We start from the raw sequence: 115000 nt of genomic DNA, 5'->3' as shown, positions 1-115000 counted from the left end.
CCCTGCTCGCGGATCGAACCGAGAATGGTGTCGCGGCGCGCATCGAGCTCGCGCAGATAGGCTAGGCGTTCGGCCAGCAGGCGCAGCTGCGTGTCGTCCAGACCGCCGGTGACCTCCTTGCGGTAGCGCGCCACGAACGGCACCGTCGCGCCTTCGTCCAGCAGTCCGATCGCCGCCGCGGCCTGTTCGGGCCGGGCCGTGATCTCGGCTGCGATGATTGCTGCGATGCGCTCGGATGCCATGTCGTTCCTGCTGTCCTGTCGAAAAGAGCGGCGACCATAGGCGCAGAGCGTCGCCCCGCCAACCTCGCTCTTTTCGACCGATCAAGAGTTCCACAGGAAAGCACGTTGGAAATTCGCATGGCAGAATGCGCCCACGCCTGGATTTGCCCGTGCCCTTCAAGACGTGCGCGCTGCCCCTCATTGCCCTGCCGGGCATTTCTCTCCGTATAGCGACGGGGAGAAAGACGCCTTCGCAAAGGGTTTCGCCAACGAACAGCGTTGCAAAAAATAGCGCCGCGGTGCGGCCAGCCCCCTTCTCCCCGTCACTATACGGGGAGAAGCGGATGAGGGGCAGCGCTGACATTGCCAGTCGGATACGATTGCCCTGCTAGACCATCCGGCTCAGCGCATCGAAGAAGGTGACCATATCGACATCGAGCGGCTCGTCGACCGGCTCAGGCTGCGACGACATCTTGGCGATAACCACCTCCGCCTTGGGATCGACGTAGAGCCACTGGCCGTGGATGCCGATACCGCAAAAAGCGCCGCTGGCCGCGCCGGTCTGGTACCATTTGTTGCGGTAGCGGCCTTGCGGGAAGAGGAACGCCATCGCGCCACGCTGCCAGGCGTCCGTGTCTCCGCCTGTGCTGACAGTGTCGCGCACCCAGGCTTCCGGCACGATGCGGCGGCCATGGGCGATGCCGCCCTGCCGCATCATCTCGCCGACCCGGGCCAGATCGCGCGGCGTCACCGAAATGCCGCCGGCCGTGCGCGCAGTGCCGGCCATATCGACTGTCACCGAGGCTTCGCTCATTGCACCAAGCGGCAGCCACAATTTCTTGTGCATCAACTCGGCGAAGCGCTGGCCGGACGCGCGCTCGAGCAGGATGCCGAGCAGGTCGGAATTGGGCGAGCGGTAGCGGAACGTCCGGCCATGCGGCTCGGCAAGGCGCTGCAGCGTCAGGATGAAGTCGGCCAGGCTTTCCATGCCGCCGCCCGGATTCCACAGCGTCGCGCGGCGATAGCGGGCAAAGGCGCTTTCCGGATCGAGATAGGCTTCTTCGAAGTCGAGGCTGACGCTCATGTCGAGCACATGCCGCACGCTGGCATCGCCATAGGCCGAGCCGGCAGCTTCCGGCAGATAGCGGGTCACCGGCGCCTGCGGATCGAAAACCCCCTCGCCCTCCAATATGCCGGCCAGAATGGCGGTCAGCGACTTGCTGATCGAGAAGATGATGTGGCGCGCGCCGAACTCCATATGCGGTGCGAACCAGTCGCCGACGAATTTGCCGGCTTTCGTGATCGTCAGCGCGTCGGTGTCGGAGCGCGCGAGAAAGGCCGCAACGGTCTCGGCGCCGCCGGTCAGCGCGATTTTTTCGTCAAGCAGCCCATCAAGGTCCTGTGCCGGCGCCTCACTGCCGCTTGACGCTGCAGCGACACGTGCGCTCGGCACCAACTCGCCGACATTCTGGAACGACCACCGGCTGAACGGGCTTTCGCGCCAGTTGCCGAGCAGCACCTTTTTGCGGGCAAAGCCATGTCTGGTCCCGAACGCGGTCTTGCCGGTCATGGCGTGTTCCTCAACGCGGCGGCGATCGCGTGGACGGCTTTCATCGTCGCCACCGAAAAGGCGATGCTGGTGAAATCCGCGTAGCTCGAAAGCTTCACCACGACCATTCTCGTGTTCCAGTCGATATGGATCAGCTGCCCGAACACGCCCCGGCACATCAGCGCGCGCGAACGCGGGTCCTCGATCCAGAACTGGTTGCGGTAGCTGCCTTGCGGCAGGCTGGGATTGAAGTCCGGTCCATGCCTGCCGGTGCGCGTCGCCTCGATCCAGTCGGCCGGCACGACGCCGCCGCCATTGTCGAGGATCAGCTGGCCGAAACGGCCATAGTCGCGCAGCGTGGCGTTGAAGCCGCCATCGGCGATGGCGTAGCCGGCACTGTCGACGGTGAAGCAGGCGCTTTCATCCGCGCCGAGCTTCTGCCAGAGTTCTTCCGAAACCAGTTGCGCCAGCCGCTTGCCGGTCACCCGTTCCATGATGAAGGCGAGCACGTCGGTCTCTATCGAACGATATTCGAACGCAGCGCCATGCGGCCGGCTTGTCTTCTTGAGCCGCAGGATCAATTCGAACATATGCGATGGCCACTCGAAGGCCGGGTCGCTGTCCGGCGGCACCGGTTTCCAGCCGCTGGCGACATCGACCTGACCGATTTCGGAATAGCGGTCGGTGTATTCCTCGGAAAAACGCACGCCGGACGTCATGTCGAGCACATGCTGCACGCTGGCGCCGGCCCAGCCGGTAGCTTCCAGCTCCGGCAGATAGGTCGTCACCGGCATGGCGGGATCGACCAGGCCGCGCCCGGCGAGTATGCCGAACACCGAGCCCGTGACCGACTTGGCCATCGACTGCGACAAATGCAGCGTGCGCTCGGTCATGCCGTTGCAATAGCGCTCATAGGCGATCTTGCCGTCCTTGAGCACGAGGAACCCATCCGTATAGGTTTCGTCCAGCAGCCCGGCCAGCGTCGTAGGCGTCCCCGTGCTGTCGCTCACCGGCAGCGCGTCGAGATCGACCTCGGTCCGCTCGAAGCGGCGGCGATGGCCATTGCCGCGGCAGACTTCGACGGTCGGCAGAATTTCGCGGATGTGCTGGAATGCCCAGCGATTCCAAGGTCCCCTGTCCCAGTCGAGCTTCGGCGGCACCATCTTGGGCGGTGAGCCCTGCATGATCGGCGGCCGCGGATCGGAGTTGCGGTAAGACTGCATGAGAATTTCCCTGCCGCCGCATGCCGCTCTTCGGTTCACTTGGATGAGGAGCGGTCTGCACAGCGGACGAAAAAGCCCCCGAATGGGCCTTTAGAGTGACGAACGCCCGACGCCATGGCGAAGGGCAGTGCCGGCAGGCCAGGTGAGGGGCGGCGCGAACGCTGCGAATTCAGCGCTACCCCTCATCCGGCCCTTGACCCGCCTTCTTCCCGCTCGCGCGGAAAAAGGCGGAGTGCCGTTATTTCTGAACGTCCGTCCAGATGCGCGTGTAGAGTTGCTGCACATCGGGCGAGCAAGGGGTGAGGAACTCGCCCGCTTTCTCTAGTTCTGGCGGTACCACCAGTTCGGGCGCATCCTTCATGTCGGCTGGCATGAATGTCTTCGAGCCCTTGACGCCATTGGCATATTTGGCGAAGGCGGAGATCATGGCGGCGTTCTCGGGATCCATAATGAAGTTCATGAACAGCTTGGCGTTGTCAACATTCTTGGCATCCTTGAGGATGGCAACACTGTCCATGAAAAAGGGGAAGCCCTCCTTCGGGTAGCCGAACTTGATGTCGGGGTTCTTGATGCGCGAGCGCATGATGGCGCCGTTCCAGTAGTAGACGGCCGAATAGTCGCCGGCCGGTAGCTTCTCGGTCACGCTATAATCCATGGCCAGCCACTTCGGCTTGGCCTCCACCAGCTTGTCGCGCACTTTCTTGAGCAGTTCCTTGTCGTCCGTGCACCAGTCGCCGCCCAGATACTTGATGGTGGCGAACAGCACGTCGTTCATTTCCGGCGCGACATTGATCTTGCCAACCAGTTCCTTCGGCGGATCGAGAAAGATGGCCGAGGTGTTGAGGTCGCCGTCATAGATCTTTGTGTTGACGCCGATACCGGTCAGGCCCCACTGCCACGGAACCGTATAATGACGGCCCGGATCCCAGGGAACGTTCACCCAGCGCTCGTCGACATTCTTGAAGTTCTCCATCTGGTCGGGCCGGGCCTCAAGCAGAAGCCCTTCCTTCACCCAGATCGGCACGTAGTTGGCCGACGGCACCACAATGTCGAAGCCATGACCACCGGCGCGTACCTTTGCTAGCGCGGTGTCGTTGGAGTCGTAGTCGGTGATCGTCACCTTGACCTTATAGGTATCCTCGAACTTCTTGATCATCTCGGGGCTGGTGTAGTCGCCCCAATTAAAGATGTTGAGTTCGCCTTCCGCATACGCGCTGCCCGCAAAGGCAAACATTGCGAATACCGCCGTGGCAGCCGTGGTCTTCCATTTCATTGCTATTCTCCCGTTTTGGCAATCGTTGGTCATGGCTTGCGCCGGTTGACGAAGTAGAACACGGTTACGAGCACCACCGACAGCGCCAGGAATACCGTGGCGATCGCATTGATTTCCGGGCTCGTTTCGCGCCGCAACTGGCCGAGCATGTAGGTGGGCAGCGTATCCTGGCCGCCGGACTTGACGAATTCGGTGATGACCACATCGTCGAGCGAAATGACGAAGGCGAGCATGAAGCCCGCGATGATGGCCGGCCTCAAGAGCGGCAGCGTCACGAAACGGAAGGCTTTCCAGGGCGTGGCGTATAGGTCAGCGGCTGCGCGCTCCAGCGTCAGGTCCATGCTGTCCAGCCGCGCCCGGATCGGCAGGTAAGCGAACGGGATGCAGAAGGCGGTGTGCGCGGCGATCAGGTAACCGAGTCCTGAGTAACCGGTCCAGACCTTGATGCGCGAGAACACGATCAGGAGCGCGACGCCGGTGACTATCTCCGGCACCATCAGCGGCTGGTTGATGAAGGCGTATTTGAAGGTAAGGCCGGGATAGGGCCGCGTGCGGGTCGTGGCCAGCGCAGCCATGGTGGCGGCGATCGTCGACAGCGCGGCGGCCGAGACCGCCAGCACGAGCGAGCGGACGGAGGCGTCCTGCACGGCCGAATTGTGCCAGGCCGAAATAAACCAGCGCAGTGAGACGCCGTCCCAGCGCGAAAGCGAATCCGCCGTGTTGAACGAATAGGTGACGAGCGCCGCGATCGGCAGATAGAGCGCGAAGAAGGTCAGAAGCGCCATGAACCCGAAGCCGGGTTGCGCCTGGATGTCGAACGGACGCTTAGCCATGGGCGCCCTGCGACCCGGATGCGTTGCGCACGTAGAACAGGAGCGCGATCATCACCAGCACCATGAGCGTAATTGAGATGGCCGCGCCAAGCGGCCAGTTACGGCCCGCGCCGAACTGCAGTTCGATCAGGTTGCCGAGCATCATGTTCTTGCCGCCGCCCAGCACCCGCGGAATGACATAGGCGCCAAGCGAGGGAATGAAGACCAGTATCGAGCCGGCTATGACGCCGGGCTTGATCAATGGGAAGATGATGCGGCGCAGAACCTGCCAGCGACCGGCGTAGAGGTCATATCCGGCCTCGACCAGCCGGAAGTCGAGCTTCTCCATCGAGGCGTAGATCGGCAGCACCATCAGAGGCAGGTAGATATAGATCATGCCGAACAAGATGGCGGCGTCGGTATTCATGATCTGCAGCGGTTGCTTGATGATGCCGAGCGCCATCAGCGCCGTGTTGACCAGCCCTTCGTTGCGGATCACCTGCTGCATAGCGAAGGTGCGGATCAGGAGATTCGTCCAGAACGGAATGGTGACGAGGAAAACCCAGACCTCGCGCGTCTTCGGCGGTCGCGTGGCGATGAAATAGGCTGTGGGGAAGCCGAAGAACAACGTCAGCACGGTGGTGTAGAACGACAGGCTTATCGAACGCCAGAAGATCGACAAATGCGCATCGGCGAAGGCCAGAGTGTCGTCGAAGATGTCACGCTGCATCAACACCGACAGCCAGCCGTCGGTAGAAAATTTCCACACCACGTCGCCATAGGGCCCCGGCGTCAGGAAGGAATAGATCACGACGATCAGCAGTGGTCCGCTCGCGGCGAGAAAGATGATGATCAGCGCCGGCGCCGACAGCAGCCAGCGATCGCGGATCTCTCGGCGCTCGGCCTCCTCAGCGACTTGTTCCGCGCTCGCCATCAGTCCCTCAGCACTTGCGCGGCGTCGTTGCCGATCGAGATGCCGACCTTGTCGCCCCGCTCGAAACCGCAGCCGGCGCTGCGCGTGTTCTGCTGGCGCACGGTGAAGCTCTCGCTGCTGTCCAGGCGAACATGGATGTGGGTGTCGGTGCCGAAATAGACGATGTTTTCGACCGTGCCCGATAGGTCGCCCTTGCCGCTGGTCAGCTTGGCATGTTCGGGCCTGACCACCACGGTTGCATTGTCCTTCGGCTGGAAGCCTTCAGCCACGGTGGCGTCGATGGTCGCGCCGGATTTGAGCGTTGCGCGTGCCTTGCCGTTGCCCATTCCTGATATGGCCGCCGTCAGGAAATTGGTTTCGCCGATAAAGTCGGCGACGAAACGCTCCGCCGGCTTGTCATAGATATCCCAGGGCGTGCCGACCTGCAGGATCTTGCCCGCCGACATCACCGCGATGCGGTCCGACATGGTCAGCGCTTCTTCCTGGTCGTGAGTGACGAAGATGAAGGTGATGCCGGTCTCGTGCTGCAGCCGCTTCAGCTCGATCTGCATCTCCTTGCGCAGCTTGAAGTCGAGCGCCGACAGCGGCTCGTCGAGCAGCAGCACTTTCGGCTGCGGCGCCAGTGCCCGCGCCAGCGCCACGCGCTGCTGCTGGCCGCCGGAAATCTGGCTGGTGCGGCGGTTGCTCAGCGCCTCCATCTTGACCAGCTTCAGCATCTCGGCGACCCGCGCCTTCACTTCGGCCTTGGGCTTGCCGAGCATTTCGAGGCCGAAGCCGATATTCTCGGCCACCGTCATATGCGGGAACAGCGCATAGTTCTGGAACACGGTATTGACCGGCCGCTTGAACGGCGGCAGCGGCGCGATGTCCTGGCCATGCAGCAGGATCTCGCCGGCACTGGGGAAATCGAAGCCGGCGATCAGCCGCAAAAGCGTCGTCTTCCCGCAGCCGGACGGACCAAGCAGCGTGAAGAATTCATTTTCGCGGATCGACACCGAAACCGTGTCGAGGGCGGCGACCTGTGACTCCCCGCTACCGAAGACCTTGCGGACGCCACGAACTTCAATTGCACTTTTACCCGGTTGTTCCGGCACGATTACCCCATTCTTGTGTCCGCTCTTCTGGCGGATCCAGTTCCCACTCGATTGTCAGCACACGGCGCATGGCTTGGCAAGCACACATCTGAATGTCGATCATACATCTGAACGTCGATTTAGGACGCAATTCCCGTGCCACCGTCAGGCCTGGTAGGTGATCTTGCCGCCGCAGATCGTCGTCACCGGCCGCACCGTATGCAGCGCTTCCGGCGCGGTCGCCTCGATGTCGCCTGAGAGCACCACCAGATCGGCCATAAAGCCTGGCTTCAGGCGGCCCTTGCGGTGCTCCATGAACTCGGCATAGGCGCCTTCCACCGTGTAGCCCGCTAGTGATTCATGCAGCGAAAAGCTCTGGTCGGGATCGCCCTCTGCCCAAGGTTTGCGCAGCACCGCCGCCTGAATGCCCAGAATCGGATCGATCGGCGACACCGGCCAGTCGGAAGCGAAGACGACATGCGTGCCCGCCTGCTTCAGCGTCCGCCAGGCATAGCTCAGCGGCCATCTTTCGCGGCCGATGCGCGAAAGCGTCGGCTCCAGCGGGAAGTCCATGGCGCCGGGCGGGTGCGGCGGCTGCATCGAGGCGATGACGCCAAGCTCTGCGAAGCGCGGTATGTCGGCGGCAGTGACCACCTCGATATGCTCGACCCGGTGCCGGCTGTCGCGCCTGCCGTTCTTCCGCCGCGCCGCCTCATAACCATCGAGGACCGCGCGCACCGCGCAATCGCCGATCGAATGCACGGCGACCTGCAGCCCGCGCCGGTCGGCCTCCCCCGCCACCTCGGCGAGATGCTCCGGCGTAAACAGCGGCTCACCGCGCCAGCCCGGCCGGTCGGCATAGTCGTCGACCATCACCGCGGTCCAGCCTTCCAGCACGCCGTCGTAAAACATCTTGACCATGCCGGACGACAGCCATTCCGATTGATAGGAGTTGGCCATGCTCGATGCCTTTTCCAGCCTGTCGAGCGTCATGAAGTTCTTGAAATGAAAAGGTATCTTGGTGCGGCAGAGCAGTCGCCCTTCCTGTTCCAGCCCGGCTAGCAGCTCTAGCTGGTAAAGATTGCCGTCCATGTTCTGGATCGAGGTGATGCCGTGGCGGGCGCACCATTCCAACCCGCGATGCATCAGGTCACGATCGGCCGCGACTTCGGCGGCGGAAGGGTACGGCTCGGGCTCTCCGCCTGTCGCAATGCCGAGCCGCACTCGGTTCTGCCCCGAAAGCTCGAGGATTGGCCCGAACGCCTCCCCCTCGCGCAATTCGCCCGCCGCCAGGCCATCCGCTCCCATGACGATCTCGTTGCCGGGACCGAGTTGCTTGCCGTGCAGGACGCCAGCCAGCTCCAGCGCCTTGGTGTTGGCCCACATCGTGTGATGATCGGAAGCCGACATGGCGAACGGCCGGTCGGCGATGATGCGGTCGAGATGATGGCGGGTGACCGGCTCTTCCTTGGAAAGGATGGTGTAGTCGACGCCGGCCCCAAGCAGCAATTTGGCGTTCGGCCGTGCCGCCGCATAGGCGCGGATCGCGTCGCTCAGTGCATCGAAGCCATGCACGCCCTGAAGGTGCAGATTGTCGAGTTCGGCCGCGCCGCCGAAAAGATGCATATGCGCTTCGATAAAGCCCGGCACCATCGACCCGCCTTGCGCATCGATAATCTTCGTGGCCGGCCCTTTCAGCACCTCAATCGTCCGGCGATCCCCAACCGCGAGGATGTTGCCGTCCTTTATCGCCACCGCCTCGGCCGTCGGATTGCCTTCGTCCATGGTCAGCACACGGGCATTCATGACGATCAGGTCGGCATTTGAACTCATGATTACCCGCGGTTCGGTTGCGCTACCGACAGGCTAGACGAGTAGCTGCCGTGCCAGCAAGCCATGGCTGGTTGGCCCAGCGCCTTGTGAAAGGCAGTGCAAGACGGCTAGGGTCGCCGCATCTCACCACGGAACAATTTCATGAAGACTGTTTTTTCGCCCCTCCATGCCGGCCATTCCGGCAATGTCGAATTGATCGCCGGCGCCATCGTGCCGGCCTTCGAGAAGCCCTCGCGCGCCGAGTTCATCAAGGCGAGGGTGGAGAGCGAAAAACTCGGCCCCGTGTTGCCGCCCCAGAGTCATGACCTCGCAGCCGCCAAGCAGGTGCATACCAGCGACTACATCGATTTCCTGCCGACCGTATGGCCGCTCTGGGAAGCGTCGGGACGGACTGGCACGGCCCTCCCCTTCACCTGGCCGACGCGCGGCCTGCGCGGCGATGTGCGCCCCCAGATCATCGATGCGCTGCTTGGCTTTTACTCCTTCGACGGCGGCGCCGGCTTCGTCAAAGGCACCTGGGAGGCGATCAAGTCGTCCTACGATGTGGCGCTGACCGCAGCCGCCCTGGTCGAGGGCGGCGAGAGATCAGCCTTCGCGCTCTGCCGCCCGCCCGGCCATCACGCCGGCGCTGCCTTCATGGGCGGCTATTGCTACATCAACAACGCCGCGGTTGCCGCGCAATGGTTCCGCGACCAGGGCGCCAGGCGTGTCTCGATCCTCGATGTCGATTACCATCACGGCAACGGCACGCAGGAGATCTTCTACAGCCGCGGCGACGTGCAGGTGCTGAACCTGCATGGCGACCCGATGACCGAATATCCGTTCTTCCTTGGCCATGCCGACGAGCGCGGCACTGGGCCCGGCGAAGGCTTCAATGTCAACTACCCCATGCCGTTCGGCACCACATGGGATGCCTGGAATGCTTCGCTGGAGGACGCCTGCGCAAAACTTGCAGCTTACGCCCCCGAGATCGTTGTCGTCTCGCTCGGCGTCGACACGTTCGAGAAGGACCCGATCAGCAGGTTCAAGCTGAAAAGCGCCGACTATCCCAGGATTGGCCGTCGCATCGCCAAGCTCGGCCTGCCGACGCTGTTCGTCATGGAAGGCGGCTACGCCGTCGAGGAAATCGGCATCAATGCGGTCGGCGTGCTGACCGGATTCGAAGATCGGTAATGCATGTCGCCCAAAGGGCTGCCCAGGCGTTAGACCCGAGAGAGCGCAGCGGTGATGGCAGCTACGCCACTTGGCCGCCGATCCTCTGGAACGCGTCGCTTCCCGGGCCCTCCCAATTCGACAAGTGGTTGACGGGAAACAGCGGATCGATCGTCATTGTCTGCTCTCCGGCGCGTAATGGAGGATGACAACACCTGACTTGAGCGTCCTCGTCTCGAGATGCTTCAGGGGTATCCGATTCGGGCCGCCCTTGAAGAGCGGCGTGCCTCTCCCGAGAATGACGGGGTTGATCCCGAGGTGATACTCGTCGATCAGGCCATGCTCCATCAGGGTCGCCGTGAGGTCGGCGCTGCCGAACACGAAGATGTCTCCGCCGTCCCTGGTCTTCAGCCTGGAGATTTCTTCCGCGACATTGCCGTTGAAGAGCTTCGTGTTGTTCCAGTCGGCGCTTTTCAGCGTGCGCGAGAAGACCACCTTCTCGATCTTGTTCATGAAATCTGCGATCCAGCCTTGCTCGGACGGCCAATAGGCCGCCATGAGCTCGTAGGTCACGCGGCCGAAGATCAGCGTGTCGGCCTTTTCCTGGGTCTTATGAATGTAGTCCTCGAGTTCTTCTTCGAAGACGAACCAGCTGATGTCCCTGTCCGGACCTTCGAAGAAGCCGTCGACGCTCACCATGTCCCATATGATCAGTTTTCTCATAGAACCCTCCTCTTCGTGTATCCCTTTGTGAATTCTCGGCCTATCCCGTGAAGCGGAAGCGCATGTTGGTGATCTGCCCCGCTTCCGAGAGCTCGGTCTTCTCCAGCCTGACCGCTCCAGCCCGACCGGCTATGCCGTCTGACTGAAGCGGCGGATGCCGTCGCCATTGAGGACGGGCGACATGGAGGAGGACCTCGTCCACAAGCCCTGATTCGGGCCGACGGGAAATCGCAGCATTTCAGCGGGATGCGACAAAGCGTTCCAGTTTGCCGAGAGTTTGCAGTCCCAGTTCCACGGCACCGAAGCCCTTCGCCTCCTGGAACTCGGCAGCCGTGCTGAATACCATGCCCAGCGTCACCTTCGTTGCCCCGTCCTGATCCTCGAACGAGGCCCAGGCGTCGGCATGTTTCGGCCCGTTCTCGCCCCAATGCAGCGTATAGCCGATCCTCTCCTCGGGCCGGACCTCGTTATAGAGATGGTGGTTCGGGAAAACCGTGCCGTCAGACGCGATCATGTCGAATACCCACTCGCCGCCCGCTCGCAAGTCGATCCTCTTCGTTCGACAGGAGAAGCCTTCCGGCCCCCACCATTGCGGCAGCGTTTCAGGGTTCATCCACGCGCCCCAGACGGTGGACCGCGGCGCCTGAATCACCCGCTGCAGCACCATGGTTCGTTCGGCCGCGCCCGCGAGGTTGTCCAGGCCGGCACCGAAGCCCGCCCGGTAGCCTGCTTCCATGTCCTGCGCCAGCGAGGAAAGTTGCACCGTCACGACTAGCCGGCTGCGCTCGTGCGTGCCTGAGAGATCTGCCGTCACCAGCGCTGCTGATTGCGTCACGCCTTCGCACGAGACCACCTCGTAGTTCACACTGCACAGCGCTGGCTGCAACACCAGCCAGCCGCACTCGCAGCGGATGTCCGGCTGGCCCTCTGCCTTGCAGAGCGAGATCTCGCGACCACCCACCCTGGTGTCGGCCTCCAAAAACTCCACGGTGACCGAGGGCGATGGCGCAGCCCAGATCGCCCGCGCGGCTGGGGCCGTCCAAGCCTCCCACAGCACGGCCAATGGCGCAGCCACGTCCCGTTCGAAGGTCAGCGTCGCAAAACGGCCCTTCCTATCATCGGGCACCGCACGGGTCGCACTGTTTGTAGCGAGGTTCTGTGTCATTCTGCGCGCTCCTTCTTCATCACATTCATCACAAATGCGTCCAACCGGTCGAGCCGAGCTTCCCAGATGGCCCGCTGTTCATCGAGCCATGTTCGCGCTGGATCCAGAGCCTCGGGTACGATGGCGCAGGTGCGTATGCGCCCGTCCTTGGACGTGGTGATCAACCCTGCCTCCTCCAGCACGGAAAGGTGCCGCATCACCGTGGGCAGCCGCAGTCCCGTGGGCCCAGCCAGATCCGTTACCCGCGCAGGTGTTTCGGCGAGCCGGGTCAGGATCGACCGGCGGGTCGGATCAGCGAGCGCGTGGAAGAGCAGCGAGAGATCAAGATCATGCTTAGCCATATCGCTAGCTATCGCCCAATTTGCCGGTGGCGCAAGCGAAAACTTCGTCAAGTCGCTAAGTATTTTTTGCCCAATGCGCCGATTTCTGGAAGCAGGCGGCCGAAGCGCCTCACGCCGCCTGCAAGAATGGCCGCTGACCTGTCGCAGCCACGGCTATCTTGTTGTTGGACCATGATCTTCTTTGAAAAGGCGTTCGCCCTTTGCGAGGTCTTGCTCTACTTCTAGGGACGGCATGAGGGCACCGATTCTGGAAGAACGCAGCATTTGAAGTCGGGGAAGCATCCATGATCGACGACGAGCCGGACAGCGAACGCGTCTCGGCGCTGGCGCCGTTCCGACACGGCATTTTCCGCGCCGTATGGTCCGCCAGTCTGGTTTCGAATTTCGGTGGCTTGATCCAGGGCGTCGGCGCCGCCTGGATGATGACCACGATCGCCACCTCGTCCTATCAGGTTGCGCTGGTCCAGGCTTCGACCACCTTGCCGATCATGCTGTTTGCGCTCGTTGCCGGGGCCATCGCCGACAGCTTCAACCGGCGCAAGGTCATGCTGATTGCCCAGATCTTCATGTTGGTCGTCTCGGTTCTGCTGACCGTGTTCACCTATCTTGGCTTGATGACGCCGTGGACGCTGCTCGCCTTCGCCTTCCTGATCAACAGCGGCACGGCGCTTTACAACCCGTCATGGCAAGCTTCTGTCGGCGACATGGTGCCGCGCGCCAAGCTGCCGGCTGCCGTCGCGCTCAATTCGTTGGGCTTCAACCTAACGCGCAGCGTCGGCCCGGCGATCGGCGGCATCATCGTCGCCGCCGCAGGTACCGCAGCGGCCTTTGCCGCCAACGCATTGAGCTATGTCGGGCTGATCATCGTGCTGGCCCGCTGGAAGCCGGAATTGCCGGCCTCGACACTGCCGCGCGAGACGCTGGGCGCGGCGATGGGTGCTGGCCTGCGCTACGTCGCCATGTCGCCCAATATCGGCAAGGTGCTGGTAAGGGGTGCGGCTTTCGGCTTCAGCGCCGGCGCGGTCCTGGCGCTGCTGCCGCTGGTGGCGCGCAATGTCGTCAAGGGCGATGCCTTGACCTACGGCATCATGCTCGGTGCTTTCGGCATCGGCGCCGTCGGCGGCGCGCTGATCAGCGTCAGGCTGAGGCAGATTCTGTCAAGCGAGACGATGGTGCGCATGGCATTCGCCGGCTTCGCGCTCTGCGCCTTCAATGCCGCCGTCAGCGACCAGGCCTGGCAAACGTCGCTCGGGCTGCTCATCGGCGGCGCCTGCTGGGTGGTCGCGCTGGCGCATTTCAACGTCACGGTGCAGATGTCGACGCCGCGCTGGGTGGTCGGCCGGGTGCTCTCGGTCTATCAGACGGCGACTTTCGGCGGCATCGCCCTCGGCAGCTGGATTTGGGGCGTCGTCGCTGATTCGCATGGCGCCGAGTTCGCGCTGATCGCGGCCGCCGTCGCGATGCTGGCGGGCGGCGCGATCGGCCTCTTGCTGCCTTTGCCGCAGCAGGCGGTGCTCAACCTCGATCCGCTGAACCGTTTCAAGGAGCCGCATCTTGCACTCGACCTGAAACTGCGCAGCGGGCCGATCGCCATCATGATCGAGTACATCATCCGCGAGGAGGACGTGCCGGAATTCCTGGCCACCATGGCCGAACGCGGCCGCATCCGCCGCCGTGACGGCGCCCGCAACTGGACGCTGGCGCGCGATCTCGAAAATCCCGCAATATGGATCGAGCACTATCACACGCCGACATGGCTCGAATACATCCGCCACAACAAGCGGGCCACCCATGCCGACGCCGTTGTCGGCGAGCGCCTGAGGGCGCTGCACAGCGGCGACGAGCCGCCGCGCGTGCGCCGCATGATCGAGCGTCCGACAACCGCCGGCACCACCATCGTCATGCCGAAAGGACCAATCGAGCATTAATGCATGTCGCGCAAATGCCTACAACCTGAAGTTGCGCCCAGGACGTGGTTGCCTGAAGCATTGCGAAGCTATTTGAGGTTGATGACAACCTTGCCCTTGGCCCGGCCCTGCTCGATGTAGGCCAAGGCGTCATTGGTCTGCTCAAACGGAAAGACCCGATCTACGACCGGGCGGATGACGCCCGTTTCGATGAGCGACGTTATCTTTGTCAACTGCTCGCCATTGGCCGCCATGAACAGGAACGAGTATCGGACACCTGCGCGTTTCGCCCGCCTCCTGATGCCTGCACTCAAAACGCGCATGACCAGGTTCAGCACCCAGTTCAGCCCTTTCTCCCTGGCAAACCCAGGATCGGGCGGACCGGAGATCGAAACGGCGACGCCACCTGGCTTCAGCACACGCAGCGACTTTTCGAGCGTCTTGTTGTCCTGGCTGTTCAGGACGACATCGTAGCCCCAAAGGACTTTCTCGAAGTCGTCCTTCTTGTAGTCGATGACGACATCGGGGCCCAGCTTCCTGACCATATCCATGTTCGAGGCGCTTGTTGTCGTGGCGACCGTCGCGCCGAGGTGCTTTGCCAATTGAATGGCGAATGTCCCCACTCCGCCGGAGCCGGCCTGAATGAAGACCTTCTGTCCTTTCTTCAGCTTCGCTCTTTCAACCAGCGCCTGCCAGGCGGTTAGACCCACCAGGGGAATGGACGCAGCCTCTTCCATGCTGAGGTTTTTTGGCTTCAGGGCCACGTCCGCATCATTAATGGCGATGTATTCAGCGAACGCTCCGATTTGACCGTCGCGCGCTCGCGCATAGACCTCGTCGCCCGGTTTGAATTGTCGGACTTTCGCGCCGACGCGAATGACCGTTCCGGCCACGTCATGGCCTGCGACGAAAGGCCGGCGGTAGGGCAGGATGAGCTTGAATTCTCCGTCCCTGATCTTGGAGTCCAGCAGATTGACGCTGGCGGCATGGATCTGCACCAGCACGTCATTCTCCCCTGCTTCCGGCTCTGGAACCTCTCCAAGCCGGAGGCGAGCTTTCTTTGCATATCGATCGACGATGAAGGCCTTCATTGTAGCTTTCCTAAATTGAGGAGACTAGGAGCCAGGTCGACATCTCCGATGCCTTGCCCTATTGCATTATGGTCACTTAATGATAATATGGTCGTAATGCAATAGCTGATCGAAGGAGAAAGACATGCGCTACGAGAAAGGCCGGAGGGAAGCATCGCGGCAGCGGATCATGGATGTGGCGACCGAACGGTTTCGCTCCGACGGCATCGCTGCATCAGGTCTCGCCGGCATCATGGGCGAGGCGGGACTGACCAATGGAGCTTTCTATCCCCATTTTCCGTCCAAGGCGGCGCTCGTGCGTGAGAGCGTGGCGGCGGCCCTGGAGGTTCAGGCGACCCAGATTCAGGAGGCGGTGGCTGCCGGTGGCCTGCCAATGGCCATCGACGCGTATCTGTCGGCGGAACACCGAGACAATCCAGGCCACGGTTGCGCTTCAGCCGCGCTGTTGCCCGAAATTGCGCGTGAGCCGGTCGAGACGCGCCAGGTTTACGCCGAGCACCTGCTCAAGCTCGTACGCCCGGTGGCGGCCGAACTGACACCCGACGCCCGCGACCCCGAAGATGTCGCGTTCGGCCTCTTCGCGACCCTGATCGGCACGCTTGAGCTATCGCGCGCGGTGAACGGGACCGAACTGTCCGATCGCATCCTTGCGGCTGGCGCGGCAGCGGCGGAGGCGCTGCTCCAGCCCCGCGACAGCGACAAGCCGGAAGAAAGGAAACCATCATGAACGTGCATCATCTGTCGCGACCTGCCGCGATCGTCAAACACAGGGACGTGCCGACGTAAACGGTCGACGTCGGCGGTACGAAATTCGCCTACCGGGAGCTCGGGCCCACGTCAGGGGTACCGGTGATCTTCCTTACTCATCTGAGTGCGGTACTCGACAATTGGGATCCCCGGGTCGTCGATGGCATTGCCGCAAAACGGCACGTTATCACCTTCGATAACCGTGGTGTTGGCGCATCAGGCGGGTCCACTCCCAACACGGTGGAGGCGATGGCCCGCGACGCGATCGCCTTCATCCGGGCCCTCGGCTTCGAGCAGGTCGATCTGCTCGGCCTATCTCTTGGCGGCTTCATCGCCCAGGCGATTGTTCAGCTCGAGCCTGATCTGGTTCGCAAGATCATCCTCGCGGGAACCGGCCCAGCCGGTGGTACCGGCATCGACAGGGTGACATCAGTCACCATCTTCGACATGATTCGCGCCGCGCTGACCATCAGGGACCCAAGAACTACCTCTTCTTCACCCAAAGCCCCAACGGCAAGAAGGCGGCGCGCGCGTTTCTGCAGCGCTTGAAGGAACGGACCAATGACCGCGACAAGCCCAATCGCCCTCGGCGCTTTCAGCCAGCAGCTCAAGGCAGTCCGTGCCTTTGGCCTTGAGCGCCCTGCTGACCTATCGCGTGTCCGGCACCCGGTCCTCGTGGTGAATGGCGATCACGACAGAATGGTGCCCACCAGCAATTCCGTCGACCTGGCACGACGCTTCCCCAATGCCGAGCTGGTCCTGTACGAGGACGGCGGGCATACGGCCATTTTCCAGTATCACGGCGCCTTCGTGGAAAAGGCCCTGGACTTTCTCGAGGCCTAATCCGGCCGTGCCGGTGTGACCAGTTGGTCGGCAAATGACGCTTCGATCCATGCGCTAACCTGACGGGCAACACCGTACACTAGATCGGGGAAGCCCTGAGGAAGGAAGCGCACGCAAGCTAATTCGCCGAATCTGCGTTGCTTCGACAACGGACCTTCAGTCTGTTCCCGTAAATCCAAGTGACACCCGTGCGTCAGGATGCGGCGCGCAGGCTCGTACGGACGCGCCGCCTGCTTGTGGCGCGGGACTTCTCCGCCACGACACCGGCGATCTCGACCACGCCGTTCTCATGCGGTTTGGCGTTTGTGACCTTGTGGAGACGCTCATAGGGCAACAGTTCCTTGACCCGGGCGTCGAGCATCGCGACTTCGGCTCGCAGGTCCTCGCATTCCTGCCTCTGGACATCGAGCTGTATCTGTTCGGATGCCTGCTGCAGGGAAAGCTGCGAAAAATTCGCGCTCACGGTCGAGAGGTGCATCTTGTCGTTTTCGTTCTCCTTTCTGAGAACCGACAACCTTTCCTCCGCAATTTGCTTTTCGGCGACAGCGTCGCTCCATTGAGCCTTGAGTTTGGCGATCTCGCTCGCGGCTTGATTGTTCTCGTTCGAGGCGACTTCAAATCGTGATTGGAGGTTGCGAATTTCAGAACGCAGGCCGCCGATCTCAGCGAAACTACGCGCACGCTCGGCTTCCCTGTCACCTTCCATGATACGGGCCGCTTCCGTCATTTCCGACAGCTTCGCTTGCGCGATATCGAGCGATTTCTGCAGCCGCATCTCCTCTTGTTCACTCTTGCCGAGCGCAGCCAGCAGTTCCGAAAGTCGCGCCGCGTCACTGGCATGAATCGTCGAGAGCTCGTCCAGCCGGTGCCGCGCCTCAGCTTCCCGCTTCAGCGCCTTGTCGAAATCGATCGACAGGCTGACATGCTTTTCCCGCAATATCTCGTTCTCGCGTGCGCATCGGTTGGCCTCGGCCGTTCTGGCCGAAAGCGTTTTGACGAGGTCGCCGAACTCCGCTTCGCGTTCTGCGCTCGCATTGCCTGCCACGACGAGTTCCAGCTTTGCTGCAGCAAGCGCACTGCGAAGTGCCTCCTTGTCCTCGGCCAGGCTTATCTCGCGCTGCTGCAGGGCCTCGACGGCGCTTTCGCGCTCGCGCTGCTTTCTGGTCGCATCGTGGAACTGCTCCGATAGCACTCTTTGCTGCGTGGTCAGGCTGCCATTTGCCAGTTCCAGTTCGTTGGCGCGAAGAATGTCCCCGTGAAGCAGCTTCAGGAATTCGCCTGTCAGGTGATGCGAGGTCGCGATCTCCGAAAGTTTCGTGTTGATCTCCTGCAGATACTCGCGCGCATCGTCAAACAACCCCTCAACGGCATCTAGCGCAGCCAGGCGGGTTTGTGTGTGGGAGGTCAGCCGCCGTGCGTTCTCGGGAGCGTCGGCATCGTCCTCGGGCTGAGAGTTGTCATTCCTTGCCGCGAGATTCTCATCCGGAACGTTGTCCAACGGCGATTGGTCGTCCAGGTTGAGACACTCATCGAACGCATCCGCCAAATCGGCTTCGAGTTCCTTGAATGCCCTGTCCACCGTCTCGGCACGCTTGATCAGACTTCTGATTTTCATGACTGAACATCCCCTACTGTAACGCCATCTGGGGTCTCGATCCTCGCCTCCCGGACACGGGTTACCCCTTCCCCCTGATCGCGCGGTGGCGCATGAGGCGAGCCCACGCTAGGGACAGGCTTGGCCACTGTCCTCGTCTGTTTGAATGATGCAAACCTTGTAACTGCCCTGATTGCCGCCGGCTTTCGGGCAAACAACCACCGTCGGAACGTCCGCCGGAGGCCTTGCACCGACAGCAACTGACCGTACGTCAGCGATCATCGTCGTGCCGCTATCGGGAGAGGACGCGAATGCGGCTCTGAAACTCACCCCGATCGACATAGCATCCCCGCAGATGTCTCAGCCCCGTATTTGGGTTGAACGATTGGCGGCCGTGAAGCACCCGGCGATTATCGAAGACCGCCATTTCGCCGGCCTTGAGGCGGTAGGCTATTTGAAAACGCGAGCTGCGGATCATCATCATCAGCTTGCGATAAGCCGCATAGAAGGGGGTGCATATCTCGGAGGGAAGGTCGATGACATCGACAAGATGGGCGTTGAACCGCAACTCTGTCACGTCTCCATTGCGTCGAGTTACGATCACAGGAAACCGACCGCGCAGATCGTAGTTTTCGTCGTGAAAACGATAGGGGATATCGACCTCGCACAACAGACGGTATGCTTCTGGATCTTCCGCCTGTAATGCGGCCACAACCGCAAACCCGTCGGCAAAGACCGATCCACCGCCCTCAGCTTCATTCGCGATACAATGCAGGAATTGATAGCCGGGCGGCACCTCCTGGTTCGCGAGATCGGTGTGTAACGGCAAGGCGACAGGGGTGTAGGCCAAGTTGTTCGGGTTCGGCATCGACACGACTTCGAACATAGTGCCGAAATTTGTCTGGCGCAGGAAACCTACCCGCTCGGCCGCACGCCGCCCGGCGTCGGGATCATCGCCAAGCCCCTCGACGATGGAGAGCCCGTATGCAGCCGTCGCCCTCAGCCAGGCAAGCAGATCGGCATCGCTTTGAAAAAAGGCCCCCGGCAGAGTAGCGCGGTATGGTTTCAAGATCGATCGAGCCGTCCCAGAGTTTCGGAGCGATCTCGGCCGGATCGTCCCGCTTTCTGCCTGGGCGGTAGGATTCAAAGAAATGGCCCGGGATTTCCTCCTCAGCCAGGCCGTTCGGCCAGACAATGCTCACAGCGCCGCGTCTGTCCTGGACGTTGAAGGGTCTGAGCGGGGCGTCAACGCTGGTCAGGTCGAATATTCGTTCTTGGGTCTGTGGGTGAAACGCCGATGGCGCATTATCCTTTAGCCAAAGCCAGGGATAGCAGACTGTTTCGCCTGACGAGAACGTCACGGCAAGCTCGGTCTCCCGGGCTTCCACGGAAAGCATGGTATTCATGATTGTGTCTCTCTGAACACGAAATTAAATCTTCAGATTGGATCGGGCCCGCAAGCCATCAACCCAGAGGTGGTGGCCACCACAAGCTCGGCTTCCCATAACGATGGGATCCGGGATTTCTGTTCGGTTCTTCGAGCACTCGATCTCCAGGTGAAACCTGGCTCCAGCTGAAATCTGGTGCACACAGCGATGGTAGCGGTCATTTGCCGGCGGTGTCCAGCTAAATGCAATGGGACCGCCATCCCCCTCTGGGCTGCCCTCGCCGACAACCCAGCTTCACTGCGGCGATAAAACCCATCATCATGTCGGGAACCGCGTTGACGTAAACGTCAACCCGAAGCTATATGCGCCGGCGACCTTGATCGCGAAATGCGCAAGACGGCGACTTCGGGCCGGATCAAAGTGCCCCAGACCGAAGTGCCCCAGACCGAAGTGCAATGGGGTGCGACAAACGCAACGAGACGAGGAGAACGGCCATGGGCGTTCAGGAAATTGCCGACAAGATCAGCGCGCGCGTGGCGAGTGCCGGGTTCGATCGTTCCGTGAAATTCGACACCGGAGGCGACGGCGTCATCGTCATCGACGGCGCTGCCGTCTCGACCACCGACGCGCCGGCCGACTGCACGATAAAGCTTTCGCTCGAGGATCTGGAATCGCTGATATCGGGCGATCTCAACCCGACCATGGCGTTCATGTCCGGCAAGATAAAGGTCGAAGGCGACATGAGCGTCGCCATGGCGCTGAGCCAGTTGATCGGCTGACCCATTCCAATCCTGGATGGAAACAAGCCGCCGCCCGATGGCAGCGGCTTGTTTCCGATCCGTCAGGCAGCGAGCGACAGCCGCTGTGCCTTCAGCTTGCGCCCGGCCGCCTTCAGCGTGCCCTGCGCGCCGGCGAGCACGCCTTCCACCAGCTCCAGCGCCAGCAGGCGGTGCCGCTCATAAGGTCCCGGCATGGCCAGCGAGCCGGTTTTATCGGCCGAGAACCCGAAGCGCTCGTAATAGGGCGCATCGCCGACCAGCAGGATCGCCGCATGGCCGAGGCGCGCGGCTTCAGCGATTGCATGGCGCATCAGCGCCGAGCCGATGCCGGCATTCTTGATTGTGGGATCGACGGCGAGCGGGCCAAGCAGAAGGGCGGACCTACCGCCCTCGCCCAGCACGACATCCCACAGCCGCACGGTGCCGGTGACAGCGCCCGACGCGTCACGTGCGACAAAGGCAAGGCCTTCCGAAGGCCGGCGGCCGCGCCGCAGCTTTTCCGACGATTTTCTCCGGCGCTTCGGCCCCATGGCGCGATCGAGCAAAGCCTCGCGCGCCGGGACGTCGGCAGCGGTTTCGGCGGTGATGACGAAAGCGCCAGCAATCTCCCCCCTCGAGGGGGAGATGTCGCCAAAGGCGACAGAGGGGGTCGGTACGTCCTGACGCGACACCCTGTCGTGGGCGAAGGACGTCGGCGCTTCACCCGAGACGACCCCCTCTGGCCACTTCGTGGCCATCTCCCCCTCAAGGGGGGAGATTCCGCGCGCGGCGCCATCAACAATGAAATCCACAATTTCCATTTCCGCGATCCTTCACGAGCGGATTGTTCCACAGGCGAGCCCGGGCGGGCGACAGGCGCCCACCTCGGGGTGATCTGACCGGCTCTTGCGAGCCGTCAGATCACGTAGGATCGGAGAGGCTCGAAGCCGTTGAAGGCGACCGAGGCGTAGGTCGTCGTGTAGGCGCCGGTGCCCTCGATCAGCACCTCGTCGCCGATGGTCAGCGACAGGGGCAGCGGATACGGCGTCTTCTCGTACATCACGTCGGCCGAATCGCAGGTCGGGCCGGCGAGCACGCACGGCGCGGTCTCGGTGCCGTCATGCGCGGTGACGATCGGGTAGCGGATCGCCTCGTCCATCGTCTCGGCGAGACCGCCGAACTTGCCGATGTCGAGGAACACCCAACGCACGTTGTCGTTGTCGGCCTTCTTCGAGATCAGCACGACTTCCGACTTGATGACGCCGGCATTGCCGACCATGCCGCGGCCCGGTTCGATGATGGTCTCGGGAATCGCGTTGCCGAAATGCTTGCGCAGCGCCGAGAAGATCGCCTGGCCATAGGCCTGCGCCACCGGCACGTCCCTGAGGTAACGGGTCGGGAAACCGCCTCCCATATTGACCATCTTGAGCACAATGCCTTCGTCAGCGAGCGTCGCGAACACCTTTTTGGCGTCGCCGAGCGCGCGGTCCCAGGCGGTCAGGTCGGTCTGCTGCGAGCCGACATGGAACGACACGCCATAGGCGTCCAGCCCGAGCGCCCTCGCGTGGCGCAGCACGTCGACCGCCATCGCCGGCACGCAGCCGAACTTGCGCGACAGCGGCCATTCGGCGCCTTCGCCGTCGGTCAGCACGCGGCAGAACACACGGGCGCCGGGTGCAACGCGGGCGATCTTCTCGACCTCCTCGACGCAGTCCACCGCGAACAACCGGATGCCGAGTTGATAGGCGCGCTGGATGTCGCGCTCCTTCTTGATGGTGTTGCCGAAGGAGATGCGGTCCGCCGGCGCGCCGGCGTCCATCGCCATCTCGACTTCGGCAACGGAAGCGGTGTCGAAGGACGAGCCCATCGCAGCAAGCAGGCGCAGGATTTCCGGCGCCGGATTTGCTTTCACCGCATAGTAGATTTTCGAATCGGGAAGCGCCTTCTCGAAGGCGCGGAAATTGTCGCGCACGACATCGAGATCGACGACGAGGCAAGGGCCGTTCGGACGTCGGGTGGCGAGGAAGTCAAGGATGCGCTGGGTAGCCATCGGGGTCTCTCCATAGCGCCTTTCGGCGCGCACAAAGGCTGCGGGACACGGGTCATCGACCTCGCGAACACGCGGTGGACAAAGGCGGGACGTCAATCCATGGAACCAGCCGGTGGAGACCCCGGAACCATGAAGCGCCGTCTCGCGGCGGTGAACCTTGGCCTTGCCCGGCCTCGGTTCGCTTTGTCTGCCTTGGCTTGGATTGGGAGAACCCGTTCCGCACTGCCGGCAATGAAGGTGTGCCTCTTCAGTAACCCCGGTCTTTGGACGACCGGCAGAACACCAGAAAGGCCCGCACCGTCGTTGCTTCAAGGTGTCCTCGGTCTGGCGGTTGGCCGCTAAACCGACTGGAGGGGTTAGCTCCAGTTACCTTACCGATATCCCTCACCATTTTGAGGATCGGCGGACACCCACAGGCACGTGCGACTTTGGGCAAGCGCGATATAAGGTCGATGGATTTCACAATCAATAAAAATCGTACGCCAGGTTGTAAAATTCCTGGCGTCGAACAATGTTGCAACAACTGTATCCGGATATCGAACGCATGGCAGGCACTCGCGGCCCTCTGAACGCTTTTCTCGACCTCGATGGTATACCTGTATCCAATGCGCAGTCCGGCCCGCTTGCCGGCCTGCGCCTGGCCGTCAAGGATATTTACGACGTCGCCGGCTACCGCACCGGCTGCGGCAATCCGCAAAAATATCAGCAGGCTTCACCCGCCTCGGCGACGGCGCCTTCCGTCCAGGCGCTGCTTGATTCGGGCGCGCGCTTCGTCGGCAAGACGCAGACCGACGAACTGGCCTTCTCGCTGATGGGGCTGAACGCGCATTTCCCGTCGCCGGTCAATCCGGCAGCACCTGATCGCGTCACCGGCGGCTCGTCCTCCGGTTCCGCCGCTGCGGTCGCCGGCGGGCTGGCCGACATCGCCGCCGGATCCGATACCGGCGGCTCGATTCGCGCCCCGGCAAGCTTTTGTGGGCTGATCGGCCTGAGGACCACGCATGGCCGCATCTCGCTCGAAGGCGCCATGCCGCTGGCCCCTTCACTGGATACGTTCGGCTGGTTCGCCAGAGACATGGTCACCTACGAAAAGGTCGGCGCGGTGCTGCTCGGCGACGATCTGCACAACCAAGAATTGCAGCGCCCCCTCGCGCTGGATGCGCTGGACGGGCTCGTGCTCGGCTCGCGGGAAGCTAACGAGTATCGCGCCATGGTCCGCGCTGTCGCATCGGTGCTGGGCGCACCGTGTACCGTTGCCCCGCTGTCGCATTCCACCGACGATCTCTATTGGTGCTTCCGCAAACTGCAGGGGTACGAGGCGTGGCAAAATCATGGTGCCTGGATCGCCGGCGGCGATCGGATGCTCGGCCCCGGCGTTAAGGAGCGCTTCGAGCATGGCGCAGCCATCGACGCGGCAACCGCTCAATTCGAAACGGAACGTCGCGTTTCGTTTCGAATTGAGCTTGCCGACCTGCTTGGCGAGGACGGCGTCCTTGTGCTGCCGACCGCTCCAGGTGCCGCGCCGCTCAAGGCCGCCTCATTCGACGATTTGCAGACCTATCGCGAACGCGCGCTGAGACTGTTGTGTCTTTCCGGTCTATCCGGCTTTCCGCAGATCACCCTGCCGCTGGGCCTGGTCGACGGCGCCCCGTTCGGCCTCTCGCTGCTCGGACCCAAAAACAGCGACCGGCAGCTGATGGCGCTTGTCGCGCGCATCCTTTCAGCCCAGCAAAGGAGCGCATGACATGGATACGCTGACCCGCATGCGCGCCTTCATCGACGTCGTCGAGGCCGAAGGATTTTCGGCAGCGGCGCGCAAGATCGGCCGCTCCAAGGCGCTGCTGTCGAAATATGTGCGCGAGCTGGAGGACGAGCTCGGCGCGCTGCTGCTCAACCGCACCACCCGGCAGTTCTCGCTGACCGAGGCCGGCCACACCTATTACCGCCGCGCCTCGGAAATCGTCCGCGAGGTCGACAGCCTTGCCGATGCGGTGCGCGAATCCTCTGGCGACGTGCGCGGCAGGATCAAGCTGTCGGCGCCGCGCACCTTTGCCGATGCGCCGATCGGCCTATCGCTGATCGACTTCGCCAAGCAGCATCCCGACATCGTGCTCGACATTCATCTCGACGACCGCTTCGTCGATCTGGTCGAGGAAGGTTTCGATCTCGCCGTGCGCATTTCGCGGCTGGAAAGCTCCTCGCTGATCGCCAGGCGCCTGGCGCCGTTCTCGGTGCGGCTGTGCGCATCGCCCGAGCTGATCGCCAGGCACGGCATGCCGGCGCGGCCGCAGGACCTTGGCCGCATGCCCTGCATCATCGACACCAATGGCCGCTGGCTGACCAACTGGCCGTTCAAGGGCGACAGCGGCGACACGGTGACCGTTTCGGTCTCCGGTCCGATCGAGGTCAACAGTCCGATGGCGGCAAGGGCGGCCGCCGTGGCGGGATTGGGATTTTCCATCCTGCCGGATTTCATCGCAGCGCCCGATATCGAAAGTGGCCGGCTGGTGACCGTGCTGGATGACCGCATCCTGCCGGGTGGCGGCATTTTCGCCGTCTATCCGCACCGGCGCTATTTGCCTGCGAAGGTTCGCGTCTTTGTCGATTTCCTGGTGCAGTGGTTCAAGACGATTGACAATGCATGAGCTTTTGGCCGCCCGGGGTCCCATTTTCGCCCGCTTTCTGGTAACTCTCGACAGTCACCGAAGTCGATGGAATCACCACCCAGAATGAACCTGAAGCGGCAAGCAATCATGATGGCCTCGGCCATGGCGGCGACATTTGCCACGGTCGGGCCAGCCGACGTGCATCCCCACGTCTTCGCCGAGGCTCGCCTCGAAGTGATCCTCAGCCCGGATCACCAAAGCGTGAAGGCCTTGCGTCATGTCTGGCGCTTCGACGATTTGTTTTCGAGCACGGTGATGATGGAGTTCGACAAGAATTCCGACCTGAAGCTTGACGACAAGGAGCTGAAGGAAGTCGCCGACACCGTCCACGCTTCGCTGGCGGAGTTCAATTACTTCCAGCTCGTCACCGTCGACGGCAAGGATGAGGCGATGAGCCCGCCGCCGCAGCTGATGGCGAATTTCGACAACGACCAGCTCATTATCCTGTTCGAATCCGAACCCAAGGCGCCAACCAGGCTGGCCGGCAAGATCGATATCGGCGTCTATGACCCGACCTTCTACACGGCGATCGATTTCACCGAGGATGCCAATATGCAGGTCGCCGACTTGCCGTCGACATGCACGAGCAAGGTCGTTCGTCCGAACCCCGACGACGCGATCGCCGCGAACCAGAAGAACCTGACGGACGCCTTCTTCAATGATCCGACAGGCACCGATATGAGCAAGATATTTGCGACCAAGCTTGAACTGAACTGTCAGCCAAAAGGATAATCCGGTGACGAAACCGTCCCTGCGTTTGGCTTTCGGCCTTTTGGCCGCCGCCCTTGTCATGACGCACGTCCTCGGCTCAGCCCACGCCCAGAGCTCGCTCGGCATCGGCACCAATGACGGGATGGCTCCCACCACCGGCCCGTTCGCCCAAATCCTGATGTGGATCAATCTGCGTCAGCAGGAATTCTACCGCGCGCTTGCCGGTGCGATGAAGGCGATGCGTGAGGACGGCAGCAAGCTGTGGCTGCTTATCGGCCTGTCCTTCGCCTACGGTATTTTCCATGCCGCCGGCCCCGGTCACGGCAAGGCGGTGATCTCGTCCTACATGGTCGCGAACGAAGTCGCGCTCAGGCGCGGCATCATGCTGTCCTTCGTCTCGGCCCTGCTGCAGGCGCTGACGGCGATCCTGGTGATGATGCTCGCCTACTTCGTCCTGCGCGGCACCACCATATCGATGACCGACGCGGCATGGTTCCTCGAAGTCACGAGTTTTGTCTTTATCACCCTGTTCGGCGCCTGGCTTTTGTGGCGCAAGGCCGGCCCTGCCATCCTTCGCCTGTTCGGCGCCAATCCTGCCTACAGCCTTTCGGCGGCCCATGCCGGCCATTCGCAAACAGGCCATCCTGCACATGCGCATTCGGTGCATGCGCTTCACGCACATGGCCATGACGGCCACGATAACCAGGATCATAGCGCACACGACCATCACCATGACCATGGCGCACACGACCATGGCCATGACGGGCACCATCACCATGCGGCGGGCGAAGTCTGCGAGACATGCGGACATTCACACGCGCCCGACCCGGCGCTGCTTTCCGGCGACCGCTTCGACTGGCGCACTGCCTGGTCGGCGGTGGCTGCGGTCGGCATCCGGCCGTGTTCGGGCGCGCTGATCGTGCTGAGCTTTGCCGCGCTCAACGGGCTGTGGTTCGGCGGCATTCTGTCGGTGCTGGCGATGGCACTCGGCACCGCGATCACCGTCTCGATCCTGGCGACGCTGGCGGTGACGGCCAAGAACTGGGCGGTGTATTTCGCTGGCGACGGCCGCATGGGCAACCGCATCCATTCAATCGTCGAGATCGGCGGCGCCGCCTTCGTCTTTTTGTTTGGGTTGCTGTTGTTGTCGGCGAGCCTGACTGGCGGATGACGCCTTGACTGGACGCGCAAAATGTTGGTGTTGGCGCTGCCCCTCATCTGCCTGCCGGCATCTTCTCCCCGTATAGTGACGGGGAGAAGGGGCTGGCCGCAACCTCGGCGCGTTTTTTTGCAGCGCTGGATTTTGGCGAAATCCTCTGCGAAGGCGCCCTTCTCCCCGTCACTATACGGGGAGAAGTGCCCGCAGGGCGATGAGGGGCAGCGCCGAGGTCGGCAATTGGCGTAGTACCTGCCAACAGTGACCCGCAAGTCAGAACTTCCCGTCCAACTCGTCCTCGATATGCGCGCGGATGATGTCGTCGAAGCTGGTTTCGGCGGCAAAACCAAGCTCCCTCGACCGCCGCGCCTCGAACCGTGTCGGCCAGCCCTTGACGATCGCCCAGATCGTATCGTCAGGCTCCTCGCGGATCAGTTTCACCGCCTTGGCGCCGGCAATGCGTTCCAGGGCCTCGATCTGCTCGCCGACCGTGACGGCGACGCCGGGCATCGTCAGATTGCGGCGCGGCCCGACGGCGTCGCCGTCGATCGCTGCTGCGTGGATCAGAAAATTCACCGCCGAGCGCGGGCTGGCGTGGGTGTGTACGACAGAGCGCGGTACCGGCAATATTGCTTCCTGGCCGTTCAACGGCTCGCGGATGATGCCGGAGAAAAAGCCTGAAGCCGCTTTGTTGGGCTTGCCCGGCCTGACGCAGATGGTCGGCAGCCTGATGCCGATGCCATCGAAGAAGCCGCGCCGCGTATAATCGGCGAGCAATGCTTCGCCCATCAGCTTCTGCGTGCCGTAGGAGGTCAACGGCGTCGGGTGGAATTCGTCTGATATAATGTCCGGAAACGGTGCGCCGAACACGGCGATCGACGAGGTGAAGACGACGCGCGGCGCAAACCCCGCCAGTCTTATGGCATCGAACAGCGCCCTTGTGCCGTCGAGATTGACGCGATAGCCGAGATCGAAATTGGCCTCCGCCTCGCCCGACACGACGCCGGCGAGATGAAAGATCACGTCTGGGCGCGACGCGACCAGCCGTTCCATCGCGCTCGCCGCGGCGAGATCGCCTGTATGGATGGTGACGTCGACGCCATCCAGTGTCGGCGCCTGCGGCGGCACGATGTCGTGAAGGTCGAGCGCGGCGACCTTCCGGCCGCTGAGCGTTCCATCCTTCGCCAGCCGGGCGATGAGCTTGCGGCCGACCATGCCTGCCGCGCCGGTAATCAAAACACGCATATCAATGATCCTTTTTGCGCTGGCTGCGGCCACGCAACCAAAACACGACGAAAATGGCCACCGTGAAGACAGCGGCAATAATAGCGGCAAGAATGGTCGACACGCGGCCGACCGCCAGCATCACGGTTGGCAAATAGTAGGCGGCGATGCCGAACAGCAGCAGCACCCACAGTGCGCCGATCGCCGCATTGCGCGTGTCACGATCCATCACGCGGCCCTGACACGGCGGGGATTCGTCAACTTCGTTACCATGCCATGGAACTCCTGGGATCAGTGATAGTGGCGATGATGCGGAGCCGCATCATGCGCATGGCGTGCTCGCCATCATGCTTATCATCGGCGCAATGGCCGAATTCCGGTTCTACGGTGGCGTGGGCAATGCCATGCGCGGCAAGCCGCTTCTTGATGGCGCTGACCGCTTTGTGGGCATCGACGCCATCGTTGAGGCAAGCATGCAAGGTCGCCATGTTGCTTGACCCGTCAAGCGACCAGACATGCATGTGATGCACCTCGCGCACGCCGTTCACCGTCCCTTCTATGTCCCTGGCGATCAGGTCGCGATCGAGGCTCGCCGGCACGCCTTCGAGCAGGACATGGGCCGCTTCGCGCATCAGCGACCAGGCGGTGGACAGGATCAGCAGCGAGACAAGGACGGACAGGATCGGATCGATAGGCGTCCAGCCGGTCGCCAGGATGATCAGCGCAGCGATGATCGCCGCCGCCGAGCCAAGCAGATCGCCGAGCACGTGCAGGATGGCACCGCGCATGTTCAGGCTGTCGCGGTCGCCGCCATGCAGCACGAAGAAACAGCCGATATTGACCAGCAGACCCGCGATCGCGACGACCAGCATCGGCCCGCCGAGCACGGGCGCAGGCGTCAGCAGGCGTTCCCAGGCCTCATAGAGGATCCACAGCGCAATGGCGAAGATGGCGATGCCGTTGGTATAGGCGACCAGCGTCTTGACCCGGCCGAAACCGTAGGTGAGGCGAACGGTGGCCGGCCGGCCAGCCAGATGAAAAGCATACCAGGCAAGGCCGAGCGCGATACTGTCGGCAAGCATGTGGCCGGCATCCGCCAGCAGCGCCAGCGATCCCGTCAAGAGACCGCCAAGCGCTTCCACGACCATGAGGCCGGCGGTCAGGCAGGCTGCGATCATGACCCGTTTCTTGTCGGTCGAGCCATGCACATGACCGGCGCCGTGGCTGCGGTCATGCCCTTGCGAACCATGGTCGTGGGTATGCGCCACCTGCGAACTCCTGTTAGAGCCTGATCCATCCCGGCAGAATCGGGATGGAGGCTCTGTCTTCCTGTTTGCCCATGATCTTGCCCGAAAACCGGCTTCCACTTTTCGGGATCATGGTCCTTCCTGTTTGACCACGATCTTGCCCGAAAACTCGGCCTTCACTTTTCGGGATCGTGGTTCTGGATCATGGTCAGGCGCCGAACTCGGCGCGGAAGTCCTCGAGCCGTCGCTTCTGCCGGCCTTCGCCGTCGAAATTGCCCGGATCGAGCCATGCCTCATAGGCTCTGCGCAGTGCCGGCCACTCCTTGTCGATGATCGAGTACCACGCGGTATCGCGGTTTTCGCCCTTGACCACAAGATGCTGGCGGAAAATGCCCTCGAACTTGAAGCCGAAACGCTCCGCCGCGCGCTTCGACGGCTCGTTGCGGTTGTTGCATTTCCATTCGTAGCGGCGATAGCCAAGATCGTCGAAGATGTATTTCATGAACAGGAATTGCGCTTCCGTCGCCGCCGGCTTGCGCGAGATCAGCGGACCCCAATAGATGTTGCCGATCTCGATCACGCCATAGGTAGGGTCGATGCGCATCAGCGTCTGGCGTCCGGCGACCTTGCCGCTGGCCTTGTCGATGACGGTGAAGAACAGTGGGTCCTCGCTGGCTTCGGCCTTGTCCAGCCACGGCTGGAAGGCGGCGCGGGTCTGCGGCGGATAATCGGGCAGCCAAGCGAAGCGGCCGTCGACATCAGGCACCGACGATGCCTCGAACAGGCCGTCGCCATGGTTTTCGGAGCTCAGCGGCTCAAGCCTGACAGTGCGCCCCTCCAGCACCTTGCGCTCCGGCCGCGGGCGCGGTTGCCAATTCTTGAGATTTTCCGACACCCAAAGCTCCAATCCGTTTGACTTTTGCGAAAGGACGCTCACAAAAACGCTCGCTCGGTGAAAGAACCACAGGGACGGGAAAAATGCTCCACACGATTTCGGCCTTCGATCGTCTCGGCGAGGAAAACGCCTTTGCGGTGCTGGCTCGTGCCACCGCGCTCGCCCATCAGGGCCGCGATATCGTCAATCTCGGCATCGGCCAGCCCGACTTCAAGACGCCGCAGCACATCGTCGAGGCCGCGATCAAGGCGCTGCGTGACGGCCACCACGGCTATACGCCGGCCAACGGCCTGCTGGCGACACGCGAGGCGGTGGTGCGCCGCACGCTGACCACAACCGGCGTCGAGGTGTCGCCCGAGGCGGTGATGATCCTGCCCGGCGGCAAGCCGACCATGTTCGCCGCTATCCTGATGTTCGGCGAACCAGGCGCCGAGATCCTCTATCCCGATCCCGGCTTTCCCATCTATCGCTCGATGATCGAGTTCACCGGTGCTGCTCCGATACCGGTGCCGATGCGCGAGGAGAACGGCTTTGCCTTCTCGGCGCAGGAGACGCTGGCGCTGATCACGCCGAAGACCAGGCTGCTCATCCTCAACTCGCCGGCCAACCCGACCGGCGGGGTCACCCCGCGCGCCGAGATCGAGAAATTGGTCAAGGGGCTGGAAGCGCACCCGGACGTCGCCATCCTCTCCGACGAGATCTACGACGTGATGACCTATGACGGCGAGACGCACTTCTCGCTGCTCAATTTCCCCGAAATCCGCGACCGACTGATCGTGCTCAACGGCTGGTCGAAGACCTGGGCGATGACCGGCTGGCGCATGGGCTGGTCGATCTGGCCGAACGGCGACAAGGGCGCCCACCTATACGACAAGGTGCGCAAGCTGGCGGTCAATTGCTGGTCCTGTGTCAATGCGCCGAGCCAGTATGCCGGCATCGCGGCCATCGACGGTCCGCAGGACGACGTCGACAAGATGATGCGCGCCTTCGACCGCCGCAGGAAGGTCGTGGTCGAAGGGCTGAACGCTTTGCCGGGCGTTTCCTGCATCACGCCGAAAGGCGCTTTCTATGCCTTCCCCAATGTCTCAAAAACTGGTTGGAAGGCCAAGAAACTCGCCTCGGCTTTGCTTGAGGATGCCGGCGTGGCGCTGATCGGCGGACCTGATTTCGGCGTTCTCGGTGAAGGCTATATCAGGCTGTCCTACGCCAATTCCGAAGAGAACATCCTGCGCGCGCTGGAACGGATCAAGGCGTTTCTGGGCAAGTGAGGGCGGGTACGCGACCGACGAAAGGAGATGTCAGATGTTCTATGCCATCCTTGCCTATCACGTGGAAGAAGTGATCACGGCGCTGACGCCGGAGGAGGACGCGGCGCTGATGGCCGACCTGCTCAATATCCACGAACGGCTTTACCGGGATGGTAGCCTCGGCCCGGCAGCGCGGCTCGGGGCGACCCAAGACGCGTGCACCTTACGCGGGCCAGGCGCCGGAATGGTCATTGACGGACCCTTCGCCGAGACCAAGGAGCAATTGTTGGGACTATACGTCGTCGACTGCGCCACACGCGACGCCGCGATAGCGATTGCGCGCGACTTTCGCCGTGTCAATCCGACGGCCGTCTACGAAATCCGCCCTATTTCGCTATATCTTCCGGGCGTGCCGCTTTCGGTGACGCAGTCCTAAGGCGCATCGCGTTTGAAGGATGCGACGCGCTTTAGTTCTTGTTTTATGCATGTCGTTATCGCAAAACCGCTGCGCACTTTTGCGCGACATGCATTAGCCAAAATTGAACGCCGTCCGGCCGGGTCCCCCCGGCGTTCGCCGGCCTTTCATCGTGCCACTGGCACGATGAATTCGCTGACGCGAACCGGCCGCTCACCCTCGCCCGACATACGGCATCTTCGTCGCCATCACGGTCATGAACAGCACGTTGGCGTCGAGCGGCAGGCTGGCCATATGGAGGACGGCATTGGCGACCTGCTGGACATCCATCACCGCTTCGGCGGCGATGGAGCCATTGGCTTGTGGCACTCCGACCGTCATCGCCTGCGCCATGTCGGTCAAGGCGTTGCCGATGTCGATCTGGCCGCAGGCGATGTCATAAGGCCGGCCGTCCAGGGCCAGCGTCTTGGTCAGCCCGGTAATGGCGTGCTTGGTCGCGGTGTAGGGCACTGAACCCGGACGCGGTGCGTAGGCAGACACCGAGCCGTTGTTGATGATGCGGCCGCCCATCGGCTGCTGCCTGCGCATGGCGCCGAAGGCGGCGCGGGCGCACAGGAACGAGCCGGTGAGATTGACCCCGACAATTTCGTTCCACACCTCGACGGGGATCTCGTCGATCAATGTCGACTTGTAGCCCGTGCCGGCATTGTTGAAGAGCAGGTCGACACGACCGAAAGCCGCCGCCACCGTCTCGAACAGATCGTCGACCTGGTCGGCCTTGCTGATGTCGCAGGCGACCGCCAGCGCCTTGGCTTGTGTCGATCCGGCATCAGCGATTGCCTTGTTCAGCACCGGCTTGCGGCGTCCGCAGAACACCGTATTCCAGCCGGCCCTGAGCAGCGCCGTGGCGACGGCTTTGCCGATGCCCGTGCCGGCACCAGTGACGATGGCTGTTTTGTAGTCTGTCATAACTGTCCTCCTATAGCGCCGCATGCCCGCGAGGACGCTATAGCACCATGATTTTGAGCAATTTTGAATTTGCGCATGATCGCTTGCAAAAATCGATTCCGATTTCGGCTCATGCGCTAACCGGCTCTGACGAAAAGGGCGGCCATTGGCGGCCGCCCTGATCTGAACCGGCTGGGAGGAGGAAAGCCGATCCGACTGCTTAAAATCATGCGCTTCCTGGGTAAACGAGAGATTAACGCGAAAGCACGCCGGATTGCCGCTCTCCGCGGCCCTGAAGCCTACCAGCGCGAATTGACGGTTGCCTTGCCCGATCCCGGCACCTCTGGCGCCGGCACTTTTGCCGCCGACACCGTCGCCTCGACATGGTCGAGCAGTGCATCGGGCAAGCTGAGGCGGCCGGCGAGCAGATCGAGATAGCCGCGTTCGGCACGTGTATTCGGATCGATGGCGAGGCGCGAGGCGGTGTAGAGCTCGAGCTTCTGGGCGTCGGTTTGGGCGCCGGCGACCAGCGTATCCAGGTCGAGCGGCCTTTCCAGTTCCGACAACAGGAATTTCTCCGCGTCGGCGTCGATGCCCGCGAGGCTGAGCTTGCCGGCGATCTTTTGCCGTTCGTCGTCGTCGATATGGCCGTCGGCCTTCGCCGCCGAAATCATCGCGCGCACCAGCGTCAGCGTGAATTCGTCCTCGCCTTGCGGCGCTTGCGAGGGATGAAAGCTGGTGTCGGCGGGCGGCGGCAGCAATTCCGGTTCACCGGCAACTTGCGTTTCAGCCGGCGCCTTGCCGTTCTTGTAGTTCTGGTAGGCCTTGTAGGCGAGGCCGCCGACCACGGCCAGGCCGCCGAGCTTCACCGCCGTGCCGGCGACCTGACGGCCAGCGCCGGTTCCGAGCAGCACCGCGGCCAGCGCGCCAGCGGCCAGCGGATTGTCCTTAGCCATCTGCACCGCCTGACCCCCTTTGTCGCGCACGGTCGACCCGGTTCCGGGAATTTGCGAGCCGAGCAGATCGTTGAGGAGCTTCTTGGGATCGAACATCAATGCCTCCAGAATTGGCCGGCCGAAAGCGCCGGGCAGGTTTTCGGACGTTGAACAGGTAGGCCCCGCATATGGACATTACAATGACGGATGGGTGCTTTGCCGGTGATGGCACAAACGAGATGATGTCAGGATCTGCCTTGTCCAACGCGTTGGGCCGAAAATCGGAATCGATTTTCGAAAGGCACGATTTATGGATTCAAAATGTTAGAGCGTACTTTGTGCGTCCAAGCGGACGCACGTCGCTTTAACGTCCGATATGCGGAGCCCTGCCTTGCGCTTGCGCCAGCTCGACCTGGCGTTGACGCTCGGCGTAGCGGGCGCGATCCTCGTCGGAACGGACATCGTAGCAATGCGGGCATGAGATACCGGCGGCGTATGTCGACGACAGCAGGTCCTGCCCGGTCAGCGGATGCCGGCAGGCGCGGCAAAGTTCGGCCTCACCCTCGATCAAGCCGTGCGACACCGAGACGCGTTCGTCGAAGACGAAGCACTCGCCCTGCCAGAGGCTTTGCTCGGCAGGCACCTCTTCGAGATATTTCAGGATACCGCCCTTGAGATGGAACACATCCTCGAAGCCGAGCGACTTCACATAGGCCGTTGCCTTCTCGCAGCGTATGCCGCCGGTGCAGAACATGGCCACCTTGCGGCCGACGAGGTCGGCCCGATGCTGCTCGACCCAGGCCGGGAATTCGCGAAAGCTCGTTGTCGCGGGGTCGACCGCTCCCTTGAACGTGCCGATCGATACTTCGTAGGCGTTGCGCGTGTCGATGACGATCGTGTCCACATCCGAGATCAGCGCGTTCCAGTCGGCCGGTGCGACGTAGGTGCCGGCGCTTGCCGCCGGATCGAGATCCCCAACACCCATGGTGACGATCTCGCGCTTCAGCCGCACCTTCATGCGGTGAAACGGCATCTGCGCGGCGCTGCTGTACTTGACCTCGAGACCGGCGAGACCTTCGATGGATTCGAGATGATCGATGAGCGCGGCTATGTCAGCTTCGCTGCCGGCGACCGTGCCGTTGATGCCCTCATGCGCCAGCAGCAGCGTGCCCTTGATACCGCGTCCGCAGCAAAAGGCGGCGAGCGGCGCGCGCAACGCCTCGAAGTCGTCGAGCCGGGCAAACCTGTAGAGCGCGGCAACGCGCACGGCTTGATTGGGCAGTGTCATCGCCGAAGCCACTAAACGCTCATGAAAGCCGATTCAAGGCCGCCGCGCGGAGCAGCTTCTCCTTTGGTGGCCTTTGACGGCCGGTCTGACGGACTTGCCGGCAGCGCGTGACATCGCGACACGCCTCGCTTCGTGGACAGAAAACCGGCCTTCTGCTAACCGATTGAACGGATCAATACCGGAGAGACGACAAATGCCCAGCAAGACCGAAAAGCTCCTGTCGCTCCTCAACGGCCAACCGGTTATCCCGGTGCTGAAGATCGCCAATCTCGCCGATGCCGTGCCGCTGGCGCGCGCGCTGGCGCGCGGCGGCCTGCCGGCGATCGAGATCACGCTGCGGACCGCTGATGCGCTCAAGGCGATCCGGCTCGTGGCAAGCGAGGTCGAGGACGCCATCGTCGGCGCCGGCACCATTCTGGACATCAGCCAGTTCGACGAGGCGGCGGCAGCCGGATCGAAGTTCATCGTCAGCCCCGGCATCACCCGCGAGCTTCTGGCGGCGGCGAAGGACAGCGACGTTCCGTTGCTGCCCGGCGCCATCACGCCCGGTGAGATCATGGCCGCCCGCGAGGCAGGCCTGCGCTTCCTGAAATTCTTCCCGGCAGAACAGTCGGGCGGCATCGCCTCGCTCAAGGCATTCGCCTCGCCGCTCGCCGATGTCCAATTCTGCCCGACCGGCGGCATCACCGACAAGAACGCCAGCGACTATCTGAGCCTGCCCAACGTCATCTGCGTCGGCGGCTCCTGGGTGGCGCCGGACGATTTGGTCAAGGCCGGCAAATGGGACGAAATCGAAGCCCTGGCGCGCGCCGCGAGCAAGCTCGGGCGATAGAGACAACTCTCACCCCAAGCAGACCAATGCATGCCGCGCAAAAGCATGCCCTCGGGCCTGACCCGAGCGCGTGCAGCGGTTTTGCGATAACGACATGCATAAAAAAAGCCGCGCGGGTTACCGGCGCGGCTTTTTTATTGGTTGGTCGATCCGCTACTCGGTCCTGAAGCGGGCGACCGACAGGAACTTGACGGCTTTGCCGGTGAACCGGTTGGCGTCGGCCAACTGATCGTCCGCCTGGAAGCCCACGGTATAGACTTCGGTTGGGGGCGTGTGCACGATATTGTAGGCGTAGCGCTGCGCCGTCGTCGCGCTGGAGACGGTGGCGACATTCTCGCCGCTGTTCAACGCCCAGCGCGCCGCCGTCGGCTCGGCGGCGACTACCACGGACTTGGGACCAGGCTTCAGGTCACGGGCGGTTGCCCTGGCTGCCTTGCGGGTGGTCTTCACACCCGTGCCGATCGCCGCGGCCGGATCGGAGCCAGCCGGGCGGGCAAAGACAGCCTCGCGCGGCGATGCGGCATTGCCCTTCGCCAGCTCACCGAGGACCTCGCTTGGCTGGGAGAGCGAAGCGACCTGGTATTCGTCGGTTGCGCTGACCCGTTCGAGGACGGCTTTGACCGCGTCAGACTGGACTGCGGCAGACTGGACCTGGTCAGGCTGGGCCAATTCGGGCTGGGCCAGATCGGGCCGAGCCGACGGCAGCACCGAGAACACATCGGTAGCGGTCTTGCCGTGCCCGGCGGTATCCGCCAGCGCCAGAAGCACAGCCTTGTCCTGCGGCGCAAGGTCGGCCGCTGCAAGGTCGGCCGGCAACGAGTGATTGGGGCGCCAGGTCGGCAACGGAATGTTGTTGGCGGCAACCTGCGCCGCATCGGCGACAACGGACGGTTCGGTCATGCCGAAGGGAGCGTTCGCCGGCGCTTGCGCGGTCGTCACCGCCTGTTCGGTGGTGGCGGTGGCATCCGCCACGCCGAACGGAACGTTTTCGGGCGGCTGAGCGACATCGGCCTTCGGACGCGGGGCGAAATCGGGCAGCGGCACGCTGCGCGCCGGCAGCGCCGCGATGATCGTTTCCGGCGTGTCCTCCTCCGGTTCGGGAGCAGGCGCATCGGCGATTTGCGGAATCTCGGCGCGCTTCGCATTCTCAGGCGACACGATGGCAATGCCCGGAAGCTTGCTGTCCCTGGCGGCCGGCGCCGGCTTCGCGGTCGCCAGCTTCACATTCGCCGGCTTGACGGTTGACTTCGGCGTTGGCGCGACTGCGACATCGGCGCTGTCATCGGCCTCGTCTTCACCGCCGCCGAAGAAAGCCGCCAGCAGACCGCCGGATCTTTTGGCACCGCCACCTGCGCTGGCCATTTCGATGGCGGGAGCGCCGGCGCCCTTGCGCGCCTTGTAGGAGGCGAGCGCCTGTGAATAACCGGGCAGCGGCTTGCCGTCGCTCGGCACATGCAGCGTCTTGCCGTTGGGGAACACGCGCGCCAGTTCCTGGCGGCTGATGCCAGGCCAATGCCGCACATTGCCGACATCCATGTGGACGAAGGGCGAGCCGGACCTCGGATAATAGCCGACGCCGCCACCCTGCATCCGCAGACCGATGTCGCGCAGTTTCTTCAGCGGCACGCCGGGAATGTAGAAATCCATGGCCCTGCCGAGCGTATGTTGGCTTTTCTTGGCAACGCCCCTGCTGCGGCTGCGCAGCATCGAGTTCGTCGACGACGAACGGTAACCGCACACGACCTGGATATAGTCGCGGGCGCCGCTCTGCCTATAAGCCTCCCAGACCAGGTCGAGCAGGCGCGGATCCATCTTGGTCGGTTCGTTGCGGCGCCAGTCACGCAGGATGACGTTGATCTTTTTCAGACCCGCCTGATCGTAGCGGCCGCCGCGCTTGAAGACGATCTCCGCCTTCTCTTTGGTGTGCAGGTTGTAGAGTTTCAGCGAACGTGTCTGGGCGCTGGCGCCGGTCGCAGCCGCTGCAAGGAAGCCAAAGGCGAGAATCACCGCTGCCAGCCATCTCGGCCAGGCGCTCATGTGATAGTGCCGCCCGTTTGTGTGTCGTTCGACTTTGTTCAAATCAAAAGGCCTTGCAGGCTGCCGTTTGTCCCCGGATTTGACCAACGGATGCGGTGGTGTTCACATCCGAATATCGATCCTAATGGTTAATCATCGCTTATTGAAGCCGAAATGCGGTAACACCGTGGCGATATCCCGTCAAAAATATTGCACGGGGTTTCTTGGTAAACTGCTGGTTTAGATCATGTTTCTGGCTTTGCCTGAACACGATCTGTTACCAGACGCCTCAATGCGTGAATACTGCCGGCAAGCGCGTCGCCCGACCGCGTCACGCCCGATTCGCGACTGTCGATTGTCCTGATGCCAGGTTGGGAAGCTGGTCCGGGCTTGCCTGTCAGGAAGCAAGCCGGTCGATACGGCCCGTTTCCGGATCGATGCCATATTCCTTGAGCTTCCTGTAGAGCGTCGAGCGGCCGATGCCAAGACGGCGGGCAACTTCGCTCATCTGGCCGTTATAATGGTCGATGGCGAGCTTGATCATTTCGAGTTCGACATCGGCCAGCGCCCGCACATTGCCGCGTTCGTCCAGCGCCCGCAGCGTGCCGAAGCGGGGCTGCTGCCTGGCAGGCGGATCGAGCTCGGTCACAGCGATGCCATTATTGGCGCCCTCGCCCAGCGGCTCGGTGACCAAAGGCAACGCGGGCAACCAGTCATGCGCATCGAGGTTGACGGTGCCCTCGACCTGCGCCCGGATCTGCGGAAACTCCTCCTCGGTGAGCACATCGCCTTCACAAAGCACTGAGGCCCGGAAGACGGCGTTTTCCAGCTGGCGGATGTTTCCCGGCCAGTCGTAGGCCTGCAGCATGGCGAGCGCCGCAGCCGAAATGCCGTGCAGGCGATGACGTGGACCGCTGGGCGCAACCTTGTCCAGAAAATGCTCGACCAAATACGGAATGTCGTCGCGACGATCGCGCAGCGGCGGCACGAAGATCGGATAGACGTTCAGGCGGTAGAACAGATCCTCACGGAACTTGCCGTCCTTGACCTGCTGCAGAAGATTGCGGTGTGTCGCCGAGATCAGCCTGATATCGACCCTGACGGTCGAACGCCCGCCGACCGGATCGACCTCACCGTCCTGCACGGCGCGCAGCAGCTTGACCTGCACGTCGAGCGGCAGGTCGCCGATCTCGTCGAGGAAGAGCGTGCCCGAATGCGCCTCGACGAACTTGCCGGTGTGTTTTTCGGTGGCGCCGGTGAACGAGCCCTTCTCGTGGCCGAACAGGATCGATTCGACCAGATTGTCGGGGATGGCGCCGCAATTGACGGTGACGAACGGTTTTGAGCGGCGATCGCCGCTGCCCTGGATGGCGCGCGCCACCAACTCCTTGCCGACACCGGATTCGCCCTCGATAAGGATCGGGATGTTTGACGCGGCCGCCTTCTGGCCGAGACGGATCACCCGGTCCATCGCCGGGCTGTGCGTGATCATGTCCTTGAAGGTCAGATGGCCGCCGCGCCGCCGCGACGTGCGCTTCACTTCCCCCTCGACCGCCTCGACTTTGAGCGCGTTGCCGATCGATGCCTGCAGCCTGTCGGGAGATGCCGGCTTGACGACGAAATCGAAAGCCCCGTGACGCATGGCCGAAACGACGGTCTCGATGCCACCCTGGGCGGTTTGCACGATGACCGGAACCTGGATGCCGCGCTCACGCATCGCCTTCAGCACGCCGATGCCGTCGAGGCCCGGCATGACGAGGTCGAGGATGACCACCGACACGTCGCGCGCCTTGGGCCCGTCGAGCGCGTCGAGACCGGCCTCGCCGCCATCCGTGATGATCGCGCTGTGGCCGAATTTCGTCACCGCCGCCTCGAGCAGCCTGCGCTGCACGGGATCGTCATCGACTATGAGTATGGAACCTGTCATGACTGGTTCAACGATGCTCGCCCAATATGCCCACCCCACTGTGCCCACCCAATGGGGAACCCTATGGATCATCCTGGCACAGGGTTCTAAATAAGATTTCAAAAAACCCGGTGAACGAATTGCTTAGGATTTGACCGGCTTTCTCATCCCCTTGATTCTTTGGCCCTTTGACAATCTGGAAAGTGTCGGCAATGAGCATGGTTTTTAGTCGGCAGCTTGCGGCGGCGGCATCCGGTCAGGGCGCGGCGGAGCTTGGTGATCTGCCGGAATGGGATCTCGCCGATCTCTATTCCGGCATGGACGCCCCCGAGCTGAAACGCGACATTTCAAAGGCGCTCGCCGATGCCATCAGCTTCGAGAGCCGCTGGAAAGGCACGCTCGCCGCCGAGGCGGAGCGGGCCGACAGCGGCAGGCTGGGCGAGGCGCTTGCCGCCTATGAGGCGCTGGAGGAACTGATTGGCCGGATCGTCTCCTATGCCGGACTGATCTACGCCGGCAACACCGCGGATCCGCAGCGCGCCAAGCTCTATGGCGACATTCAGGAGAAGATGACCGACGCCAGCGCGCATCTTCTGTTTTTCGCGCTCGAACTGAATCTTGTCGACGATGCCGCGATCGAAACCGCGCTTGCTGCCGATCCCGCCTTCGCTCACTACCGGCCGTGGGTGCTTGATCTGCGCATGGACAAACCCTACCAGCTCGAAGACAGGGTCGAGCAGCTTCTCCACGAGAAGTCGATTACCGGACGCGGCGCCTGGAACCGCTTGTTCGACGAGACGATGACCGACCTGCGCTTCGACATCGATGGCGAAGAGCTGACCCTGGAGCCGGCGCTGAACCGCCTCCAGCACGCCGATGGCGAGGTGCGCCGCCGGGCTTCTGAAGCGCTGGCCGCAACCTTCCGCAAGAATCTGCGCACGTTCACGCTGATCACCAACACGCTGGCCAAGGACAAGGAGATCTCCGACCGCTGGCGCGGCTTCGCCGACATCGCCGATTCGCGTCATCTCGCCAATCGCGTCGAGCGCAGCGTGGTGGATGCGCTGGCCTCAGCCGTTCGTGACGCTTACCCGCGCCTGTCACACCGCTACTACGCGATGAAGGCGCGCTGGCTCGGCATGGAAGTGATGAGCCACTGGGACCGCAACGCGCCGTTGCCGGAAACCCCGCAAGCGATCATCGGCTGGGACGAGGCCAAGAACACGGTGCTTTCCGCCTATCAGCGCTTTTCACCTGACATGGCGGAGATTGCCCGGGTTTTCTTCGACCGCAACTGGATCGACGCGCCGGTAAGGCCTGGCAAGTCGCCGGGCGCCTTCGCGCATCCGACCGTGCCGTCGGCGCATCCCTATGTCCTGCTCAACTACATGGGCAAGCCGCGCGACGTGATGACGCTGGCGCATGAGCTTGGCCACGGCGTGCATCAGGTGCTCGCCGCAGGCCAGGGGGCGCTGATGGCCTCGACGCCGCTGACACTGGCCGAGACAGCGTCCGTCTTCGGCGAGATGCTCACCTTCCGCTCGCTGCTGGACCAGACCACCGACAAGCGCGAGCGCAAGGCCATGCTTGCCCAGAAGGTCGAGGACATGATCAACACGGTCGTGCGCCAGATCGCTTTCTACGAGTTCGAGCGCAAGGTGCATGCCGAGCGCAAAAACGGCGAGTTGACATCGGACAGGCTCGGCCAGTTCTGGCTGGAGGTGCAGGCGGAAAGCCTCGGGCCGGCGATCAAGCTGCGCGAGGGTTACGAGGTCTTCTGGAGCTATATTCCACACTTCATCCATTCGCCCTTCTACGTCTACGCCTATGCGTTCGGCGACTGCCTGGTGAATTCGCTCTACGCGGTCTATCAGAATGCAGAGCGTGGCTTTCAGGACAAATATTTTGCCATGCTGCGCGCCGGCGGCACCAAGCATCATTCCGAGCTCCTGGCTCCCTTCGGTCTTGATGCCACCGATCCTGCTTTCTGGCAGATCGGCCTTGGCGTGATCGGCGGGCTGATCGACGAGCTCGAAGCTTTGGACAATTGACGCACAGCGCTGAACATCCAGGTTCGACAGAACAGATTAGCCGCAATGCATATTGAAGGCCATTCTATTCTTTCCCTAAATATCTGTTCTTAAATAACTCTCCATGGAATTTTTCCGTTAGCTTTCCGGAAGCTGTATGATAGCGTCCCGCCTCAAGCTCAGTCGGCGCGGCCAAATCTTCGGCCGGTCACGGCGCTTCGACGATTGCGACAGCGCCGTTGGCCATGGCAGGAAACCGGTCGCCGACAGCGCGATTTAAGCCGGCTGTTCCACGAGCAGCGGAGCCACCATTGAATGGTCCTTGTGCCAAGGTCCCAGGCCACGGCAGATGGATCGGACTGGAGAGAGACAATGGGCACTTTTTTCTACATGCTCCTGGCGTTCCTGGTAGGTGTGTTGGCTGGCTGGTTCATCTGGGGACGCCCGCGTGGCGATCTCGACAGCCTGCGCGGTGACATGGACCGCACCCGCAGCGAGCGCGACAGGCTGCGCACCGACGCCGACCGCCTGACCCGTGAGCTGGAAGTATGCCGCGGCGCCCGCGCCGACCTGGAGCGCCAGTTGGGCGAGGCGCAAGGCACCAAGGCCGGTGCGACAAAGGCAGCAATCCCGGCACCGCCGGCATTGATGGCGACATCCGCGCCGGCCAACACGACGCCCGCCAAGGCGACGCCGGCCAAGACCGGGCCGGCTAGGTCCGGGCCAGCAAAGACCACGTCCAAGAAACCGGCGGCCGGGAAGGCGGCAGCCGCGCCGAAGGCCAGTGCATCGAAAGCGAGTGCATCGAAAGCGAGTCCGTCGCAGGCAAGTGCGCCAAAACCTCCCGCATCGAAAACCAGCGCTGCACCAAAGAGCGTTGCGCCAGCGGCAAAGAAAGCCGCGACAACAAAGGCGGCGGTGGGCAAAGCCAGCAATCTGCGTCGCCTGATCGGCATCGGCCCGGCCAACGAGCGACTGCTCCACGAGCTCGGAGTGACGACCTACGCGCAAATCGCCGCCTGGACGGCCGCCGACGTCAAGCGGATCGAGGAGACGTTGAACTTCGACGGCCGCATCGAGCGTGAGCGCTGGATCGAGCAGGCGAAACTGCTTGCCGCCGGCGATGAGGAGGAATTCGCACGCCGCTTCCCGACCGCGGGGACCGGGAGCAACACCTGAATTGCCTGCCGGCATCGAGCACATAAGGAACCGGCGACGCCCGCGAGGTGCCGCCGGTTTGTTTTGCACTAGCTGCGTTTGCGTCTTGAGACGCCGGTCTCTCGATTGCGCGCGATCGAGCCGCCATATAGAGCGATAGCTGGCGTCATCGATCGCAGCATCCGAGTCCCATGCCCCTGCCCTCTGCAATTTTTCGAAATGACGAGCGCGCTCATCAGCTCGTCTTCGACCAGCCGGCCGACATCATCGTGGCGCATGAGGCAGAGGATTTCCTGCCGGCGCTGGACATTGCGCAGGCCGCGCATGACGCCGGCAAATGGCTGGCCGGCTATTTCTCCTACGAGGCCGGCTACCTGCTCGAACCGAAACTCGTTCCGCTGCTGCCGGGCGGACGCCGCGCCCCGCTTGTCTGCCTGGGGATCTTCGACGCGCCTGTCGAACAGCCGGTCGTGCCCGGCAACGCGCCGTCGACCAACGGCCCGATCTTCAATGCCAGGGCCGCCTGGACTTCGGAAGACTACGCGAAACGCTTTGCGCGGCTCCACAATCACATTCGCAAGGGTGATTGCTATCAGGGCAATTTGACCTTTCCGGTTCATGCGCAATGGTCGGGCGATCCGCTGGCCGCCTTCGACGCGCTGACGGAGCGCCAGCCGGTGAAATACGGCGCGCTGATCGCGCTCGGCGATCCGGTCGTCTTGTCGCGTTCGCCGGAACTGTTCTTCGAGATCGACGCCGCAGGCATGATCGAGACGCATCCGATGAAGGGCACCGCCCCGCGCGGCGCGACCAAGGCGGAGGACAAGCGGCTGAAGACGTTCTTGCTCAATGACGAGAAGAACCAGGCTGAGAACCGGATGATCGTCGATCTCCTGCGCAACGACATTTCGCTGATCAGCGAAGTCGGCACGCTGGAGGTGCCGGAGCTTTTCCGCATCGAGAGCTACCCGACCGTCCACCAGATGGTGAGCCGCGTGCGGGCCAAGCTGTTGCCCGACCTCACCATCCGCCGGATATTCGCTGCGCTGTTTCCATGCGGATCGATCACCGGCGCCCCGAAAATCCGCGCCATGGAAATCCTGCACGATCTGGAAGCCACGCCGCGCGACGTCTATTGCGGCGCGATCGGCTGGATCGCGCCCGGCGGCACGATGCGCTTTTCGGTGGCCATCCGCACCATATCGCTCTTTTCCAGCGGCGAGGCCGTCTACAATGTCGGCGGCGGCGTCGTCTTCGATTCGACGGCCGAGGAGGAGTATCAGGAGTGCCTGCTGAAAGCACGCTACGCGACGGGAACACCGCCGATTTCGAGCTGATCGAAACCATGCGCTGGCAGCCGGGCCAGGGCTTCCTCCGTTTCGACCGCCATTTGGCACGCCTTTATGGCTCGGCGGCCGAACTGGGTTTTGCCTGCGATCCGCAGAAGGTCGGCGAGATGCTGAGGAACGCCGTCGACCGGCCTGACATGGCCTTGCGCACACGCCTGGTCCTGTCGCGCAGCGGCAAGGTGACGGTCTCGGCGCTGCCTTATGAGCCGCACGCGGCCGACAAGGTCTGGAGGCTGCAACTGGCGCAGGTGCGGCTTCAATCAAGCGACACGCTGCTGCGCCACAAGACGAGCCGCCGGGACATCTATCAGCGGGCGCGCGCCGAATATCTGATCAGCCGGGCCGACGAAGTTCTCTTGGCCAACGAGCGTGGCGAACTCTGCGAGGGCACGATCACCAATCTGTTTGCCGATTTCGGCGATGGCGTGCTGGCAACGCCGCGGCTCGATTGCGGCCTGCTGCCTGGCGTCCTGCGCGGCGAATTGCTGGATGAAGGCCGCGCCCGCGAAGCAATCTACAGCCTGGACGATCTGAAGTCGGCCAAAGCGCTGTTCGTCGGCAATTCACTGCGCGGACTGATCCCGGCGCGGCTGGGCTGAAACGCAATCGAAGCGATACAACCTGTGATTGCGAATCGCTTGTCTCCCCTTGAGTTGTAAAAGATGCGTCCGGCCCGAGAAGAATGGGCCGGACGCGTGGCAGCCGCCTGGGAGGAGCGACTATTCGCCTTCGTGGGTCTGACCGGAGCCGCCGACGGAAACGATGTTGAAGGGCTTGCCTCCGACGGCAATGTCGCCGGTTTTCTCGAACGACGTCGCGTCAACGACATGCAGCACGCCTTGCAGGGGATCAGTGACCACGACCTTGTCGCCGGCGACCGCGACACGCGGCCTCGGATCGCTCCAGTGACCGTCCATCGAATAGGGGTCGGTCAGCTTGAGCGAGTTTGCGATCTCCCCCTTCACCACGTCGAGTTGGTGAAGCTGGCCGTCCTCGGTGAAGACGTAGGCGAATTTTGCACGAACGGGGTCGATCGCGAAATGCACGCGGCGCGTCGGAAGGTCGATCAGCCGGAATGCGTCGCTCTCGATGGTCGGATCGATCAGCACCACCTTGTCGGCGCCGTAGTTGCCGAGGAAATATTGCAGGCCTCTGCCGCCGATCAGCGTCGTCGTTTTGCCATCCGGCAGGCTGTCGGCATAGGGCAGATGACGGATCGCCGGGCTGCTGTCGCCATGGCTGACGACAAGCAGGCCGGTCGCGCAGGCGAAAGCCAGGATATTGCCGGAAGACGCCTCGCCGTGGAGGTCTGGGCAGGCGTGGACGCCGTCGATCGGCGCGCCGGCTTTGTCAGCGACCCTGATCCCGACCGGGAGTTCGTCCGGCTTCTCCCGGTTCGGCTCCGAAAGGAGGACATGGGAGCCATAGGCGACTGCGACGCCATGCTGCGGCGCGTCGGTCTTCACTTCCCTGAAATCCGGCTTGCCTTCCAGGACGGATTTTTCGGAGATGATGCGCACGACACCCTCGCCGTCGAAAAAAACGGCGAAGTCGCCGTCATGCTCGACGAAATGCGACGGCTTCTTGCCCGTGATCTCGACGCCGGCAAGTTTTGGCGCTTCGACGTCGATGTCGCCGTGCTCGCCGTGGTCCTCGAAGGAAATGCCGCTCGCGATCCCGGCAACGACGCCGGCCGAGCCCTGCACGGCAAACACCGTCCTGCCGCTTTCGCTGCGATGGAGCGACGCCGGCCCTTTGATCTCGAACGTGTCGAGCTTTTCGCCATCGACCGCATCGATTACGGTCACCTTCGGGTCCGCGTGGTCCGAGATGAAGAGGCGCCATGCGGTCACCTCCTCGGCATGGCCAGCACTTGTTGATAGGGACACAAGCAGCGCGATGGCCGTGGCTGACGCCCAATTTGTCTTCACGGTATCCTCCTTGAATGTTATTACATAACTCGTTGTGATCGATGAAGAGGCGGATTGCTCCGCCTTTCCATCACAGGGCTGGCGGTCAGCTCCCGAGGATCGCGCCTTTGATCGTCGTGATGTTGTGCCGCATCATCTCGAGATAGGTCGCAGCCGGCCCGTTCTTATCCGACAGGGCGTCGGAGTATAGCTCACCGCCGACTTTCAGGCCCGTCTCGCTGGCGATCTGCTCGATCAGGCGCGGATTGGTGACGTTCTCCACGAAGATTGCCGAAGCCTTGTCTTGCCTGATCTGTTTGATCAGGGCCGCGACGTCGGAGGCTGAAGCCTCGGATTCGGTGGAGACGCCCTCCGGTGCCAGGAATTTTATGCCGTATTCGTGTTCGAAATAGCCATAGGCGTCGTGGGAGGTGATGATCGTGCGCTTGTCCTCGGGGATCTCGGCGACGGCGGCTTTGATCTCCGCTTCCAGTGACTCGAGCTGCTGGCCGTATGATTCGGCATTGGCCCGATAAGTGTCGCAGCCGGCTGCATCGGCGGCACAGAAGGCGTCGGCGATGTTCTTCACATAGAGTTCGGCATTGTGCACGGACTGCCATGCATGAGGATCGGACTCGCCGTGATGGTGGTGCCCTTCCTCATGGCCCTCTTCCGCCGCCGCGGCGTGTCCTTCCCCGGCTTCGGCGGCTTTGTCGTGATCGTGATGAGCTTCTTCCTCGGTGTTGGGCAACACCTCGCCGCCTTTGCTCAATTCGACGATCGGCGCCTTCGTGGCGCTCGCCTCGACGAGACGCTGGAGGAAACCCTCGAACTGGAGGCCGTTGACCAGCACCACGTCGGCGGAACCGACGGTTGCCGCGTCGGCCGGTTTCGGTTCGTAGACATGGGCGTCGCCATTCGGGCCGACCAGCGTGATGATGTCGACACGATCGCCGCCGACATTCTTGGCGAAATCGGCGATGATCGAGAAACTGGCGACAACCCTAAGGTTCTCGGCAGCGGCCACCGACGGAGCGATTGGCAACGATGTTAAAGCGCCTATCACGGCGGCGAGTTTTAGCGTCCTGGACATTCGACCGACTCCTTTGTTCAAGCGGTTCGGGGGGGAGATGCGCCGGACGCGTCGCGAGCAGCCGCGCGCCCTGGCAGAGATAAAAGGGAATGTCGATCGTGCCCGCCGACAAATGATCGTCGTCCTGCACGATCCCATCGAGGCGCGCTGTTGCGGCCCAGCGGCAGGTCTTGAAGCGTCAGGTCTTGAAAGATCACACAAGCAGCCATTCGATCCATCACCGCGGGAGCCATCGAAGTCAGCCCCGCTCTTGACGATCCGTTATGTTATGTTATCACGCTCGTCAATCCAAAATGTTATACTATAACTGACGCCCGCCATTGTGCTCAAAACTGCCTGGAACCAAACTGCTGGAAAAAGGGGGAACAGCGGATGCCTGGACGCAACCAGCAGCTGGTACTCGACGCGCTGACGCGCTCCGAGAGGCCGATGGGGGCCTATGAACTGCTTGGACTTCTTCGCCAGGAAGGGCTCCGCTCACCGCTACAGATCTATCGCGCTCTGGATCGGCTCGTCGAGCAGGGCCTGGTTCACCGGATCGAGAGCCTGAGCGCGTTTGCGCTCTGCGTCCACAGCGAATGCGGCAGCCATGGGCGCGCCGCCTTTGCAATCTGCGCGAATTGCGGGCGGGCAAGTGAGGTTCATGACCCGGCATTGGAGCGGGTGCTGCGCCGGATTGCCCGACGGTAGGGCTTCCAAACCAACTCTGCCACGGTGGAGCTTTCGGGTCTATGCGAGGCTTGCGCGCATTGAAAAGACGCCGGCCTTCCGTCTACGGGCGATCCAATCGGCTCGCGCCTGACCCAGCTTCAATCCGCAACAATCCAACATCCGGAGACGACCATGCCGCTTGAAGCCTCCCAGAAAATGCCCGTCACGGTTCTTACCGGCTACCTCGGCGCCGGCAAGACGACGCTGCTCAACCGCATCCTGTCCGAACAGCACGGCAAGCGTTACGCCGTGATCGTCAACGAGTTCGGCGAGATTGGCATCGACAATGACCTCATCGTCGATACCGACGAAGAAGTCTTCGAGACGAACAACGGCTGCATCTGCTGCACGGTGCGCGGCGATCTGATCCGGATCATTGAGAGCTTGATGCAGCGCAGGGACCGTTTCGACGCCATCCTGATCGAGACGACCGGCCTTGCCGATCCCGCCCCCGTCGCCCAGACCTTCTTCGTCGACGACGATGTCAGGCAGAAGACGACACTCGACGCGATCATCACCGTCGCCGATGCCAAGCATCTCCTCGGCGAACTGGATCATGCGCATGAGGCGCAGGAGCAACTCGCCTTCGCCGATATCGTCATACTGAACAAGACCGACCTGGTGGCGCCGGCCGAACTCAAGGCAGTGGAGGCGCGCATTCGCAGGATCAACCCGACGGCTGCGATCAAGCATTCCATACGTTGCAACGTTCCACTCGACGAGGTTCTGGATCGCGGCGCGTTTGATCTGAACCGTGTCCTCGAAGTCGAGCCGGACTTTCTCGACGCGGGCCACGACCATGTGCATGACGATCTCGTCACCAGCTTCTCTCTCGTCACCGAAGCGTCGATCGATCCGCGCAAGTTCTTGCCGTGGATCCAGATGATCACACAGAAATTCGGCATCGACATGCTGCGCATGAAAGGCATCCTGGCGTTCAAGGGCGATGAACACCGCTTTGTCGTTCAGGCCGTCCACATGCTGCTCGAAGGCGACCACCAGCACCCCTGGAAAGAGGGGGAGAAGCGCGTCAGCCGCCTGGTATTTATCGGCCGCAACCTGCCCAAAGACCTGATCGAAGACGGCTTCCTCAAATGCCGCGCCGAAATGGACTCCCTGGTGGCGCTGAATGCATAGGGGCAAGGCCGACGACAGCGCGCGTCCTTTATCCCGTTGCCGAGCGCCTTCGACTTCGGGACGGGATTGGATATGAACCGTCTCGCGAACCCACTCGCCCCGCGCGGCCTTGCCCTTCCGGAGAAGACCAGACAGATCAAGGTCTGGGTTCGCAGGGCTTGCGGGCTCGATGACGATGTCGTCGTGTCCGTCACGGAGCTGGCATGCCGCAAAAATGGCTGTCCCGACATCGAAACGGTGATCGGCATAGTGCGTCCCGGCGAGAAAATCGAGACGATCCGGGTCAAAAAAGCAATCGCCGATGTGACCTCGCACGATCTGCCGCGAGGGTGAATGGATCGGGATATGCGCAGGGTGTCGGCCTCTCGACCGAAGCTGTTGCGCTTACCGAGTGTCACCGGCATGGGACCGAGATCGGGAACCGTCGACGAGAGCTGGTGCTCGCTGCATCTTTCGCCGCGCCATTGCTGGCGCTTCGCCCAACTCGACTACAAGGGCCAACTCGGGGAATGACGGCCGGCCGTCAGCGGCTGGTCGTCCTCCTTAACCACATGACGAATGCGGCGTAGCTCGCGGCTTTTCGCTGGTTTATGACAATGATCTGTGGTTGTAGCGCGTGGCGGTCGGGCAAAAAAGTGCTCCGCTTTGCGTCTGTTTGCCCGGCTTTTCAGCCTGTCTGAGGGAGTAATCGATAAAATGGCGAATGAAAACTGGCCCGTTTACGGTGAGATCACCGGCCCTGTCGTGATGATCGGCTTCGGCTCGATCGGACGGGGAACGCTGCCGCTGATCGAACGCCATTTCAAGTTCGACAAGTCGCGCATGACGGTCATCGACCCACGCGATACCGATCGCAAGCTGCTCGACGAGCGCGACATCACCTTCATGCAGGATGCGGTGACCAGCAAGAACTACAAGAAGCTTTTGACGCCGCTGCTGACCAAAGGCGGTGGCCAGGGCTTTTGCGTCAACCTGTCGGTCGACACCGGCTCGGTGGATTTGATGCGGCTCTGTCGCAAGCTGGGTGTGCTTTACATCGACACCGTCGTCGAGCCATGGCTCGGCTTCTATTTCGACACCAAGGCCGACACTGGCAGCCGCACCAATTATGCGCTGCGCGAATCCATGATCGAAGAAAAGCGCGCGCACCCCGGCGGCGCGACCGCAATCTCCACCTGCGGCGCCAACCCAGGCATGGTCTCGTGGTTCGTCAAGCAGGCGCTGGTCAACCTCGCCACCGATCTTGGCCTCGAATTCTCCGAGCCCGCGCAGCACGATCGCGATGCTTGGGCCAGGCTGATGAAGAAGGCCGGCGTCAAGGGTATCCACATCGCCGAGCGCGACACACAGCGCACCAAGAAGCCGAAGCCGATGAACGTGTTCTGGAATACCTGGTCGGTCGAAGGCTTCATCTCGGAAGGGCTTCAACCGGCCGAGCTCGGCTGGGGCACGCATGAGACGTGGATGCCGAAGAACGGCAAGAAGCACAAGCATGGCTCGAAGGCCGCAATCTATCTGGAGCAGCCGGGCGCCAACACGCGTGTGCGCAGCTGGTGCCCGACGCCGGGCCCCCAATATGGCTTCCTGGTGACCCACAACGAGTCGATCTCGATCGCCGACTTCTTCACCCTGCGCGGCAAGAAGGGCAAGGTCCAATATCGCCCGACCTGCCACTACGCCTACCATCCCTGCAACGACGCCGTGCTGTCGCTGCACGAGATGTTCGGCGCCGCCGGCAAGGCACAACCGGTGCATCACGTGCTCGATGAAAACGAACTGGTCGACGGTGTCGACGAACTCGGCGTGCTGCTCTACGGCCACGACAAGAACGCCTATTGGTACGGCTCGCAGCTGTCGCTGGCGGAGGCGCGCAAGCTGGCGCCTTATCAGAACGCCACGGGCATGCAGGTCACGTCGGCAGTGCTGGCGGGCATGGTCTGGGCGCTGGAAAATCCCGAGGCCGGCATCGTCGAGGCGGACGAGATGGACTACAGGCGCTGCCTGGAAGTGCAGTCGCCCTATCTCGGGCCGATCAAGGGCTACTACACCGACTGGACGCCGCTCGACAACCGCCCTGGGCTGTTCCCGGAAGACCTCGACAAAAACGACCCATGGCAATTCCGCAACATCCTCGTTCGATAGTTCAACATCCTCGTTCGAAAGCAATGTCTCACTGCCTTGCAATCGTCTGGAAATCGGGCGATTGAAGGAAGGCGGCTGGAGCGACGTGCATCCATTTGGACGCACAAAGTACGCTCTGGCGGTTCGAGTGTACGCATCGTGCTTTCCGAAAAATCGCATCGATTTTCGGGCCAATGCGAGAGGAGAGGATCTTGATGATGACGATTGCGCGCAAATTGCTTTCGGCCGGCGTTGTCGCGGCCGCTGCCGCCTTGGCGGCGTGCACCACCGCCGGCCCGGGCGGGCCGCCATCGGCCACGCGGAGTCCGGTCGAAGGCTCATGGATCGACGCGCAGGGCACAGGCCTGTCGACCTTCGCCGGCGGCAGCTTCAAGACCGTCGCCACCGACACCGGCCAGAAGCTTGCCGACGGCAGCTACGCCATGACCGGCGGCACCTCGGTCCAAATCCAGGGCACTTCGCTGATCCGCCAGACGCCGATCGGTTTCAACTGCTTGTTGATCTCCACCTCGCAGCTTAATTGCACTAGCGTGAGCGGGCAGAACTTTGTGCTGACGCGACGCACCTGAGCCCATACTGAACTGCTTTTGCAAAGGGCGGCGGCTTGGGGCCGCCGTCCTTTTGTGCCGGCAAAGCTGGGCCCGATTCCACTTGCATCGGCCAAAACGCGATGTGAACATGGGCGAAAAGCCGGCTGTTATATTCCAGTCGAGCGAGGGCGTTAAACAGGTCATCCGGGAGACGAAGATGAAGAAGATCGCCGCCATTGCCGCCCTTTCGGCGTCTACGCTTGGCCTGTCGACCGGCATGTCCTTTGCCGACTACACTCTGAACATCCTGCACATCAACGACTGGCACAGCCGCATCGAAAGCAACAACAAATATGAATCGACCTGCTCGGCCGAAGAGGAGACCAAGGGCGAGTGCACCGGCGGCGCGGCGCGGCTGATCACGGCAATCGCCCAGCAGCGCAAGAAGCTGGAAGGCCAGAACGTGCTGCTGCTCAGCGCCGGCGATAATTTCCAGGGTTCGCTGTTCTACACGACCTACAAGGGCAAGACCGAAGGCGAATTCCTCAACCAGATGAAATTCGACGCCTTGGCGGTCGGCAATCACGAGTTCGACGACGGCGAGGCGGCGCTGGCGCCGTTCCTGGATATGATCAAGTTTCCGGTGCTCGGCGCCAATGTGAACGTCAACGCGCAATCCAAGCTCGGTGACCGCGTGAAACCGTCTGTTGTGATCGAGGTCGGCGGCCAGAAGATCGGCGTCGTCGGCGCGGTCACCAACGACACGCCGGAGCTCGCTTCGCCAGGCCCTAACGTCACGATCGAGGACGACGTCAAGTTGATCACGTCAGAGGTCGAGAGGTTGAAGGGAGAAGGCGTCAACAAGATCATCGCGGTCACCCATATTGGTTACAAGCGCGAGCGTGACGTCATCGCCAAGATCCCGGGTGTCGACGTGGTGGTTGGCGGCCACAGCCATTCGCTGCTGTCCAACACCGAGCCCAAGGCTGAAGGCCCCTACCCGACGATGGTCGACAATCCGGACGGCTACAAGGTGCCAGTCGTCCAGGCGGCGTCCTATTCGAAATATCTCGGCGAGTTCAAGGTCGTGTTCGACGACAACGGTGTCGTCAAGCAGGCCAGCGGCGACCCGATCTACCTCGACAAATCGATCACGCCGGACCCCGCCGTGCTTGCCCGCATCAAGGAGCTCGGCGCGCCGATCGAGGCGTTGAAGAACCAGGAGGTCGCCGAAACCACCAAGGCGATCGACGGCAGCCGTGAGAACTGCCGCACCCGCGAGTGCGAGATGGGCAATCTCGTCTCCGATGCCGTCCTCGACCGCGTCAAGGACCAGGGTGTCGAGATCGTCATCACGAATGGCGGCGGTCTGCGCGCTTCGATCGACCAGGGCACCGTCACCATGGGCGAGGTGCTGAACGTGCTGCCGTTCCAGAACACAGTGGCGACCTTCCAGATTTCCGGCAAGGATCTGGTTGCCGGGCTGGAGAACGGTCTCAGCCAGATCGAGGACGGCGCCGGCCGCTTCCCCCAGGTTGCCGGCCTGAAGTATTCATTCGACAAATCGGCCGCCGCGAATGCCGGGCGCGTCAAGTCGGTCGAGGTCATGCAAGGCGGCGGGTGGACGCCGATCAATCCGGACAAGGATTACCTGGTCGCCACCAACAACTATGTGCGCCAGGGTGGCGACGGCTACAAGGTGTTCGCCGACAAGGCCAAGAACGCCTACGATTACGGTCCGGGCCTCGAACAGGTGGTCGCCGATTATCTCGGCGCGCATCGGCCCTATACGCCGAAGCTCGAGGGCCGCATCACCGAAATCACGGCCGCCGCCGCGGCGGAACCGGCCCAGCAACCGGCGCAGGATTCGGCCCAGGAATCGGCGAAGCCGGCCGAGGCTCCCGCTCCGGCCGAGCCCGCAAAACCGGCAGAAACGGCTCCAGCCGCGACTGCGGAGCCGGCGATTCCCGAACCGCCGGCCGGTTCGGACGATATTGCCACGACACCGCCAGCCGTGCCGACGGAACCCGCCCCGGCAGCGCCGGCACCAGCGGAGGCTGCGCCTGCCGAGCCGGCAAAGCCGGCCGAAAGCAGCCATGTGATCGTTGCCGGCGACACCTATTGGGATTTGGCGGAAAAGGCCTATGGCGATGGCGCCAGGTGGAAAACGATCTCCGACGCCAACCAGGACTACGAGCCGCGCCGGCTTCCCGTCGGCGCAACCTTGACCATCCCGGCCGCAAACTGAATTCTTCTGTCATTGTTGGAAAACCCGTCCGGCAAACCGGGCGGGTTTTTCTGCTTTCGCCTCCCAAGCTTAGATAAGGTGCGGCCAGACGCTGCATTGAAAACCGGCGCGGCATCGCTAGTTTCGCGCGGTGTCCGGAGATCCCTTATGACGCCTTCCAACCCTGCCGATCCCAAGGCCGCGACGGTCCTCGACCCGCTGCCGGCAGGACAGCCGCCGGTCGGGGCGGGCAGGATCGGCGTCATGCTGGTTAATCTCGGCACGCCCGACGGCACGGAATTCAAGCCGATGTGGCGCTATCTCAGGGAGTTCCTGTCCGATCCGCGCGTCATCGAACTCAACAAGGCGATCTGGTACCCGATCCTCTACGGGCTGGTTCTCACCACACGGCCGAAGAAGTCGGGCGCCAACTATGCCAGGATCTGGAACCGGCAGCGTGACGAGTCGCCGCTGCGCACCTACACCCGCGCTCAGAGCGAAAAGCTGACCGAGGCGCTGCGCGACCTACCCGGCGTCAGCGTCGACTGGGCAATGCGTTACGGCAATCCTTCGACCGAGAGCGTCGCCAAAGGGCTGGTCGCGCAGGGCTGCGACCGCATTCTGACTTTTCCGCTTTATCCGCAATATTCCGCGACCACGACCGCCACCGCCAACGATCAGTTGTTTCGCGCGCTGATGAAGATGCGCCGCGCCCCGGCGATCCGCAGCGTGCCGCCCTACTATGCCGAACCGGTCTATATCGAAGCGCTCGCCGCGTCGATTGAGCGCCATCTGGCGAGCCTCGATTTCGAGCCGGAAATGGTCATCGCCTCTTATCACGGCATTCCGAAACCCTATTCCGACAAGGGTGACCCCTATCAGGCCCATTGCCTTGAGACGACCCGGCTGCTGCGGGAAAAGCTCGGCTGGGATGAGAAGAAGCTGATCACCACGTTCCAGTCGCGCTTCGGCGCGCAGGAGTGGCTGCAGCCTTACACCGACAAGACGGTCGAGAAATTGCCCGGAGAAGGCGTGAGATCGATCGCCATCGTCAATCCGGGCTTTTCCGTCGACTGCATCGAGACGCTGGACGAGATCGGCAGGGAGGCGGCCGAGACCTTCCATCATGCCGGCGGCGAAAAGTTCGCGCATATTCCCTGCCTCAACGACAGTGCCGAGGGCATGGCGGTGATCGAGGCGATGGTGCGGCGCGAACTGTCGGGCTGGATCTGAAGCGGACATAATCGAGCGCCGCAAGCACGGCTGTCTATGCACCGGTTATCCACTATCACCTGATTGTAACGTTCCTGAAACACACTTAAGTGTTTGGTGAAGTCGGTCGCGTTGAAACATTTCCGTGGCCGGCATCTGAGGGAGAGCCAAATGGATTTCAGTGGTTTCGATATCGCGCTTCTTGTTCTCGTCGCTCTTGTCGTGCTCGTGCTTTTCAAAGGCATCCGGACAATCCCGCAAGGCTACAACTATACCGTCGAACGCTTTGGCCGCTATACCAGGACATTGAGTCCCGGCCTCAACCTCATCGTGCCGTTCGTCGACCGCATCGGCTCCAAATTGAACATGATGGAGCAGGTGCTCGACGTCCCGACGCAGGAGATCATCACCCGCGACAACGCCACCGTCGCCGTCGACGGCGTCGCCTTCTACCAGGTGCTCAACGCGGCGCAGGCCGCCTACCAGGTCGCCGGTCTGGAGAACGCCATCCTCAACCTGACGATGACCAACATCCGTACCGTGATGGGATCGATGGACCTCGACGAGCTTTTGTCGAACCGCGACGCCATCAACGAACGCCTGCTGCGCGTCGTCGATGAGGCGGCACATCCTTGGGGCATCAAGATCACCCGCGTCGAGATCAAGGACATCAATCCACCGGCCAATCTCGTCGAATCGATGGGTCGCCAGATGATGGCCGAGCGCAACAAGCGCGCGCAGATCCTCGACGCCGAAGGCCTCAAGCAGTCGCAGATCCTGGAAGCCGAGGGCCGCAAGGAAGCCGCCTTCCGCGACGCCGAGGCGCGCGAACGCTCGGCCGAGGCCGAGGCCCGCGCCACGCAGGTGGTGTCGGAAGCGATCGCCAAGGGCGACGTGCAGGCGCTCAACTACTTCGTTGCGCTGAAATACACCGAAGCACTGACCAGGATCGGCTCCGCCACAAACAGCAAGGTCGTGCTGATGCCTATGGAAGCTTCCTCATTGATCGGCACGCTCGGCGGCATCGGCGCGATCGCCAAGGAAGTTTTCGGCGCAGAGGGCACTGCCGGCACCACGCGGCAGGCTGCACGCCCGCCCGTGGTTCGTCCCAGCGAGACCTGAGGCCATGTTCGAACGCGTCATTTCCGAACTCGGCCCTTGGGTTTGGATGGTTCTCGGCTTCGTCCTCCTGGTGATGGAGGTCATCGCACCGGGCATATTCATGCTGTGGATCGGCATCGCCGCTCTGCTGATCGGCGTGGTGTCCCTGCTCATCTGGGACGCGGACTTCTGGACCTGGCAGATCCAGGTTCTCGCCTTCCTGGCGATGTCGCTGGTTTCAACCTATGTCGGCAAGAGACTGGTGGGTGGGCGCGATGATGGCACCGATCAGCCACTGCTCAACCGCCGCGGCGCACAGATGATCGGCAGGATGGCCACCCTGGACGAGCCGATCAGGGACGGCCGCGGCCGCATAAAGCTGGGCGACACGCTATGGCGCGTCTCCGGCCCCGACCTGCCGGCCGGCACGCAGGTGCGCGTGACGGGCGCGGCCGACACCGATCTGGAACTGACGGTCGAGGCGGTCCTGGACTGATCCGACCATCCCGGCGGGCGACTTTTCAAACTGGCCTGCTGTCTCTCAGAGACTGTTTCGAAATTCGCTCTGGCGAGCTCAGGCCGCGCCGATGCGCAGCAGATCGTGCAGGTGGACAAGTCCGACCGGCCGTCTGCCTTCGACAACCATCAGGCTGGAGATGGTCGAACTGTTGATCGTCTGCAGCGCGGTCGCCACCAGCGTATCCGGTCCGGCCGTCTTCGGCTCCTTGGTCATGACCTGATCGACGCTCATCGCCAGAAGATTGCTGCCGATGTGGCGCCTGATGTCGCCGTCGGTGATGATGCCGATCAGCGCACCATCCGCAGCGGTTATCGCCACGCAGCCAAACCCCTTGCGCGACAATTCGAGGATCGCTTCGCGCATTCCAGTGCCGGAAGGCACCAGCGGCAGCCTGTCGCCGACATGCATGATCTCGCGGATCTGCGTCAGATTGGCGCCAAGTTGCCCACCGGGATGGAAGGTGCGGAAATGATCCGGCGTGAAGCCGCGCGCTTCGAGCAGCGCGATGGCCAGTGCATCGCCGATCACCAGTTGCAGCAGCGTCGATGTCGTCGGCGCCAGGCCGTGCGGGCAGGCTTCCGGCGCACGCGGCAGCAAAAGCACCACATCGGCCGCCCGCGCCAGCGCCGATCGCTCTCCGGCGGTGACTGCGATCAGCGGGATCGAGAAGCGCCTGGAATAGGCGATGATGCCCTTGAGCTCGCGGCTCTCGCCCGACCACGAGATGGCGATGATGGCGTCGTCCCTGGCGATCATGCCGAGGTCGCCATGATTGGCTTCGGCAGAATGGACGAAGAAAGCCGGCGTGCCGGTCGAGGCGAGCGTTGCCGCGATCTTTGAGCCGATATGGCCGCTCTTGCCGACGCCGCTGACGATGACGCGGCCAGCGATATGCGACACCATATCGACGGCGCGCGCGAACGGTTCGGTCAATCCGTTCTCGAGCGCGGCCGCCAGCGCCGCGACACCGGCCTGCTCGGTCGCTACCGTTCTAAGCGCCGAGGCGATCGAAGCCTGCCCATCGAGCCGCTTCTTGTCTGGGGATCCCGCATGCATGGCTGATGCGATTAGCGCTTTGCTGCGCGCCTGTCCAACGGAATTGCCATCCGTTAGCCGTCAAGTGGGCTTTGATCGACCGCCGCCTCAACCCAACGTTAACCATCCCCGTTTACGGTTCGGTAAGTATGGCGCGCGTGCGCCGCGCAAGCAGTGGTAGCGATGTCCGAGGCCCCGCCTGAAAAGAAAAGAAGACGAAACGGCAAGGCGGTCTGCGCCTTGCTGCTGGCGACCAGCGTCTTCGCCTTGCTGCGGCCTGCGCAGCCCTATGCCCAAGTAACCGAGCTGCGCGGCGAGGTTTCGGAATCGGCGATTCTGGACGACCAGCAGCGCAAAACCAGGCAATTGAGCATTGCCCAGGATCAGACGGCGCAGGCCGGTGCAACCACCCAGAGCACGGCGCCGACGCCCGCCTATCAGCCGGCCAGCCCGGGCGCCGTGCAGGACGACGACGCGGCACCGGCGACCGGAAGCATTTTTGATCCGCCGGAAGCAACCGACGATCCGTTTGCGGACGCCCCCGTTCCCGTCCCGCCGCGCCGGCCATCGAGCGCAACCCAGGGCGCAGCCGATCAGGACGAAGCCGCCGAGACACAGGCCGCCAACGCGACGACGGCCCCGACGGATGACGAGGACACCGCCGAGACGGACCCAATCAATTCCCGTGCCGTGACCATCGATTCCGCCGACAGGCAGCAACTCGATCCGGGCGCCGAGCGCGCCGAAGCCATCGAAGGCCGGGACAGGAGGGCCGAGGACGACCCGTTCGCCGCCACCGGTATCAAACTCGGCTCGTTCGTGATCAGGCCGACGCTCGAGCAAGGCCTGAAGGCCTCATCGAATGCCGATTCAAGCAGCGAAGGCAAGCCGGCCCTGCTGTCGGAAACGACGCTGCGCTTCAACGCCATCTCCGACTGGCGGGAGAATTCGGCTACCGTCGACGGCTACGGCACATTTCTCAAGACCCTATCGGGCGACGAGGTTGAGGAGGCGCGCGGCCGTGTCGAAGGCACGCTCAATGTCGACTTCGACAACGATCTGCGCGCCATCGCCAAGCTCGGTTACGAGGCGGCACCGGAATCGGCTTCCTCGCCGGTCGTCATCGAAGGCACCGCCGAGCAGCCGGTGCGCCAGACCATTGATGGCAGCCTGGCGGTCGAGAAGGATGCCGGCAAGATGCGCTTCGCCCTGACCGGCGCAGTCGAACACGACATCTACGGCGACGCCAGGCTTTCGACGGGCGGAACGCTGTCGCAGAAAGACCGCGATTCGACGCTCTATACCGCCACCTTGCGCACCGGCTATGAGATTTCGCCCGCCATCACCCCTTTCACCGAGGTCGAAATCGGCCGCCGGGTCTATGATTTGCGCGTCGACAGCAATGGTTTCGAACGATCCTCGACGCGGCTTGGGGTTCGGGCCGGCGCCGAGCTCGACCTCGGCGAGAAGCTTGCCGGCGAGTTCTCGGCCGGCTGGCTGCGCGAGGCGATCGACGATGACCGCCTGCCGGCAATTTCGGGCGCCACGGTGAACGCCGACCTCAGATGGTCGCCGCAACGCGGCACCACGATCGGCCTCACCGGGCAGACGATCGTCGAGGGCACGACAACCGCCGACGAAAGCGGCACCATCCTTTACTCCGGCCGCCTCACCGCCGAGCGGGAAATCCGTGCCAACCTGATCGGCAACGCAGCTCTCGGCGTAGACTGGCGCGACTACATCGGGTCGGACGGCCATGATCTGACGCTGAGCGCCGAGGCCGGACTGACATGGTGGCTGAACCGATATGCCGGGCTGACCACCCGCGCCAGAACTGAAAAACAGACCAGCAACATCGAGGGCCGCGACTACACCGCCCACAGCATCTTTGTCGGGGTGACGCTGCAGCCGTAAACCAAGCCGCCGCGCACCCTCGGTTCAGGCCCGAGGGCATGCTTTTGCGCGCATGCATTAGCCCGGGGGTTAGAACGCCGCGCCCCGCTGCTCTGACGGTTTCATCTCGTCGAGAAGCTTGCTGATAGCGCCCGCCATGCGTCCGTTCATGTCGCTGCGCCACAGCGCGAAGGCGACGTTGGCCTCGACAAAGCCTTCCGGCGATCCGCAATCGAAGGTGCGCCCTCGGTAGTGGCAGCCATAGAAGGGCTGCTGCTTCTCCAGCTTCAGCATCGCATCGGTGAGTTGTATCTCGTTGCCGGCGCCCTTCTCCTGGCCTTCGAGTATCCCAAATATCTCCGGCTGCAGGATGTAGCGCCCGTTGATGTATAGGTTGGAGGGTGCCGTGCCGGTGTTCGGCTTCTCCACCATGCCGGTAATGCGGAAACCGTGATGCGTATCCTCGCCGCGGCCGACGATGCCGTATTTATGGGCCTCGGCGGGGTCGCATTCCTGAACCGCGACGATGTTGTTGCCGGTCTCGGCATAAAGCTCGACCATCTCCTTCATGCAGCTTTTTTCGGATTGCATGATCATATCGGGCAAAAGCAGCGCGAAGGGCTCGTCGCCGACCAGCTCGCGGGCACACCAGACGGCATGGCCAAGGCCAAGCGGCACCTGCTGGCGGGTGAAGCTGGTCTGCCCTGGCGAAGGTTGCAGCCGCTGCAGGCGGGCGAGCTCGTCGTCCTTGCCGCGTTGGGCGAGCGTGTCATAGAGTTCGAACTGAACGTCGAAATGGTCCTCGATGACCGCCTTGTTGCGTCCGGTCACGAAGATGAAATGCTCGATGCCGGCTTCGCGTGCCTCGTCGACCACATACTGGATGACTGGCCTGTCGACGACGGTCAGCATTTCCTTGGGTATGGCCTTGGTGGCCGGGAGAAAACGCGTGCCGAGGCCAGCGACCGGGAAAACTGCCTTGCGAACTCTCTTCATGCTGTCAAATATCCGCTTCTAAGGCTGTTCGGCAATCCCGCTTCAAGACATTTTCGTGCCGGAATCTGGGATTATGGAACGGCTGGTCAGAAAAAATCTGTAGTCCGTAAAGCACCAACCCGCCTTTTCGTTCCCAACGGCACCTATGGTAAACTAAATGCTAACCGGGTTCGGCGATGAATGATCTTCCTGTGATGAAGAAGGAGGAAAAGATGTCCGTTCGCGACGCCGCAAAGCGCTTCACCAGCATCGTTGCGGCCGCCAGTCTGTCGCTTGCCTTGCTGATGCCCACCGGATCGGCTTTTGCCGACGCCGGTTTCCGGCAATGGGTGGCGAGCTTCCGCGCCACCGCGGTGCGGAGCGGCGTTTCCGGCGCCGTTTACGACCGCGCATTCGAGGGCATCAGCGATGCCGACCCGGTCGTGCTGGAAAAAGCGCGTTATCAACCCGAATTCACCGCGCCCGCCTGGGACTATTTCGACAACCGCGTCCATGACCAGTCGGTCGCTGTTGGCAAGCAGATGGCCAGGAAGTGGAAGCCGTGGCTGGACAGGATCGAGGCAAGATACGGCGTCGACCGTCACATCCTGCTGGCGATCTGGTCGATGGAATCGAACTACGGCGAAATCCTAAAGCGCGACGATGTCATGCGCAATGTCGTGCGTTCGCTAGCCACGCTTGGCTATGCCGATTCGAGACGATCGAAATTCGCCCGCACGCAGTTGATCGCGGCGCTGAAGATCCTGCAAAGGGGCGACATCGATAAAAGCCACCTCAGTGGCTCATGGGCCGGCGCCATGGGCCATACCCAGTTCATTCCCACCAGCTACCAGGCCTATGCGGTCGACATGGACGGCGACGGCAAGCGTGACATCTGGAATTCGATTCCCGATGCATTGGCAACGGCCGCCAATCTGCTCAGGAAGAACGGCTGGCAGGCCGGCAAGACCTGGGGCTATGAAGTCAGCCTTCCCGACGGAAAGAAGTTCCCGGCCGGATCGAAGTCGTTGTCGCAATGGCAAGCGCTGGGTGTCACGCGTGCCAACGGCAAGCCGTTCAAGAGTGGGGAGAAGGCCACACTGAAGGTGCCAGGCGGCCGTGGCGGCCCGGCTTTCCTGATGGTCAAGAATTTTTCGGTCATCAAGCGCTACAACAATGCCGACAAATATGCGGTTGCCGTTGGCCTTCTTGCCGACGAAATCGCCGGTTATGGTGGGCTTGTGCAGGACTGGAAGCGGCCTTTCACGAAGCTCTCCTTCGAGGAGAGGCAGGAGCTTCAGCAACGGCTTTCCCAGTACGGCTACTATGACGGCAAGTTCGACGGCAAGATCGGCGAGGGATCGAAAGCCGCCATCATGGCCTTCCAGGCGAAGGCTGGCTTGACCCAGGACGGACATCCGAGCATGGAAGTGCTCAAATGGCTCAGGCAGAACTAGCCTCGCATAGGGCAGACCTGGAGCATCGGACCCAAACCGGTTTTGAGGAAATCCGATGCTCAACTTAAGGTAGAGCGGCGGCACGGTTGTATCAGAGTCCGGCGCTCTTTAGGGATGGAGACGGTAATTGGTTTCGGCTGCGCGTATCCGTGTGATCCTTCGTCGCGTGCCGATCCTGATTCTGGCTATTGCCGTCCTGGCCGTCGGCACTGCCGCCGTCTTTCACACGCCGGCCGTGGCGCAGGAAGAACAAAGGCGTGGCTGGTCGCTGCGCGACCTGTTGTTTCTGCGCCGAAGCGAGCGGATGGAGCCGCCACGACTGATTGAGCCGCGACGGATTCAGAGGATCGGGCCACGCAAGCCAAAAGTCAGAAAGTCGCGTGCTGCGCCGCGCCGGCCGGCTGAGCCGGCAGCCCCCATTGTCGAGAAGGCGCCGGATGCCCGCACCGTTCTGGTGGTCGGCGATTTCATGGCGACCGGCCTCGCCGAGGGTCTCGACACCGCCTTCGCCGAAAACAACAAGGTCAGGATCGTCGTTCGCAGCAATGGTTCGTCCGGTTTCGTGCGTGACGATTTCTACAACTGGCCCGAACAGATCAAGTCGCTGATCGAGGCCGAAAAACCGGCGGCCGTGATCGTCATGCTGGGTTCCAACGATCGGCAGCAGATGCGCGTGAACGGTGAACGCGAACAGCCACGGTCCGAAGCGTGGACCAAGGAATACGAACGCCGTACCGAAGCGTTCGGCAGGGCCATCGCATCGGCCAAGGTGCCGTATCTGTGGGTCGGCATGCCGGCCTTCAAGGCGCCGAAGATGACCTCCGACATGCTGGCTTTCAACGACATCTACCGCTCGACGGCCGAAAGCCACGGCGGCGAATTCGTCGACATCTGGGACGGTTTCGTCGACGAGGAAGGCGCCTTTGTCACCAGCGGGCCTGATATCAACGGCCAGCCGGTGCGCCTGCGCACCGACGACGGCATTCGTGTGTCGAAAGCCGGCAAACGCAAGCTCGCCTTCTATGCCGAAAAACCCTTGCTGAAGATCCTTGGAATGACCTCGCCTCCGGGCACACTGGCAGCTTATGCGCCAGCCGGCGCTCCGGTCGGGGCGCCGGCGCCGACACCCATGCCCGTCGATCGCACCGTGCCGATGCTGCTCAGCGATCCGGCACTCGACGGCGGTTCGGAACTTCTCGGCGCCGCAGCGCCGGCAAAGGCGGACGGGCCTGGCGAAAAACTCTTCGTCGAGGGCAAGGTATCAGCTGCTTCGCCCGGACGCGCCGACGATTTTTCCTGGCCGCCAAGGAAGCAGCCTGCGGCGCCGGCCGTGCCCGAAACGACCACGGCGATCACTCCGTAAACCTGCCGGGCGGCCGCACAAGTAGGAGACGGTCTCAGCGCGGCAGCACGCTCGATCCCATCAGCGCCTCGTCGATCGAACGCGCTGCCTGACGGCCCTCGCGGATCGCCCAGACGACCAGCGATTGACCGCGGCGCACATCGCCCGCCGCATAGAGCTTTTCGACGCTGGTCTTGTAGTCGCGATCATTGGCCTCGACGTTGTTCGAGCGGCGGCTGTCGATGGCGATCTTCATCTGGCCAGCCAGTTCCGACGCCGGCCCGACGGCGGCCGGCCCGGCAAAGCCGATAGCGATGAAGGCGAGATCCGCGCGGATGACGAATTCCGTGCCGGCGATCGGCTTGCGCTTTTCATCGACCTCGCAGCATTTGACGCCGGTCAACGCGCCGTCCTCGCCGATGAATTCGAGCGTCGCCACCTGGAACTCGCGCTCGGCCCCTTCCGCCTGCGAGGACGAGGTGCGCATCTTCGTCGCCCAGTAGGGCCAGACCGAAAGCTTGTCTTCCTTTTCCGGCGGCTGCGGCCGGATGTCGAGCTGGGTGACGCGCACGGCGCCCTGGCGGAAGGCGGTGCCCACGCAGTCGGACGCGGTGTCGCCGCCGCCGACGACGACGACATGCTGGCCGCCGGCGACGATCGGCGGCGAGGGCCACGCCACCGACTGGATCGGCTCACCGCCGATGCGCTTGTTCTGCTGCACCAGGTAAGGCATCGCGTCATGCACGCCGTCGAGATCATCGCCGGGAATGTTGGCCGGGCGCGGCGTTTCCGAACCGCCGCAATAGAGCACCGCGTCATATTCGGCGAGCAGTTCCGCCACCGGCTTGTCGACGCCGACATTGATCCCGCAGTGAAAACTCACGCCCTCGCCTTGCATTTGCTCGATGCGCCGGTCGATGTAGTGCTTCTCGATCTTGAAGTCGGGGATGCCGTAGCGCATCAGCCCGCCCGGCCGGCTCTCGCGCTCGTAGACGTGAACGTCGTGGCCGGCGCGGCCAAGCTGCTGGGCGGCCGCCATGCCGGCCGGCCCCGAGCCAATGATTGCGACGCGCCTGCCGGTCTTCCTTTCCGGCGGATAGGGCCGGATATGACCGGTTTCATAGGCCTTGTCGGCGATCGCCTGCTCGATCGTCTTGATAGCGACCGGAATGTCCTCGAGGTTCAGCGTGCAGGCTTCCTCGCAGGGTGCCGGACAGATGCGGCCGGTGAATTCCGGGAAATTATTGGTCGAATGCAGGTTGCGGATCGCATTGTCCCAGTCGCCATTGTAGACGAGGTCGTTCCAGTCCGGGATCTGGTTGTGGACCGGGCAGCCGGTCGGCCCGTGGCAGTACGGAATGCCGCAATCCATGCAGCGCGCGGCCTGTTTCTCGACCTCCTTGTCCGACATCGGCAGCGTGAACTCGCGAAAATGCCGGATGCGGTCGGAAGCCGGCTGGTACTTGTGCACCTGCCGGTCGATCTCGAGAAACCCTGTTACCTTGCCCATAGTCCAGTCCCTGCTGTCCAGATGGCGCGCTCGACGTCGCACCCGTTAACCTCATAAGGCAGCCATGGCAACCTTCAGTCCGAGGCCAGGATTGTTGATGAAGGCGTCGACCGGGAAGCTTTGCTTCCCGGCAAATCCCAAAGCCTATTCCGCCGCAACGCCCATGCGCATGCGTTCCATTTCGATCAGCGCGCGACGGTATTCGACCGGCATGATCTTCCGGAATTTCGGCCGGAAAGTCGCCCAGTTGTCGAGGATCTCGCGGCCGCGCACCGAACCCGTGTAATGGACGTGGTTCGAGATCAGCTGATAGAGCCGCTCCTCATCATGGCTGGTCATGTCGCCGGACACGTCGACGCGGCCTTTGTGGTCGAGGTCGCCGCCATGATGGAGCAGTTTCTCCATCAGGTCGTCTTCTTCGGGAACGGGTTCCAGTTCGACCATCGCCATGTTGCAGCGCTCGGCGAAATCACCCACCTCGTCGAGCACATAGGCGACGCCGCCCGACATGCCGGCGGCAAAGTTGCGGCCGGTCTGCCCGATGACGACGACAATGCCGCCGGTCATGTACTCGCAGCCATGGTCGCCAACACCTTCGACGACGGCGGCGACGCCCGAATTGCGAACCGCAAAACGCTCGCCGGCGACGCCGCAGAAATAGGCCTCGCCCTCGGTCGCGCCGTAAAGCACGGTGTTGCCGACGATGATCGACTCGGCTGCGACAATCTTCGTGTTCTCAGGCGGGCGGATGACGATGCGTCCGCCCGACAGGCCCTTGCCGACGTAGTCATTGGCGGCACCGACCAGCTCGAACGAAACCCCACGCGCCAGGAAGGCGCCGAAGGACTGGCCGGCGGTGCCGGTGAGCTTGACCGAGATCGTGTCCTCGCGCAGGCCCTTGTGCTTGAAGCGCTTTGCCACTTCGCCCGACAGCATGGCGCCGGTCGAACGGTCGACATTGCGGATCGGCAGCTCGATGCTGACCGGCTGCCTGGCGTCCAGCGCCGGCTTGGCCAACTCGATCAGCTTGCGGTCGAGCACGTCGTCGATCGGATGCTTCTGCCGCTCGGTCCAGTGCACCGCCTCATGCGGGGCATCCGGCTTGAAGAACATCTTGCTGAAGTCGAGCCCGCGCGCCTTCCAGTGCTGGATCAGCGCCCGCTTCTCCAGGAGTTCGGTGTCGCCGATGATCTGGTCGAGATGGGTGTAGCCCATTTCGGCGAGCAGCGCCCGGACCTCTTCCGCCACATAGAAGAAGAAGTTGATGACGTGTTCCGGCGTGCCCTTGAAGCGCTTGCGCAACACCGGATCCTGCGTCGCGACGCCGACCGGGCAGGTGTTGAGATGGCACTTGCGCATCATGATGCAGCCGGCCGCGATCAGCGGCGCGGTCGAGAAGCCGAATTCGTCGGCGCCAAGCAGCGCGCCGATGACGACGTCGCGTCCGGTGCGCAGGCCGCCATCGACCTGCAGCGCGACGCGCGACCTGAGGCCGTTGAGCACCAGCGTCTGGTGCGTCTCGGCAAGGCCCATTTCCCACGGGCTGCCGGCGTGCTTGAGCGAGGTCAGCGGCGATGCGCCGGTGCCGCCGTCATAGCCGGAAATGGTGATGTGATCGGCGCGCGCCTTGGCGACGCCGGCCGCAACCGTGCCGACACCGACTTCCGAAACCAGCTTGACCGAGACATCAGCCGCCGGATTGACGTTCTTGAGGTCGTAGATGAGCTGCGCCAGATCCTCGATCGAGTAGATGTCGTGATGCGGCGGCGGCGAGATCAGGCCGACGCCGGGCGTCGAATGCCTGACCTTGGCAATGGTGGCATCGACCTTGTGACCGGGCAGCTGACCGCCCTCGCCGGGCTTCGCGCCTTGCGCCACCTTGATCTGCATCACATCGGAGTTCACCAGATACTCCGCCGTCACGCCGAAACGCCCGGAAGCGACCTGCTTGATCGCCGAACGCTCGGGGTTCTTGCCGCCGTCCGGCAGCGGCAGGTAACGGTCGGCTTCTTCGCCGCCCTCGCCGGTGTTCGACTTGCCGCCGATCGTGTTCATGGCGCGCGCCAGCGTGGTGTGCGCTTCCCTGGAGATCGAGCCGAAGGACATCGCCCCGGTCGAGAACCGCTTGACGATATCGGCAGCCGACATGACCTCGTCGAGCGCGACCTTCTTGCGCCCGGTTTCTTCGGCCAGCCTGATCTTGAACAGGCCGCGAATGCTCTGCGCCCGCGCCGTCTCGCTGTCGATCTGAGCGGAATAGTCCTTGAACGTCTGCCACGATCCCTGGCGCACGGCGTGCTGCAGGGTGGCCACCGCATCGGGCGACCAGATATGCGCTTCGCCGCGCATGCGGAACATGTATTCGCCGCCGACCTCGAGGCTGTTGCGCAGCACCGGGTCGTTGCCGAAGCCGTCGGCGTGGCGGCTGACCGTCTCGGCCGCGATCTCTTCCAGCCCGACGCCTTCGATCAGCGTCGCGGTGCCGGTGAAATATTTTTGCACGAAATCGGTCTTCAGCCCGATGGCGTCGAAGATCTGCGCGCCGCAATAGGACTGGTAGGTCGAGATGCCCATCTTCGACATCACCTTGAGAATGCCCTTGCCAATCGACTTGATGTAGCGGGAGACGACCTCATTGGCGTCGACTTCGGCCGGCAGCTCGCCGCGCTTGTGCATGTCGAGCAGCGTGTCGAAGGCGAGATAGGGATTGATCGCCTCGGCGCCATAGCCCGCAAGGCAGCAGAAATGATGCACCTCGCGCGGTTCGCCGGACTCGACCACCAGCCCCACCGACGTGCGCAATCCCTTGCGGATCAAATGATGGTGGACTGCCGCCGTCGCCAGCAATGCCGGGATGGCGATGCGGTCCGGCCCGAGCTGACGGTCGGACAGGATGATGATGTTGTAGCCGCCGGCGACCGCCGCCTCGGCGCGCTCGCACAGCCGGTCGATGGCGCCCTGCATGCCGGCCGCGCCTTCGTTCGAAGCATAGGTGATGTCGATCGTCTTGGTGTCGAAACGGTCCTCGGTATGACCGATGGAGCGGATCTTCTCAAGATCGCCATTGGTCAGGATCGGCTGGCGCACTTCGAGCCGCTTGCGACGCGAATTGCCGACGAGGTCGAAGATGTTAGGCCTCGGCCCGATGAACGACACCAGGCTCATCACCAGTTCCTCGCGGATCGGGTCGATAGGCGGGTTGGTGACCTGGGCGAAGTTCTGCTTGAAATAGGTGTAGAGCAGCTTCGATCTGTCCGACATCGCCGAAATCGGCGTGTCGGTGCCCATCGAGCCGACCGCTTCCTGGCCGGTGGTCGCCATCGGCGACATCAACAGCTTGGTGTCTTCCTGGGTAAAGCCGAACGCCTGCTGGCGATCGAGCAGGCTGACGTCCCTGCGCAGCGCCCGCGGCTCGACCGGCTTCAGGTCTTCGAGGATGAGCTGGGTGTTGGCGAGCCAGCTCTTGTAGGGATGCCTGGTCGCGATCTCCGACTTGATCTCCTCGTCGGAAACGATGCGGCCCTTCTCCAGGTCGATCAAAAGCATGCGGCCGGGCTGCAGCCGCCACTTCTTGACGATCCTTTCCTCCGGCACCGGCAGCACGCCGGCTTCCGAGGCCATGATGACGCGATCGTCGTCGGTGACAATATAGCGCGCCGGGCGCAGCCCGTTGCGGTCGAGCGTGGCGCCGATCTGGCGGCCGTCGGTGAAGGCCACCGCCGCCGGCCCGTCCCACGGCTCCATCAGGGCGGCGTGGTATTCATAAAAGGCCTTGCGATCTTGATCCATCAGCTTGTTGCCGGCCCAGGCCTCAGGGATCAGCATCATCATCGCGTGGGCGAGCGAGTAGCCGCCCTGCGTCAGGAATTCGAGCGCATTGTCGAAACAGGCGGTGTCCGACTGCCCCTCATAGGAGATCGGCCACAGCTTGGAGATGTCGTTGCCGAACAGTTCGGAATCGACCGAGGCCTGCCGCGCCGCCATCCAGTTGACGTTGCCGCGCAGCGTGTTGATCTCGCCATTGTGGGCGACCATGCGATAGGGATGCGCCAGCTTCCACGACGGGAAGGTGTTGGTCGAGAAGCGCTGGTGGACGAGGATCAGCGCCGTCTCGAAACGGGGATCGGTCAGATCCTTGTAATAGGCGCCGACCTGATAGGCCAGGAACATGCCCTTGTAGACGATGGTACGCGATGACATCGACACGACGTAAAAACCATTGTCGACGCCCTTGGTCTCTTCATGGATACGACCGGAAATGACCTTGCGCAGGATGTAGAGCCGCCGCTCGTAATCGTCGTCGCTCTCGATCTCGGCGCCACGGCCGAGGAACACCTGCCGCTGGACCGGTTCTGAAGCAGCGATATCAGGCGCCTTTGACAGCGATGAATTGTCGACCGGCACGTCGCGAAAGCCGAGCAGCGGCTGGCCTTCGAGCTGCGCGACCTCGGCGATGATGCCTTCGATATGCGCCTGAAGCTCAGGATCGCGCGGCATGAACACATGGCCGACGGCGTAATGGCCGGGCTTGGGCAGTTCGACGCCCTGGCTGGCCATCTCCTCGCGGAAGAAGCGGTCGGGAAGCTGCACCAGCACGCCGGCGCCGTCGCCCATCAGTGGGTCGGCGCCGACGGCGCCGCGATGCGTCAGATTTTCGAGCACCGCCAGGCCGTCCGTGACGATCTGATGCGACTTGACGCCCTTCATATTGACGATGAAGCCGACGCCGCAGGCATCGTGCTCGTTGCGCGGATCGTAAAGGCCGTGAGCGGCGAACCCGGTAGGGGTCCGCCCGATCCTGCCCAGGCCAGTGGCGATGGACGGATTTTTGACGGCTGGCGCTTTCGTCTGCGCGGCCGGGCCGTTCGTCGCAGATGGCGTCACTTCCGTCATCGTCCTGTCCTCCATCCCAGCCCTTAGGGCGCTGGTTTCCGTTGGGAAGCGCATGAGCTTCCCTTTCATCCTTGCGGCACGTCTTGCGAAATCCCGTCTTGCGAAATCCTTGCCGAACCAGGCGGCCTGGTTCGCATCCGGCAATCGTACAGGCCAGAGCCGGGCTGTCTACCTGTCGCTCGCGGCAACGGCCGGAGAGGCCCAATGATACGCCAATCCAGCCTGTTTTGTGCGACAAAATAAGACAGCACTACTGTCCTAAATTTTTATGACAGAAATTGCGGATGCGCACAAGACCGATTCACAACAATTGTGGGCATCCAGAGACAGAAAATTACGCGCCACCCGGCCAAAACGCAACCTTCAGTCGTCCGCCTTAATGCATGTCGCGCAAAAGTGTGCAGCGGTATTGCGATAACGATATGCATGAAAACAAAAACCTTAAGCGCGTCGCATGAGGCCGGCCGAACGCGACGCGCTTTAGGTCTCCGGCCTCTCGCTGGCTTTACCGCTTTTCCGGCGCTTGGCACTTGCGAGCGGCATGCGAAAGCGGCCAAGGTCGCCTTGATTTTCCCAGCACAGGCAAACGCATGAATTTCGCTTCCGACAATTGGGCAGGCGCCCATCCCAGCATCGCCGCGGGCCTGTCGGCCCATGCCGGCGGCTTTTCCGCCGCCTATGGCGACGGCGCCCTCGACGACGCGGCATACCAGCGCTTCAACGAAATCTTCGGGCGCGAGGTCGCGGTGTTTTTCGTGGCCACCGGCACCGCCGCCAATTCCCTGTCGCTGACCGCCTACAACAAATCGGGCGGCATTTCCTTCTGCCATCGAGAGTCGCATGTCATCGAGGATGAATGCGGCGCCCCGGAATACTTTTCCGGCGGCTCACGGCTCCATCCCGTCGACGGCGCGCTGGGCAAGATCGATCCGAATAGGCTGGACAGGGCGGTCGGCCGGTTCGCGCCAGAAATCGTCCATTCCGGGCGCCCGATGGCGGTGTCGATCACCCAGTCGACCGAGGTCGGCACCATCTACACACTGAACGAAATTGCCAGGATTTCGGCGATCGCCAAGCATCACAAACTGCCGCTGCACATGGATGGCGCCCGCTTCGCCAATGCGCTGGTCGCGCTCGAGATAACACCGGCGGAGATGACCTGGAAGGGCGGCGTCGACATCCTCTCTTTCGGCGGCACCAAGAACGGCTGCTGGTGCGCCGAGGCTATCGTGCTGTTCGACCTCGACCGCGCCAGGGAACTGGCCTTCCTGCGCAAGCGCGCGGCGCAATTGTTCTCGAAATCGCGCTTCATCGCAGCGCAGTTCGAAGCCTATTTCAAGGACGACCTGTGGCTCGACACGGCGCGGCATGCCAACGCCATGGCAGCACGCCTCGCAGCACTGATCGAGGATTCCGCGTCGGCGCGTCTGGCCTGGCTGCCGCAAGCCAACGAAGTGTTCGCGGTGATGAAAAAGGCCAAGGCTGAACGGGTGCATTTGGCCGGTGCCGCCTTCTACGACTGGCACAAGCCGCACGACTTTGATGGCCATATCGGCGAGGACGAAGCGCTCTATCGTTTCGTCACCAGCTTTGCGACCACGGCCGAAGAGGTCGACCGCTTTGGCGAGCTAATTGCTGGATAGCGGCACCTAATTCAAAAAGGGCGGCGCCAGGCGCCGCCCTCGTCTGTTAGGTCGTCTTTGTGACGCAGCTTACGCGGTGGTCTTGGCCTCGATCTGCTTGGCCTTCGCCGAAGACGCGGTGATCGCGATCTTGCGCGGCTTCAGCTCCTCGGGAATATTGCGCTTGAGGTCGACGAAGAGCAGGCCGTTCTTCAGCGAGGCGCCGACGACATCAACATGGTCGGCAAGCTGGAAGCGGCGCTCAAAGGCCCGGCTGGCGATACCGCGATAGAGCAGTTCAGAGCCTTCGCCATTGCCCTCCTTGCGCTCACCCTTGACTGTCAGAACGTTGCGGTGAGCCTCGATCGAGAGCTCATCGTCCGAGAAGCCGGCGACCGCCATCGAGATGCGATAGGAATCCTCACCGGTGCGCTCGATGTTGTAGGGCGGATAGGTCTGTGCACCTTCCGGCTGCGCAAGCGAATCGAGCATGGTGAACAGCCGGTCGAAACCGACGGTCGAACGATAAAGCGGGGAAAAATCAACGTGACGCATAGTGTGTTCTCCTGTTGAGCAACAAACGTGTGGCCGGTGCGAAACCCGTGACGGCGTTCCGGATGGGCCAGCGGCCCCGACATTGGCGGCCGCAACAGACATTTGGGGAGCACGAGAAGGCATTTCAAGATTCTGCCGCCTCGATGAACGGCAGATGAACCGCGGCTTCGGCGGACGTTCAGCTAAGTCGCGTTAGACTGCTTCCAGGATCAAGGAACAGGCGGCGGTTACGGCGTCGCGCGTCCTCTCGGACACGCAAAAGGAAGCTGTAACACTTTGATTGCGCATGATTCACGGCGAAATCGGCTGCGGTTTTCGCGGTTATGCGCGAGATGTCGCAACGAGGCCGACCGGGTGTAACGTCCCTTCCTCCCGGATCGACGGGGGGCCGGAAGCACGCCGCAAGCTGCTTTCGGCCTCACTCGCCGGCTGGCTCGTTCAGCCTTTCCAACGCGTCCGGAATTCCTTTGCTTTTGCTGCCCTTTGCTTTTGCTGCATGGGGCGTCTATGCCTACCAAAGCTTGCGCCATGCAGGCAGCGACACTTAAAACGCAGCGCCGAATGACGGACCTCCTCGACAAAATTCCCCTCTTCCACGAAATTCCGGGCAATCCGCTGCCGGAAAATGCGGCCCGTGGTTTCTTCACCGCGCGCGACGGCAAGAAAATCCGTTATGGCCTCTTTGCCGCCGTTGCGCGCCCGATGAAGGGCACCGTGGTCCTCTTGACCGGCCGCAACGAGTGCATCGAAAAGTATTTCGAGACCATCCGCAACCTCGCCGACCGCGGCTTTGGCGTCGCCACCTTTGACTGGCGCGGCCAGGGCGGTTCCGACCGGCTGATCAGCGATCGCGAGCGCGGCTATGTCCGCAGTTTCTTCGACTACACCGGCGACCTGGAACAGTTCTTCGAGGAGATCGTGCTCCCCGACTGCCGGGGGCCGTATTACATATTGGCCCATTCGGCCGGGGCGGTGATCACGCTGCTTGCCGGGCCGTCGATGGTGAACCGCGTACGGCGCATGGTGCTGATCGCGCCCTTCCTGGCGGTGCCCGACCTGCCGGTCTCGACAACCACCGTTCGCCGCCTCTGCTCGCTGTTCTGTCTGCTGGGTCTTGGCAAGCTTTATGCCGCCTGGGGTCCGCGGCCCAGAAAAACCATACCCTTTGCCGTCAACAAGGTGACATCGGATCCCGAGCGGTATCGGCGCAACACGCTGCTCTACGAAACCTACCCGCAGCTGGCGCTCGGCGGCCCGACGATCCGCTGGCTGAAAGCGGCGGCGCAGGCCTCCGAGGTCATCAGCGATCCCGACTTCATGGCCAGGATCCGGGTTCCCTTGCTGGTGGTCGCCGCCGGCGCCGACCAGGTCGTCTCGACTAAAGCGGTGGAAACCTACACCAGACACCTGCGTCTCGGTTCACTGCTGGTGATCGATGGTGCACGCCATGAAATATTGCAGGAAGCCGACTTCTATCGCGAGCAGTTCTTTGCCGCCTTCGATGCCTTCATTCCGGGAAGCGACGACAACTCCTGATTGAGTGCCGTGCTCCTCCGGACGCGCAAAAGACCGCTCCAAATCATTGAAATCCATGACTTGGCTTGAAGGAATGACTTGGCCTGGAAACGAACCTGGCTTGAAAAAATGCCTGTCAGGTCGGTTGTCGGCCTACACTTGCCGGGCGAAATCCATGATCCAGTTGGTCTCCCAGGTCTTGCCGCCATCCGCTGAAAAAGCCTGCTCCCAGCGCGCCGATTTTTCAGTGATCCGCGACCACAGGAAGCGAACCTGGATAGCGCGTCCGTCGAAAACGTCTTCACACAGGAATGTGCCGACGCCTGCTTCGAAGGCGCCGCGCATCGGAATATCGATGGTCGCCGGGCTGCGGCCGTCGATCCACCAGATCGACCATTGTCTCGTCGCCGGATCGAAGGTCCGCAGCGTGGCGGCGCGATAGGCGCCGCCGGGCAATTCAATCACATTGTCGTCGACATTGCCGAGCCCGCCAAGGATCGGGCGCACCTCGCATGTCCCGCCAAACACGTCCCAGTTCGTGTCGCCTTGCAGGCGCTTTTGCAACCTTCGATGGTTGACGTTCCAGCGTCCGAAGAAGAAATCGAAATCGGCCCGCCCGTCTGATGGAGCATTTTCTGCCGGGGCATTTTCTACTGGAGCATCTTCGGAACGGCTGGTTGTTGACTGCGTCGGCATGAGACTCCCTCCCGTGGCATTGTCTCCATAGCCGAGAGCTGCTGACACCTTGCCGTCAGGAGCATTGGGTTATCGTCGCCGTGGGCACCTCAGTGCGTAATGGCCAGCTGCCCAGCCGGTTCAGCCACGCAACGCCGCCATCGCGGCGGCATGAAGCTCCGGCGTTGCCGCAGCCAGGATGTCGCCGCCCCTTTCCGCCGGTCCGCCTTCGAAGGTGGTGACGACGCCGCCGGCCTTCTCGATGATCGGGATCAGCGCGACGATATCGTAGGGTTTCAAACCGGGGTCGGCGACGATGTCGACGCTTCCCGCCGCGATCATGGCGAAGGCATAGCAGTCGGTGCCGTAGCGGGCGAGCTGGACCTGCCGCTCGAACAGGTCGTAGCGGAGGCGCGCGTCTCCCTTGAACAGTGCCGGCGTGGTGGTGAACAGCGTCGCCTCGGCGAGGCTTGTCGTCTTGCGTGTCGTCAGCCTTCGCGGTCCGCCCGGGCCTTCATAATGGGCACCGGATGCGTTGGCGTAGAAAAGCTCGCCGGTGAAGGGCTGTGACATCATGCCGGCGACGGCATCGCCGTCGACCGTCAGCCCGACCAAGGTTCCCCACACCGGCAGGCCGGAAATGAAGGCACGGGTGCCGTCGATCGGATCGATCACCCAGACATGCCTGCTGGAAATGTTCTCGCTGCCATGCTCCTCGCCGAGGATGCCGTGATCGGGATATTCCGCTGATATGAGCGCGCGGATAACCCGCTCAGCCTCACGGTCGGCCTCGGTGACCGGGTCGAAGCTGCCTTGCTCCTTGTTGGCGACCGCGCCCTGGCTGCGGAAGCGCGGCAAGGTTTCGGCTGCGGCGGCATCCGCAATGCGCCGCATGAAATCGATGCTGATGTCCAACTGATTCTCCCGCGTAATGCATGTCGCGCAAAGTGTGCAGCGGTTTTGCGATAACGACATGCATAAAACAACAACCTAAAGCGCGTCGTTCGGTCAAACGCGAGGCGCTTTAGCGTGCTGGAACCATTCGTCTGCCTGTGGATTTCCGCCAAAACAAGGGCGTGCGGGACTTTTGCGCATCGACGACTGTTGCTCGAATGCAACGCTGGCGCCCTCGAAACGCAGTTTCCACATCATAGTGAATTAAAAACGCCGCACGGCGGCTTGACATTTGTGCATCGCACAATAGATTTGTTCTCGGACAGGTTCTCCTGTCCATGCCCTCCTTGGGCGTTTCCTCCCTAGACTTCGACCGTGTCGTGCAAACGATGCGGTCTTTTTTTTTGCGCGGCACTCAGCCGATTGCGCGTCCCGACCCGCACGCCGATGCCTTTATCCGGCGCAAGATCTCGTTTCGGTTTTCGGCAATCATTCGGCGGCAAGCGGCAGGTCGATAAAATTGTGGTCGGGCATTGCCATAAGGTCGGCCGAGAATTGCGCCAGATCGTCGGCGAGCGCATCGAAGCCGGCGGATTTCTGGAACGTCCGCTCGTTCATGTAGAGCCCGCGATTGACCTCGATCTGCAGCGCATGGAGATGACGCACGGGGCGGCCATAGTGCTCGGTGATGAAGCCTCCGGCGTAGGGCTTGTTATGGGCGACGGTGTAGCCCATGCCGATGAGCAGGCCGATCGCCGTCTCGGTCAACGCTGCCGCAGCGGACATGCCGAAACGGTCGCCGACGATGAAGTCGGGCCTGACACCGCTGTCGCCGACCCTGATGCTCGCCGGCATCGAATGGCAATCGATCAGCACGGCAAAGCCGAACCGCGCATGGGTCCTGGTCAAAAGCCGTTTCAGCGTCTCGTGATAAGGTTTGTAGACGGCCTCGATACGCGCGACGGCTTCCGCCAGCGGCAAGCGGCCGGCATAGATGTCGAGCCCTTCTCCCACCAGCTTGGGCACGGTGCCAAGCCCGCCGGCGACGCGCGCCGAACGGATGTTGCAGAACGACGGCACCGGTTCGGCGAACATGCGCGGATCGAGTTCCCACGGCTCCCGGTTGACGTCGAGATAGGCGCGCGGGAAGTTTGCCGCCAGCATCGGCGCGCCGAGCGCAACAGCGCCACCGAACAATTCGTCGACATAGCAATCTTCGGAGCGGCGGATGGCGTTTCGGTCCAGCCTTGCCATGGCCAGGAACCGGTCCGGATAGTGACGGCCGCTATGCGGCGAGTTGAAGAGGAAGGGAACACGCTGTTCGGCGCCCGACCGGATTTCGAAGGGGGGAACGACCGAAAAATCCTCGGCTGCCGTTTTCAATTTGAACGTACCCGGAAACACCAATGCATCATGGTTTGAAAGGTGCCACCTCGCCGGCCGCATGTCCAGCGTTTCGGCGTCCGGACCGCTTTGTCAAAGCCGGATCGGGCCTTTATCGTTCACTTGATGTTTACCCTCACCTCCTCATATACAGGATGGTTAACGGGCTGCCCCACGGCAGTCCCGGGTGGGTGATTCGGACGGGACAAGATGGCACGCATTCTACTGGCGGAAGACGACGATGACATGCGCCGGTTCCTCGTCAAGGCGCTGGAACGTGCCGGCTACCAGGTCAGCGACTTCGACAACGGCGCCAGCGCCTATGAGCGGCTGCGCGAAGAGCCGTTCTCGCTGCTGTTGACCGATATCGTCATGCCGGAGATGGACGGCATAGAACTCGCCCGCCGCGCCACCGAGATCGATCCCGACCTCAAGGTCATGTTCATCACCGGCTTCGCCGCCGTTGCGCTCAATCCGGATTCCAAGGCGCCGAAAGACGCCAAGGTGCTGTCGAAGCCGTTCCATCTGCGTGACCTCGTCAACGAGGTCGAAAAGATGCTGCAGGCAGCCTGACCCGTTTTCCGCCGCCGGCCTCCGGCGCGCCTTCGACGGTGCGGCAAGGCGAACCTTTCTTTCCCCTTTCCTGCTATTGACGCGCCGTGGCAAAAATGGTGTATGCGCGGCTTCGGATGGGCGTGTAGCTCAGCGGGAGAGCACTGCATTGACATTGCAGGGGTCACAGGTTCAATCCCTGTCACGCCCACCATCCAGACAATCCGCCTTCTTTCGGACCCCGCAGATTTCCTCGTCTTACTGGCGACGCGCTTCTGGTTGGACCGCGTGAATGCCGTATTCTCGAGAACGCCAAATCGGACCGCTTGATTTTTTGGACCGCTACGACCGGCCGGAAACGATGTTCTACCTCGATCCGCCATACTTCGGCAGCGAGGGCGACTATGGTAAGGAGTGTTCGGCCGCGACCAATTCGAAGTGATCGCGACAAGGCTGCGGGCGCTGAAGGGCAGCTTCATCCTGTTGATCAACGACGTGCCGGCAATCCGCGAGTCATTCGCGGGATTCGTCATGCACGAAGTTTGCCTCCGGTATAGTGTTGGCGTCGCGTCCCGGCCGGCGAACGAGTTGATCATTGTGGGCAAGAGCAATTAGATGCCAATGGACCCCGACATTTCGTACTTCGCGATTATGCAATTGATCCGGTGGCGCTTTGTGCTGATTGAGGAGAGCGGGTCGGCAGGGTCCAATCTTCTCCGTGCAGAACGGGTCGCGCTGCAGGTGAGAAAAATAGTAGAAGGGATCGCGTTCGCCTGCTTGAGCGCGGTAGAGGAACGCAACCGTCAGGCGCTCCTTAACATCCGAACAAAGGACGCCGACGCAATACTGGCATGGCTTGAGCGAAAAGGGCTCTTGAGGCTGCCCAACGCCCAGCGTATTGGGGAGCCAACTCCATTCGCACGAATGACGTTAGAAGGCGGCGCCGGCCTGGCAAAGGGCCTCGATTTGGATGCCGGAACGCTGAAAGCCATGTTTTCGCGGGCGAGTGCTCTGCTCCATGAACGTCACCCGGAGAGACTGCTCGAAGCCCAGGTGATCGCGGAGAGGGAAGCTCTGGAGAGCGACCTACAGCGGCTCAGGGATTGGTTGTGGCTCCATGTCATGTTCCTCAAGAGTAAAGGCTTTCTCGTGCAGATGGGCCAGCACGGTACGCCTTCGTTCATGACTGACCTAACGCGCCTCTCCGACCTTCCTGCCAACAACTGATGTATCGGAGGGGCAGCGATTTAGTCTCTCTACGGTTTCAATGATAGCTTTGGCGAGGGCCTCGCCCTCGTGGACGATTTCGGGGCCGAAAAGCAAAAAATGGCTCCTCGCTGGGCAGCACGCCGGCGGGGCAGGTTTCCTCGATAGCAAGGCGAACCAGTCTTAGGGCCGCCCAGGCGTGCTAGATGCTCTCGTGTCGTGAGCTTCCATGCCTCGCAATGCGAGCGCGGCCATTTTGTTGCGCTGCTGGCCTCTGTTCACTCTGGCTAATGCAAGCCCGCCGCCTAGAATCGAACTGGTGCGCAAAATTGTAAGTATCAGCTCCGGCCGGCTGGAGTTCATTCCGCCGATGATGCCTACCTCGGTCGCCAAGCCGCCCCAAGGTAACCGATGGTCTCACGAGGTCAAGTTCGACGGCTACCGTTCCCAGATCGCCTTCGACGCCGGCCGTGCGCGGATCTTCACCCGCCGCGGGCTCGATTGGACGTCCAAGTATCGCGACCTCTCTCGGCAGCCACCAAGACGCGAGTTGAACACGGCCACCCAAGCCGCTCATGTCTGCTGGCAGCAATCAGTGTCGATTGAGATCAAGCCGCGCCGAGGCGGAGGTCACCTGTCTCGATATGCTGGAGAAACCAGGCATAGGTCTGCTCCAATCCGCTCTGAAGCGAGTACCGCGGCCGCCAGCCCGTGGCGAACAGGCGCGACACGTCCATCAGCTTGCGCGGCGTGCCGTCCGGCTTCGTCGCATCGAATGTGAGCGCCGCCTCGGCGCCGACGACGGAGAGCATGGTGCGGGCCAGCTCGGCAATGGTGATGTCTTCGCCCGAGCCTACATTGACGTGGCTGTCGCCGGCATAGTTTTTCAGCAGCCAGACCAGAGCGTCGGCGGCGTCGTCGACATGCAGGAACTCGCGCATCGGTGTGCCCGATCCCCAGACCTCCAGGGTTTTGTCGCCGGCGCGCTTGGCCTTGTGCGCCTTGCGCATCAGGGCTGGCACGACATGGCTGGTGGAGAGGTCGAAATTGTCGCCGGGGCCGTAGAGGTTGGTCGGCATCGCCGAGATGTACTCGACACCATATTGGCGCCGATAGGCCTGGCACAGTTTCAGCCCAGCGATCTTGGCGATCGCGTACCATTCGTTGGTCGGTTCGAGCGGACCGGTCAGCAAGGCATCCTCGGAGATCGGCTGCGCCGCGAACTTCGGATAGATGCAGGACGAACCGAGAAACAGCAATTTCCGCACTTCGTTGCGGAAGGCGCTCTCGATGACATTGGTCTGCATGATGAGATTGTCCTGCAGAAAATCGACCGGCAATTTGTTGTTTGCCAGGATACCGCCGACCTTGGCCGCCGCCATCACCACCGCATCCGGCCTGTGGTCTGCCATCCAGCGCCGCACGCCGGCCTGGTCCATCAGGTCGAGTTCATCGCGGGATGCGGTCAGGACCTCGCAGTCCTCGTCCGCCAGCCTGCGCAATATGGCCGATCCGACCATGCCGCGATGTCCGGCCACGAAAACGCGCTTGCCCCTTAGGTCGAAATTCATTGGCGTATCCCTATGCAGAACGGCCGCTATGATCATCTTGCGTCGGCGTGCCGGATGGTCCTGCGCCGGACGCATAGCGCATACAGATTTGCCGAGACAAGCCAAATCGGAGATTCGGGCGAGCTCTTCTTGTGGTATGGCGGTCAGACACCCGCCACGGCGCACAGGTTCTCCATTCTGGCGATGGCAAGCTCCGGGTCGGCCAGCAATCCGGCCTGGTCGGCAAGGCGGAACACATCGGCATAGTGGTAAATGCCGCGTGCCGATTGCATGCCGCCGACCATCAAAAAATGGTCCTGGTGGCCGTTCAGCCACGCCAGCAAGACGATACCGGCCTTGTAGTATTCGGTCGGCGCCTCGAAGATTTTCCGCGACAGCGATACCGTCGGCGCCATCAGCGCGTCATAGCCTGAACGGTCGCCAGCGGCCAGTTTCGCCAGCGCGGCATTGGCGACCGGCGCGATAGCGTCGAAAATCCCGAGCAGCGCGTGCGAATGTCTCTCGCCATCGCCGGCGATCAGCTCGGGATAGTTGAAATCGTCGCCGGTGAACATGACCACGCCTTCCGGCAGCCGGTTGCGCAGGGCAACTTCTTTGCCGGCATCGAGCAGCGATATCTTGATCCCCTCGACCTTGCCGGCGTGGCGTTCGATGATGGCGACGACCGTATCGAGCACAGTCTCGAAATCCTGGCTGCCCCAATAATTCTTCAGCGCCGGATCGAACATGTCGCCCAGCCAGTGCAGGATGACCTTGCCGGATGCCTGGGACAGGATGCGGTCATAGACGCTGGCATAGTCGTCGGGACCCTTGGCGACAGCCGCCAGCGCGCGGCTGGCCATCATGATCGCCTTGCCGCCCAGGCCTTCGATGAAACCGAACTGCTCCACATAGGCCGCGATGACATCGTCGAGCGTCCTGGCGGCGCCTGGCGCCAGATGGTCTGTTCCGGCGCCTGAGGCGAGGTCGGCGCCCTCGACGGTTCGCGCCTCGGCGATCGAGCGGCGGATCAATTCCCTGGCGTTTGCCCAGTCGAAACCCATGCCCCGCTGCGCGGTATCCATCGCCTCGGCGATGCGGAAGCCGAGCCGCCACAGATGATGGCGGAACGCCATCGTGCGCTCCCAGTCGACCGCAGGATGAGACCACGGATCGGTCATCGCGAGGGGATCGGCAACGACATGGGCGGCGGCATAGGCGATACGCGAAAACCGCGCGCTGATCACCGGCTGTGCCGGCTGGCCGACAAGGCGGTAGCGAGTGCTGCGACCGCCCTCCCCGGGCAAGGCAATGTCCATCGATCTCTCCCTTGGTCGCGCTATTAAATGGAACGTTCCAACAAATCAAGGGACCTTTGTGGATTCTCGATCCATACCCCAGAATGCTGCATCGCAGCGAAGAAAGCCGTTTATGAGCGGGATTTAAGCGCGATTGCCAGATTTTTCGAATTCTGGAAAAATGCTGATTGACTCAAATCCAGCCCAGAATTAGAACGTTCCAATAAATTCGGCCGGAAAACAGCGGAGGACGCATCTGAATGGCCAGCAGGCCCAAGGCGACGATACTCGACATTGCCCGTGAGGCGGGCGTGTCCAAGTCGACGGTGTCGCTGGTGCTGCAGGGCAGCGGGCTGATCCGACCTGAGACTGCGCTGAAGGTTCGCAAGGCGATCGAGGATGTCGGCTATGTCTACAACCGCGGCGCCGCCAATCTGCGCAAGGCCCATTCCAACGTCATCGGCATGGTCATCAACGACCTTACCAACCCGTTTTTCGCCGAAATGGCAGTCGGCATGGAGCGTGTGTTCCAGTCGGCTGATATCGTGCCGTTCATCGCCAACACGGCGGAAAACCCGGTGCGCCAGGAAGAGGTGCTGAAATCGCTGATGGAGCAAGGTGTCGCCGGGCTGATCGTGTCGCCGGCGCGCGGCACGACCCCTGGTGCTTTCCGTCGCATCGAGATGGCGGGCCTTCCGATCGTCTTCACCATGCGCCGCCTTCCTGAAAGCCGCATCCCGGTGATCGCGCCCGACAATCATCGCGGCGCCTGGCTCGCCACCGCCCATCTGATCGGCAAAGGGCATCGCCGGCTGGCGTTCTTCGGCGGCTCATCGGATCTGGTAGTCTATCACGAGCGGCTGGGCGGTTTTCGCGAGGCCTGCGAGGGGCTCGGCATCGCCAAGCGCGATACATTGGTCGTCGAAGGCGAAACCAGCCGCAAGGGCGGCATTGCCTGCCTGGAGACGGCCCTCGCCATGGCCGAGCCGCCGACCGCGGCGCTGTGCTTCAACGATGCGGTTGCCTTCGGCGTCATGCTGGCGCTGCGCAAGCGCGGCCTCGAGCCCGGCGCGGATTTCGCCGTTGTCGGCTTCGACGACGTGATCGAAGCCCAGCACTACATGCCGGCGCTGACCAGTGTCGCGGTGGATTCGGCAGGCCTCGGCGAGCGCGCCGCCCATGTCATGCTGAAGATGATCCAGTCGCGCACCACGCGCGCCGAGGATCATATCGGCGCCGTCAACCTCGTCGTCAGGGACAGTTGCGGTCCTGATCGCCGTGCCGGAATGGGAGACGCGGCATGACCGTCAGATGGGGACTGATCGGCGCAAGCACGATCGCCAGGCAATTCGTGATCAACGCCATTCGCGCGCAACCGAACAGCGAGATCACGGCAGTGATGAGTTCCAGCCCGGAGCGCGCTACGGCCTATGCCAAGGAGAACGGCATTGCGCTCGCCGTCTCGACGCTCGATGCATTGCTCGGCTCCGACATCGACGCCGTCTACATCTCGACCACCAACGAATTGCATCTCGAACAGGCACTAGCCGCCATCAGAGCGGGAAAACATGTGCTGTGCGAAAAGCCGCTGGCGCTGACCAGCGCCGATGCGCGGAAGATGGTCGCCGCCGCCAAGGCGGCCGGTCTCGTGCTCGGCACCAACCATCATCTGCGCAATGCCGGCTCGCACCGGGCGATGCGCGAAGCCATTGCCGCCGGCCGCATCGGCAAGCCGATTGCCGCGCGCGTCTTCCACTCGGTCTATCTGCCTGAAAATCTGCAGGGCTGGCGCATCACCAGGCCGGAAGCCGGTGGCGGCGTGGTGCTCGATATCACCGTGCACGATGCCGACACGCTGCGCTTCGTGCTCGGCGACGATCCGCTCGAGGTTTCGGCGTTCACCCAGGCCGCAGGCATGGCCAGCGGCGGGCTGGAAGACGGCGCCATGTGCATCTGGCGCTTCAGATCGGGCATCATCGCCCAGTCGCATGAAGGCTTCACCACCAAATTCGCCGGCACCGGCTTCGAGGTGCATGGCAGCGAAGGCTCCCTGATCGCGAAAGATGTGATGACGCAGAAGCCGATCGGCTCTGTGCTGCTGCGCACGGCAAAGGGCGAGGAGGAATTGAGCTTCGACCGCGAAGATCTCTATGTCCGTTCCCTGCGCCAGTTCCACGCGGCGATCGGTGGCGAAGGCCAGCCGTCGGCCACCGGCGAGGACGGCGTCTGGTCGCTGACATCAGCCGAAGCCGCGTTGCAATCCGCGAAGTCCGGAAAATCGGTCGCGATCGATCCGAATCCCCGATCGATCCAAAAATAAGGGGCGCAGGGTGAGCAAACTCGTCTCCGCAGCGCAAGCCGCCAGCCTGATCGGCGACGGCATGGTCGTTTCGGTGTCGTCGTCGAGCGGTCTCGGCTGCCCGGATGCGGTGCTCGCCGCGATCGGCGAGCGCTTCGACGCGGAAGGCCATCCGAAGAACATCACAACGCTGCACCCGATCGCCGCCGGCGACATGTACGGCATCAGGGGTATCGACCATCTGGCCAAGCCCGGCCTGTTGAAGCGCACGCTGTGCGGCTCCTATCCGTCCGGCCCTTCATCCTCTGAACCGCCGCAGATCTGGAAGATGATCGGTGACAATTCGGTCGCCGCCTACAACGTGCCCTCAGGCATCCTGTTCGACATGCATCGCGAGGCCGCTGCCAAGCGCCCCGGCGTGCTGACCAAGGTCGGCCTCGACACCTTCGCCGACCCGCGTCATCAGGGCTGCGCCATGAATGCGGCGGCCAGCGAGCCGATCGTTTCGGTGCAGCAGTTCGACGGCGAGGAATGGCTCTATTTCCGCTCGATCGTGCCTGATGTCTCCATCATCCGCGCCACCACCGCCGACGAGCGCGGCAACCTCACCTATGAGCACGAGGGCGCTTATCTCGGCGGGCTGGAGCAGGCGCTCGCCGCCCGCAACAATGGCGGCATCGTCATCGCGCAGGTCAAGCGCGTCGTCGAGAACGGCACGCTGAAACCGCATGATGTGCGCGTGCCCGGTGTGCTGGTCGACCATATTGTGGCGGCACCCGACCAGTTGCAGACGACGCTGACACCCTACGACCCGGCCATCTCCGGCGAGATCTTCCGGCCGCTGTCGACTTTCCGCAACGCCGAGATGAGTGTCCAGAAGGTCATCGCGCGACGCGTCGCCATGGAGCTTGCCGACGGCATGGCCGTCAATATCGGCTTCGGCATCTCGGCCAACGTGCCGCGCATCCTTATCGAGGAAGGCCAGCACGGCAAGGTCACCTGGGTGATCGAACAGGGCGCGGTCGGCGGCGTGCCGCTGCTCGACTTCAAGTTCGGCTGCTCGTCGAACGCCGACGCGTTCATGCCTTCGCCACACCAGTTCACCTACTTCCAGGGCGGCGGTTTCGACGCGTCGCTGCTGTCCTTCCTGCAGATCGACCGCCACGGCTCGGTCAATGTGTCGAAGCTTTCGGCGCGGCCGCATGTCACCGCCGGCGCCGGCGGTTTTGTCGACATCACCGCGCGGGCGAAGAAGATCGTCTTTTCCGGCTTCTTCAATGCCGGCGCCAAACTGTCGCTGGCCGATGGCGGCATCCGCATCGACGGGGAAGGCAAGGTCAAGAAGCTGGTCGGCGAGGTCGAGCACATCTCCTTCTCGGGCAAGCGCGCCGTCGCGCAAGGACAGGACATCACCTACGTCACCGAGCGCTGCGTCATGAAGCTGACGCCGGATGGGCTGATGGTGACTGAGTTGGCACCGGGCATCGACCTCGAGCGCGACGTGCTGGCGCAGGCCGAGATCCCGCTCGCCGTCGCCAACGACCTGAAAGTCACGCCGGACGCGCTCTACCGTGACCGGCCGATTGGACTGTCGCTCAATGGCGGCGCCTCGCTTGGAGGCGCGCATGGCTGAGCGTCTCGTCAGCTTTGAAACAGACGGTGCCATCGGTATCGTCACGCTGCGCCGGCCGGAGAAATTCAACGCGCTCGACATCGCGATGCTGCACGCGCTGGAAGCCGCACTCGATACGGCCGAGGCCGCGGACGGCGTCCGCGTCGTGCTGCTGTGCGGCGAAGGCAAGGGTTTTTGCGCCGGCGGCGACGTCGAAGCCTGGTCGCAAATGAGCGCCGCCGATTTCCAGGTGCAATGGGTTCGCTACGGCCACCGCGTCTTCGATCGGCTGGCGCGGTTGCGGCAGCCGACGATCGCCGTTCTGTCCGGCCATGCGCTGGGCGGCGGGCTGGAACTGGCGGTCGCCTGCGACTTCCGCGTCGCCGAGGCGCAGGTGAAATTGGGTTTTCCGGAAACCTCGATCGGCGTGGTGCCCGGCTGGTCCGGCACGCAGCGCGCGGTGCGCCGTTTCGGCGCCCAGACGGTGCGGCGCATGGCGCTTGGCGGAGAACTGTTCGTGGCTGCCGAAGCACTCGTTCTGGGCATCGTCGACCGGGTGGTCGAAACGGGCAACGCATTCACCGAGGCCAGGGCCTGGGCCGGCAAGATCGCCGAGCGCGGCCCGCTGGCAACCGAAGCAGCCAAGCTGATGATCGCGGTCGCCGAGGGCGAGGAAAGTGCTGCCGCGACAGAGGCGCTGGCCAGCGGCTTCATCGCGCTGACCGGAGACCTCAAGGTCGGTGTCGACGCTTTCAAGGCCAAGCGGAAACCAGCGTTTTCAAGATCCTAGAATGCAAGCGGAACCCAGAACGCACATGAACTTGCCCCTCACCATAGCCATGCCCGCCGAGGCATCCGCAGCACCGAAGACCTACCGGCTGCTGATCGACGGCAAGTTCGTCGATGCCCGCGACGGCCGCACGCTGGAGCGCAACAGCCCCGGCCACGGCTTCACCGTTTCGCGCTATGCGCAAGCCGGCGCGGCGGAAGTCGAGGCGGCGGTACAGGCCGCGCACAAGGCCTTCGAGACCGGCCCCTGGCCGCGCATGAAGGCCGGCGAGCGCGCCGCGATCCTGCTCAAGGCGGCAGACCTGATCGAGGAGCGGCTCGAAGAGATTGCCCGGCTCGACGCGCTGGAATCCGGCAAGCCGATCGCCCAGGCGCGCGGCGAGATCGGCGGCGCCGTCGACATCTGGCGCTATGCCGCGGCGCTTGCCCGCACGCTGCATGGCGAAACCCACGCCAACCTCGGCGATGCCATGCTGGGCGTCGTGCTGCGTGAACCGATCGGCGTCGTCTCGATCATCACGCCGTGGAATTTTCCGTTCCTCATCGTCAGTCAGAAACTGCCGTTCGCGCTCGCCGCCGGCTGCACGGCGGTGGTCAAGCCGAGCGAGATGACCTCGGCCTCGACCTTCGTGCTCGGCGACATCCTGATGCAGGCCGGCTTGCCGGATGGCGTTGTCAACATCCTCGCTGGACTGGGCGCCGATGTTGGCGCGCCGATGGTCAGCCATCCGCTGGTCGAGATGGTGTCGTTCACCGGCTCCACCCGGGTCGGCAAGGTGACCATGGCATCGGCTGCAAACGCGCTGAAGAAGGTCTCGATGGAGCTCGGCGGCAAGAACGGCCAGATCGTCTTTCCAGATGCCGACCTCGAAGCCGCCGCCGACGCGGCGGTGTTCGGCGGCTTCTTCAACGCCGGCGAATGCTGCAACGCCGGCAGCCGGCTGATCGTCCATGAGGCGATCGCCGACGACTTCCTCGGCGCGGTGAAGGCGCTCACCGCCAGGGTCACCGTCGGCGATCCGCTCGACGACAGCACCAAGGTCGGCGCGATGATCTCTTCCGAGCACCTCTCCAAGGTCACCGGCTACGTGGCGGCGGCGGCAAACGACGGCAGCAGCGTCTATAGCGGCGGCAAGCAGATCGCCTCCAATACCGGTCAGTATCTCGATCCGACCATCCTTCGCGGCGTCACCGAAGACATGGCCATTGCACGTGAGGAAGTGTTCGGCCCGGTGCTGTCGGTGCTGACGTTTGGATCGATTGAAGAGGCGTTGCGCATCGCCAACAACACGCCCTATGGTCTATCGGCGGGTGTGTGGAGCGCCAGCATCGACACCTGCATGTCGGTGGCGCGGAGTGTGCGTTCGGGAACCGTTTGGGTGAACACGTTCATGGAAGGTTATCCCGAGCTGCCTTTCGGAGGCTACAAGCAATCCGGTCTCGGACGCGAACTCGGCAAGCGCGCCGTCGAGGACTATACCGAGGAAAAGACAATCCAGTTTCATCGCGGCCAGCGCACCGGATGGTGGGTCGGCTGAGCTGTGAAGAACCCGGCGGATATCAGCCGGTCGTGTAGCTGCAACAAGGGAGGAAGTACATGTTGCGCAAACTGCTTATCGGAACGGCTCTCGGCTCGGGTCTTGCGTTCGCAGCCCATGCCCAGGACGTCAAGGAAGTCGAGATGCTGCATTGGTGGACGTCTGGCGGCGAAGCGGCTGCCTTGAACGTGCTCAAGGAGGATCTGGCCAAGCAAGGCTTTGCCTGGAAGGACGTGCCTGTGGCCGGCGGCGGCGGCGACGCCGCCATGACCGCGCTGAAGGCGATGGTCGCGGCGGGCAACTACCCGACTGCCTCGCAGATGCTCGGCTATACCGTGCTCGATTACGCGGCTGCCGGCGTAATGGGCGACCTGACCGAGACGGCGGTAAAGGAAGGCTGGGACAAATCCGTGCCGGCCGCCCTGCAGAAATTCTCGGTCTATGACGGCAAGTGGGTCGCGGCTCCGGTCAACGTCCACTCCGTCAACTGGCTGTGGATCAACAAGGCGGTGATGGACAAGATCGGCGGCACCGAGCCCAAGACCTTCGACGAATTCATCGCGCTGCTCGACAAGGCCAAGGCGGCGGGCGTCATCCCGCTCGCGCTTGGCGGCCAGAACTGGCAGGAAGCCACCATGTTCGATTCCGTCGTGCTGTCGACCGGCGGACCTGAGTTCTACAAAAAGGCCTTCAACGACCTCGACGAAGAGCAGCTGAAGTCCGACACGATGAAGAAGTCGTTCGACAACCTCGCCAAGCTCGTCACCTATGTCGACCCGAACTTCTCCGGCCGCGACTGGAATCTCGCCACCGCCATGGTCATCAAGGGCGATGCGCTGGTGCAGGTGATGGGCGACTGGGCCAAGGGCGAATTCAACGCCGCCAAGAAGACCCCGGGCACCGACTTCCTGTGCTATCGCTTCCCGGGCACCGACGGCAGCGTGGTCTACAACTCCGACATGTTCGGCATGTTCGACGTTCCGGAGGACCGCAAGGCCGCCCAGGCCGCCTTGGCCACCGCCACTTTGTCAAAGAGCTTCCAGTCGGCTTTCAACGTCGTCAAGGGCTCGGTCCCGGCCCGCACCGACGTGCCCGACACCGATTTCGACGCTTGCGGCAAGAAGGGCATGGCCGACCTGAAGGCCGCCAACGAAGGCGGCACGCTGTTCGGTTCGCTGGCGCAAGGCTATGGCGCGCCGCCGGCCGTCGCCAATGCCTACAAGGACGTCGTCTCGAAATTCGTCCACGGCCAGATCAAGACCTCGGACGAGGCCGTGACCCAGTTGGTCAACGCAATCGAAGACGCCAAGTAGGAACCGGCATGAAAGGACCTTCCCCGCTCCGGTGGGGAAGGTTCCACCAAGCCAGGATGGTCGGCTTCTGGTCGGAATGGCGCCGGCGATCAACCAACACGCCCCGTCTCGACGGGGCTATCCTTCCCCGCCTGGCGGTGAAGGGACCCGCGAGGGAGGAGCCCATGACAACGGTCGCGACCCAGATCAAGCTGACGCCGGAGCATAATGCGCGCCCGGGCGCGTCGGTGCGTTCGCGCCTGCAGGACGCGCTGCCGAAGATCGTGCTGGCGCCAAGCTTTGCGATCACCATCGTCTTCGTCTACGGCTTCATCCTGTGGACGGTCTATCTGTCCTTCACCAACTCCAAGACCTTCCCGTCCTATGCGCTGACTGGGCCGCGTGCCTATCAGAGGCTATGGCGCTGGACGTTCGAGAGCGACCCGCCGTCGAGCTGGTATACGTCGATCACCAATATGGGCATTTTCGGCTTTCTCTACATCTTCATCTGTCTGGCGCTCGGCCTTTTCCTGGCCATCCTGCTCGACCAGAAGATCCGCGGCGAAGGCATGTTGCGGCCGATCTATCTTTATCCGATGGCGCTGTCCTTCATCGTCACCGGCGTCGCCTGGAAATGGTTCCTCGATCCCGGCCTCGGCCTCGAGCAGACGCTGCACCAGTGGGGCTGGACGAGCTTCCATTTCGACTGGATCAAGAACAAGGATTTCGTCATCTACACCGTGGTGATCGCCGGCGTCTGGCAGGCCTCGGGTTTCATCATGGCGATGTTCCTGGCCGGCCTGCGCGGCATCGACGGCGAGATCATGAAGGCGGCGCAGATCGACGGCGCAACCACGTTCCAGCTCTATCGCCGGATCGTCATCCCGCTGCTGCGGCCGGTGTTCCTCTCGGCCTTCATCGTGCTCGCTCACCTCGCCATCAAGTCCTACGACCTGGTCGTAGCACTGACCAGCGGCGGGCCGGGCGGCTCGGCCTGGTTGCCGTCGAACTTCATGTACGAGTACACCTTCAAGCGCAACGAAATGGCCGTCGGCTCGGCCAGCGCCGTGATCATGCTGATGACCATCACCGCGATCATCGTGCCCTATCTCTATTCCGAGCTCAGGGAGCGACCGCGATGAGAGTCATTGCCACGCCCACTCGCCAGAGCACCGGCGGCATCAGCGCCAGGACCGTCAACCGCATCGTCATCTACGGCCTGCTGGCGCTGTTCGCGCTGTTCTACCTGATGCCGCTGTTCGTCATGCTGGTGACCTCGTTCAAGACCATGGACGAGATCCAGAACGGCAACATGCTGGCGCTGCCGCAGGCGCCGACCTTCGAGCCGTGGCTGAAGGCGTGGGGCGAGACCTGCGTCGGCCTGACCTGCGCCGGCATCAAGGGCTATTTCTGGAATTCCATCAAGATGGTGGTTCCGGCGGTGCTGATCTCGACGCTGCTCGGCGCGCTCAACGGCTATGTGCTGACCAAATGGCGCTTCCGCGGCCACACGCTGGTTTTCGGGCTGATGCTGTTTGCCTGCTTCATCCCTTTCCAGTCGGTGCTGTTGCCGATGGCGACGATCCTCGGCAGCCTCGGCCGCTTCGGCGTGACGCTGCGAAACGCAACGGGATTTTCATTCGGCCTGGGCAATCCGACGGTCAACCTGGTCTTTGTCCACGTCGTCTACGGGCTCGGCTTCACCACCTTGTTTTTCCGCAATTATTACGAGGCGTTCCCGACCGAACTGGTCAAGGCGGCACAGGTCGACGGAGCCAGCTTCTTCCAGATTTTCCGGCGCATCATGCTGCCGAATTCGATGCCGATCTTCGTCGTCACCGTCATCTACCAGTTCACCAACATCTGGAACGACTTCCTGTTCGCCTCGGCCTATGCGGGCACCGGCGACGCGATGCCGATGACCGTGGCGCTGAACAACGTCGTCAACACCTCGACCGGTGTCGTCGAATACAACGTCAACATGGCGGCGGCGATGATCGCCGCACTGCCGACCCTTTTCGTCTATGTGGTCGCTGGCCGCTATTTCGTGCGCGGCCTGATGGCCGGCGCCGTCAAAGGATAATCGAATGGCTTTTCTCGAAATTGATGGGCTGAGGAAGCGGTTCGGATCGGTCGAGATCCTGAAGGGCATCGACGTTGATCTCGAAAAGGGCGGCTTCCTCGTGCTGGTCGGCCCGTCCGGCTGCGGCAAGTCGACCTTGCTCAACACCATCGCCGGCCTGGAAACCATCACCGAAGGCGAAATCCGTGTCGACGGGCGCACGATCAACGATCTCCACCCCTCGAAGCGCGACATCGCCATGGTGTTCCAGAGCTACGCGCTCTATCCGAACATGACCGTCGCGGGGAACATTGCCTTCGGCATGGAGATGCGCGGCGTGCCGGCCCACGAGCGCCAGAAGGCGATCGACAAGGTGGCGAAGGTGCTGCAGATCGGCCACCTCCTGCAGCGCAAGCCGAGCCAGCTTTCCGGCGGCCAGCGCCAGCGCGTCGCCATGGGCCGGGCGCTGGTGCGCGACCCCAAGCTCTTTCTCTTCGACGAGCCGCTCTCCAATCTCGACGCCAAGCTGCGCGTCGACATGCGCATCGAGATCAAGCGGCTGCACGCAACCACCGGCACCACGATCGTCTACGTCACCCACGACCAGATCGAAGCGATGACGCTGGCCACCAAGATTGCGGTGATGCGCGACGGCGAGGTGCAGCAGTTCGGCACGCCTGCCGAAATCTACAACAACCCGACCAACCTGTTCGTCGCCGACTTCATGGGCTCGCCGGCGATGAACCTGATCCCGGCGACGATCGGCGGCAATGGCAATGCGCTTTCCGTGGTGCTGCAGCGCGAGGCGCGCGAGCCGATCTCGCTGCCGCTGGCCGATGCGCCAACGGGTCTGTCGGCATTCCACGACAAGCCGATCATTTTTGGCGTCCGTCCCGAGGCCCTGACCGATCCTGAAGGAGCCGAACGCAACGCATCGAACATCGCCACCGCCGACTGTCACATCGAGGTTGTGGAACCGGCCGGCTCCGACACCTTCGCCGTCACCAATCTCGGCGGCAAGGCGGTGGTGGCGCGTCTGCGCGCCGACGCCAACATCCAGCCGGGCAAGGTCACGCCGCTCGCCTTCAACCTGACCAAGGCGGTGTTCTTCGATCCGGCGACCGAGAACCGCATCCTCTGACAGCCATGACAAACCCGGACATCGTCATTATCGGCTCCGGCATCGGCGGCGCCACGATCGCTTCCGGCCTTTCCGGCAGTGGCGCCTCGATCCTGATGCTGGAGCGCGGCGAACTATTGCCGGCGACGCCGCACACGCGCGACACGCGCGCCATCTTCGTCGACGGCCACTACCGGCCGAAGGAGATGTGGCGCGAGGCCGGGGGTGCTGCGTTCAATCCCGGCAATTATTACTATGTCGGCGGCAATTCGAAATTCTATGGCGCGGTGCTGATCCGCTACCGCAGGCAAGACTTTTCTGTCATGGAGCACTATGGCGGCGTCTCTCCGGCCTGGCCGTTCTCCTATGAGGAATTCGAGCCCTGGTATTCCAGGGCCGAGCAGCTTTTTCGCGTGCGCGGCGCACTCGGCGAAGACCCGACCGAACCTTTCCACTCGATCCCCTACCCCTTCGGGCCGGTGCCGGACGAGCCGCCGATCGCCCGCGCCCGCGCCGAACTCATGGGCCTCGGCTTGCATCCGGCATCGCTGCCGCTCGGCGTCGACATCGATGCCTGGCTAAAGGACGGCAAGACGGGCTGGGACGCGTTTCCCAACACCGGGACCGGTAAGGTCGACGCCCAATCGGGGCCGCTGACAGCGGCACTTGCCGACCCGAACATCAGGCTCGAGACCGGTGCTCATGTCGAATACCTCGAAGCCTCATCGGATGCCAGGACGATCGCCGCCGTTCACTATCGCCAGGATGGCAGGCTGAAGAAAGTGACGCCGAAGCTGGTCATCCTCTCGGCCGGCGCGGTCAATTCCGCCGCCATCCTGCTGCGTTCGCCGTCCCCGAACGGAAACGGCCTTGCCAACCGCTCCGACCAGGTCGGCCGCAACTTCATGAACCACAATTCGAGCGCCATGCTGGCGATCGATCCGCGCCGCAGGAACACCTCTGTCTACCAGAAGACGCTGATGCTCAACGACTACTATCTATCCGACGGCAAGGGCGGCAAGCCGCTCGGCAACGTCCAGCTTCTCGGCAAGATCGACGGTCATATCCTGAGGGCCAACGTCAAGCTTGCGCCCAAATTCGCGCTGGACTTCATGGCCGGCCACGCCGTCGACTGGTACCTGATGTGCGAGGACCTGCCGGACCCCGAAAGCCGCATCATGGTCGACGGCAAGGACATCGTCATGCAGTGGCGGCGCTCCAACATGCAGTCGCTCGACGGGCTGACCAAGGTGATGCGCGAGAACTTCCGCGCCTGCGGCTATCCGATCGTCCTGTCGCGGCCTTTCGACAAGCGCACGCCTTCGCACCAGTGCGGCACGGTCAAGATGGGCGACGATCCGGCAACCTCGCCGCTCGACCCGTTCTGCCGCTCGTTCGACCACAAGAACCTGTTTGTCGTCGACGCTGGCTTCCTGCCGAACTCGGCCGCGGTCAATCCGGCGCTGTCGATCGCCGCACAAGCGCTGCGCGTTGCCGACCACATCCGCAACAGCGAGCTTGTCCTATGATCGGTCTGCGCCGCCCCTCATCCGCCTGCCGGCACCTTCTCCCCGTGAACGGGGAAAAGCCCGCTGGCCGCAACCTCGGCGCCTTTTTTGCAACGCTGGCGATTGGCGAAGCAGGCGATGAAGGCGTCCTTCTCCCCGTCACTATACGGGGAGAAGTGCCCGGCAGGGCGATGAGGGGCGGCGCTGACGTCCAAAGGAACATCTTCACATGAGCCGTCCGGCAGCCATCATCACCGGCGGCGCGCGCGGCATCGGCCTTGCCTGCGCCGAGGCGCTGGCCGATGCCGGCTTCGATATCCTTGTCGTGGACCTTGCCGAAAAAGCCGGCGACGGGCTTGTCGCTGACATCACCGCCCGCGGCGCGAAATTCGCCTACCACTGCGGCGACATTGCCGACCTCGACGACCATGCCGCATTGGTCGATGCCGCGACGAGCGCCTTCGGCCGCATCGACTGCCTGGTCAACAATGCCGGCATCGGCTCCGTGGTACGCGGTGACCTGCTGGAATTGAAACCGGAAAACTTCGATCGGATCCTCGCCATCAACCTGCGCGGCACCGTCTTCCTCAGCCAGGCCGTTGCCAGGGCGATGCTTGCGGCGCCGGGTGATTTTCCAAAAACGATCATCACCATCACCTCGGTCAGCGCCGAAATGGCCTCGCCGGAACGTGCCGACTATTGCATCTCCAAAGCCGGGCTTTCGATGTGGGTGAAGACCTTGGCGCTGCGGCTTGCCGCCGAAAATATCGGCGTGTTCGAGGTGCGGCCGGGCATCATCCGCACCGACATGACCGCAGGGGTAACCGCCAAATACGACGCGCTGATCGACGGCGGTCTGGTGCCGGCAAAGCGCTGGGGCGAAGCCGCCAATGTCGGCGCCGCCGTAGTGGCACTCGCCGGCGGCAAACTCGGCTTTTCGACCGGCACGATCATCAATGTCGACGGTGCGCTGTCGGTGCCGAGGCTGTGAACAGGTGACGCCATGACCGACTACATCATCGTCGGCGCCGGCCCGGCCGGCTGCGTGCTGGCCAACCGGCTGAGCGAAGAGCCATCGAATTCAGTGCTGCTGCTCGAAGCGGGCGGCAAGGACTGGCACCCGCTGATCCACATGCCGGCCGGTTTCGCCAAGATGACCAAGGGCATCGCCGCCTGGGGCTGGTCGACCGTGCCGCAAAAGCACATGAAGGACCGCGTCTTCCGATACACGCAGGCCAAGGTGATCGGCGGCGGCTCCTCCATCAACGCCCAGATCTACACACGCGGCAATGCCCGCGACTACGACGCCTGGGAGAAGGAAGAGGGCCTTGCCGGCTGGGGCTATCGCGACGTGCTGCCCTATTTCAAGCGGGCCGAGAACAACCAGCGCTACGCCAACGATTTTCACGGCGACCAGGGTCCGCTCGGCGTGTCGAACCCGATTGCGCCGCTGCCGATCTGCGAGGCTTATTTCCGCGCTGGGCAGGAGATGGGCATTCCCTTCAATCCCGACTTCAACGGGGTAGCCCAGGAAGGCGTCGGTTATTACCAATTGACGCAGAAGGACGCGAGACGCTCCTCTGCCTCGGTCGCCTATCTCAGGCCGATCCGCGCGCGAAAAAACCTGACCGTCAGGACTGATGTGCTGGTGACGCGCATCGTCATCGACAAGGGCCGCGCCACTGGCGTCGAGATCGTCGACAGGCCGGGCGGCGAGAAGAAAATCCTGCGCGCCGAGCTCGAAGTAATCGTCTCGTCCGGCGCCATCGGCTCGCCGAAGCTGCTGATGCAGTCGGGCATCGGCCCGGCCGACCATCTGAAGTCGGTCGGCGTGACGCCGGTGCACGATCTGCCCGGCGTCGGTTCCAACCTGCAGGATCATCTCGACCTGTTCGTCATTGCCGAATGCACCGGCGACCACACCTACGACAACTACGCCAAGCTGCACCGGACGGTGTGGGCCGGCCTGCAATACCTGCTGTTGAAAAAAGGCCCGGTTGCCTCCAGCCTGTTCGAGACCGGCGGCTTCTGGTACGCCGACCCGACCGCCGCCTCGCCCGACATCCAGCTCCATCTCGGCCTCGGCTCCGGCATCGAGGCCGGCGTCGAAAAACTGAAAAATCCGGGCGTGACGCTGAACTCGGCCTTCCTGCGCCCGCGTTCGCGCGGCACGGTGCGGCTGAACAGCGCCGACCCCGCCGACCACCCGCTGATCGACCCGAATTATTGGTCCGACCCCTACGATCGCGACATGTCGATCAAGGGCCTCAGGCTGGCACGCGAGATCATGCGGCAGAAAGCGCTGGCCCCCTACGTGCTGCGCGAGGTGCTGCCGGGACCGGCACTCACCAGCGACGACGAGCTGTTCGACTATGCCTGCCGCAGTTCCAAGACCGACCACCACCCTGTCGGCACCTGCCGCATGGGCCATGATGCGATGAGCGTGGTGACGCCCGATCTCAGGCTGCGTGGCATCGAGGGCCTGCGCGTCTGCGACGCCTCGGTGATGCCGCGCATCCCCTCCTCCAACACCAATGCGCCGACGATCATGGTCGGCGAAAAGGGCGCCGATCTGATCCTTGGCCGCGAACCACTGCCGCCGGCCGTGTTTTCCACCAACCAAGCGGCATGAGATTCCAAGAATGATCAGGCACTGTGTTTTCGTTCGATTCCGCAATGACGTCACCGACGACGAGCGCGCGGCAATCCATGCCGATCTTGAGGCGCTGCGGTCGGTGATCGACGGCATGGTCAAGGTCGAATTCAGCGCCAATGTCAGCCCAGAACCGTTCGCGCGCGGCTTCACGCACGGCTTCACTATCGACTTCAGCGATGCCGCCGCACGCGACGCCTATCTGGTGCATGAGGCTCACAGCCGAGCCGGCGCTCGGCTGGTCGCGGCGCTTGAAGGCGGAACCGACGGGCTGATGGTGTTCGACCTCGAGATAGGCGCTTAATGCATGTCGCGCAAAAGCATGCCCTCGGGCACTGACCCGAGGGTGTGCAGCGGTTTTGCGTTAACGATATGCATAAAACAACAATCCAAAGCGCGTCGCGTGAGGTCGGTCGAACGCGACGCGCTTTAGCCTATCCAAGCCTCAGCGCGACGACGCCGGCAACGATGCTGAGCACGGCGGCACCCCGCCAGGCGGTCATCTTCTCGCCGAGCGCAAACACCGAGATCATCATGGCGAACAGGATCGAGGTTTCGCGCAGCGCCGCGACCGAGGCGATCGGCGCCTTGGTCATCGCCCACATCACGATCCAGTAGGCGGCGCCGCTGAGCACGCCGGTGTACACGCCCGCCTTCCAGTCTCGCGCCAGCACCGGCAGCGCCTTTGGTCCGCGGAAGATCAGGCACAGCACCAGCGCCCACAGCGCATCGCAGACGAACAGCCATGCGGCATAGCTCGACGCCGTCGCGGCCAGCCGCGCGCCGCTGCCGTCGGACAGCGTATAGCCGGCGATGAAGATCGAGGTGCCCAGCGCAAAGCCGACGGCGCGCAGGTTCAGCCTTTCCAGATGCGCGCCGCCGCGAAACGACAGCACCAGCGTCCCGGCCGACAAGAGGACAATGCCGAGGATGGCGAGCGGCGCCGGGACTTCGGCGACGACCACGATGCCGCCAAGTGCAGCCAGCAGCGGCGCCGTGCCGCGCGCCAGCGGATAGGTCTGGGCGAAATCGCCGGCCCTGTAGGCGCCGATCAGGAACGTCCTGTAGCCCATGTGGAAGATTACCGAGGCGATGATATAAGGCCACGCTTCCGCTTTCGGCACCTCGACGAAAGGCAGCGCCAGAAGCGCCACGGCGCCCATGCCGAGCGTCATCAGCGTGATCGACAAAAAGCGGTCGAGATGGACCTTGACCAGCGCGTTCCAGATCGCGTGCATGGCGGCGGCAGCAAGCACCGCGAAGAAGACGAACAAGGTCATCGGCGGCTCATGCGCCTTCGGCCCCCGTCCCGAACGGTGTTTCCAGGTCGATCTCGACCCGCAGCGGAAAATGGTCCGAGACGATTTCGTCGATATCGGCGCTGGCCGAGCGGACCCGTCCCGCCAACATCCCGCCGACGAAGCAATGGTCGAGCCGTCGCTTTGCCAGCCTGCCGTCGATGGTCTTCACATGGGTATGGAAATCCGCCGTCGGGTCGCTGGCGACGGCGGCGGCATCGACAAAACCGTTGAGATAGGCAGCACCGCGATGGTACGGCGTGCTGCCAACGATGCGCCGGTACTCGGCGCTGCCCGGCTCCATGTTGAAATCGCCCAACCAGATCGCCGCCAGCGGGTTTTCCGGCTCCGGCTCGCCATTGCTCCAGTTGCGCACGGGCTCATCGTCGGCGCCGCTCCACGGGCCGCCGTCGGACGGCGCGCGGCGATGCTCGGCGAGCAGATAGTCGATCTGCTCCAGCCGCTCTTCGGCGGCGATATGCGCCAGATGCAGCGACAGCACCCGCACCGGACCGGCAGGGGTGTGGATCATGCATTCCAGCGCTGCGTTGCGGGTGTTGAGCGGACGCACGGTGCGGCGCAGCGGCAGCGTGTGCAGGCGCGACCAGACGATCGGCAGCCTGGACAGGACCATGGTGCCGAATTGCCGCCGCCGGTTGACGATGCGGCCGTCACGCCGCTCGCTGGCGTCCATGTCGAAGGCCGGCCCATAAACCCAATAGTATTCGGGCAGCAGTCGCGAAAGGATTTCCGGCTGGTCATCCTCGTTGCTGCGCAGCCAGTGCCGTTCCACTTCCTGCAACGCGATGATGTCTGCGCCAGCGACAACCTCGGCGGAGCGCGCGAGATCGTAGCGGCCGTCGCTGCCGAAACCGTATTGGATGTTGTAGCTGACCAGCTTCATTGCTTAACCGGCTCAATTTCGTGATGGCAGTAGCGGTTTGGCGAATTGGTTGCAATGTGCAGCCGGATGCAGAGAGCTTGGGCCAGATAGCGCAGCTAGGTCGTCAGCGGCTGGAATCGTCCCGGCGGAGAGGCGGCCAGTTCCGACCAGTCGATTTCCTCCTCCAGGCGATGATACGCTTCGTCGCCGATCGTCCCGTCGATACGCAATTGCTCCAGCGCGTCACGCTGGCTCTTGATGGCATAGAGGCGCAACCTGTCGTACTCGGTCGCTGCCTGGGCGTCCTCCGGGTTTTCAGCGATCGTGCGCTGCGCGGCAAATTGCTCGCGGACCACGGCCGCGGCATTCGATGTCTTGCCACTCAACACGTCCAGCGCGGCCTGCATGATGGCGACGCGTGCCTGCGCGACCTCGCGGTCGACAGTTCCGTCCGGATCGAGACGAAGCAGGCGCAGCAGCGGCTTCAGGCTGATGCCTTGCAGCACCAGGGTGCCGAGCACGACCGAGAAAGCGGCGAGCACGATCGGGTCGCGGCCGGGAAAGTCAGCTGGCAAGGCAAATGCTGCTGCAAGCGTGACAAGGCCGCGCATGCCGCACCAGCCGATCAGCACGCCGCCGCGAAATGACGGCGCCTCGGCCTGCCGTTCCGCGTCACCGAAGCTGGCGAGCCACCTCATGATCGCGCCGCATCCCAGCACCCAGACGAGACGCGAGACGATGACGACAGCCAGCACGGCTGCGGCAAAGACAAACGCTTCGACCTGCCCCTGCTCGGCAAGCCGGCCGACGATCGATCGCGCCTGAAGTCCCATCAGGACGAAGGCCAGCACGTTGAGCACGAACACCGCCGTCTCCCAGACCGAATAGGAGCTGACGCGATTTCTGGCCGGCATGTGGCGCGGCGCGGTACGTGCGATGGTCATGGCATAGACGACGATCGTTATGATGGCGGAGAGCCCGATCCTGTCGGCCAGGATCCAGACGCCGAACGTCCCGGCAAATTGCACCACCGTGCCACTTGCCGGATCTCTGATGCGACTGAGGGTGACGAGAGACAACCGGCCGAGCACGTAACCAGCGGCAAGGCTGCCGACCGTCGACAGCAAGATCACCGGAACCGCGCTGCTCACCAGGATGGAGCCGGCAGCTGCCGAAACCGCCATGCGGTAGATCAGCAGTGCCGTGGCGTCGTTGAGCAGGCTTTCGCCTTGCAGGATCGCGGTGACGCGGTGCGGCACCTTGAACTGTCCAAGCACGGCCGACGCCGCCACGGCATCGGGCGGCGCCACGATCGCGCCAAGGGCAATGGCCGCAGCGATCGGCAGGCTTGCCATTGTCCATCCGACGAGCGCCACGGCAGCGGTGGTGAAAACGACGGCGCCCAGTGCCAGCAGGACGAGCGGCAGTCTGTAGCGATTGAGATCGCGCAGCGACGTGTCGTAGGCCGCGTCGAGAAGCACCGGCGCGATGAACAGGGCGAGCGCCAGCTCGGGATCGATCTCGATAGTCGGCGCAAACGGCAGAAAGGCGATGCCCGCGCCTGCCAACGCCAGCAACGACGGATAGGGAACCTGGAGACGCCGCGACAACGCCGTCAACGCGACAGCGATCAGCAGGAGAACAAGGGTCAGCTCGAAAAGCGCCATGCCTTATCGTAGCGGCGAAGCCGGGCGATTGGCAGGCAAAAAAACGGCGACGGCTTTGGCTGGTGAATGGTGAATGGTGAATGGTGAATGGTGAATGGTGAATGGTCGCTTGCAGAGAAATCTCGGCGCGTAAAGCGCCTTCTTGCTATTCACTATTCACCATTCACTCCGCCCCTAATGCAGCACAAGCATGTCGCCCGACGAAAACGAAATCTCGGCCTTCTCGCCGACAGCGGGCGGCGGCGAGGCCGGGCTGTTGAACGTGTCGAGCGACACCGTGCTGCCGCCGATGCCGACGCGAACCCGGATGACCGAGCCGAGGAAATGCACTTCGGTGATCTCGCCCGAAAGACTGGAGTCGCGGCCGGGATGGCGGCCGAGCGAAATCGCCTCGGGCCGCAGCGCCAGCGACAGCGTGTCGCCGGACTTGGAGCCGTTTAGCTTTCCCCGCAGCGAGACCTCTTGCGAATTGACGCGCACCTTGCCCGAGGCTGCATCGGTGACGGTGCCTTCGAGCACGTTCAGCGTGCCGACGAAATTGGCGACGAACTTGGTCGCCGGCCGGTTGTAGATCTCGAACGGCGTGCCGACCTGCTCGGCCTTGCCGCCATACATGACGGCGATGCGGTCGGAGATCGACAGCGCCTCTTCCTGGTCGTGGGTGACGAAGACGGTGGTGATGCCGAGCTTCTTCTGGATCGAGCGGATTTCCTCGCGCAGCGACACGCGCACCTTGGCGTCGAGCGCCGACAGCGGTTCGTCGAGCAGCAGTAGCTTCGGCTTTGGCGCAATCGCCCGCGCCAGCGCGATGCGCTGCTGCTGGCCGCCGGAGAGCTGATAAGGATAGCGGTCGCCCATCTGAGGCAGCTTGATGAGGTCGAGCATCTCGGCAACGCGCCTGTCGGCATCGGCCTTTGGCATGCCCGCGACCTTCAGCCCAAAACCGATGTTCTGCGCCACCGTCAGGTTCGGAAACAGCGCATAGGCCTGGAACACCATGCCGACATTGCGCTGGTTGGGCTTGAGCCGGGTGATGTCCTTGCCGGCGACGACTATCTTGCCGGCGCTCGGCTCCTCGAAGCCGGCGACCATGCGCAGCACCGTCGTCTTGCCGCAGCCCGACGGCCCGAGGAAGGAGACGAATTCGCCCGGCTCGACGTCGAGGTTGAAATCCTGGACGACGGTGGTGGCGCCGAAGGCTTTTCGAACCTGCTGAATGGAGAGGAATGGCTCGGCCATGGCTTTTCTTTCGGTCAGTACTTTTTCGATCAGTTTGGCCGGTTCGCCGATCGCGGCGCAAAACGCGACAGGATCTGGATCAGCGACATGCAGCCCCAGGTGATGGCGAACGAAATGAGCGCCAGTGCCGATGGCTCATAGGCGCTGTTGGCGCCGATGTTCTGCAGATAGGGGCCGAACGCCGGGCGATTCAGCAGCGACGCCATGGTGAACTCGCCGATGACGATGGCAAAACTCAGGAACGCGCCGGACAACACGGCGATCAGCACGTTCGGCAGGATGATGCGGGCGATGATGGTGGTCCAGCCGGCGCCGAGGATTTGTGCGGCTTCGGTGAGCGTTCTGACGTCGATGGTCCTGAGACCGGTATCCACCGCCCGGTACATATAAGGCAGCGCCAGCACTGCATAGCCGATGACCAGCAGAGCATCGGCGCCGCGTGCTGTCGCCAGAAAAGGCAACGTCGAATTCGAACCGAACATCCTGATGTAGCCGAAGACGATGACGATGGCGGGGATAACCAGCGGCAGCAGGGTGATGAACTCTACGACCGGCCGCAGATGCGGTAGCCGCAGCCGTATCCAGTAGGCCGTCGGTACGACGAGGAGCACGCCCAAGAGGATGGTGAAGACCGCCACAACGACGGAATAGGTAAATGTCGCCTGGAAATTCGGATCTCCGAAGACCGAGCGGTAGGCGTCAAAGGAGTATTCCCCTCGCCGCTTACGCAAGGAAAATTCGAAGGTCGCCAACAGCGGCAAGATAAAATAGGTGGTTCCCACGCCAAAAACCAGCCAGGCCCAAAAACGGCTGCCTTGCTTCATTTCAGCCACCGTTCGGCTCGCCGTTGGAACAAGATGTAGAAGAGATTGGCCAGGCCGGTGATGACGATCATGCCGAATGCAAGCGCATAGCCTAGATTCGGATTGTAAAGCACGTCGCCGCGAATCTGCGCGAACAGCTGGATGGGCACGATGTTGAGTGACGGCCCCGTCAGTGCATAGGCCGTTGCGACCGCGCCGAACGCGTTGGCAAAAAGCAGGACCGTGGTGCCGAGAAAACTCGGCCATAACACCGGGATCACCACCATGCGCCAATATTGCCAATTGGTTGCGCCGAGCGTGGCGGCAGCTTCGCCCCATTCCTTCTTCAGCCCATCGACCGCCGGCGTGATGATGACGATCATCAATGGAATCTGGAAATAGAGGTAGGTGAGGATCAGGCCCCAAAACGAAAAAATACTGAAGCCGAGCGAATAGATGTTGATGCCGAAAATGTCTCGCAACAGGATCGTCGCCACGCCGAGCCGACCCAGCGTCGCGATGAACGAGAATGCCAGCGGCACGCCGGCGAAATTGGAGGCGACGCCCGAGAAGGTCAAGGTCGCCGAGCGCAGCCACGACGGCAGGCCGCCGCGAATCACTGCCACGGCCATCGCCAGGCCAATCAGGGCGCCAAGCACCGCAGAAACAAAGCTGATCTGAATGGAGACCCAATAGGCGGCTGCGAGCTTGGGTTGCGACAACGCTATGATGTTGTCGAGCGTATAGTCGCCGGCTGCATTTTTGAACGCGCCGGCGATCAGCCCTACCGTGGGCAAGATCAGAAAGAGCAGTGCGAAAACGAAGAACGGCGCTACGCCCAACCAATGCAGTGGCAGCCGAAGGCGGCTGATCTCCGGCGCGCCAGGGCTGACGCGGGCTGTCTGGGATAGTGTGGAGTCTGCCATGGACTTCCCGAACTTGGCATAGGGCGCCGGCCGGCGAACCGGCCCGGCGCCCTATGGAACTATTTCACGACGGCGCCAACGATGGCATCCCAGTTCGTGCTGATTTCCTTCTTGGCGGCGTTCTGCTCCTCCAGGGTTGGGAAGATCGCCTTTTCGTAGTTCTCGGCGGCCGGCAGCTTGTCCAGCATCTCCTTCGGGATCACGCCCTTCTTGGCAAGGTCGTTGAAGCGGATCGGGTGGCAGTAGCCCTTCAGCCAGCCGAGCTGGCCTTCGTCCGAGTAGAGATACTCCATCCACAGCTTGGCGGCGTTCGGATGCGGCGCATAGGCGCTGATCGCCTGCACGTAGACGCCAGCCACCACCGCGCTCTTTGGCACGACGATTTCGATTTCCGGATTGCCGGCCATCTTGTCGCGCATGGCGAGCAGGTTGTAGTCCCAGTTCATCACGATCGGTGTCGTGCCCTGGGCGACAGCTGCCGCTTCACCGTCGACCGGCACGAAGTTGCCGGCATCGTTGAGCTGCTTGAAGAACTGCAGACCCTTGGCGGCGGCATCCTGGCCGCCGGTACCGCCAGCCGCGAGGCCCGAAGCGTAAACCGACATGACCGCGTTGTTGGACGAGCGCGGGTCACCGGCGAGCGCCACCGAATTGGCATACTCCGGCTTCATCAGGTCAGCCCAGTCCTGTGGCGCGTTCTGCACGACGGCCTTGTTCACGCCGAAGGCGAGCACGCCGTAGTAGTCGCCATACCAATAGCCATCGGCATCCTTGGCGCTGTCAGGGATCGTATCCCAGGTCGACACCTTGTAGGGTTGGACCAGGCCGTCTGCCTTGGCGGACGGGCCGAAGGAAAGGCCGACGTCGATGACATCCGGCGCCTGCGGGCCCTTATTGTCCTTGTTGGCCTTGATCGCCTCGATCTCGTCGCCGGAGCCGGCATCGGGATTGAGCTCGTTGACGGTGATTTCCGGATACTTCGCCTTGAAGCCGGCGATGACGTCGCCATAGCCGCACCAGCTGTGCGGCAGTGCGATGGTGGTGAGCTGGCCTTCCGCCTTGGCGGCGGCGATCAGTTCATCCATGGACTGCGCCGACGAGATGGCAGAGGTCGCCATCAGGGCGACGGCCGTAAGGGAAAGTACTTTTCCCGTGAATTTGAACATGTGTTCTCTCCGTTGAACTGACGCCGTTGGACGCCTGCGATGCGGTATCGTTTTCGTGTGACAGCCCGATGAATGGTTTGTGAAAGCGATGCCCTGCAGTACGAAAAAGTAAACTCTTTTTAACCGGCTGTAGCAATCGCTTCGCGACTATTTTTCCGGCTAACGAATTTCGGTCTTACCTTTCATCTTTCCCCCTTTCTTTGCCCTTAATTTCCCGGATCAGTTTCCGGCGCGAATACTGTGTCAGGCGGTGCCGGCAATGGCGTTTTCGAGCAGCGTCAGCGCCGCCTTCCTGGTCAGCTTGACCGGGTTGCCGCCAGCGGTCGGATCGACCACCGCCATATCGGCGATCAGGCCCTTGCGCTTCTTGTCCATGTCGAGCCCCTGGATCAGGCCCGGCAGCGCGTGCGGCACCTTCAATTCCTTGCGCAGCTTGATGACGGCCTTGGCGAAGCCGTCGAAGCCGCCCTTGATGCCGCAATAAGCCGCGAGCCGGGCGATGCGCGCCTCGATGGCGTCGCGGTTGAAGGCCAGCACATAAGGCATGAACACGGCGTTGGTCATGCCGTGATGGGTGTCGTAGAGCGCGCCGATCGGATGCGACAGCGAGTGGATGGCGCCCAGCCCTTTCTGGAAGGCGGCGGCGCCCATCGCGGCCGCGCTCATCATGTGGGCGCGGGCGACAAGATCCTTGCCGTTGGCATAGGCTTTCGGCAAGTTTTCGAAGACCAGCCGCACGCCTTCGACTGCGATGCCGTCGGCCATCGGATGATAGCCCGGCGCGCAATAAGCCTCGAGGCAATGGGCGAGCGCATCCATGCCGGTGCCGGCGGTGATGAAGCCGGGCATGCCGACCGACAGTTCCGGATCGGCGATGACGATGGCCGGCAAAAGTTTCGGATGGAAGATCACCTTCTTGGTGTGGGTCGCTTCATTGGTGATGACGCCGGCGCGGCCGACTTCCGAGCCGGTGCCGGCCGTGGTCGGCACGGCGATGATCGGTGCGATCGCGTCGGCGTTGGCGCGCGTCCACCAGTCGCCGATATCCTCGAAATCCCAGACCGGCCGCGTCTGGCCGGCCTGAAAAGCGATCAGCTTGCCGAGGTCGAGCGCCGAGCCGCCACCGAAGGCGATGACGCCGTCATGCTTGCCCTGCTTGAACACCGCAATGCCGGCGATCAGGTTGGAGTCCACCGGGTTCGGCTTGACCTCGGAAAATACGCCATAGGGTACCTTGGCATCGTCGAGGATCTTCAACGTCGAAGCGACGACCGGAAGTTTGGCCAGCCCCGGATCGGTGACGAACAGCGGCCGCTTGATGCCGGTGGCTTCAAGCACATCAGGCAATTCCTTGATGCGCCCCGCGCCGAAGCGCACGGTTGTCGGATAGTTCCATTTGGAAATCAATTTTGTCATTTCTGTCTTTCAAAAATATCAGATGGCTTTACGCAGATGATATGACTTCGGCCTCGTCAGATTGTCGTAGCCGATGGCCGACAGCGCCGCGCCCTTGCCGGTGTCCTTGACGCCGGTCCAGACCAGCGCCGGATCGAGATAGTCGCAGCGGTTCATGAACACGGTGCCGGTCTCGACGCGATCACCGATCGCCGCCGCATGCTCGGTGTCGCGCGTCCAGATCGAGGCCGTCAGCCCGTAGGGGCTGTCGTTCATCAGCGCGATCGCCTCCTCGTCGTTGCGCACCTTCATGATGCCGACGATCGGCCCAAAGCTCTCCTCGCGCATGACGCTCATCTGGTGATCGACTTCGGTCAGCACTTCCGGCGCCAGATAGGGCGAGCCCGGCTCGTCATTGGCCAGCTTCATGTTGATATGCGCCCTGGCGCCCTTGCGCAGGGCCTCGGCCTTCTGCTCGCGGATCAGGTCGGCAAAGCGCGCCTGGGCCATCGGCCCCATCGTCGTCGCCTGGTCGAGCGGGTTGCCGACGACGTAGTTCCTGGTTTCGGCGATGAAGCCTTCGACGAATTCGTCATAGACCTTCTCGTGGACATAGACGCGCTCGATGCCGCAGCAGCACTGGCCGGAATTGTAGAAGGCGCCGTCGACCAGGTTGGCGACGGCATGGTCGATCTTTGCGTCGGCCAGGACATAGGCCGGATCCTTGCCGCCGAGTTCAAGGCCGAGCGTCATGAAGGTGCCCGCTGCGGCCTTTTCGATGGCGCGGCCGCCGGCGACCGAGCCGGTGAAATTGACATGGTCGATCTTGCCCGAGCCGAGCAGTTTTTCGGTCTGCGCATGGTTCATGACGAGGTTCTGGAACAGACCCTTGGGCAGGCCTGCTTTGTCGAACGCCTGTTGAAAGCGTTCGCCGACCAGAAGCGTCTGCGCCGCATGCTTGAGGATGACGGCGCTGCCGGCCATCAGCGCCGGCACGATCGTGTTGACGGCGGTGAGATAGGGATAGTTCCACGGCGCGATCACCAGGATCACGCCGAGCGGCACCTTCTTCACATAGCGGCGAAACCCATCCTTGGGATTGGAGGCCATCACCGGCTTGAGTGCCGCTTCCGCAATCTCGACCATGTAGCTGGTGCGTTCCCTGACGCCGCCGAACTCGCCGCCATAGCGCACCGGGCGGCCCATCTGCCAGGCGATCTCCGGCACGATCTCGTCGGTCATGGCGACCAGCGCTTCCAGCATGGCGAGCATGTACTTGCCGCGCTCGACGATCGGCGTCTCGGCCCATTTCTCCTGCGCCGCCTTGGCACGCTCGACCGCGGCATTGATCGCCTGGTCCGTGGCGATGGGCCGTTCGGCATAGATCGAACCATCGACGGGGGATTTGAGTTTTACGGTTTCCAAGTGGGCGTCTCCATATATCGAAGGCAAAGCGTCAGCAGGCAAGGGCGCGAACATGCCCGGCTCTTGCATAATCCAGTATTGACTGATCGCGCGTCACGAGCGTCAAATCGAACGCCCGCGCTGTTGCGATCAATATCCTATCCGCCGGATCGCCGTGGAACGATCCAGGCAAGAAAGACGATTCAATCAACAATTCCGGCGAAAGAGCCTCGACCTTGATGCCTGGCGTGGCGATCACTTCCCCAAAAATGCTTGCTGGCGACTTTGCTGCCGCCAACCGGCCCTTGGCGCTCAGCAGGCCCAACTCCCAGGCCGAAATGGGGGAAACCCGGACCTTCTCGTCAACAGCCGCGGCGCTGTTGATGGCAATCTTGGCTTCCGGCGTGATTGGCTCGTTCAACGCTATCCATATGATCGCGCAAGTGTCGAGCAGCAGCCTGTGCATCACGGCAGCACGTCAGGCTCAAAGGCCGGCCTCGTGTAATCATGTCCTTGGAGAAGCGTGACCTTGCCCGTCCATATGCCGAAAAGAGGATGGTCGGTATTTCCCTGCGGAAGTTCGTAGCTGGCTTGCGCTTGTTCCGCCATTCCTGAACGAGTCTTGTCTGTGGTAGCCATATTCGGCTTTCGATAACCTTCGGGCCATCCCTCCAGTTTGAAATCCACCCGCTCGTTCGCAAGATCGACACGAGATGCCCGGTAGTTTGCGCGCAACCAAGCGCGCGCCTGGCTGTGCCCGCTCGGGCTGTTCGCCCACCATTCCTCCCGCTGTCGTGCCGACGGCGGCAAGCGGCCACCGATAACTTGCTCGATCTCTGCGAAGCTCATCGACATCTGGCCCTGGCCCGAGAACAGGAGATACTCGAAAAGCGGATGGTATTTGGTTCCTTCGGTCATCGCACAACCTAGCTCAAGCAGCATTTTCGGTCAAGGTATTAACAGTATCTTACTATCTTTCTAATAACGCTCGAACCCCCTGTGCAGTTCCCAATCGGTAATGCGGCGGTCGTATTCGAACTGCTCCCAGTGCGCCGTATGAACATAATGCTCGAGCACGCCGTCGCCGAGCGCCTGCTTCAGCATCTCCGATTTTGCCAGCGTCTCGGTGGCGTCTCGCAAGGTCTTCGGAATTTCCGGCAGCTGCGAGGCCTGATAGGCATCGCCGACGAAGGGTTTTTGCAGTTCAAGCTTTTCATCGATGCCGGCAAGGCCGGCCGCGATCAGCGCGGCGAAGGCGAGATAGGGGTTTAGGTCGGCGCCGCCGATGCGGCATTCCATGCGGATGCCCTTGGTGCCCTCGCCGCACAGGCGGAAACCGGCGGTGCGGTTGTCCTCGCTCCACATGATCTTAGTCGGCGCGAAGGTGCCGGCCTGGAAGCGCTTGTAGGAGTTGACGTAGGGCGCCAGGAACCAGGTGAATTCCCTGGCATATTTGAGCTGGCCCGCCGCCCATTGCTGGCCGAGCGTCGACAGTGTCCATTCGGCCTTTCTGTCGTAAAAAAGCGGCGTCTCGCCGTCGGCGCTCCACAGCGAATTGTGGATATGGCTGGAATTGCCGGCCAGCCCGTAATTGTACTTGGCCATGAACGAGACCGCCTTGCCTTCGGACTCGGCGATTTCCTTGGCGCCGTTCTTCAGGATGACGTGGCGGTCGGCCATCTCGAGCGCCTCGGCATAGCGGACATTGATTTCTTCCTGGCCCGGACCCCACTCGCCCTTGGAGTTCTCGATCGGAATGCCGGCCGCCTGCATCTCGTTGCGCAGCCGGCGCATGACGCCTTCTTCCTTGGTGGTGATGCCGATCTGGTAGTCGCCGATATAGGGCGAGGCTGTGTCGAGGCCCTGCCAGTGCTTCTTGCGGGCGGAATCGTAGGTTTCGCTGAACAGATAGAATTCGAGCTCGGAGGCGAAATAGCCGAGATAGCCGCGTTCGCTCAGCCGCCTGACCTGCTTCTTCAGGATGGCGCGCGGCGAATGCGGCAGGTCGTCATGGGTGTGGTGGTCGAGCACGTCGCAGATCACCAGCGCCGTCTTTTCCAGCCATGGAATGCGCCGCAGCGTCGACAGATCCGGCTTCATGACGAAGTCGCCATAGCCTTTCGACCAGCTCGCCGCCCTGTAGCCGGGCACCGGTTCCATATCGATGTCGGCGGCCAGGAGATAGTTGCAGCCATGCGTCTCGTCATGGGCGGAATCGACGAAATACTGTGCCAGGAACCGCTTTCCCGCCAGCCGCCCCTGCATGTCGACAATGCACGCCAGCACGGTGTCGACCTCACCGCTGGAGACCGCCTTTTTCAACTGATCGAACGAGAAATTTCCGGCCATTCTTGCAAGCTCCGCCGCCTTTGTGGCGCTTCGAGAGTTCAACTCTGGACCCGGCCGCAGGAAGCGGCCGGGTGTTTCTTGAGGTCCGAGGCAGAGTTAGGCTTTCTGCGCGTGCTCCAGCGCGAACTCTTCTTCCGGCGACAGGATCAGCTTGTGACGGCCGACCAGCCCGAAATAGACGATCGCGATGGCGAACCACAGCGCCACCCAGACCACGCCCTTGGTGAAGTTCGCGTCCTGAATCTGGTAGAGCAGGGTGACCACGCCGATGATGATCGTCAGCACGGCGCCCGGGACGCCGAGCGGGCTGCGATAGGGACGTTCCATGTTCGGCTGGTTCTGGCGCAGCAGGATGAAGGACACCGCCTGCAGGATGTAGGAGAACATCGCGCCGAACACCGCCATATTCAGCAACACCGAGCCGATGAGCGAACCGGCCGTGGCGCCGCCAAGCGCGAACCACATGATCAGCATGATGCCGAAGCCGACGATGGCGCCCGCAAACATCGCCACATACGGCGTCTTGTACGATTTGTGGGTCACCGACAGCGCCGACGGGAAATAGCCGGCGCGGCTCAGCGAATAGACCTGGCGGCCCATGGCGAAGATGATGGTGTGGAAGCTTGCGATCAATCCAATCAACGCGATGACGCCAAGCAGCACTGCGCCCGAGTCGCCATAAATCGCCCGGAACCCGTCAAGCAGAGGCTCGCCGGAAGTCGCGAGCTTGAACGAACCAACGCCGACGACCGACGGGTTGAGCAGCACGATCATGAAGGCCGAGACCATCAGCGTCAGCATGCCGGCGATAATGCCGCGCGGCATGTCGCGCTTCGGGTCGACCGATTCTTCCGCCGCCAACGGTAGCTGCTCGATCGCCAGGAACAGCCACACCGCAAAAGGCAACGTTGCCAGCACGCCCGACAAGCCGAACGGGAACATCGAGCCATTGCCTTCGGGAAGCTCCATCGCCGCTCCGTCCGGACCGACGCCGATGTTCAGCGCCCAGCGCGAAAAGTCCATGCTCGGGATGGCGCTGATCCAGAACACGATCAGCACGGCCAGCGACAGCAGCGTGACGATCAGGGTGACGCGGAAGGACAGCGCGACGCCGAAAATATTCAACGCCAGGAACAGCCCATAGGTCACCAGCCACCAGAGTGGTGGCCAGACGCTGGAGTCGGGAAAGGCGACCGACCAGATGCCTCCCATATAGGAGCCGATGAAGAAGGCGATGACGGCGGGCGTCACCACATACTCGACGTTTTCGCAAAGCCCGGTGATGAAGCCGCCCCACGGCCCCATCGCCGTCCGGGCGAAGGAGTAGGCAGCGCCGGTGTGCGGCAAAGCCGGGCTCATCTCGGCGATCGAGAAGACGAGGCCGACATACATGATGGCGATGATGATGCCGGCCACCAGCATGCCGCCCCAGCCGCCTGTCCCGAATCCGAAATTCCAGCCCGAAAAATGCCCGGATATGACGGCGCCGACGCCGAGCGCCCACAGATGCCAGACATTGGCGTGACGCACCAGTTGCCGGTCCTCGAAATAAGATTTGTCGCGCTTCGCGTATGCGACGCTGCCAACTTGCTTCGTATTACCGCCTGCCATTTGAAAGTCCCCTTCTTCTTGTCAGTTGACCGGTTCCACCGGATGGCCGAGCCCGCCCCGGCCAGATCCCTGGGATCCGGATGACGGCTCGAGATCGGAAAAAATCCCCGCGAGCAGATCCGCCCATTTTCGCTGCCCGGCTTCGTCGGATATTTCGTCGTTGCGGATTTCGATCATCGCGCAGAGTAGCTCCCGCGGGCGCGCGTGCCGTTCCAGCGTGAAATAGACACGGTCGGCCGGCGAATAGGGTTCGTTGATGCCGACTGTGACGCCGGCGAGCCGCTGCAGCGCGGCGACGAGCGGCGCTGCCAGCCGACGATCCTCGTCATGGATGACGCCGATGTGCCAGGGCCGGCTCTTGCCGTTGTAGACCGGGTTGAAGGAATGGATTGAAACCAGCCGCGTCTCGAGCCCGCGCGCCAGTCTTGTGTCGATGATGTCAGCGACCGCATCGTGAAAAGGTTGCCAGGACAGGGCGATGCGCGCGGCGCGCTGCTTTTGCGACAGGCCGGCATTGCCCGGAATGGTTGTGGTCTCGCTGACCGGCGGCACCAGATCGGGTGCGTCGAGCGGGCGGTTGCAGTCGATGACAAGCCGCGAAATGCGGGTCTCGACCAGCGTCGCGTCAAGCGCCGCGGCCATGCGGCGGGCCACCGGCAACGCGCCGGGATCCCAGGCGATGTGGCGGGAAAGCTCTTTGGCAGCAAGTCCGAGCGTTCCGAATTCCGGCGGCAGGAAATTGGAGGCGTGGTCGCAGGTCAGCACGAAAGGGCTCGATCCGCCGGGGTTCGTCACCCCTACGGCTTCAGGCGATGCAAGGCTGGCGGGCCGTGCTGTCTCCATTATCCTGTCGTCCCCGGGGAGCGCTGTATCGTATGTTACGTATTTTGCCTCATTGCGTCCCTGTGGATGATTTCATACAGTTTGTCCGGCTTTGTCAAACGCGATTTCGGGTCAAATGCGATTTCGGCAAAACGGCCGGGCATGGGGAAAAGATGATTTCGAGCATTGCCGAACTGATCTCGGACCGCATCGGCACGATGCCGGCGGGCGAGCGCCGCGCAGCGCAGACGCTGATCGCCAGCTATCCGCTGATCGGCCTGAAGACGGTCGCCGAATTCTCAGCTGCCGCTGGCGTCTCCTCGCCGACGATCCTGCGTTTCGTCGCCCGCCTCGGCTTCCAGAACTACCCGGAATTCCAGTCGGCGCTGCAGGACGAACTCGCGGCGCAACTGCAGTCGCCGGCATCGCGCACTCTCAACCCGCCATCGCCGAACGGCGGCGCGGTGTCGCCGATGCTGGAGGCGACGCTCGACAACATGCGCGAAACGTTCAGGCACCTGTCCGACAAGCAGCTTGCCGACATCGTCGCAAAGCTTGCCGACCGACGCGGCAAAACCTTCCTGATCGGCGGCCGCTTCACCGATCCGCTGGCGCGCTACATGGCCGCCCACCTGGCCATCATCCAGCCCAACGTCTTTCACCTCGCCGGACAGGAAAGCGTCTGGCGCGATCGGCTGATCGACATGGGCAAGCGCGACGTGCTGGTGATCTTCGACATCAGGCGCTACCAGGACAGCCTGGTCCGCTTCGCCGAGACGGCACACCAGCGCGGCGTGCAGATCGTGCTGTTCACCGACCAGTGGCTGTCGCCAATCGCCCGCTTTGCCCGGCATGTCATCGCCGGGCGCACCGCCGTGCCCTCGGCCTGGGATTCTTCGGCGGCCCTTTTCGTCGTGGCCGAAACGCTGATCGGCGCCGTCACCCGGCAGCTCGAGGCCGACGGCGCCAAACGCATCCGCGAGTTGGAAAGCCTGCGGTAGAGGCGCGGGCTGAATAGACGAACCCGACCAGCAGCAAAAAGTATTTTCAAGCAGTTTTTCAGCTACCCTCAGAATCACTTTTCGCGAGATACGCATTTGACGCATCATTTTTCATAAGTTAGAATCATTTTTCAGGGATTTTGGTGGACCGTACCAAAATTCGAACGCGAGGGACGGTTTTCATGGCTGCTCCGCAGGAGCATCAATTTTCAGGGCCGGTGAACGTTTTTCAGGAACTGCGCCTTCCTGAAACCGCGACTCTTGCCGGCTACAGCGCGCTGATCGGGGCCTATGGGCTTGCCGTGCCTCTGCCGCGGACTCTCTCCGCCACCGGCGAGCATCACCGCATCACCGAGCGGGACGGCTGGCGCATCATGACGCCCCGGCATGCGCCGCATTCAACCCTTGAAGGCCACTTGACCTTCGCTCTCAAATACGAAGGACTGGACCTAGCAATCCTCAAGCGGCTGTTTCTGGCGACCGAAACCGCACCGATTGAAGCGCTTGTTCGCAAAAGCCCGACCGGCAGCTACGCCCGCCGGATCTGGTTTCTCTATGAGTGGCTGACGAACACGCGCCTCGATCTCCCCGACGCGACCGCCGGACGCTATGTTCCTGTTGTCGACCCCGAACTGCAATGGGCGGCGCAGGGCAAGACCGCTCCGCGCTACCGCGTGAAGGACAACCTGCCCGGCACGCCGTATTTCTGCCCGCTCGTGTTCCGCACCAAAGCCCTTGAAGAATTCATCGGCCTCGACCTGCCTCGGCGTGCGCAGGCGATCGTCGCGAACGTGCCGCGCGACCTGCTTGCTCGGACGGCCGCTTTCCTTCTGCTCAAGGACTCGCGATCAAGCTATGCGATAGAGGGCGAGCGTCCGCCGCAGGACCGCATCCAGCGCTGGGGCCGCGCCATCGGCGAGGCCGGTCGTCAGCCGCTTGACCGCGATGAACTGCTGCGCCTGCAAAGGATCGTGCTCGGCGATGCCCGCTTCGTGAAGCTCGGCTTCCGGCAGGAGGGCAGCTTCGTCGGCGGGCATGACCGCGACAACCGCATGCCGCTGCCCGATCACATCAGCGCCCGGCCCGAGGACCTGGACTCGTTGATCGACGGCATGGTCGCGTTCGACCGCGGCCCCGCCCAAAGCCTCGATGCGGTCATCGTTGCGGCGATCCTCGCATTCGGATTCGTCTACATCCACCCGTTCGAAGATGGAAACGGCCGCATTCACCGCTACCTGATCCATCATGTCCTTGCCGCGCGCGGCTTCACCCCGCGAGGAGTAGTGTCCCCTGTTTCGGCCGCGATACTGGAGAAAATCGACGAGTACCGGGGCGTGCTTGAGAGTTATTCGCAGCGCCTGCTGCCGCTGATCGAATGGCAGCCGACGCCGCAATTCAATGTCCGCGTCCTGAACGACACTGGGGATTTCTACCGCTTCTTCGACGCGACGCCCCACGCCGAATTTCTCTACGCCTGCGTCCGGCGGACGATAGAAAAGGATATTCCCGACGAGACCGCCTTCCTGCGCCGCTACGATCAGTTCCGGCAGCAGGTCGATGCCTTCATCGACATGCCCGAGCGTCTAACCGATCTGCTCTTTCGCTTGCTTCATCAGAACGGCGGCCGCCTTTCGAACCGCGCCCGTGAAAGGGAATTCGCCGCTCTAACGGATGACGAGGCGGAGCGGATCGAGGCGATCTACCACCAAACCTTCGGACCCGGCCTGCAGGCATGATTGTTCCATGGATAACATCTATCGCGGCGCTTTCGTCACTTCCGGCAATCGAACGGCTCCGTTGGCGACCTGAACTCGACCGCCTGATCGCTTCCGCGCCGGAGAAGGCGTGCGCGCCAGGCTGCAAACGCAAAACGGCCCGCGTGATGCGGGCCGTTTTGTGGATTTGGTTGCGGGGACAGGATTTGA

The 115000-nt window shown here is 62.7% G+C and carries 102 protein-coding genes and 1 tRNA gene (1 of these 103 cut by a window edge); 51 read left to right on the top strand and 52 right to left on the bottom strand.

Annotated features, from left to right (window positions below; genetic code table 11):
- The 8 genes from AC0L2R_RS06515 to AC0L2R_RS06480 form a co-directional block, all read right to left on the bottom strand.
- Window positions 1–242, bottom strand: the start of a protein-coding gene (locus tag AC0L2R_RS06515) for a Tex family protein (protein ID WP_473508162.1). It extends 2065 nt beyond the left edge of the window; 242 of the gene's 2307 nt are visible here — the first part of the coding sequence; it begins with the start codon at window positions 240–242; the stop codon falls past the left edge of the window.
- Window positions 243–609: 367 nt separating this feature from the next.
- Window positions 610–1791, bottom strand: coding sequence for a serine hydrolase domain-containing protein (locus AC0L2R_RS06510; RefSeq protein WP_473508161.1), 1182 nt, complete (start codon window positions 1789–1791; stop codon window positions 610–612).
- Window positions 1788–2993 carry a serine hydrolase domain-containing protein gene (locus AC0L2R_RS06505; RefSeq protein ID WP_473508160.1) on the bottom strand — a complete coding sequence of 402 codons (1206 nt, stop codon included), beginning with the start codon at window positions 2991–2993 and terminating at the stop codon, window positions 1788–1790. Before AC0L2R_RS06505 ends, AC0L2R_RS06510 begins: the two co-directional genes overlap by 4 nt.
- A gap of 238 nt (window positions 2994–3231) precedes the next feature.
- On the bottom strand, window positions 3232–4266 hold the full coding sequence (locus AC0L2R_RS06500) for an extracellular solute-binding protein (protein ID WP_473508159.1): 1035 nt from the start codon (window positions 4264–4266) through the stop codon (window positions 3232–3234).
- Window positions 4267–4295: 29 nt separating this feature from the next.
- Complete coding sequence (locus tag AC0L2R_RS06495) at window positions 4296–5099, bottom strand: ABC transporter permease (RefSeq protein WP_127268194.1); 804 nt, start codon at window positions 5097–5099, stop codon at window positions 4296–4298.
- A complete protein-coding gene (locus AC0L2R_RS06490; RefSeq protein ID WP_091594809.1) occupies window positions 5092–6012 on the bottom strand; it encodes an ABC transporter permease in 921 nt (306 codons plus the stop codon). Before AC0L2R_RS06490 ends, AC0L2R_RS06495 begins: the two co-directional genes overlap by 8 nt.
- Complete coding sequence (locus AC0L2R_RS06485; protein ID WP_287240468.1) at window positions 6012–7106, bottom strand: ABC transporter ATP-binding protein; 1095 nt, start codon at window positions 7104–7106, stop codon at window positions 6012–6014. The genes AC0L2R_RS06490 and AC0L2R_RS06485 overlap by 1 nt, the downstream gene beginning before the upstream one ends.
- Window positions 7107–7250: 144 nt before the next feature.
- Complete coding sequence (locus AC0L2R_RS06480) at window positions 7251–8918, bottom strand: amidohydrolase (protein WP_473508158.1); 1668 nt, start codon at window positions 8916–8918, stop codon at window positions 7251–7253.
- 141 nt (window positions 8919–9059) lie between these two features.
- Between AC0L2R_RS06480 and AC0L2R_RS06475 the strand changes: the two genes are divergently transcribed.
- On the top strand, window positions 9060–10091 hold the full coding sequence (locus tag AC0L2R_RS06475) for a histone deacetylase family protein (protein ID WP_473508157.1): 1032 nt from the start codon (window positions 9060–9062) through the stop codon (window positions 10089–10091).
- A gap of 153 nt (window positions 10092–10244) precedes the next feature.
- Here the strand turns inward: AC0L2R_RS06475 and AC0L2R_RS06470 are convergent, their stop codons facing one another.
- The 3 genes from AC0L2R_RS06470 to AC0L2R_RS06460 form a co-directional block, all read right to left on the bottom strand.
- A complete protein-coding gene (locus AC0L2R_RS06470; protein ID WP_473508156.1) occupies window positions 10245–10793 on the bottom strand; it encodes a dihydrofolate reductase family protein in 549 nt (182 codons plus the stop codon).
- Window positions 10794–11031: 238 nt separating this feature from the next.
- Window positions 11032–11958: an SRPBCC family protein gene (locus AC0L2R_RS06465; protein WP_473508155.1), complete on the bottom strand. Its 927-nt coding sequence runs from the start codon at window positions 11956–11958 to the stop codon at window positions 11032–11034.
- Window positions 11955–12299 carry an ArsR/SmtB family transcription factor gene (locus AC0L2R_RS06460; RefSeq protein ID WP_023798026.1) on the bottom strand — a complete coding sequence of 115 codons (345 nt, stop codon included), beginning with the start codon at window positions 12297–12299 and terminating at the stop codon, window positions 11955–11957. Before AC0L2R_RS06460 ends, AC0L2R_RS06465 begins: the two co-directional genes overlap by 4 nt.
- 284 nt (window positions 12300–12583) lie before the next feature.
- Between AC0L2R_RS06460 and AC0L2R_RS06455 the strand changes: the two genes are divergently transcribed.
- The gene (locus AC0L2R_RS06455) at window positions 12584–14227 is read left to right on the top strand and encodes an MFS transporter (RefSeq protein WP_473508154.1); all 1644 of its coding nucleotides are present in this window, start codon (window positions 12584–12586) and stop codon (window positions 14225–14227) included.
- A gap of 68 nt (window positions 14228–14295) precedes the next feature.
- Here the strand turns inward: AC0L2R_RS06455 and AC0L2R_RS06450 are convergent, their stop codons facing one another.
- Window positions 14296–15297: an NADP-dependent oxidoreductase gene (locus AC0L2R_RS06450; RefSeq protein ID WP_473508153.1), complete on the bottom strand. Its 1002-nt coding sequence runs from the start codon at window positions 15295–15297 to the stop codon at window positions 14296–14298.
- Between the two features lie 124 nt (window positions 15298–15421).
- Between AC0L2R_RS06450 and AC0L2R_RS06445 the strand changes: the two genes are divergently transcribed.
- The 3 genes from AC0L2R_RS06445 to AC0L2R_RS06435 all read left to right on the top strand — a co-directional run bounded on the left by AC0L2R_RS06445 (window position 15422) and on the right by AC0L2R_RS06435 (window position 16887).
- A complete protein-coding gene (locus AC0L2R_RS06445) occupies window positions 15422–16024 on the top strand; it encodes a TetR/AcrR family transcriptional regulator (protein WP_473508152.1) in 603 nt (200 codons plus the stop codon).
- A gap of 122 nt (window positions 16025–16146) precedes the next feature.
- Complete coding sequence (locus AC0L2R_RS06440; protein ID WP_473508151.1) at window positions 16147–16593, top strand: alpha/beta fold hydrolase; 447 nt, start codon at window positions 16147–16149, stop codon at window positions 16591–16593.
- 12 nt (window positions 16594–16605) lie between these two features.
- Window positions 16606–16887: an alpha/beta fold hydrolase gene (locus AC0L2R_RS06435; RefSeq protein WP_473508150.1), complete on the top strand. Its 282-nt coding sequence runs from the start codon at window positions 16606–16608 to the stop codon at window positions 16885–16887.
- 193 nt (window positions 16888–17080) lie between these two features.
- Here the strand turns inward: AC0L2R_RS06435 and AC0L2R_RS06430 are convergent, their stop codons facing one another.
- From AC0L2R_RS06430 to AC0L2R_RS06420, 3 genes are all read right to left on the bottom strand, one after another.
- Entirely contained in the window at window positions 17081–18502 is a 1422-nt protein-coding gene (locus AC0L2R_RS06430; RefSeq protein WP_473508149.1) for a coiled-coil domain-containing protein, read from the bottom strand.
- Between the two features lie 271 nt (window positions 18503–18773).
- A complete protein-coding gene (locus tag AC0L2R_RS06425) occupies window positions 18774–19550 on the bottom strand; it encodes a TauD/TfdA family dioxygenase (protein ID WP_473508148.1) in 777 nt (258 codons plus the stop codon).
- Window positions 19432–19878, bottom strand: coding sequence for a gamma-butyrobetaine hydroxylase-like domain-containing protein (locus AC0L2R_RS06420; protein WP_473508367.1), 447 nt, complete (start codon window positions 19876–19878; stop codon window positions 19432–19434). Before AC0L2R_RS06420 ends, AC0L2R_RS06425 begins: the two co-directional genes overlap by 119 nt.
- A gap of 485 nt (window positions 19879–20363) precedes the next feature.
- Here AC0L2R_RS06420 and AC0L2R_RS06415 point away from each other — a divergent pair, with 485 nt between their 5' ends.
- Window positions 20364–20648, top strand: coding sequence for an SCP2 sterol-binding domain-containing protein (locus tag AC0L2R_RS06415; RefSeq protein ID WP_473508147.1), 285 nt, complete (start codon window positions 20364–20366; stop codon window positions 20646–20648).
- Window positions 20649–20710: 62 nt separating this feature from the next.
- On the opposite strand, the gene AC0L2R_RS06410 is transcribed toward AC0L2R_RS06415, so the two are convergent.
- Window positions 20711–21385, bottom strand: a complete 675-nt coding sequence (locus tag AC0L2R_RS06410; RefSeq protein ID WP_473508146.1) for a GNAT family N-acetyltransferase — start codon at window positions 21383–21385, stop codon at window positions 20711–20713.
- A gap of 158 nt (window positions 21386–21543) precedes the next feature.
- Complete coding sequence (gene odc2, locus AC0L2R_RS06405; protein WP_091594841.1) at window positions 21544–22677, bottom strand: ornithine/lysine decarboxylase; 1134 nt, start codon at window positions 22675–22677, stop codon at window positions 21544–21546.
- Between the two features lie 544 nt (window positions 22678–23221).
- Between odc2 and AC0L2R_RS06400 the strand changes: the two genes are divergently transcribed.
- The 4 genes from AC0L2R_RS06400 (at window position 23222) to AC0L2R_RS06385 (ending at window position 27225) form a co-directional block, all read left to right on the top strand.
- Entirely contained in the window at window positions 23222–24421 is a 1200-nt protein-coding gene (locus AC0L2R_RS06400) for an amidase (protein WP_473508145.1), read from the top strand.
- Between the two features lies 1 nt (window position 24422).
- The gene (locus AC0L2R_RS06395) at window positions 24423–25322 is read left to right on the top strand and encodes a LysR family transcriptional regulator (protein ID WP_473508144.1); all 900 of its coding nucleotides are present in this window, start codon (window positions 24423–24425) and stop codon (window positions 25320–25322) included.
- Between the two features lie 84 nt (window positions 25323–25406).
- Window positions 25407–26075: a DUF1007 family protein gene (locus AC0L2R_RS06390; protein WP_473508143.1), complete on the top strand. Its 669-nt coding sequence runs from the start codon at window positions 25407–25409 to the stop codon at window positions 26073–26075.
- A gap of 4 nt (window positions 26076–26079) precedes the next feature.
- Complete coding sequence (locus AC0L2R_RS06385; protein WP_473508142.1) at window positions 26080–27225, top strand: nickel/cobalt transporter; 1146 nt, start codon at window positions 26080–26082, stop codon at window positions 27223–27225.
- A 258-nt stretch (window positions 27226–27483) separates the two neighbouring features.
- Here the strand turns inward: AC0L2R_RS06385 and denD are convergent, their stop codons facing one another.
- The 4 genes from denD to AC0L2R_RS06365 all read right to left on the bottom strand — a co-directional run bounded on the left by denD (window position 27484) and on the right by AC0L2R_RS06365 (window position 30576).
- The gene (denD, locus tag AC0L2R_RS06380; RefSeq protein ID WP_473508141.1) at window positions 27484–28455 is read right to left on the bottom strand and encodes a D-erythronate dehydrogenase; all 972 of its coding nucleotides are present in this window, start codon (window positions 28453–28455) and stop codon (window positions 27484–27486) included.
- Between the two features lies 1 nt (window position 28456).
- Window positions 28457–28663: a hypothetical protein gene (locus tag AC0L2R_RS06375; RefSeq protein ID WP_473508140.1), complete on the bottom strand. Its 207-nt coding sequence runs from the start codon at window positions 28661–28663 to the stop codon at window positions 28457–28459.
- Window positions 28664–28700: 37 nt separating this feature from the next.
- Complete coding sequence (locus AC0L2R_RS06370) at window positions 28701–29702, bottom strand: cation diffusion facilitator family transporter (protein WP_473508139.1); 1002 nt, start codon at window positions 29700–29702, stop codon at window positions 28701–28703.
- Between the two features lie 187 nt (window positions 29703–29889).
- The gene (locus AC0L2R_RS06365) at window positions 29890–30576 is read right to left on the bottom strand and encodes a GNAT family N-acetyltransferase (protein WP_473508138.1); all 687 of its coding nucleotides are present in this window, start codon (window positions 30574–30576) and stop codon (window positions 29890–29892) included.
- A gap of 83 nt (window positions 30577–30659) precedes the next feature.
- On the opposite strand from AC0L2R_RS06365, the gene AC0L2R_RS06360 reads away from it, so the two are divergent.
- Window positions 30660–31844 (top strand): pyridoxal phosphate-dependent aminotransferase, encoded by a 1185-nt coding sequence (locus tag AC0L2R_RS06360; RefSeq protein ID WP_023798043.1) that lies wholly within the window; start codon window positions 30660–30662, stop codon window positions 31842–31844.
- A 34-nt stretch (window positions 31845–31878) separates the two neighbouring features.
- Window positions 31879–32259: a YciI family protein gene (locus AC0L2R_RS06355; RefSeq protein WP_023798044.1), complete on the top strand. Its 381-nt coding sequence runs from the start codon at window positions 31879–31881 to the stop codon at window positions 32257–32259.
- Between the two features lie 192 nt (window positions 32260–32451).
- Here the strand turns inward: AC0L2R_RS06355 and AC0L2R_RS06350 are convergent, their stop codons facing one another.
- From AC0L2R_RS06350 to trhO, 3 genes are all read right to left on the bottom strand, one after another.
- The gene (locus tag AC0L2R_RS06350; protein ID WP_091594856.1) at window positions 32452–33207 is read right to left on the bottom strand and encodes an SDR family oxidoreductase; all 756 of its coding nucleotides are present in this window, start codon (window positions 33205–33207) and stop codon (window positions 32452–32454) included.
- A 278-nt stretch (window positions 33208–33485) separates the two neighbouring features.
- Window positions 33486–34238: a tellurite resistance TerB family protein gene (locus AC0L2R_RS06345; protein WP_473508137.1), complete on the bottom strand. Its 753-nt coding sequence runs from the start codon at window positions 34236–34238 to the stop codon at window positions 33486–33488.
- A 247-nt stretch (window positions 34239–34485) separates the two neighbouring features.
- Window positions 34486–35409 (bottom strand): oxygen-dependent tRNA uridine(34) hydroxylase TrhO, encoded by a 924-nt coding sequence (gene trhO / locus AC0L2R_RS06340; protein WP_473508136.1) that lies wholly within the window; start codon window positions 35407–35409, stop codon window positions 34486–34488.
- 193 nt (window positions 35410–35602) lie between these two features.
- On the opposite strand from trhO, the gene AC0L2R_RS06335 reads away from it, so the two are divergent.
- Window positions 35603–36241 carry a 2-dehydro-3-deoxy-phosphogluconate aldolase gene (locus AC0L2R_RS06335; protein WP_128247081.1) on the top strand — a complete coding sequence of 213 codons (639 nt, stop codon included), beginning with the start codon at window positions 35603–35605 and terminating at the stop codon, window positions 36239–36241.
- Between the two features lie 153 nt (window positions 36242–36394).
- Here the strand turns inward: AC0L2R_RS06335 and mepK are convergent, their stop codons facing one another.
- Window positions 36395–38278 (bottom strand): peptidoglycan L,D-endopeptidase MepK, encoded by a 1884-nt coding sequence (gene mepK / locus AC0L2R_RS06330; protein ID WP_473508135.1) that lies wholly within the window; start codon window positions 38276–38278, stop codon window positions 36395–36397.
- Window positions 38279–38654: 376 nt separating this feature from the next.
- A complete protein-coding gene (locus AC0L2R_RS06325) occupies window positions 38655–40184 on the bottom strand; it encodes a sigma-54-dependent transcriptional regulator (RefSeq protein ID WP_473508134.1) in 1530 nt (509 codons plus the stop codon).
- A gap of 191 nt (window positions 40185–40375) precedes the next feature.
- Here AC0L2R_RS06325 and AC0L2R_RS06320 point away from each other — a divergent pair, with 191 nt between their 5' ends.
- From AC0L2R_RS06320 to AC0L2R_RS06305, 4 genes are all read left to right on the top strand, one after another.
- Complete coding sequence (locus AC0L2R_RS06320; RefSeq protein ID WP_473508133.1) at window positions 40376–42214, top strand: M3 family oligoendopeptidase; 1839 nt, start codon at window positions 40376–40378, stop codon at window positions 42212–42214.
- Between the two features lie 351 nt (window positions 42215–42565).
- Entirely contained in the window at window positions 42566–43372 is an 807-nt protein-coding gene (locus tag AC0L2R_RS06315) for a proton-conducting membrane transporter (protein ID WP_473508132.1), read from the top strand.
- Between the two features lie 170 nt (window positions 43373–43542).
- Complete coding sequence (locus AC0L2R_RS06310; protein WP_027153236.1) at window positions 43543–44688, top strand: aminodeoxychorismate synthase component I; 1146 nt, start codon at window positions 43543–43545, stop codon at window positions 44686–44688.
- A complete protein-coding gene (locus tag AC0L2R_RS06305) occupies window positions 44637–45299 on the top strand; it encodes an aminotransferase class IV family protein (RefSeq protein WP_473508131.1) in 663 nt (220 codons plus the stop codon). Before AC0L2R_RS06310 ends, AC0L2R_RS06305 begins: the two co-directional genes overlap by 52 nt.
- A gap of 120 nt (window positions 45300–45419) precedes the next feature.
- On the opposite strand, the gene aztD is transcribed toward AC0L2R_RS06305, so the two are convergent.
- Window positions 45420–46631, bottom strand: a complete 1212-nt coding sequence (aztD, locus tag AC0L2R_RS06300; RefSeq protein WP_473508130.1) for a zinc metallochaperone AztD — start codon at window positions 46629–46631, stop codon at window positions 45420–45422.
- 85 nt (window positions 46632–46716) lie between these two features.
- Window positions 46717–47703 carry a zinc ABC transporter substrate-binding protein AztC gene (aztC, locus tag AC0L2R_RS06295; protein ID WP_473508129.1) on the bottom strand — a complete coding sequence of 329 codons (987 nt, stop codon included), beginning with the start codon at window positions 47701–47703 and terminating at the stop codon, window positions 46717–46719.
- A 372-nt stretch (window positions 47704–48075) separates the two neighbouring features.
- Between aztC and AC0L2R_RS06290 the strand changes: the two genes are divergently transcribed.
- The 10 genes from AC0L2R_RS06290 (at window position 48076) to AC0L2R_RS06245 (ending at window position 57259) form a co-directional block, all read left to right on the top strand.
- Complete coding sequence (locus AC0L2R_RS06290) at window positions 48076–48393, top strand: Fur family transcriptional regulator (RefSeq protein WP_473508128.1); 318 nt, start codon at window positions 48076–48078, stop codon at window positions 48391–48393.
- Window positions 48394–48546: 153 nt separating this feature from the next.
- Window positions 48547–49551, top strand: coding sequence for a CobW family GTP-binding protein (locus tag AC0L2R_RS06285; RefSeq protein ID WP_473508127.1), 1005 nt, complete (start codon window positions 48547–48549; stop codon window positions 49549–49551).
- A gap of 72 nt (window positions 49552–49623) precedes the next feature.
- Window positions 49624–49884 (top strand): nitrate reductase, encoded by a 261-nt coding sequence (locus tag AC0L2R_RS06280; RefSeq protein ID WP_473508126.1) that lies wholly within the window; start codon window positions 49624–49626, stop codon window positions 49882–49884.
- Window positions 49885–49896: 12 nt separating this feature from the next.
- Window positions 49897–50064 carry a hypothetical protein gene (locus AC0L2R_RS06275; RefSeq protein ID WP_473508125.1) on the top strand — a complete coding sequence of 56 codons (168 nt, stop codon included), beginning with the start codon at window positions 49897–49899 and terminating at the stop codon, window positions 50062–50064.
- A gap of 183 nt (window positions 50065–50247) precedes the next feature.
- On the top strand, window positions 50248–51693 hold the full coding sequence (locus AC0L2R_RS06270) for a homospermidine synthase (protein WP_091594879.1): 1446 nt from the start codon (window positions 50248–50250) through the stop codon (window positions 51691–51693).
- Window positions 51694–51890: 197 nt separating this feature from the next.
- Window positions 51891–52262 (top strand): outer membrane lipoprotein Omp10, encoded by a 372-nt coding sequence (gene omp10, locus AC0L2R_RS06265; RefSeq protein WP_091594946.1) that lies wholly within the window; start codon window positions 51891–51893, stop codon window positions 52260–52262.
- A gap of 178 nt (window positions 52263–52440) precedes the next feature.
- Window positions 52441–54471, top strand: a complete 2031-nt coding sequence (locus AC0L2R_RS06260; RefSeq protein ID WP_473508124.1) for a 5'-nucleotidase C-terminal domain-containing protein — start codon at window positions 52441–52443, stop codon at window positions 54469–54471.
- Window positions 54472–54618: 147 nt separating this feature from the next.
- Window positions 54619–55683 (top strand): ferrochelatase, encoded by a 1065-nt coding sequence (hemH, locus tag AC0L2R_RS06255; RefSeq protein WP_473508123.1) that lies wholly within the window; start codon window positions 54619–54621, stop codon window positions 55681–55683.
- Window positions 55684–55833: 150 nt separating this feature from the next.
- Window positions 55834–56784 carry an SPFH domain-containing protein gene (locus tag AC0L2R_RS06250; protein ID WP_473491101.1) on the top strand — a complete coding sequence of 317 codons (951 nt, stop codon included), beginning with the start codon at window positions 55834–55836 and terminating at the stop codon, window positions 56782–56784.
- A gap of 4 nt (window positions 56785–56788) precedes the next feature.
- On the top strand, window positions 56789–57259 hold the full coding sequence (locus AC0L2R_RS06245; RefSeq protein ID WP_473508122.1) for an NfeD family protein: 471 nt from the start codon (window positions 56789–56791) through the stop codon (window positions 57257–57259).
- Window positions 57260–57337: 78 nt separating this feature from the next.
- Here AC0L2R_RS06245 and AC0L2R_RS06240 read toward each other — a convergent pair whose 3' ends face one another.
- On the bottom strand, window positions 57338–58339 hold the full coding sequence (locus tag AC0L2R_RS06240) for a KpsF/GutQ family sugar-phosphate isomerase (protein WP_091594888.1): 1002 nt from the start codon (window positions 58337–58339) through the stop codon (window positions 57338–57340).
- A 162-nt stretch (window positions 58340–58501) separates the two neighbouring features.
- Here AC0L2R_RS06240 and AC0L2R_RS06235 point away from each other — a divergent pair, with 162 nt between their 5' ends.
- Window positions 58502–60232: an outer membrane beta-barrel protein gene (locus AC0L2R_RS06235; protein ID WP_473508121.1), complete on the top strand. Its 1731-nt coding sequence runs from the start codon at window positions 58502–58504 to the stop codon at window positions 60230–60232.
- Between the two features lie 69 nt (window positions 60233–60301).
- Here the strand turns inward: AC0L2R_RS06235 and galU are convergent, their stop codons facing one another.
- Window positions 60302–61207: a UTP--glucose-1-phosphate uridylyltransferase GalU gene (gene galU / locus AC0L2R_RS06230; protein ID WP_473508120.1), complete on the bottom strand. Its 906-nt coding sequence runs from the start codon at window positions 61205–61207 to the stop codon at window positions 60302–60304.
- Window positions 61208–61419: 212 nt separating this feature from the next.
- On the opposite strand from galU, the gene AC0L2R_RS06225 reads away from it, so the two are divergent.
- On the top strand, window positions 61420–62643 hold the full coding sequence (locus AC0L2R_RS06225; protein WP_091594951.1) for a lytic murein transglycosylase: 1224 nt from the start codon (window positions 61420–61422) through the stop codon (window positions 62641–62643).
- Window positions 62644–62770: 127 nt separating this feature from the next.
- Window positions 62771–64006, top strand: coding sequence for an SGNH/GDSL hydrolase family protein (locus AC0L2R_RS06220; RefSeq protein ID WP_473508119.1), 1236 nt, complete (start codon window positions 62771–62773; stop codon window positions 64004–64006).
- A gap of 34 nt (window positions 64007–64040) precedes the next feature.
- On the opposite strand, the gene AC0L2R_RS06215 is transcribed toward AC0L2R_RS06220, so the two are convergent.
- A complete protein-coding gene (locus AC0L2R_RS06215) occupies window positions 64041–65495 on the bottom strand; it encodes a glutamate synthase subunit beta (protein ID WP_473508118.1) in 1455 nt (484 codons plus the stop codon).
- Window positions 65496–65639: 144 nt separating this feature from the next.
- On the bottom strand, window positions 65640–70388 hold the full coding sequence (gltB, locus tag AC0L2R_RS06210; protein ID WP_473508117.1) for a glutamate synthase large subunit: 4749 nt from the start codon (window positions 70386–70388) through the stop codon (window positions 65640–65642).
- 590 nt (window positions 70389–70978) lie between these two features.
- Between gltB and AC0L2R_RS06205 the strand changes: the two genes are divergently transcribed.
- Entirely contained in the window at window positions 70979–72031 is a 1053-nt protein-coding gene (locus tag AC0L2R_RS06205; protein WP_473508116.1) for a threonine aldolase family protein, read from the top strand.
- Between the two features lie 69 nt (window positions 72032–72100).
- On the opposite strand, the gene AC0L2R_RS06200 is transcribed toward AC0L2R_RS06205, so the two are convergent.
- Entirely contained in the window at window positions 72101–72565 is a 465-nt protein-coding gene (locus AC0L2R_RS06200; protein WP_023798077.1) for an Hsp20 family protein, read from the bottom strand.
- 561 nt (window positions 72566–73126) lie between these two features.
- On the opposite strand from AC0L2R_RS06200, the gene AC0L2R_RS06195 reads away from it, so the two are divergent.
- Complete coding sequence (locus tag AC0L2R_RS06195; protein ID WP_473508115.1) at window positions 73127–74101, top strand: alpha/beta fold hydrolase; 975 nt, start codon at window positions 73127–73129, stop codon at window positions 74099–74101.
- 132 nt (window positions 74102–74233) lie between these two features.
- On the opposite strand, the gene AC0L2R_RS06190 is transcribed toward AC0L2R_RS06195, so the two are convergent.
- The 3 genes from AC0L2R_RS06190 to AC0L2R_RS06180 all read right to left on the bottom strand — a co-directional run bounded on the left by AC0L2R_RS06190 (window position 74234) and on the right by AC0L2R_RS06180 (window position 77095).
- Window positions 74234–74776 (bottom strand): DUF1579 family protein, encoded by a 543-nt coding sequence (locus AC0L2R_RS06190; protein WP_473508114.1) that lies wholly within the window; start codon window positions 74774–74776, stop codon window positions 74234–74236.
- 120 nt (window positions 74777–74896) lie between these two features.
- On the bottom strand, window positions 74897–75670 hold the full coding sequence (gene hisN, locus AC0L2R_RS06185; protein ID WP_473508113.1) for a histidinol-phosphatase: 774 nt from the start codon (window positions 75668–75670) through the stop codon (window positions 74897–74899).
- Between the two features lie 468 nt (window positions 75671–76138).
- Complete coding sequence (locus tag AC0L2R_RS06180; RefSeq protein ID WP_091600417.1) at window positions 76139–77095, bottom strand: N-formylglutamate amidohydrolase; 957 nt, start codon at window positions 77093–77095, stop codon at window positions 76139–76141.
- 147 nt (window positions 77096–77242) lie between these two features.
- Here AC0L2R_RS06180 and cpdR point away from each other — a divergent pair, with 147 nt between their 5' ends.
- The 4 genes from cpdR (at window position 77243) to AC0L2R_RS06160 (ending at window position 78811) form a co-directional block, all read left to right on the top strand.
- The gene (gene cpdR, locus AC0L2R_RS06175) at window positions 77243–77605 is read left to right on the top strand and encodes a cell cycle two-component system response regulator CpdR (protein WP_006199474.1); all 363 of its coding nucleotides are present in this window, start codon (window positions 77243–77245) and stop codon (window positions 77603–77605) included.
- Between the two features lie 118 nt (window positions 77606–77723).
- A tRNA-Val gene (locus tag AC0L2R_RS06170) sits at window positions 77724–77798 on the top strand.
- A 200-nt stretch (window positions 77799–77998) separates the two neighbouring features.
- Window positions 77999–78199: a hypothetical protein gene (locus tag AC0L2R_RS06165; RefSeq protein WP_287058930.1), complete on the top strand. Its 201-nt coding sequence runs from the start codon at window positions 77999–78001 to the stop codon at window positions 78197–78199.
- Window positions 78200–78811, top strand: a complete 612-nt coding sequence (locus AC0L2R_RS06160) for a hypothetical protein (protein ID WP_473508112.1) — start codon at window positions 78200–78202, stop codon at window positions 78809–78811.
- 587 nt (window positions 78812–79398) lie between these two features.
- On the opposite strand, the gene fcl is transcribed toward AC0L2R_RS06160, so the two are convergent.
- Both fcl and AC0L2R_RS06150 read right to left on the bottom strand, forming a co-directional pair.
- Window positions 79399–80361 (bottom strand): GDP-L-fucose synthase, encoded by a 963-nt coding sequence (fcl, locus tag AC0L2R_RS06155; RefSeq protein ID WP_473508111.1) that lies wholly within the window; start codon window positions 80359–80361, stop codon window positions 79399–79401.
- A 143-nt stretch (window positions 80362–80504) separates the two neighbouring features.
- On the bottom strand, window positions 80505–81659 hold the full coding sequence (locus AC0L2R_RS06150) for a dihydrodipicolinate synthase family protein (RefSeq protein ID WP_473508110.1): 1155 nt from the start codon (window positions 81657–81659) through the stop codon (window positions 80505–80507).
- Window positions 81660–81898: 239 nt separating this feature from the next.
- Here AC0L2R_RS06150 and AC0L2R_RS06145 point away from each other — a divergent pair, with 239 nt between their 5' ends.
- The 13 genes from AC0L2R_RS06145 (at window position 81899) to AC0L2R_RS06085 (ending at window position 96815) form a co-directional block, all read left to right on the top strand.
- Entirely contained in the window at window positions 81899–82942 is a 1044-nt protein-coding gene (locus AC0L2R_RS06145; RefSeq protein WP_473508109.1) for a LacI family DNA-binding transcriptional regulator, read from the top strand.
- Window positions 82939–83958 carry a Gfo/Idh/MocA family protein gene (locus AC0L2R_RS06140; RefSeq protein ID WP_473508108.1) on the top strand — a complete coding sequence of 340 codons (1020 nt, stop codon included), beginning with the start codon at window positions 82939–82941 and terminating at the stop codon, window positions 83956–83958. Before AC0L2R_RS06145 ends, AC0L2R_RS06140 begins: the two co-directional genes overlap by 4 nt.
- A gap of 10 nt (window positions 83959–83968) precedes the next feature.
- Complete coding sequence (locus AC0L2R_RS06135) at window positions 83969–85570, top strand: acyl CoA:acetate/3-ketoacid CoA transferase (RefSeq protein WP_473508107.1); 1602 nt, start codon at window positions 83969–83971, stop codon at window positions 85568–85570.
- Window positions 85563–86339 (top strand): enoyl-CoA hydratase/isomerase family protein, encoded by a 777-nt coding sequence (locus tag AC0L2R_RS06130; protein WP_473508106.1) that lies wholly within the window; start codon window positions 85563–85565, stop codon window positions 86337–86339. Before AC0L2R_RS06135 ends, AC0L2R_RS06130 begins: the two co-directional genes overlap by 8 nt.
- A 25-nt stretch (window positions 86340–86364) precedes the next feature.
- Entirely contained in the window at window positions 86365–87876 is a 1512-nt protein-coding gene (locus tag AC0L2R_RS06125) for an aldehyde dehydrogenase family protein (protein WP_473508105.1), read from the top strand.
- A gap of 59 nt (window positions 87877–87935) precedes the next feature.
- On the top strand, window positions 87936–89189 hold the full coding sequence (locus AC0L2R_RS06120; RefSeq protein WP_091600411.1) for an ABC transporter substrate-binding protein: 1254 nt from the start codon (window positions 87936–87938) through the stop codon (window positions 89187–89189).
- Between the two features lie 164 nt (window positions 89190–89353).
- Window positions 89354–90310 carry a carbohydrate ABC transporter permease gene (locus AC0L2R_RS06115; RefSeq protein ID WP_236392586.1) on the top strand — a complete coding sequence of 319 codons (957 nt, stop codon included), beginning with the start codon at window positions 89354–89356 and terminating at the stop codon, window positions 90308–90310.
- Window positions 90307–91251: a carbohydrate ABC transporter permease gene (locus AC0L2R_RS06110; RefSeq protein WP_473508104.1), complete on the top strand. Its 945-nt coding sequence runs from the start codon at window positions 90307–90309 to the stop codon at window positions 91249–91251. The genes AC0L2R_RS06115 and AC0L2R_RS06110 overlap by 4 nt, the downstream gene beginning before the upstream one ends.
- A 4-nt stretch (window positions 91252–91255) precedes the next feature.
- The gene (locus AC0L2R_RS06105) at window positions 91256–92371 is read left to right on the top strand and encodes an ABC transporter ATP-binding protein (RefSeq protein WP_473508103.1); all 1116 of its coding nucleotides are present in this window, start codon (window positions 91256–91258) and stop codon (window positions 92369–92371) included.
- Between the two features lie 5 nt (window positions 92372–92376).
- Window positions 92377–93879 (top strand): GMC oxidoreductase, encoded by a 1503-nt coding sequence (locus AC0L2R_RS06100; protein WP_473508102.1) that lies wholly within the window; start codon window positions 92377–92379, stop codon window positions 93877–93879.
- Between the two features lie 208 nt (window positions 93880–94087).
- Complete coding sequence (locus tag AC0L2R_RS06095) at window positions 94088–94849, top strand: 3-ketoacyl-ACP reductase (RefSeq protein WP_473508101.1); 762 nt, start codon at window positions 94088–94090, stop codon at window positions 94847–94849.
- 12 nt (window positions 94850–94861) lie between these two features.
- On the top strand, window positions 94862–96490 hold the full coding sequence (locus AC0L2R_RS06090; protein ID WP_473508100.1) for a GMC family oxidoreductase: 1629 nt from the start codon (window positions 94862–94864) through the stop codon (window positions 96488–96490).
- A gap of 10 nt (window positions 96491–96500) precedes the next feature.
- A complete protein-coding gene (locus AC0L2R_RS06085; RefSeq protein WP_473508099.1) occupies window positions 96501–96815 on the top strand; it encodes a Dabb family protein in 315 nt (104 codons plus the stop codon).
- Between the two features lie 130 nt (window positions 96816–96945).
- Here the strand turns inward: AC0L2R_RS06085 and AC0L2R_RS06080 are convergent, their stop codons facing one another.
- From AC0L2R_RS06080 to AC0L2R_RS06015, 14 genes are all read right to left on the bottom strand, one after another.
- On the bottom strand, window positions 96946–97791 hold the full coding sequence (locus AC0L2R_RS06080; RefSeq protein ID WP_473508098.1) for an EamA family transporter: 846 nt from the start codon (window positions 97789–97791) through the stop codon (window positions 96946–96948).
- A gap of 7 nt (window positions 97792–97798) precedes the next feature.
- The gene (locus tag AC0L2R_RS06075; RefSeq protein WP_473508097.1) at window positions 97799–98713 is read right to left on the bottom strand and encodes an endonuclease/exonuclease/phosphatase family protein; all 915 of its coding nucleotides are present in this window, start codon (window positions 98711–98713) and stop codon (window positions 97799–97801) included.
- A gap of 95 nt (window positions 98714–98808) precedes the next feature.
- On the bottom strand, window positions 98809–100359 hold the full coding sequence (locus tag AC0L2R_RS06070; RefSeq protein ID WP_473508096.1) for a cation:proton antiporter: 1551 nt from the start codon (window positions 100357–100359) through the stop codon (window positions 98809–98811).
- A 174-nt stretch (window positions 100360–100533) separates the two neighbouring features.
- The gene (locus AC0L2R_RS06065) at window positions 100534–101598 is read right to left on the bottom strand and encodes an ABC transporter ATP-binding protein (RefSeq protein ID WP_473508095.1); all 1065 of its coding nucleotides are present in this window, start codon (window positions 101596–101598) and stop codon (window positions 100534–100536) included.
- 29 nt (window positions 101599–101627) lie between these two features.
- Window positions 101628–102422, bottom strand: a complete 795-nt coding sequence (locus tag AC0L2R_RS06060; RefSeq protein WP_473508094.1) for an ABC transporter permease — start codon at window positions 102420–102422, stop codon at window positions 101628–101630.
- Window positions 102419–103327, bottom strand: coding sequence for an ABC transporter permease (locus AC0L2R_RS06055; protein ID WP_473508093.1), 909 nt, complete (start codon window positions 103325–103327; stop codon window positions 102419–102421). Before AC0L2R_RS06055 ends, AC0L2R_RS06060 begins: the two co-directional genes overlap by 4 nt.
- Before the next feature lie 59 nt (window positions 103328–103386).
- Window positions 103387–104493, bottom strand: coding sequence for an ABC transporter substrate-binding protein (locus AC0L2R_RS06050; RefSeq protein WP_473508092.1), 1107 nt, complete (start codon window positions 104491–104493; stop codon window positions 103387–103389).
- A gap of 243 nt (window positions 104494–104736) precedes the next feature.
- Window positions 104737–105909 (bottom strand): iron-containing alcohol dehydrogenase, encoded by a 1173-nt coding sequence (locus AC0L2R_RS06045; protein WP_473508091.1) that lies wholly within the window; start codon window positions 105907–105909, stop codon window positions 104737–104739.
- Between the two features lie 18 nt (window positions 105910–105927).
- Window positions 105928–107367, bottom strand: coding sequence for an aldehyde dehydrogenase family protein (locus AC0L2R_RS06040; RefSeq protein ID WP_473508090.1), 1440 nt, complete (start codon window positions 107365–107367; stop codon window positions 105928–105930).
- Window positions 107345–107758 (bottom strand): type II toxin-antitoxin system VapC family toxin, encoded by a 414-nt coding sequence (locus AC0L2R_RS06035; RefSeq protein WP_473508089.1) that lies wholly within the window; start codon window positions 107756–107758, stop codon window positions 107345–107347. The genes AC0L2R_RS06040 and AC0L2R_RS06035 overlap by 23 nt, the downstream gene beginning before the upstream one ends.
- Window positions 107758–108210 carry a DUF7662 domain-containing protein gene (locus tag AC0L2R_RS06030; protein WP_473508088.1) on the bottom strand — a complete coding sequence of 151 codons (453 nt, stop codon included), beginning with the start codon at window positions 108208–108210 and terminating at the stop codon, window positions 107758–107760. Before AC0L2R_RS06030 ends, AC0L2R_RS06035 begins: the two co-directional genes overlap by 1 nt.
- A gap of 60 nt (window positions 108211–108270) precedes the next feature.
- Window positions 108271–109641, bottom strand: coding sequence for a glutamine synthetase family protein (locus AC0L2R_RS06025; protein ID WP_473508087.1), 1371 nt, complete (start codon window positions 109639–109641; stop codon window positions 108271–108273).
- A gap of 96 nt (window positions 109642–109737) precedes the next feature.
- Window positions 109738–111252 carry an amino acid permease gene (locus AC0L2R_RS06020; RefSeq protein WP_091600395.1) on the bottom strand — a complete coding sequence of 505 codons (1515 nt, stop codon included), beginning with the start codon at window positions 111250–111252 and terminating at the stop codon, window positions 109738–109740.
- A gap of 21 nt (window positions 111253–111273) precedes the next feature.
- Window positions 111274–112095: an N-formylglutamate amidohydrolase gene (locus tag AC0L2R_RS06015; RefSeq protein ID WP_473508086.1), complete on the bottom strand. Its 822-nt coding sequence runs from the start codon at window positions 112093–112095 to the stop codon at window positions 111274–111276.
- Between the two features lie 152 nt (window positions 112096–112247).
- Here AC0L2R_RS06015 and AC0L2R_RS06010 point away from each other — a divergent pair, with 152 nt between their 5' ends.
- Entirely contained in the window at window positions 112248–113075 is an 828-nt protein-coding gene (locus AC0L2R_RS06010) for a MurR/RpiR family transcriptional regulator (RefSeq protein WP_023798113.1), read from the top strand.
- Between the two features lie 182 nt (window positions 113076–113257).
- Window positions 113258–114811, top strand: coding sequence for a Fic family protein (locus tag AC0L2R_RS06005; protein WP_473508085.1), 1554 nt, complete (start codon window positions 113258–113260; stop codon window positions 114809–114811).
- Window positions 114812–115000 lie beyond the last annotated feature (189 nt).

This window comes from Mesorhizobium sp. WSM4820 (assembly GCF_055811075.1).
This window is presented reverse-complemented; position numbering and strand designations above follow the sequence as displayed.

Bases quoted from the DNA above. Each gene is read 5' to 3' on its own strand.
- AC0L2R_RS06145 (WP_473508109.1), top strand. From the start codon at position 81,899: ATGGCCAGCAGGCCCAAGGCGACGATACTCGACATTGCCCGTGAGGCG.
- AC0L2R_RS06275 (WP_473508125.1), top strand. From the start codon at position 49,897: ATGCGCAGGGTGTCGGCCTCTCGACCGAAGCTGTTGCGCTTACCGAGT.
- AC0L2R_RS06030 (WP_473508088.1), bottom strand. From the start codon at position 108,210: ATGACCGAAGGAACCAAATACCATCCGCTTTTCGAGTATCTCCTGTTC.
- AC0L2R_RS06045 (WP_473508091.1), bottom strand. From the start codon at position 105,909: ATGACAAAATTGATTTCCAAATGGAACTATCCGACAACCGTGCGCTTC.
- AC0L2R_RS06005 (WP_473508085.1), top strand. From the start codon at position 113,258: ATGGCTGCTCCGCAGGAGCATCAATTTTCAGGGCCGGTGAACGTTTTT.
- AC0L2R_RS06105 (WP_473508103.1), top strand. From the start codon at position 91,256: ATGGCTTTTCTCGAAATTGATGGGCTGAGGAAGCGGTTCGGATCGGTC.
- AC0L2R_RS06050 (WP_473508092.1), bottom strand. From the start codon at position 104,493: ATGTTCAAATTCACGGGAAAAGTACTTTCCCTTACGGCCGTCGCCCTG.
- AC0L2R_RS06245 (WP_473508122.1), top strand. From the start codon at position 56,789: ATGTTCGAACGCGTCATTTCCGAACTCGGCCCTTGGGTTTGGATGGTT.
- AC0L2R_RS06475 (WP_473508157.1), top strand. From the start codon at position 9,060: ATGAAGACTGTTTTTTCGCCCCTCCATGCCGGCCATTCCGGCAATGTC.
- AC0L2R_RS06500 (WP_473508159.1), bottom strand. From the start codon at position 4,266: ATGAAATGGAAGACCACGGCTGCCACGGCGGTATTCGCAATGTTTGCC.
- AC0L2R_RS06420 (WP_473508367.1), bottom strand. From the start codon at position 19,878: ATGCTTTCCGTGGAAGCCCGGGAGACCGAGCTTGCCGTGACGTTCTCG.
- AC0L2R_RS06125 (WP_473508105.1), top strand. From the start codon at position 86,365: ATGAACTTGCCCCTCACCATAGCCATGCCCGCCGAGGCATCCGCAGCA.
- AC0L2R_RS06280 (WP_473508126.1), top strand. From the start codon at position 49,624: ATGAACCGTCTCGCGAACCCACTCGCCCCGCGCGGCCTTGCCCTTCCG.
- AC0L2R_RS06490 (WP_091594809.1), bottom strand. From the start codon at position 6,012: ATGGCGAGCGCGGAACAAGTCGCTGAGGAGGCCGAGCGCCGAGAGATC.
- AC0L2R_RS06015 (WP_473508086.1), bottom strand. From the start codon at position 112,095: ATGGAGACAGCACGGCCCGCCAGCCTTGCATCGCCTGAAGCCGTAGGG.
- AC0L2R_RS06400 (WP_473508145.1), top strand. From the start codon at position 23,222: ATGGCAGGCACTCGCGGCCCTCTGAACGCTTTTCTCGACCTCGATGGT.
- AC0L2R_RS06215 (WP_473508118.1), bottom strand. From the start codon at position 65,495: ATGGGCAAGGTAACAGGGTTTCTCGAGATCGACCGGCAGGTGCACAAG.
- AC0L2R_RS06040 (WP_473508090.1), bottom strand. From the start codon at position 107,367: ATGTTCGCGCCCTTGCCTGCTGACGCTTTGCCTTCGATATATGGAGAC.
- odc2 (WP_091594841.1), bottom strand. From the start codon at position 22,677: ATGGCTACCCAGCGCATCCTTGACTTCCTCGCCACCCGACGTCCGAAC.
- AC0L2R_RS06055 (WP_473508093.1), bottom strand. From the start codon at position 103,327: ATGGCAGACTCCACACTATCCCAGACAGCCCGCGTCAGCCCTGGCGCG.
- AC0L2R_RS06190 (WP_473508114.1), bottom strand. From the start codon at position 74,776: ATGCCGACGCAGTCAACAACCAGCCGTTCCGAAGATGCTCCAGTAGAA.
- AC0L2R_RS06110 (WP_473508104.1), top strand. From the start codon at position 90,307: ATGAGAGTCATTGCCACGCCCACTCGCCAGAGCACCGGCGGCATCAGC.
- AC0L2R_RS06260 (WP_473508124.1), top strand. From the start codon at position 52,441: ATGAAGAAGATCGCCGCCATTGCCGCCCTTTCGGCGTCTACGCTTGGC.
- AC0L2R_RS06200 (WP_023798077.1), bottom strand. From the start codon at position 72,565: ATGCGTCACGTTGATTTTTCCCCGCTTTATCGTTCGACCGTCGGTTTC.
- AC0L2R_RS06350 (WP_091594856.1), bottom strand. From the start codon at position 33,207: ATGACAGACTACAAAACAGCCATCGTCACTGGTGCCGGCACGGGCATC.
- AC0L2R_RS06150 (WP_473508110.1), bottom strand. From the start codon at position 81,659: ATGGACATTGCCTTGCCCGGGGAGGGCGGTCGCAGCACTCGCTACCGC.
- AC0L2R_RS06355 (WP_023798044.1), top strand. From the start codon at position 31,879: ATGTTCTATGCCATCCTTGCCTATCACGTGGAAGAAGTGATCACGGCG.
- AC0L2R_RS06450 (WP_473508153.1), bottom strand. From the start codon at position 15,297: ATGAAGGCCTTCATCGTCGATCGATATGCAAAGAAAGCTCGCCTCCGG.
- AC0L2R_RS06470 (WP_473508156.1), bottom strand. From the start codon at position 10,793: ATGAGAAAACTGATCATATGGGACATGGTGAGCGTCGACGGCTTCTTC.
- AC0L2R_RS06315 (WP_473508132.1), top strand. From the start codon at position 42,566: ATGGGCACTTTTTTCTACATGCTCCTGGCGTTCCTGGTAGGTGTGTTG.
- AC0L2R_RS06270 (WP_091594879.1), top strand. From the start codon at position 50,248: ATGGCGAATGAAAACTGGCCCGTTTACGGTGAGATCACCGGCCCTGTC.
- AC0L2R_RS06225 (WP_091594951.1), top strand. From the start codon at position 61,420: ATGTCCGTTCGCGACGCCGCAAAGCGCTTCACCAGCATCGTTGCGGCC.
- AC0L2R_RS06080 (WP_473508098.1), bottom strand. From the start codon at position 97,791: ATGACCTTGTTCGTCTTCTTCGCGGTGCTTGCTGCCGCCGCCATGCAC.
- mepK (WP_473508135.1), bottom strand. From the start codon at position 38,278: ATGAGCGCCTGGCCGAGATGGCTGGCAGCGGTGATTCTCGCCTTTGGC.
- gltB (WP_473508117.1), bottom strand. From the start codon at position 70,388: ATGACGGAAGTGACGCCATCTGCGACGAACGGCCCGGCCGCGCAGACG.
- AC0L2R_RS06345 (WP_473508137.1), bottom strand. From the start codon at position 34,238: ATGTTCGATCCCAAGAAGCTCCTCAACGATCTGCTCGGCTCGCAAATT.
- aztC (WP_473508129.1), bottom strand. From the start codon at position 47,703: ATGTCCAGGACGCTAAAACTCGCCGCCGTGATAGGCGCTTTAACATCG.
- AC0L2R_RS06065 (WP_473508095.1), bottom strand. From the start codon at position 101,598: ATGGCCGAGCCATTCCTCTCCATTCAGCAGGTTCGAAAAGCCTTCGGC.
- AC0L2R_RS06240 (WP_091594888.1), bottom strand. From the start codon at position 58,339: ATGCATGCGGGATCCCCAGACAAGAAGCGGCTCGATGGGCAGGCTTCG.
- fcl (WP_473508111.1), bottom strand. From the start codon at position 80,361: ATGAATTTCGACCTAAGGGGCAAGCGCGTTTTCGTGGCCGGACATCGC.
- AC0L2R_RS06160 (WP_473508112.1), top strand. From the start codon at position 78,200: ATGCCAATGGACCCCGACATTTCGTACTTCGCGATTATGCAATTGATC.
- AC0L2R_RS06025 (WP_473508087.1), bottom strand. From the start codon at position 109,641: ATGGCCGGAAATTTCTCGTTCGATCAGTTGAAAAAGGCGGTCTCCAGC.
- AC0L2R_RS06375 (WP_473508140.1), bottom strand. From the start codon at position 28,663: ATGGATCGTGACACGCGCAATGCGGCGATCGGCGCACTGTGGGTGCTG.
- AC0L2R_RS06455 (WP_473508154.1), top strand. From the start codon at position 12,584: ATGATCGACGACGAGCCGGACAGCGAACGCGTCTCGGCGCTGGCGCCG.
- AC0L2R_RS06415 (WP_473508147.1), top strand. From the start codon at position 20,364: ATGGGCGTTCAGGAAATTGCCGACAAGATCAGCGCGCGCGTGGCGAGT.
- AC0L2R_RS06480 (WP_473508158.1), bottom strand. From the start codon at position 8,918: ATGAGTTCAAATGCCGACCTGATCGTCATGAATGCCCGTGTGCTGACC.
- AC0L2R_RS06070 (WP_473508096.1), bottom strand. From the start codon at position 100,359: ATGGCGCTTTTCGAGCTGACCCTTGTTCTCCTGCTGATCGCTGTCGCG.
- AC0L2R_RS06325 (WP_473508134.1), bottom strand. From the start codon at position 40,184: ATGACAGGTTCCATACTCATAGTCGATGACGATCCCGTGCAGCGCAGG.
- AC0L2R_RS06060 (WP_473508094.1), bottom strand. From the start codon at position 102,422: ATGAAGCAAGGCAGCCGTTTTTGGGCCTGGCTGGTTTTTGGCGTGGGA.
- AC0L2R_RS06195 (WP_473508115.1), top strand. From the start codon at position 73,127: ATGACGGACCTCCTCGACAAAATTCCCCTCTTCCACGAAATTCCGGGC.
- omp10 (WP_091594946.1), top strand. From the start codon at position 51,891: ATGACGATTGCGCGCAAATTGCTTTCGGCCGGCGTTGTCGCGGCCGCT.
- AC0L2R_RS06310 (WP_027153236.1), top strand. From the start codon at position 43,543: ATGCCCCTGCCCTCTGCAATTTTTCGAAATGACGAGCGCGCTCATCAG.
- AC0L2R_RS06445 (WP_473508152.1), top strand. From the start codon at position 15,422: ATGCGCTACGAGAAAGGCCGGAGGGAAGCATCGCGGCAGCGGATCATG.
- AC0L2R_RS06235 (WP_473508121.1), top strand. From the start codon at position 58,502: ATGTCCGAGGCCCCGCCTGAAAAGAAAAGAAGACGAAACGGCAAGGCG.
- AC0L2R_RS06320 (WP_473508133.1), top strand. From the start codon at position 40,376: ATGAGCATGGTTTTTAGTCGGCAGCTTGCGGCGGCGGCATCCGGTCAG.
- cpdR (WP_006199474.1), top strand. From the start codon at position 77,243: ATGGCACGCATTCTACTGGCGGAAGACGACGATGACATGCGCCGGTTC.
- AC0L2R_RS06505 (WP_473508160.1), bottom strand. From the start codon at position 2,993: ATGCAGTCTTACCGCAACTCCGATCCGCGGCCGCCGATCATGCAGGGC.
- AC0L2R_RS06285 (WP_473508127.1), top strand. From the start codon at position 48,547: ATGCCGCTTGAAGCCTCCCAGAAAATGCCCGTCACGGTTCTTACCGGC.
- AC0L2R_RS06430 (WP_473508149.1), bottom strand. From the start codon at position 18,502: ATGAAAATCAGAAGTCTGATCAAGCGTGCCGAGACGGTGGACAGGGCA.
- AC0L2R_RS06140 (WP_473508108.1), top strand. From the start codon at position 82,939: ATGACCGTCAGATGGGGACTGATCGGCGCAAGCACGATCGCCAGGCAA.
- AC0L2R_RS06075 (WP_473508097.1), bottom strand. From the start codon at position 98,713: ATGAAGCTGGTCAGCTACAACATCCAATACGGTTTCGGCAGCGACGGC.
- AC0L2R_RS06085 (WP_473508099.1), top strand. From the start codon at position 96,501: ATGATCAGGCACTGTGTTTTCGTTCGATTCCGCAATGACGTCACCGAC.
- hemH (WP_473508123.1), top strand. From the start codon at position 54,619: ATGACGCCTTCCAACCCTGCCGATCCCAAGGCCGCGACGGTCCTCGAC.
- AC0L2R_RS06390 (WP_473508143.1), top strand. From the start codon at position 25,407: ATGAACCTGAAGCGGCAAGCAATCATGATGGCCTCGGCCATGGCGGCG.
- galU (WP_473508120.1), bottom strand. From the start codon at position 61,207: ATGAAGAGAGTTCGCAAGGCAGTTTTCCCGGTCGCTGGCCTCGGCACG.
- AC0L2R_RS06035 (WP_473508089.1), bottom strand. From the start codon at position 107,758: ATGCACAGGCTGCTGCTCGACACTTGCGCGATCATATGGATAGCGTTG.
- denD (WP_473508141.1), bottom strand. From the start codon at position 28,455: ATGCGTGTTTTGATTACCGGCGCGGCAGGCATGGTCGGCCGCAAGCTC.
- AC0L2R_RS06020 (WP_091600395.1), bottom strand. From the start codon at position 111,252: ATGGCAGGCGGTAATACGAAGCAAGTTGGCAGCGTCGCATACGCGAAG.
- AC0L2R_RS06100 (WP_473508102.1), top strand. From the start codon at position 92,377: ATGACAAACCCGGACATCGTCATTATCGGCTCCGGCATCGGCGGCGCC.
- AC0L2R_RS06010 (WP_023798113.1), top strand. From the start codon at position 112,248: ATGATTTCGAGCATTGCCGAACTGATCTCGGACCGCATCGGCACGATG.
- AC0L2R_RS06510 (WP_473508161.1), bottom strand. From the start codon at position 1,791: ATGACCGGCAAGACCGCGTTCGGGACCAGACATGGCTTTGCCCGCAAA.
- AC0L2R_RS06115 (WP_236392586.1), top strand. From the start codon at position 89,354: ATGACAACGGTCGCGACCCAGATCAAGCTGACGCCGGAGCATAATGCG.
- AC0L2R_RS06250 (WP_473491101.1), top strand. From the start codon at position 55,834: ATGGATTTCAGTGGTTTCGATATCGCGCTTCTTGTTCTCGTCGCTCTT.
- trhO (WP_473508136.1), bottom strand. From the start codon at position 35,409: ATGACACTGCCCAATCAAGCCGTGCGCGTTGCCGCGCTCTACAGGTTT.
- AC0L2R_RS06410 (WP_473508146.1), bottom strand. From the start codon at position 21,385: ATGGCCACGAAGTGGCCAGAGGGGGTCGTCTCGGGTGAAGCGCCGACG.
- AC0L2R_RS06120 (WP_091600411.1), top strand. From the start codon at position 87,936: ATGTTGCGCAAACTGCTTATCGGAACGGCTCTCGGCTCGGGTCTTGCG.
- AC0L2R_RS06335 (WP_128247081.1), top strand. From the start codon at position 35,603: ATGCCCAGCAAGACCGAAAAGCTCCTGTCGCTCCTCAACGGCCAACCG.
- AC0L2R_RS06290 (WP_473508128.1), top strand. From the start codon at position 48,076: ATGCCTGGACGCAACCAGCAGCTGGTACTCGACGCGCTGACGCGCTCC.
- AC0L2R_RS06180 (WP_091600417.1), bottom strand. From the start codon at position 77,095: ATGCGGCCGGCGAGGTGGCACCTTTCAAACCATGATGCATTGGTGTTT.
- AC0L2R_RS06090 (WP_473508100.1), top strand. From the start codon at position 94,862: ATGACCGACTACATCATCGTCGGCGCCGGCCCGGCCGGCTGCGTGCTG.
- AC0L2R_RS06435 (WP_473508150.1), top strand. From the start codon at position 16,606: ATGACCGCGACAAGCCCAATCGCCCTCGGCGCTTTCAGCCAGCAGCTC.
- AC0L2R_RS06460 (WP_023798026.1), bottom strand. From the start codon at position 12,299: ATGGCTAAGCATGATCTTGATCTCTCGCTGCTCTTCCACGCGCTCGCT.
- AC0L2R_RS06395 (WP_473508144.1), top strand. From the start codon at position 24,423: ATGGATACGCTGACCCGCATGCGCGCCTTCATCGACGTCGTCGAGGCC.
- AC0L2R_RS06465 (WP_473508155.1), bottom strand. From the start codon at position 11,958: ATGACACAGAACCTCGCTACAAACAGTGCGACCCGTGCGGTGCCCGAT.
- AC0L2R_RS06205 (WP_473508116.1), top strand. From the start codon at position 70,979: ATGAATTTCGCTTCCGACAATTGGGCAGGCGCCCATCCCAGCATCGCC.
- AC0L2R_RS06360 (WP_023798043.1), top strand. From the start codon at position 30,660: ATGCTCCACACGATTTCGGCCTTCGATCGTCTCGGCGAGGAAAACGCC.
- AC0L2R_RS06130 (WP_473508106.1), top strand. From the start codon at position 85,563: ATGGCTGAGCGTCTCGTCAGCTTTGAAACAGACGGTGCCATCGGTATC.
- AC0L2R_RS06095 (WP_473508101.1), top strand. From the start codon at position 94,088: ATGAGCCGTCCGGCAGCCATCATCACCGGCGGCGCGCGCGGCATCGGC.
- AC0L2R_RS06495 (WP_127268194.1), bottom strand. From the start codon at position 5,099: ATGGCTAAGCGTCCGTTCGACATCCAGGCGCAACCCGGCTTCGGGTTC.